107 protein-coding genes and 1 tRNA gene (2 of these 108 cut by a window edge) are annotated in these 112,679 nt (G+C 58.5%); 45 read left to right on the forward strand and 63 right to left on the reverse strand.

Annotated elements, in window-relative coordinates:
• The 4 genes from FGO67_RS05565 to FGO67_RS05580 form a co-directional block, all read right to left on the reverse strand.
• A tRNA-Phe gene (locus FGO67_RS05565) sits at positions 1–17 on the reverse strand (it extends 59 nt beyond the left edge of the window).
• Between the two features lie 120 nt (positions 18–137).
• The gene (locus tag FGO67_RS05570; RefSeq protein ID WP_138438836.1) at positions 138–410 is read right to left on the reverse strand and encodes an oxidative damage protection protein; all 273 of its coding nucleotides are present in this window, start codon (positions 408–410) and stop codon (positions 138–140) included.
• Positions 411–492: 82 nt separating this feature from the next.
• Positions 493–1,557, reverse strand: coding sequence for an A/G-specific adenine glycosylase (gene mutY, locus FGO67_RS05575; protein WP_203299685.1), 1,065 nt, complete (start codon positions 1,555–1,557; stop codon positions 493–495).
• Complete coding sequence (locus FGO67_RS05580) at positions 1,557–3,755, reverse strand: AsmA family protein (protein WP_203299686.1); 2,199 nt, start codon at positions 3,753–3,755, stop codon at positions 1,557–1,559. Before FGO67_RS05580 ends, mutY begins: the two co-directional genes overlap by 1 nt.
• A gap of 189 nt (positions 3,756–3,944) precedes the next feature.
• Here FGO67_RS05580 and FGO67_RS05585 point away from each other — a divergent pair, with 189 nt between their 5' ends.
• From FGO67_RS05585 to hisF, 5 genes are all read left to right on the forward strand, one after another.
• Positions 3,945–4,406: an SRPBCC family protein gene (locus FGO67_RS05585; RefSeq protein WP_203299687.1), complete on the forward strand. Its 462-nt coding sequence runs from the start codon at positions 3,945–3,947 to the stop codon at positions 4,404–4,406.
• Between the two features lie 117 nt (positions 4,407–4,523).
• Positions 4,524–5,117 (forward strand): imidazoleglycerol-phosphate dehydratase HisB, encoded by a 594-nt coding sequence (gene hisB, locus FGO67_RS05590; RefSeq protein ID WP_203299688.1) that lies wholly within the window; start codon positions 4,524–4,526, stop codon positions 5,115–5,117.
• Between the two features lie 31 nt (positions 5,118–5,148).
• The gene (hisH, locus tag FGO67_RS05595; RefSeq protein WP_203299689.1) at positions 5,149–5,799 is read left to right on the forward strand and encodes an imidazole glycerol phosphate synthase subunit HisH; all 651 of its coding nucleotides are present in this window, start codon (positions 5,149–5,151) and stop codon (positions 5,797–5,799) included.
• Between the two features lie 38 nt (positions 5,800–5,837).
• On the forward strand, positions 5,838–6,575 hold the full coding sequence (gene hisA, locus FGO67_RS05600) for a 1-(5-phosphoribosyl)-5-[(5-phosphoribosylamino)methylideneamino]imidazole-4-carboxamide isomerase (protein WP_138438842.1): 738 nt from the start codon (positions 5,838–5,840) through the stop codon (positions 6,573–6,575).
• A gap of 9 nt (positions 6,576–6,584) precedes the next feature.
• Positions 6,585–7,358 (forward strand): imidazole glycerol phosphate synthase subunit HisF, encoded by a 774-nt coding sequence (hisF, locus tag FGO67_RS05605; RefSeq protein ID WP_203299690.1) that lies wholly within the window; start codon positions 6,585–6,587, stop codon positions 7,356–7,358.
• Positions 7,359–7,374: 16 nt separating this feature from the next.
• Here hisF and FGO67_RS05610 read toward each other — a convergent pair whose 3' ends face one another.
• The 4 genes from FGO67_RS05610 to gpmM form a co-directional block, all read right to left on the reverse strand.
• Complete coding sequence (locus FGO67_RS05610; protein WP_203299974.1) at positions 7,375–8,199, reverse strand: divergent polysaccharide deacetylase family protein; 825 nt, start codon at positions 8,197–8,199, stop codon at positions 7,375–7,377.
• Positions 8,199–9,617, reverse strand: coding sequence for a S41 family peptidase (locus tag FGO67_RS05615; protein ID WP_203299691.1), 1,419 nt, complete (start codon positions 9,615–9,617; stop codon positions 8,199–8,201). Before FGO67_RS05615 ends, FGO67_RS05610 begins: the two co-directional genes overlap by 1 nt.
• Positions 9,618–9,714: 97 nt before the next feature.
• On the reverse strand, positions 9,715–10,863 hold the full coding sequence (locus FGO67_RS05620; protein WP_420844500.1) for a murein hydrolase activator EnvC family protein: 1,149 nt from the start codon (positions 10,861–10,863) through the stop codon (positions 9,715–9,717).
• Between the two features lie 5 nt (positions 10,864–10,868).
• Positions 10,869–12,416, reverse strand: coding sequence for a 2,3-bisphosphoglycerate-independent phosphoglycerate mutase (gene gpmM, locus FGO67_RS05625; RefSeq protein WP_203299692.1), 1,548 nt, complete (start codon positions 12,414–12,416; stop codon positions 10,869–10,871).
• A 141-nt stretch (positions 12,417–12,557) separates the two neighbouring features.
• Here gpmM and FGO67_RS05630 point away from each other — a divergent pair, with 141 nt between their 5' ends.
• Both FGO67_RS05630 and secB read left to right on the forward strand, forming a co-directional pair.
• A complete protein-coding gene (locus FGO67_RS05630; protein WP_041339235.1) occupies positions 12,558–12,974 on the forward strand; it encodes a rhodanese-like domain-containing protein in 417 nt (138 codons plus the stop codon).
• A 152-nt stretch (positions 12,975–13,126) separates the two neighbouring features.
• On the forward strand, positions 13,127–13,630 hold the full coding sequence (gene secB, locus FGO67_RS05635) for a protein-export chaperone SecB (RefSeq protein ID WP_203299693.1): 504 nt from the start codon (positions 13,127–13,129) through the stop codon (positions 13,628–13,630).
• A gap of 63 nt (positions 13,631–13,693) precedes the next feature.
• On the opposite strand, the gene trmL is transcribed toward secB, so the two are convergent.
• From trmL to traF, 5 genes are all read right to left on the reverse strand, one after another.
• Positions 13,694–14,158 (reverse strand): tRNA (uridine(34)/cytosine(34)/5-carboxymethylaminomethyluridine(34)-2'-O)-methyltransferase TrmL, encoded by a 465-nt coding sequence (gene trmL, locus FGO67_RS05640; protein ID WP_203299694.1) that lies wholly within the window; start codon positions 14,156–14,158, stop codon positions 13,694–13,696.
• A 5-nt stretch (positions 14,159–14,163) separates the two neighbouring features.
• On the reverse strand, positions 14,164–15,342 hold the full coding sequence (locus FGO67_RS05645) for an acetyl-CoA C-acetyltransferase (RefSeq protein ID WP_203299695.1): 1,179 nt from the start codon (positions 15,340–15,342) through the stop codon (positions 14,164–14,166).
• A 123-nt stretch (positions 15,343–15,465) separates the two neighbouring features.
• Positions 15,466–16,212, reverse strand: coding sequence for a pteridine reductase (locus tag FGO67_RS05650; RefSeq protein WP_203299696.1), 747 nt, complete (start codon positions 16,210–16,212; stop codon positions 15,466–15,468).
• Between the two features lie 18 nt (positions 16,213–16,230).
• A complete protein-coding gene (locus tag FGO67_RS05655) occupies positions 16,231–17,352 on the reverse strand; it encodes a tRNA nucleotidyltransferase/poly(A) polymerase-related protein (protein WP_203299697.1) in 1,122 nt (373 codons plus the stop codon).
• Positions 17,353–17,470: 118 nt separating this feature from the next.
• Positions 17,471–18,739, reverse strand: a complete 1,269-nt coding sequence (traF, locus tag FGO67_RS05660; RefSeq protein ID WP_203299698.1) for a conjugal transfer protein TraF — start codon at positions 18,737–18,739, stop codon at positions 17,471–17,473.
• 252 nt (positions 18,740–18,991) lie between these two features.
• Between traF and FGO67_RS05665 the strand changes: the two genes are divergently transcribed.
• Both FGO67_RS05665 and FGO67_RS05670 read left to right on the forward strand, forming a co-directional pair.
• Positions 18,992–19,528 (forward strand): LPP20 family lipoprotein, encoded by a 537-nt coding sequence (locus tag FGO67_RS05665; RefSeq protein WP_203299699.1) that lies wholly within the window; start codon positions 18,992–18,994, stop codon positions 19,526–19,528.
• 30 nt (positions 19,529–19,558) lie between these two features.
• A complete protein-coding gene (locus FGO67_RS05670) occupies positions 19,559–20,755 on the forward strand; it encodes a flagellar assembly protein T N-terminal domain-containing protein (protein WP_203299700.1) in 1,197 nt (398 codons plus the stop codon).
• Between the two features lie 72 nt (positions 20,756–20,827).
• Here the strand turns inward: FGO67_RS05670 and FGO67_RS05675 are convergent, their stop codons facing one another.
• From FGO67_RS05675 to FGO67_RS05710, 8 genes are all read right to left on the reverse strand, one after another.
• The gene (locus tag FGO67_RS05675) at positions 20,828–21,289 is read right to left on the reverse strand and encodes a SufE family protein (protein ID WP_203299701.1); all 462 of its coding nucleotides are present in this window, start codon (positions 21,287–21,289) and stop codon (positions 20,828–20,830) included.
• Positions 21,289–21,831 (reverse strand): putative Fe-S cluster assembly protein SufT, encoded by a 543-nt coding sequence (sufT, locus tag FGO67_RS05680; RefSeq protein ID WP_041339252.1) that lies wholly within the window; start codon positions 21,829–21,831, stop codon positions 21,289–21,291. The genes FGO67_RS05675 and sufT overlap by 1 nt, the downstream gene beginning before the upstream one ends.
• Positions 21,832–21,889: 58 nt before the next feature.
• Complete coding sequence (locus tag FGO67_RS05685) at positions 21,890–22,243, reverse strand: HesB/IscA family protein (RefSeq protein WP_203299702.1); 354 nt, start codon at positions 22,241–22,243, stop codon at positions 21,890–21,892.
• A 13-nt stretch (positions 22,244–22,256) separates the two neighbouring features.
• Positions 22,257–23,510, reverse strand: a complete 1,254-nt coding sequence (locus FGO67_RS05690) for an aminotransferase class V-fold PLP-dependent enzyme (RefSeq protein WP_203299703.1) — start codon at positions 23,508–23,510, stop codon at positions 22,257–22,259.
• Between the two features lie 6 nt (positions 23,511–23,516).
• Positions 23,517–24,803 (reverse strand): Fe-S cluster assembly protein SufD, encoded by a 1,287-nt coding sequence (gene sufD / locus FGO67_RS05695; RefSeq protein ID WP_203299704.1) that lies wholly within the window; start codon positions 24,801–24,803, stop codon positions 23,517–23,519.
• Between the two features lie 12 nt (positions 24,804–24,815).
• Entirely contained in the window at positions 24,816–25,601 is a 786-nt protein-coding gene (gene sufC, locus FGO67_RS05700) for a Fe-S cluster assembly ATPase SufC (RefSeq protein ID WP_203299705.1), read from the reverse strand.
• Positions 25,602–25,667: 66 nt separating this feature from the next.
• Positions 25,668–27,116 (reverse strand): Fe-S cluster assembly protein SufB, encoded by a 1,449-nt coding sequence (gene sufB, locus FGO67_RS05705; RefSeq protein ID WP_203299706.1) that lies wholly within the window; start codon positions 27,114–27,116, stop codon positions 25,668–25,670.
• A 371-nt stretch (positions 27,117–27,487) separates the two neighbouring features.
• Entirely contained in the window at positions 27,488–27,934 is a 447-nt protein-coding gene (locus FGO67_RS05710) for a hypothetical protein (protein ID WP_203299707.1), read from the reverse strand.
• A gap of 271 nt (positions 27,935–28,205) precedes the next feature.
• On the opposite strand from FGO67_RS05710, the gene FGO67_RS05715 reads away from it, so the two are divergent.
• Entirely contained in the window at positions 28,206–28,562 is a 357-nt protein-coding gene (locus FGO67_RS05715) for a helix-turn-helix transcriptional regulator (protein ID WP_203299708.1), read from the forward strand.
• Positions 28,563–28,565: 3 nt separating this feature from the next.
• Here FGO67_RS05715 and fabB read toward each other — a convergent pair whose 3' ends face one another.
• The 4 genes from fabB to FGO67_RS05735 all read right to left on the reverse strand — a co-directional run bounded on the left by fabB (position 28,566) and on the right by FGO67_RS05735 (position 32,487).
• A complete protein-coding gene (fabB, locus tag FGO67_RS05720; RefSeq protein WP_203299709.1) occupies positions 28,566–29,777 on the reverse strand; it encodes a beta-ketoacyl-ACP synthase I in 1,212 nt (403 codons plus the stop codon).
• An 11-nt stretch (positions 29,778–29,788) separates the two neighbouring features.
• Complete coding sequence (gene fabA, locus FGO67_RS05725) at positions 29,789–30,298, reverse strand: bifunctional 3-hydroxydecanoyl-ACP dehydratase/trans-2-decenoyl-ACP isomerase (RefSeq protein WP_041339271.1); 510 nt, start codon at positions 30,296–30,298, stop codon at positions 29,789–29,791.
• Positions 30,299–30,491: 193 nt separating this feature from the next.
• A complete protein-coding gene (locus FGO67_RS05730; protein ID WP_203299976.1) occupies positions 30,492–31,835 on the reverse strand; it encodes an ATP-binding protein in 1,344 nt (447 codons plus the stop codon).
• On the reverse strand, positions 31,822–32,487 hold the full coding sequence (locus FGO67_RS05735) for a response regulator transcription factor (RefSeq protein ID WP_203299710.1): 666 nt from the start codon (positions 32,485–32,487) through the stop codon (positions 31,822–31,824). The genes FGO67_RS05730 and FGO67_RS05735 overlap by 14 nt, the downstream gene beginning before the upstream one ends.
• Positions 32,488–32,687: 200 nt before the next feature.
• Here FGO67_RS05735 and FGO67_RS05740 point away from each other — a divergent pair, with 200 nt between their 5' ends.
• The 4 genes from FGO67_RS05740 to FGO67_RS05755 all read left to right on the forward strand — a co-directional run bounded on the left by FGO67_RS05740 (position 32,688) and on the right by FGO67_RS05755 (position 36,545).
• The gene (locus FGO67_RS05740; RefSeq protein WP_203299711.1) at positions 32,688–33,221 is read left to right on the forward strand and encodes a cupredoxin domain-containing protein; all 534 of its coding nucleotides are present in this window, start codon (positions 32,688–32,690) and stop codon (positions 33,219–33,221) included.
• Between the two features lie 86 nt (positions 33,222–33,307).
• Positions 33,308–35,053 carry a copper resistance system multicopper oxidase gene (locus FGO67_RS05745; RefSeq protein ID WP_203299712.1) on the forward strand — a complete coding sequence of 582 codons (1,746 nt, stop codon included), beginning with the start codon at positions 33,308–33,310 and terminating at the stop codon, positions 35,051–35,053.
• Complete coding sequence (locus FGO67_RS05750) at positions 35,050–35,799, forward strand: copper resistance protein B (RefSeq protein WP_203299713.1); 750 nt, start codon at positions 35,050–35,052, stop codon at positions 35,797–35,799. Before FGO67_RS05745 ends, FGO67_RS05750 begins: the two co-directional genes overlap by 4 nt.
• Positions 35,800–35,852: 53 nt before the next feature.
• Positions 35,853–36,545: a c-type cytochrome gene (locus FGO67_RS05755; RefSeq protein ID WP_203299714.1), complete on the forward strand. Its 693-nt coding sequence runs from the start codon at positions 35,853–35,855 to the stop codon at positions 36,543–36,545.
• Positions 36,546–36,585: 40 nt separating this feature from the next.
• Here FGO67_RS05755 and FGO67_RS05760 read toward each other — a convergent pair whose 3' ends face one another.
• The gene (locus tag FGO67_RS05760; RefSeq protein ID WP_203299715.1) at positions 36,586–37,401 is read right to left on the reverse strand and encodes an ion transporter; all 816 of its coding nucleotides are present in this window, start codon (positions 37,399–37,401) and stop codon (positions 36,586–36,588) included.
• Positions 37,402–37,621: 220 nt separating this feature from the next.
• Between FGO67_RS05760 and FGO67_RS05765 the strand changes: the two genes are divergently transcribed.
• Complete coding sequence (locus tag FGO67_RS05765) at positions 37,622–39,007, forward strand: hypothetical protein (protein ID WP_203299716.1); 1,386 nt, start codon at positions 37,622–37,624, stop codon at positions 39,005–39,007.
• Here the strand turns inward: FGO67_RS05765 and FGO67_RS05770 are convergent.
• Together FGO67_RS05770 and trhA are read right to left on the reverse strand one after the other, a co-directional pair.
• Positions 39,004–39,462 (reverse strand): EVE domain-containing protein, encoded by a 459-nt coding sequence (locus FGO67_RS05770; RefSeq protein ID WP_203299977.1) that lies wholly within the window; start codon positions 39,460–39,462, stop codon positions 39,004–39,006. The genes FGO67_RS05765 and FGO67_RS05770 overlap by 4 nt on opposite strands.
• A gap of 17 nt (positions 39,463–39,479) precedes the next feature.
• Entirely contained in the window at positions 39,480–40,181 is a 702-nt protein-coding gene (gene trhA / locus FGO67_RS05775) for a PAQR family membrane homeostasis protein TrhA (protein WP_238942175.1), read from the reverse strand.
• Positions 40,182–40,521: 340 nt separating this feature from the next.
• Here trhA and FGO67_RS05780 point away from each other — a divergent pair, with 340 nt between their 5' ends.
• Positions 40,522–41,439, forward strand: a complete 918-nt coding sequence (locus tag FGO67_RS05780) for an AEC family transporter (protein ID WP_203299717.1) — start codon at positions 40,522–40,524, stop codon at positions 41,437–41,439.
• On the opposite strand, the gene FGO67_RS05785 is transcribed toward FGO67_RS05780, so the two are convergent.
• The 7 genes from FGO67_RS05785 to FGO67_RS05815 form a co-directional block, all read right to left on the reverse strand.
• Entirely contained in the window at positions 41,436–42,089 is a 654-nt protein-coding gene (locus FGO67_RS05785) for a cation efflux transmembrane domain-containing protein (protein WP_203299718.1), read from the reverse strand. The two genes, FGO67_RS05780 and FGO67_RS05785, sit on opposite strands and share 4 nt — an antisense overlap.
• A gap of 79 nt (positions 42,090–42,168) precedes the next feature.
• Positions 42,169–42,630: a Cd(II)/Pb(II)-responsive transcriptional regulator gene (gene cadR, locus FGO67_RS05790; RefSeq protein ID WP_203299979.1), complete on the reverse strand. Its 462-nt coding sequence runs from the start codon at positions 42,628–42,630 to the stop codon at positions 42,169–42,171.
• A 365-nt stretch (positions 42,631–42,995) separates the two neighbouring features.
• Positions 42,996–43,544 (reverse strand): outer membrane beta-barrel protein, encoded by a 549-nt coding sequence (locus tag FGO67_RS05795; protein WP_203299719.1) that lies wholly within the window; start codon positions 43,542–43,544, stop codon positions 42,996–42,998.
• 222 nt (positions 43,545–43,766) lie between these two features.
• Positions 43,767–45,293: an FAD-binding domain-containing protein gene (locus FGO67_RS05800; RefSeq protein WP_203299720.1), complete on the reverse strand. Its 1,527-nt coding sequence runs from the start codon at positions 45,291–45,293 to the stop codon at positions 43,767–43,769.
• Positions 45,290–45,433, reverse strand: coding sequence for a DUF2256 domain-containing protein (locus FGO67_RS17345; RefSeq protein WP_203299721.1), 144 nt, complete (start codon positions 45,431–45,433; stop codon positions 45,290–45,292). Before FGO67_RS17345 ends, FGO67_RS05800 begins: the two co-directional genes overlap by 4 nt.
• A gap of 75 nt (positions 45,434–45,508) precedes the next feature.
• Entirely contained in the window at positions 45,509–46,120 is a 612-nt protein-coding gene (locus FGO67_RS05810; protein ID WP_420844491.1) for an SCO family protein, read from the reverse strand.
• Positions 46,117–46,959 (reverse strand): cytochrome c oxidase assembly protein, encoded by an 843-nt coding sequence (locus FGO67_RS05815; protein ID WP_203299722.1) that lies wholly within the window; start codon positions 46,957–46,959, stop codon positions 46,117–46,119. Before FGO67_RS05815 ends, FGO67_RS05810 begins: the two co-directional genes overlap by 4 nt.
• Positions 46,960–47,096: 137 nt before the next feature.
• On the opposite strand from FGO67_RS05815, the gene FGO67_RS05820 reads away from it, so the two are divergent.
• The 7 genes from FGO67_RS05820 (at position 47,097) to FGO67_RS05850 (ending at position 55,502) form a co-directional block, all read left to right on the forward strand.
• Positions 47,097–48,785, forward strand: coding sequence for an HAD family hydrolase (locus FGO67_RS05820; protein ID WP_203299723.1), 1,689 nt, complete (start codon positions 47,097–47,099; stop codon positions 48,783–48,785).
• Between the two features lie 138 nt (positions 48,786–48,923).
• Positions 48,924–49,640, forward strand: a complete 717-nt coding sequence (locus FGO67_RS05825; RefSeq protein ID WP_203299724.1) for a response regulator — start codon at positions 48,924–48,926, stop codon at positions 49,638–49,640.
• Positions 49,627–51,090, forward strand: a complete 1,464-nt coding sequence (locus tag FGO67_RS05830; protein WP_238942176.1) for an ATP-binding protein — start codon at positions 49,627–49,629, stop codon at positions 51,088–51,090. The genes FGO67_RS05825 and FGO67_RS05830 overlap by 14 nt, the downstream gene beginning before the upstream one ends.
• A 174-nt stretch (positions 51,091–51,264) precedes the next feature.
• Positions 51,265–52,524: an ABC transporter substrate-binding protein gene (locus FGO67_RS05835; protein ID WP_203299725.1), complete on the forward strand. Its 1,260-nt coding sequence runs from the start codon at positions 51,265–51,267 to the stop codon at positions 52,522–52,524.
• Positions 52,525–52,579: 55 nt separating this feature from the next.
• Complete coding sequence (locus FGO67_RS05840; protein ID WP_238942177.1) at positions 52,580–53,506, forward strand: carbohydrate ABC transporter permease; 927 nt, start codon at positions 52,580–52,582, stop codon at positions 53,504–53,506.
• Complete coding sequence (locus FGO67_RS05845) at positions 53,499–54,368, forward strand: carbohydrate ABC transporter permease (protein WP_203299726.1); 870 nt, start codon at positions 53,499–53,501, stop codon at positions 54,366–54,368. The genes FGO67_RS05840 and FGO67_RS05845 overlap by 8 nt, the downstream gene beginning before the upstream one ends.
• A gap of 18 nt (positions 54,369–54,386) precedes the next feature.
• Positions 54,387–55,502 carry an ABC transporter ATP-binding protein gene (locus tag FGO67_RS05850; protein ID WP_203299727.1) on the forward strand — a complete coding sequence of 372 codons (1,116 nt, stop codon included), beginning with the start codon at positions 54,387–54,389 and terminating at the stop codon, positions 55,500–55,502.
• Positions 55,503–55,507: 5 nt separating this feature from the next.
• Here the strand turns inward: FGO67_RS05850 and FGO67_RS05855 are convergent, their stop codons facing one another.
• Positions 55,508–57,040: a cryptochrome/photolyase family protein gene (locus FGO67_RS05855; protein WP_203299728.1), complete on the reverse strand. Its 1,533-nt coding sequence runs from the start codon at positions 57,038–57,040 to the stop codon at positions 55,508–55,510.
• Between the two features lie 531 nt (positions 57,041–57,571).
• Between FGO67_RS05855 and FGO67_RS05860 the strand changes: the two genes are divergently transcribed.
• Positions 57,572–59,248 carry a sodium:solute symporter family protein gene (locus FGO67_RS05860; RefSeq protein ID WP_203299729.1) on the forward strand — a complete coding sequence of 559 codons (1,677 nt, stop codon included), beginning with the start codon at positions 57,572–57,574 and terminating at the stop codon, positions 59,246–59,248.
• Positions 59,245–59,379: a putative transporter small subunit gene (locus FGO67_RS17040; protein ID WP_238942178.1), complete on the forward strand. Its 135-nt coding sequence runs from the start codon at positions 59,245–59,247 to the stop codon at positions 59,377–59,379. Before FGO67_RS05860 ends, FGO67_RS17040 begins: the two co-directional genes overlap by 4 nt.
• Before the next feature lie 32 nt (positions 59,380–59,411).
• Here FGO67_RS17040 and moaA read toward each other — a convergent pair whose 3' ends face one another.
• On the reverse strand, positions 59,412–60,404 hold the full coding sequence (gene moaA / locus FGO67_RS05865; protein ID WP_203299730.1) for a GTP 3',8-cyclase MoaA: 993 nt from the start codon (positions 60,402–60,404) through the stop codon (positions 59,412–59,414).
• Positions 60,405–60,656: 252 nt separating this feature from the next.
• On the opposite strand from moaA, the gene FGO67_RS05870 reads away from it, so the two are divergent.
• Positions 60,657–61,094 carry an RrF2 family transcriptional regulator gene (locus FGO67_RS05870; protein WP_203299731.1) on the forward strand — a complete coding sequence of 146 codons (438 nt, stop codon included), beginning with the start codon at positions 60,657–60,659 and terminating at the stop codon, positions 61,092–61,094.
• On the opposite strand, the gene FGO67_RS05875 is transcribed toward FGO67_RS05870, so the two are convergent.
• Together FGO67_RS05875 and FGO67_RS05880 are read right to left on the reverse strand one after the other, a co-directional pair.
• The gene (locus FGO67_RS05875) at positions 61,082–62,185 is read right to left on the reverse strand and encodes a fatty acid desaturase family protein (protein WP_203299732.1); all 1,104 of its coding nucleotides are present in this window, start codon (positions 62,183–62,185) and stop codon (positions 61,082–61,084) included. The two genes, FGO67_RS05870 and FGO67_RS05875, sit on opposite strands and share 13 nt — an antisense overlap.
• 53 nt (positions 62,186–62,238) lie before the next feature.
• Positions 62,239–63,342, reverse strand: a complete 1,104-nt coding sequence (locus FGO67_RS05880) for a ferredoxin reductase (RefSeq protein WP_203299733.1) — start codon at positions 63,340–63,342, stop codon at positions 62,239–62,241.
• A 193-nt stretch (positions 63,343–63,535) separates the two neighbouring features.
• Here FGO67_RS05880 and FGO67_RS05885 point away from each other — a divergent pair, with 193 nt between their 5' ends.
• On the forward strand, positions 63,536–64,165 hold the full coding sequence (locus FGO67_RS05885; protein ID WP_203299983.1) for a TetR family transcriptional regulator: 630 nt from the start codon (positions 63,536–63,538) through the stop codon (positions 64,163–64,165).
• On the opposite strand, the gene FGO67_RS05890 is transcribed toward FGO67_RS05885, so the two are convergent.
• Positions 64,155–65,597, reverse strand: a complete 1,443-nt coding sequence (locus FGO67_RS05890; protein WP_203299734.1) for a WS/DGAT/MGAT family O-acyltransferase — start codon at positions 65,595–65,597, stop codon at positions 64,155–64,157. The genes FGO67_RS05885 and FGO67_RS05890 overlap by 11 nt on opposite strands.
• Before the next feature lie 199 nt (positions 65,598–65,796).
• On the opposite strand from FGO67_RS05890, the gene FGO67_RS05895 reads away from it, so the two are divergent.
• Both FGO67_RS05895 and FGO67_RS05900 read left to right on the forward strand, forming a co-directional pair.
• Positions 65,797–66,180, forward strand: a complete 384-nt coding sequence (locus tag FGO67_RS05895; protein WP_203299735.1) for a CidA/LrgA family protein — start codon at positions 65,797–65,799, stop codon at positions 66,178–66,180.
• Complete coding sequence (locus FGO67_RS05900; RefSeq protein WP_203299736.1) at positions 66,177–66,908, forward strand: LrgB family protein; 732 nt, start codon at positions 66,177–66,179, stop codon at positions 66,906–66,908. The genes FGO67_RS05895 and FGO67_RS05900 overlap by 4 nt, the downstream gene beginning before the upstream one ends.
• 26 nt (positions 66,909–66,934) lie before the next feature.
• Here FGO67_RS05900 and FGO67_RS05905 read toward each other — a convergent pair whose 3' ends face one another.
• From FGO67_RS05905 to tmpT, 4 genes are all read right to left on the reverse strand, one after another.
• Positions 66,935–68,500 (reverse strand): SpoVR family protein, encoded by a 1,566-nt coding sequence (locus FGO67_RS05905; protein ID WP_203299737.1) that lies wholly within the window; start codon positions 68,498–68,500, stop codon positions 66,935–66,937.
• Positions 68,497–69,792, reverse strand: coding sequence for a YeaH/YhbH family protein (locus FGO67_RS05910; RefSeq protein WP_238942180.1), 1,296 nt, complete (start codon positions 69,790–69,792; stop codon positions 68,497–68,499). Before FGO67_RS05910 ends, FGO67_RS05905 begins: the two co-directional genes overlap by 4 nt.
• A 33-nt stretch (positions 69,793–69,825) precedes the next feature.
• The gene (locus FGO67_RS05915) at positions 69,826–71,748 is read right to left on the reverse strand and encodes a PrkA family serine protein kinase (RefSeq protein ID WP_203299738.1); all 1,923 of its coding nucleotides are present in this window, start codon (positions 71,746–71,748) and stop codon (positions 69,826–69,828) included.
• Positions 71,749–72,136: 388 nt separating this feature from the next.
• Positions 72,137–72,790, reverse strand: a complete 654-nt coding sequence (tmpT, locus tag FGO67_RS05920) for a thiopurine S-methyltransferase (RefSeq protein ID WP_203299739.1) — start codon at positions 72,788–72,790, stop codon at positions 72,137–72,139.
• A 77-nt stretch (positions 72,791–72,867) separates the two neighbouring features.
• On the opposite strand from tmpT, the gene FGO67_RS05925 reads away from it, so the two are divergent.
• Entirely contained in the window at positions 72,868–73,803 is a 936-nt protein-coding gene (locus FGO67_RS05925; protein WP_203299740.1) for a D-2-hydroxyacid dehydrogenase, read from the forward strand.
• 31 nt (positions 73,804–73,834) lie between these two features.
• Here the strand turns inward: FGO67_RS05925 and FGO67_RS05930 are convergent, their stop codons facing one another.
• The gene (locus FGO67_RS05930) at positions 73,835–75,082 is read right to left on the reverse strand and encodes an OmpP1/FadL family transporter (protein ID WP_203299741.1); all 1,248 of its coding nucleotides are present in this window, start codon (positions 75,080–75,082) and stop codon (positions 73,835–73,837) included.
• 200 nt (positions 75,083–75,282) lie between these two features.
• Here FGO67_RS05930 and FGO67_RS05935 point away from each other — a divergent pair, with 200 nt between their 5' ends.
• The gene (locus FGO67_RS05935) at positions 75,283–76,644 is read left to right on the forward strand and encodes a YihY/virulence factor BrkB family protein (protein WP_203299742.1); all 1,362 of its coding nucleotides are present in this window, start codon (positions 75,283–75,285) and stop codon (positions 76,642–76,644) included.
• On the opposite strand, the gene FGO67_RS05940 is transcribed toward FGO67_RS05935, so the two are convergent.
• From FGO67_RS05940 to FGO67_RS05955, 4 genes are all read right to left on the reverse strand, one after another.
• A complete protein-coding gene (locus FGO67_RS05940; protein ID WP_203299743.1) occupies positions 76,627–77,676 on the reverse strand; it encodes an HDOD domain-containing protein in 1,050 nt (349 codons plus the stop codon). The genes FGO67_RS05935 and FGO67_RS05940 overlap by 18 nt on opposite strands.
• Before the next feature lie 110 nt (positions 77,677–77,786).
• The gene (locus FGO67_RS05945) at positions 77,787–79,016 is read right to left on the reverse strand and encodes a DUF445 domain-containing protein (RefSeq protein ID WP_203299744.1); all 1,230 of its coding nucleotides are present in this window, start codon (positions 79,014–79,016) and stop codon (positions 77,787–77,789) included.
• Between the two features lie 250 nt (positions 79,017–79,266).
• Positions 79,267–80,007, reverse strand: a complete 741-nt coding sequence (locus FGO67_RS05950; RefSeq protein ID WP_203299745.1) for a 16S rRNA (uracil(1498)-N(3))-methyltransferase — start codon at positions 80,005–80,007, stop codon at positions 79,267–79,269.
• 15 nt (positions 80,008–80,022) lie between these two features.
• The gene (locus tag FGO67_RS05955) at positions 80,023–81,372 is read right to left on the reverse strand and encodes an adenosylmethionine--8-amino-7-oxononanoate transaminase (RefSeq protein WP_203299746.1); all 1,350 of its coding nucleotides are present in this window, start codon (positions 81,370–81,372) and stop codon (positions 80,023–80,025) included.
• 170 nt (positions 81,373–81,542) lie between these two features.
• On the opposite strand from FGO67_RS05955, the gene FGO67_RS05960 reads away from it, so the two are divergent.
• Complete coding sequence (locus FGO67_RS05960; RefSeq protein WP_203299747.1) at positions 81,543–82,040, forward strand: DUF2505 domain-containing protein; 498 nt, start codon at positions 81,543–81,545, stop codon at positions 82,038–82,040.
• A gap of 64 nt (positions 82,041–82,104) precedes the next feature.
• On the opposite strand, the gene FGO67_RS05965 is transcribed toward FGO67_RS05960, so the two are convergent.
• From FGO67_RS05965 to FGO67_RS05995, 7 genes are all read right to left on the reverse strand, one after another.
• Positions 82,105–82,851: an amino acid ABC transporter ATP-binding protein gene (locus FGO67_RS05965; RefSeq protein WP_203299748.1), complete on the reverse strand. Its 747-nt coding sequence runs from the start codon at positions 82,849–82,851 to the stop codon at positions 82,105–82,107.
• 13 nt (positions 82,852–82,864) lie between these two features.
• On the reverse strand, positions 82,865–83,536 hold the full coding sequence (locus FGO67_RS05970) for an ABC transporter permease subunit (RefSeq protein WP_203299749.1): 672 nt from the start codon (positions 83,534–83,536) through the stop codon (positions 82,865–82,867).
• A 68-nt stretch (positions 83,537–83,604) separates the two neighbouring features.
• Positions 83,605–84,363 carry a transporter substrate-binding domain-containing protein gene (locus FGO67_RS05975; protein ID WP_203299750.1) on the reverse strand — a complete coding sequence of 253 codons (759 nt, stop codon included), beginning with the start codon at positions 84,361–84,363 and terminating at the stop codon, positions 83,605–83,607.
• Between the two features lie 225 nt (positions 84,364–84,588).
• Positions 84,589–85,458, reverse strand: coding sequence for a methylenetetrahydrofolate reductase [NAD(P)H] (gene metF / locus FGO67_RS05980; protein ID WP_203299751.1), 870 nt, complete (start codon positions 85,456–85,458; stop codon positions 84,589–84,591).
• A 12-nt stretch (positions 85,459–85,470) separates the two neighbouring features.
• Entirely contained in the window at positions 85,471–86,865 is a 1,395-nt protein-coding gene (gene ahcY / locus FGO67_RS05985) for an adenosylhomocysteinase (RefSeq protein ID WP_203299752.1), read from the reverse strand.
• 65 nt (positions 86,866–86,930) lie between these two features.
• A complete protein-coding gene (gene metK / locus FGO67_RS05990) occupies positions 86,931–88,121 on the reverse strand; it encodes a methionine adenosyltransferase (RefSeq protein ID WP_203299753.1) in 1,191 nt (396 codons plus the stop codon).
• 155 nt (positions 88,122–88,276) lie between these two features.
• A complete protein-coding gene (locus FGO67_RS05995; RefSeq protein ID WP_203299985.1) occupies positions 88,277–89,272 on the reverse strand; it encodes an ArsR/SmtB family transcription factor in 996 nt (331 codons plus the stop codon).
• Positions 89,273–89,497: 225 nt separating this feature from the next.
• Between FGO67_RS05995 and tkt the strand changes: the two genes are divergently transcribed.
• The 4 genes from tkt to fba all read left to right on the forward strand — a co-directional run bounded on the left by tkt (position 89,498) and on the right by fba (position 94,992).
• Positions 89,498–91,498, forward strand: coding sequence for a transketolase (gene tkt, locus FGO67_RS06000; protein WP_203299754.1), 2,001 nt, complete (start codon positions 89,498–89,500; stop codon positions 91,496–91,498).
• Positions 91,498–92,529, forward strand: a complete 1,032-nt coding sequence (gene gap / locus FGO67_RS06005) for a type I glyceraldehyde-3-phosphate dehydrogenase (protein ID WP_203299755.1) — start codon at positions 91,498–91,500, stop codon at positions 92,527–92,529. The genes tkt and gap overlap by 1 nt, the downstream gene beginning before the upstream one ends.
• Before the next feature lie 29 nt (positions 92,530–92,558).
• Positions 92,559–93,722: a phosphoglycerate kinase gene (locus FGO67_RS06010; protein ID WP_203299756.1), complete on the forward strand. Its 1,164-nt coding sequence runs from the start codon at positions 92,559–92,561 to the stop codon at positions 93,720–93,722.
• Positions 93,723–93,927: 205 nt separating this feature from the next.
• Entirely contained in the window at positions 93,928–94,992 is a 1,065-nt protein-coding gene (fba, locus tag FGO67_RS06015; RefSeq protein ID WP_203299757.1) for a class II fructose-bisphosphate aldolase, read from the forward strand.
• Positions 94,993–95,004: 12 nt separating this feature from the next.
• Here fba and FGO67_RS06020 read toward each other — a convergent pair whose 3' ends face one another.
• On the reverse strand, positions 95,005–96,198 hold the full coding sequence (locus FGO67_RS06020; protein WP_238942282.1) for an MFS transporter: 1,194 nt from the start codon (positions 96,196–96,198) through the stop codon (positions 95,005–95,007).
• 244 nt (positions 96,199–96,442) lie between these two features.
• On the opposite strand from FGO67_RS06020, the gene FGO67_RS06025 reads away from it, so the two are divergent.
• Both FGO67_RS06025 and FGO67_RS06030 read left to right on the forward strand, forming a co-directional pair.
• Entirely contained in the window at positions 96,443–97,420 is a 978-nt protein-coding gene (locus FGO67_RS06025) for a DnaJ C-terminal domain-containing protein (protein WP_203299759.1), read from the forward strand.
• Positions 97,421–97,435: 15 nt separating this feature from the next.
• Positions 97,436–97,795, forward strand: a complete 360-nt coding sequence (locus FGO67_RS06030) for a chaperone modulator CbpM (RefSeq protein WP_203299760.1) — start codon at positions 97,436–97,438, stop codon at positions 97,793–97,795.
• Between the two features lie 17 nt (positions 97,796–97,812).
• Here FGO67_RS06030 and FGO67_RS06035 read toward each other — a convergent pair whose 3' ends face one another.
• Positions 97,813–97,986: a DUF6435 family protein gene (locus FGO67_RS06035; RefSeq protein WP_203299761.1), complete on the reverse strand. Its 174-nt coding sequence runs from the start codon at positions 97,984–97,986 to the stop codon at positions 97,813–97,815.
• 202 nt (positions 97,987–98,188) lie between these two features.
• Here FGO67_RS06035 and FGO67_RS06040 point away from each other — a divergent pair, with 202 nt between their 5' ends.
• From FGO67_RS06040 to FGO67_RS06055, 4 genes are all read left to right on the forward strand, one after another.
• The gene (locus tag FGO67_RS06040; protein WP_203299762.1) at positions 98,189–99,646 is read left to right on the forward strand and encodes a DUF5666 domain-containing protein; all 1,458 of its coding nucleotides are present in this window, start codon (positions 98,189–98,191) and stop codon (positions 99,644–99,646) included.
• An 81-nt stretch (positions 99,647–99,727) separates the two neighbouring features.
• Positions 99,728–100,576 carry a DUF6502 family protein gene (locus FGO67_RS06045; protein ID WP_203299763.1) on the forward strand — a complete coding sequence of 283 codons (849 nt, stop codon included), beginning with the start codon at positions 99,728–99,730 and terminating at the stop codon, positions 100,574–100,576.
• Between the two features lie 76 nt (positions 100,577–100,652).
• Positions 100,653–102,167 (forward strand): DUF5666 domain-containing protein, encoded by a 1,515-nt coding sequence (locus FGO67_RS06050; RefSeq protein ID WP_203299764.1) that lies wholly within the window; start codon positions 100,653–100,655, stop codon positions 102,165–102,167.
• A 130-nt stretch (positions 102,168–102,297) separates the two neighbouring features.
• Positions 102,298–104,238: a methyl-accepting chemotaxis protein gene (locus FGO67_RS06055; protein WP_203299765.1), complete on the forward strand. Its 1,941-nt coding sequence runs from the start codon at positions 102,298–102,300 to the stop codon at positions 104,236–104,238.
• A 63-nt stretch (positions 104,239–104,301) separates the two neighbouring features.
• On the opposite strand, the gene FGO67_RS06060 is transcribed toward FGO67_RS06055, so the two are convergent.
• Positions 104,302–105,267 carry an NAD(P)H-dependent flavin oxidoreductase gene (locus FGO67_RS06060; protein WP_203299766.1) on the reverse strand — a complete coding sequence of 322 codons (966 nt, stop codon included), beginning with the start codon at positions 105,265–105,267 and terminating at the stop codon, positions 104,302–104,304.
• Between the two features lie 142 nt (positions 105,268–105,409).
• Here FGO67_RS06060 and FGO67_RS06065 point away from each other — a divergent pair, with 142 nt between their 5' ends.
• The 3 genes from FGO67_RS06065 (at position 105,410) to FGO67_RS06075 (ending at position 108,068) form a co-directional block, all read left to right on the forward strand.
• Positions 105,410–106,138 carry a DsbA family protein gene (locus FGO67_RS06065; protein WP_203299767.1) on the forward strand — a complete coding sequence of 243 codons (729 nt, stop codon included), beginning with the start codon at positions 105,410–105,412 and terminating at the stop codon, positions 106,136–106,138.
• Between the two features lie 157 nt (positions 106,139–106,295).
• Entirely contained in the window at positions 106,296–107,306 is a 1,011-nt protein-coding gene (gene trhO, locus FGO67_RS06070; protein ID WP_203299768.1) for an oxygen-dependent tRNA uridine(34) hydroxylase TrhO, read from the forward strand.
• Between the two features lie 30 nt (positions 107,307–107,336).
• Positions 107,337–108,068, forward strand: a complete 732-nt coding sequence (locus tag FGO67_RS06075) for a DUF481 domain-containing protein (protein ID WP_203299769.1) — start codon at positions 107,337–107,339, stop codon at positions 108,066–108,068.
• Between the two features lie 10 nt (positions 108,069–108,078).
• On the opposite strand, the gene FGO67_RS17265 is transcribed toward FGO67_RS06075, so the two are convergent.
• From FGO67_RS17265 to FGO67_RS06095, 4 genes are all read right to left on the reverse strand, one after another.
• Positions 108,079–109,026 (reverse strand): YbgA family protein, encoded by a 948-nt coding sequence (locus FGO67_RS17265; protein ID WP_203299770.1) that lies wholly within the window; start codon positions 109,024–109,026, stop codon positions 108,079–108,081.
• 80 nt (positions 109,027–109,106) lie between these two features.
• Positions 109,107–111,344 (reverse strand): glycosyltransferase, encoded by a 2,238-nt coding sequence (locus FGO67_RS06085; RefSeq protein WP_203299771.1) that lies wholly within the window; start codon positions 111,342–111,344, stop codon positions 109,107–109,109.
• Positions 111,341–112,399 (reverse strand): lysylphosphatidylglycerol synthase transmembrane domain-containing protein, encoded by a 1,059-nt coding sequence (locus FGO67_RS06090; RefSeq protein WP_203299772.1) that lies wholly within the window; start codon positions 112,397–112,399, stop codon positions 111,341–111,343. Before FGO67_RS06090 ends, FGO67_RS06085 begins: the two co-directional genes overlap by 4 nt.
• Positions 112,396–112,679 carry the final stretch of a GntR family transcriptional regulator gene (locus tag FGO67_RS06095; RefSeq protein ID WP_203299773.1) on the reverse strand. The gene runs 382 nt beyond the window's last position, so 284 of the gene's 666 nt are visible here — the last part of the coding sequence; the start codon falls outside the window, past its right edge — the gene reads right to left on this strand; it ends in the stop codon at positions 112,396–112,398. The genes FGO67_RS06090 and FGO67_RS06095 overlap by 4 nt, the downstream gene beginning before the upstream one ends.

Genomic DNA, 112,679 nt, shown 5'->3' on the forward strand with positions numbered 1-112,679 from the left:
AACTGAGCTATCCGGGCAAGTTGCGCTACTGCTGTGCAACGGGGCGCTATTAAACCGGTTTCGATGTATTGAGTCAAGGCCGGTTCGGAAAAAATCCCGAATCTTTTCAGTGTTGATCAGGCTTTGATCAATCGTCGTTACTGTTCGGGCGGAACATAGCCCTCGGCTTGGTCGAATGGCTCATTGTCGAAGAAGTGTTCCATCTGGGCCTGAAGGTATTTACGGGTGTTCGGGTCCATCAGGCTCAGGTGCTTTTCATTGATCAGCATGGTCTGCTCGGCCTGCCACTCTTCCCAGGCTTGCTTGGATACGGTCTCGTAGAGTTCCTGGCCTTTTTTGCCGGGCATGGGCGGGAAGGCCAGGCCATCGAGTTCCTTCTGGTATTTGCGGCAGAATACGGTGCGGCTCATGTTGGCTCCTGTTGGCAGAGTGAATCTGGCGGCATGATAACAGATCGGAGTGGGCTGGGCTGAAGCGGAGTGCACGCCGGTGTTAGAGCAGGGCGGTCTGCTCCGGTTGGGTCAGCAAGCTACGAATCGGAGCCGGCAATCCGAGGGTCAGGGCTTCGTCCCGATGGAACCAGCTCCGGTGGTCGCCGTCTGCGACTTGTCGGGCGTCGTGGACCAAGAGGCGGGCGGGCTGGATGTGCAGGTGGTAGTGACTGAAGGTGTGGCGGAAGCCGCTGATCAGTTCCGGATCGCCACAGTTCAGTCCCAGTTGCCGCTCACAGCTTTCCTGCAATTCATCAGCGCCCAGAGCCGGGTCCAGCTCCGGCAAGCTCCAGAGTCCGCCCCAGATGCCACTGGGTGGCCGTCGTTCCAGCAGGATGCGGCCGTCGCTGTCCTCAAGTATCACCATCCAGGTGGTTTTCTCTGGCTTGGCCTTCTTGGGCTTGGAGCCGGGGTAACGTGTTTCTTCGCCTTCGGCATGGGCAGTGCAGCCTGATTGTAGCGGACAGGCGTCGCACTTGGGCCGGCTGCGGGTGCACACCATGGCGCCCAGATCCATGATCGCCTGGGTGTAGTCCCGGGCCCGGGCATCGGGGGTATGTTCTTCGGCATGGTGCCAGAGCTGTTTCAAGACAGCAGTCTGGCCAGGCCAGCCGGGCACCGCGTGGTAGCGGGCCAAAACCCGCTTTACGTTGCCATCAAGAATGGCGGCCCGTTTGCCAAAGGCCTGTGCGACGATGGCCGCTGCCGTTGAGCGGCCGATGCCAGTCAGGGTCTCCAGCTGTTCGGGATCATCGGGAAATTCGCCGCCAAAGTCTTCAACTACGGTCTTAGCCGCCTTTTGCAGGTTGCGGGCCCGGGCGTAATAGCCCAGGCCGGACCAGTGGCTGAGAACCTCGTCCACCGGAGCCTCGGCCAGCGTCTGCACATTCGGGAACCGGTCCATGAACGCGTTGAAGTAGGGGATCACCGTGGCGACCTGGGTCTGCTGCAGCATGATCTCAGAGACCCAGACCCGGTAGGCGTTCTGGTTCTCGTGCCACGGCAGGTCATGCCTGCCGTGCTTATCGAACCAGTCGAGCAGTCGTTCGGCGAAACGGTCAGGCATCAGTTAAACAGGCCCTTCAGTTTGTCGCCGAGCTTTTCCTGCAGCTTTTCTTCAACTTTTTCTTTCGCCTTGGCTTTGGCCTTGTCCACTTCTTCCTTGGCCTTCGTTTTGGCTGCGTTGGCTGCGATGGTCTTCAGGGTATCGCGGAACCGGGAGCCATCGAAGGAGCAAAGGCCAGCCGGGTCCTCGGCGAAGTTGCCGCGGCACTCGACCGGAATAACCACGTTCTCCACGTACTCGGTGACCCGGCAGGCTTCATCGCGGTGAATCTCACCGACGATGCGCAGGCCGGCTTCATAGTCCATCGTGCTCTGTTTCAGATCGATGGTGCCGTCGCCTTCCAGTTTCATGCCAGCCAGCGCTGCCACCAGATCGGTGTTTTTCAGGGTGTTGCCGTTGATGTTGAGGGTGCCGCGCATGTCGTTAAACGGCGTGGCTGTGCCCCAGTCTGTGGTGCTCAGGCTGTCCTGGTTTACCAGGGCGATGCCCTGGCACGCCATGCGGGTCAGGTTCATCTTGCGGAACTGGCCCTCGGCCAGGTTGAACGAGATCTGGCCGTTGGCGTTTTCGCGCAGTACCGAGATGCGGTTACCGGCAGTGGTGACGTTCACTTTCAGGTTGGCGCCACCGGACAGCATGTCTACTTCCGCCAGGTCGGTGAGCAGTGGCAGGGTCTGAACGTTGGAGACGTCGGAGCCGATTGTCCACTTGGGGTTGTCGCTGCGGGCATCCAGCGTCACCTGGGCACCGAAGCCGCCCTCGTAAAGTTTACCGCTGAATTCGTCGACTTTGATGAGGCCGTTTTTAGCGGTGGTGCTGGCTTTAATTTCCTTGATGGTCAGGTTGCTCACAATCAGCTCGGCCATGCCGAAATCAACGTCCAGCAGCAGGGTGCGCAGGGTCTCCAGCGGCAGCAGATCGGTCTCCGGCGCATCCTGGGTGGCGGCCGTCTGCTGGCCGGAGGCGCTGTCGCCGTTCCCTTGCGCGGCTTCTGCTTTTGCTTCGTCTTCAGCTTTTGGTGGCAGGTAGCGGTCGGCATTCAGCTTGTCGCCCTGCAACCGGAACACAACGCCGGTGTTGGCGAGGTTGTAGCTGCCCGAACCATTGAAGGTGGTGTCATCCAGTTTCAGGGTCAGGTCGGAGAGCTCAACCTTGCCGGCAGGCCCGCCAATGTTGGTTGAGAAGGCCAGAGCCTTGAGTACCTCAGGGTCGCTGGTTTCCACGGCCGGTTGGCCCAGGTTGCTGAGCAGTTTCTTCAGGGAAAACTCGCTGATGCTGAGTTTGCCGTTCAGGGCGGGTTTTTCGCCAAAGCCTTTGACCTGCAGGTCGGTGGTCATGGACAGGTTGGCAAGGCTGGCGGTGAAGCCGCTGAGCGTCGCGGTCTCGTTTTCGAGGTTGGCGCGGGCGGAGCCGCCCAGTTCAGCGGTTACCGATTGGCCGCCGAAGGGCTCGCCGTTCATGTCGAATACCGCCGACAGGCCAGAAACGGCAAATTCATTGAGTGCTTCGTTCGCCGCAAGGCGGGCGCTGATGCTGCCGTCCACCTCAAACTGGGGTTTGGCGGTCTCGATGCGGAAACTGATGTCGAGCGGGAATTCCGAACCCAGGGTGATGTCGCTGGCGGTCACGGTGAAGTTGTCCAGGGTGACGGCCTGGCCGGTGCTTTTGTCGGTGTAGTGCACCTGGGCATTGCTGATCTCAACGTTGTTGACGTTAAAATTCAGCGGTTGGCTACTTCCTTCCTTGGCTGCCGTGTCCTCGGGCTTTTCCTCTTCAGCTTCGGCAGTCTGGGGTTGCTCGCCCTCGGCTGGCTCCGGCATGATTCGGGTCCAGTTGCCCTGGCCTTGTTCGTTCACTTCAAGGTTGGCATCCAGGCCGCTCAGCACAAAGGTGTCTACCTGAGGTGCCATGGCGATCAGCGACCAAAAGTCGATCTGCGCCACCAGCTGTTCCAGCGCCACAAACCGGTCGCCTTCCAGGTTGGCCTGTACGTTGTTCAGTTCCAGGCCGAGTGGGATGAACGACCAGCCAATGTCGCCCTCCAGCACAAGATCCAGGTTGGTCTGTTTTTCCACCGCCTGCTCAATCTGCGGCTTGTAGTCATTGGGGTTGATCACAGCCATGGCGATGGCAACCGCGACCACGGCCAGCAAGATCACGGCAACAATCGCAATCAACAGATAACGAACAGCTTTCATGGTTCAAATTTCCTTATTTCGTCGAGCCTGGAAAGTTTCGGAACGATTTCGGATGCTTACACGTCAAAGAATAACGCAGGGCAAGTAAATTAAAAGCGTGCCAGTATGACAACGCCGTAGTGTTAAGCCAGAATACCCTCTTGAGCTTCTGACTGCATACAAGCTAACAAACATAACAAGGAGATAACCGTGGCAATAACTGTTTCAATTGAGCTTAACCGGGAACTGGAACTTCCGGGTAGCTATGATGAAGTCTTTGAGTTGTTGGCGGATGTGCCACGTTCCTCAAGTCACTTTCCAAAAGTGAACAAGCTGACGGACCTGGGCGACAACACTTACCGTTGGGAAATGGAGAAGGTGGGCGTGGATAAGCATGCGATCCAGTCCGTTTACGCCTGCAAGTATCATTCGGATAAAGACGCTGGCCGGATCACCTGGGAGCCGGTTAAGGGCGAGGGCAACGGTGTCGTGCGCGGCTCCTGGACGCTGAAGTCCAAGGGCGATTCGCTCACCTCCGCCAAGTTCCAGACTCACGCCGAGCTGACCGTGCCGCTGCCCGGGCTGCTGAAGCTGGCGATCAGCCCGGTTATCAAGCACGAGTTCAACAGCCTCGTAGACACCTACATGAAGAATCTCAAGGCGGCAGTCTGATCCGGTTTCGGCTATCACGCTGATAAACGCGGTTGTGGGACTCCGGCGGGCAGAAAAGGTATAATCCGCGAATTGAAAATTTGCGGCGCTGTGCCGCCTAACTGCTACGGAGTCCCCATGGCCGAACGTAAGGCTCGGGTAGAACGAAATACCCTGGAAACTCAGATTACTGTCGAGATTGATCTCGATGGCACCGGCAAGTCCACTTTCGACACCGGCGTTCCCTTCCTCGAACACATGATGGACCAGATCGCCCGCCATGGCCTGGTGGACCTGAACATCGTCTCCAAAGGCGATCTGCACATTGATGACCATCACACCGTTGAAGACATCGGCATCACCCTGGGGCAGGCATTCAAGCAGGCAGTAGGCGACAAGAAAGGCATCCGTCGCTATGGCCACGCTTACGTGCCTCTGGATGAAGCTCTGTCCCGCGTTGTCATCGATCTTTCCGGCCGTCCCGGGCTGATGATGGATGTGCCTTACACCCGTGGTTCCGTGGGTGGCTTCGACGTCGACCTGTTTGAAGAGTTTTTCCACGGTTTCGTGAATCACTCCATGGTGACCCTGCACATCGATAACCTGAAGGGCAAGAACACCCATCACCAGATCGAGACCGTCTTCAAGGCCTTCGGCCGCGCCCTGCGCATGGCGATCGAAATGGATGAGCGGATGACGGGCATCATGCCGTCCACCAAAGGCTCTCTGTAACTCGCTACAGCACAGGATATCGAATTCCATTATGAAGACCGTTGCCATTATCGACTACGGCATGGGAAACCTGCATTCGGCGCGCAAGGCAGTTGAGCACGTAGCGCCGGATGTTCGCGTGCTGGTGACCGACAACGCCGACCAGATCCGCGAGGCCGACCATGTGATCCTTCCCGGGGTTGGTGCCATTCGTGATTGTATGCACGAGATCCGCCGGCTTCAGGTAGATACCCTGGTGCGTGAAGTCTCCCGGGACCGCCCTTTCCTGGGCATCTGTGTGGGTATGCAGGCACTGATGTCCCGCAGTGAAGAGAACGGAGGTGTCGATGGCATCAATCTGTTCCCGGCCCAGGTCCGCTTCTTCGGTGACAATCTGGTGGAAAACGGCGAGCGGTCAGGGTCGCGATTGAAGGTGCCTCACATGGGTTGGAACGAGGTCTACCAGAGCGTTGATCACCCCATGTGGCACAACATTCCTGATGGTGACCGTTTCTACTTCGTGCACAGCTATTACGCCGAGGCGGAAGGCAATGCCGATATTGCCGGCCGCAGCCACTACGGTGTCGACCTGGCCGCCGCTGTTGCCCGCGATAACATCTTTGCGGTGCAGTTTCACCCGGAGAAGAGTGCCCGTGCTGGCCTGCAGCTCCTGAAAAACTTTGTTGACTGGTCCGGCAAATAACGCCGGGGCATCTGAACGATTAACACGGACTTTGCTTTATGCTGATTATTCCTGCCATTGATCTGAAAGACGGCAAGTGTGTACGCCTGCGCCAGGGCCGGATGGACGATTCCACTGTCTTTGGTGACGACCCGGTTGATATGGCCACCCGTTGGGTAGAGGCCGGCGCGCGTCGTCTGCATCTGGTGGATCTTAACGGCGCCTTTGCCGGTGAGCCGGTGAATGGCGAGATCGTTCAGGCGATTGCCCGCAAGTATCCGGATCTGCCGATTCAGATTGGCGGCGGTATCCGCTCCGCCGAGACCATCGAAGCCTATCTGAAGGCCGGTGTGCAGTGGGTGATCATTGGCACCAAAGCGGTGAAAGAGCCGGATTTTGTCACCGATATGTGCAAGCGGTTCCCGGGCCACATCATTGTGGGTCTGGATGCCAAAGATGGCCGCGTGGCCACCGATGGCTGGGCCGAGGTGTCTGAAGTCATGGCCACCGATCTGGCCAAGCGCTTTGCCAACGACGGCGTTGATTCCATCGTGTACACCGACATCAGCCGTGACGGCATGATGCAGGGCGTAAACGTTGAGGCGACCGTGGCGCTGGCGGAAGAGGGCGGCATTCCAGTGATTGCCTCCGGCGGTGTTACCAACATGGATGACTTGAAGCGCCTGGCGCCGATGGCCGACCGGGGTATCCTCGGCGCCATCACCGGCCGTGCTATTTACGAGGGCACGCTGGATGTGGCCGAAGCGCAGGCATTCTGCGACAGCCTGAAGGCGTAAGGGGAAACCATGGGTCTGGCAAAACGCATTATTCCCTGTCTCGATGTCGACAAGGGCCGGGTAGTCAAAGGCGTCAACTTTGTTGATATCCGCGACGCCGGCGATCCGGTCGAGGTAGCGCGCCGCTACAATGAACAGGGCGCCGATGAGATTACCTTCCTGGACATCACGGCCAGCCACGAGAGCCGCGACACCACTTATGAAACCGTTGAGCGTATGGCGGCGGAGGTATTCATCCCGCTGACCGTTGGTGGCGGTGTGCGTACCGTGGACGATATTCGCAAGTTGCTGAATGCCGGTGCCGACAAGGTATCGATCAACACCGCAGCGGTGTTTAACCCCGAGTTTGTCCACGAAGCGGCCGAACGCTTTGGCAGCCAGTGCATTGTGGTTGCTATTGATGCCAAGCGGGTCAGCGCCGAGGGCGAGACACCACGCTGGGAAATCTTCACCCACGGTGGTCGCAAGCCGACCGGCCTGGATGCGGTGGACTGGGCCCGGAAGATGGTCGAAATGGGCGCGGGCGAATTGCTGTTGACCAGCATGGACCGCGACGGTACCAAAATTGGTTTTGATCTGGGGCTGACCCGGGCCATCAGTGATGCGGTCAGTGTTCCGGTGATTGCTTCAGGCGGGGTTGGCGAGTTGCAGCATCTGGCGGATGGCGTTACTCAGGGCGGCGCCGACGCGGTACTGGCGGCTTCGATCTTCCACTTCGGTCAGCACACCATTCCCGAAGCGAAGGCCTTCATGAAAGGTCAGGGCATCGAAGTCCGGGACTAAGGTCCCGGCAGAAGCCTCAGGGCTTTCTGGCAAAGGCAGGTCGAATGGCCTGCTTTTCCCCTTCCACGAACATCTCACGATTGCTGTTGCGAATGGCCCACAGGCCGCTGACGGTCGCAATGGCCACGCCCTGAGCGTCCAGCTCCGGCAGGTGCTTTTCCAGATAGTCCACGGTGACCTTGTGCGGGTGGCCAATGCCAATGGCGCTGCCATTTTCTTTTGCGCGCTTTATCAGCAGCCTGAACTGGCGGTCGACAAATTCTTCGGTCTGCTCGTGATCCAGGAACACGTCCCGGGTCAGGCTTGGAATCTGGTAGGCCTCGGCCACCTCTCCGGCCACCGATGAGGCAATGGTGCGGCTGTCTACGAAGTACAGAGGGTATTGGCGCAGCTCTCTCATTACCCAGTCCATGGGTTGCAGTTTCTGGGTCAGCAGGCTGCCCATGTGGTTGTTGACGCCCTGAACGTAGGGGATGGACTGCAGCGCCCGACGCAGGGTCAGGGTAATGCTGTTCTCGTCCATGTCGGAGGTCAGGCCGCCGGGCCCAAGGGCAAAGTCGCGGGTGTTGGCCATGGGTGCGTGCAGCATGATTTCCTTTTGCTGCCGGTGCGCCAGTTTGGCCAGGCTAACGGTGTGGCGGCGGTAGGGCAGGAAAGCCAGGGTCAGCGGCTGCTCGATCCGTGCCAGCCGTTCACCTTCCTCCAGGTTGTGTCCCATGTCATCGATGATGATGGCGATGGTGGGCGGCAGCGCGCCAGCGGCTCCCGTGCTGCCTGACTCCGCCGTTGCAAGGGGCGTGGCGACCAGGGCCGCCACCAGTACAGAAAGCCGGAACAACATCACTGGGCGGAATCCTGTCCCTCGGTACCGGCGCTGCTTTTACCCTTGCGGTTCAGGATGTGCAGGCCTTTTAACAGGTTGAGCGCAGAGCGCAGCTGGTAGTCCCGATCGGCCAGCGACGCCGCGTCGCTATCGCCCTCAGCATCTTTTGTTGCTGGTTGCTGGCCTTCGTTTTGTCCTTCCAGATGACCGGTCAGGTCGGCCTCGGTAAAGAACGGCTGGCTATCGAGTTCGGTAAGCTCCGCCGGGCGCACCACAATATCCGGCTTGATGCCGGTGGCCTGAATGGAGCGGCCGTCCGGGGTGTAGTAACGGGCGGTGGTCATCTTGATGGCGTGAGTCTCATCCAGCGGAATCACGGTCTGCACGCTGCCCTTGCCGAACGATTTGGTGCCCATGATGACGGCGCGTTCGTGATCCTGCAGGGCACCTGCGAGGATTTCCGACGCCGACGCCGAGCCGCCGTTGATCAGCACCACAATGGGGGTATCCGCCATAACGTCGCCAGACTTGGCGCTGAACCGCAGTCGGGAGCTTTGGATGCGACCTTCGGTATAGACAATAAGTCCGTTATCCAGCAGGGCGTCAGCGGTTTCCACGGCGGCTTGCAGTACGCCACCCGGGTTGTTGCGCAGGTCGATCACCAGGCCGTCGAGGTCACTACCATATTCGTCTTCCAGAGAGCTCAGGGCGCCAAGGAACTGGCTGCCGGTTTCGGCCTGGAACTGGGTGATGCGCACATAGCCATAGCCGTTTTCCAGCATCCGGGATTTAACGCTGGTGACCTTGATGACGTCGCGTTCCACCGGGATTTCGATCGGGGCATTTTGCCCTTCACGCATGATCGTGAGCGTAAGGGTGGTGCCCGGCTTGCCGCGCATGAGTTTCACCGCTTCTTCCAGGCTCATGCCTTTGACCGGCTTTTCATCCAGCTTGATGATCAAGTCACCGGCCTGCACGCCTGCTTTCTGCGCCGGAGTGTCGTCGATGGGGGCGATGACCTTGACGAAGCCGTTCTCCATGCCGACCTCAATGCCGAGGCCGCCAAACTCACCGGAGGTGCTTTCCTCCAGCTGCTCGTAATCCTTGGGTGCAAGGTAGGTGGAGTGCGGGTCGAGGTCTGACAGCATGCCCTTGATGGCACTTTCCAGCAGCTGGCGGTCGCTCACTTCCTCAACGTAGGCATCTTTGATGCGGCTGAACACTTCGGTGAACTTGCGCAGGTCGTCCAGTGGCAGTTGGGTCTCAGGGTCGGGCAGCGAGATCTCGACACGTTCGCCGTTCTGAATGCCTTCAAGCAGCTTTTGTTCGTCAGTCTGGTCCTGAGCCAGGGCCAGTCCGGAGGCGGTGGAGAAACAGGTTGCGAGAGCAAGGCTGCGAAGCGGAAAGGTGTAGCGTGGATTTCTGACCCGTTTCATTCACTTATCCCGTGTTTATTCCGATAGTTGGACTGGTTTCCCCGATTCCCGACAGTATGGCGTCAGCCAGCTCGTTTGTCAGCCCTCATGCCGCCGATCAGTCGGCCAGCCAGCGCCGGGGGTTGGTCGTCTTGCCATTGTGGCGCACCTCGAAGTACAGCGCCGGATGATCGGTGCCGCCAGTGCGACCAGCCAGGGCAATGGACTCGCCCGCTGCCACCCAGTCGCCGGGACTGGTGAACAGGCTGCTGCTGTGGCCGTAGAGTGTCATGTAGCCGTCGCCGTGATCAATGATGGTGATCAGGCCGAAACCCCGTAGCCAGTTGGCGAACACCACGCGGCCATAATGAATGGCCTTGACCTCAACTTCCTCGCCGGTATTGATCAGCAACCCGCTGCGCTGCAATTTGCCGTCGGCATAGCGCTCGCCATAGCCGCTAACTACCTTGCCGCGAACCGGCCAGGGCAGTTGGTTGCGCAGGGTCTGAAACGGCTCGGATTCGCTGGGAGTGGGGATGTCGGCAATGGCTTCCTGTACTTCCTTCAGGAGCTTTTCCAGCCGCTTGCGATCAGACTCCAGTTCTTCGCGCTCGCCGCGACGGTTTTTGATGTCGGCGTTCAGGGCGGCAAGGGTCTGCTGGCGTTGCTGCCGGGACTGGGTCAGCTGCTGCTGGCGCTGGGCTACGTCCGCCTCAGTCTGGGCCAGCTCTGTGCGAGTAGCCTGAACGCTGGCTCGGGTTTCCTTGAGCGCCAGCAGGCTGTTTTGGAAGGCCTCAAGCCGCTGTACCGTGTCGCGGCTGAGGTATTCATAGTAAGTCATGGTTCGGGCAACACGGTCCGGACTGACCTCGTTGAGCAGAACCTTGAGAGCGGGAGTATCCCCTTCCATCCAGGCAGCGCGGATCTGCCGTTTCAGGCTTTCGCGCTGGCTGTCGAGGGTTCGCGTCAGCTCCCGTTGCTGTTGCTCCAGCTCCTTCAGGCGTTGCTGTTGCTCGGCAACACGCTCACGCAGCGACCGGCGCTCACGGGTCAGGCGCCCGATTTTGCGCTCGCTGGCGGCCAGTTGCTGCTCCAGCTCCGAGCGATCTTCTTCGGCGTCGGCGAGCCAATCGTCGATGTCCTCAATGCGTTCCTTGAGGTCTTCGATCTGTTCCGGAGTGACTTCGCTTTGGGCCAGAGCTGGCACTGCCAGAATGAACAGCGCCAGCAGCAGGGCCGATCGCACCAGATTCACGCCAACCTGCAGTACTCTCAACCGATTTTGACCAGGCTGTGTCCGGTCATTTCCTTCGGTTGCTCCAGCCCCATCAGGGCCAGCAGGGTGGGGGCGACATCGCTCAGGCTGCCATCATCCAGCAGCGATACCTGGCGTGAACCGGTGTAAATCAGCGGTACCGGACCGATGGTGTGGGCGGTGTGGACCTGGCCGGATTCCGGGTCGGTCATCTGTTCGCAGTTGCCATGGTCAGCGGTAATCAGGGCTTCGCCACCGACTTCGTCGAGGGCTTCAACCACACGCTTTACGCACTCGTCCAGGCATTCGGCGGCCTTGATGGCAGCATCGAGTTTGCCCGTATGTCCAACCATGTCACCGTTGGCGTAGTTGCAGACAACCAGGTCGTATTTGCCGCTCTTGATAGCCTCGACCAGCTTGTCGGTCACTTCCGGGGCGCTCATTTCCGGCTGCAGGTCGTAAGTGGCGACCTTGGGTGAGGGCACCAGAATGCGATCTTCGCCTTCGAACGGTGTTTCCAGGCCACCATTGAAGAAGAAGGTGACGTGGGCGTACTTTTCGGTTTCGGAGATGCGCAGCTGGGTTTTGCCCTGGTTTGCGGCGTATTCACCCAGGCCATTGACCAGTTGCTCAGGTGGGTAGGCGCAGCTGGTATCAATGTCGGCGGCGTATTCGGTCAGCATCACGAAGTCAGCCAGTTCCGGGTGCTTGCGACGATCGAAGCCATCAAAGTCGGTTTCGACAAAGGTGCGGGTCATTTCCCGGGCGCGGTCCGCACGGAAGTTCATGAAAATCACACTGTCGCCATCGTTAATGGTGCCTTCAGGCTGGCCAGCGGCATGGATGCGGGTTGGCTTCACGAATTCGTCGTTCTCGCCACGCTCGTACGCCTGCTCCAGGCCAATGATCGGGTCTGCGGCGTTGAATTCGGCGGTGCCCTGGGTCATCAGGTTGTAGGCGGCTTCCACTCGGTCCCAACGATTATCCCGGTCCATGGCGTAGTAACGGCCGACCAGGGAGGCAATCCGGCCAACGCCCAGGCTGTCGAGCTTGGCGGCGGTTTTTTCCAGCGATGCCTTGGCGCTGCGCGGCGGCATGTCGCGGCCGTCCAGGAAGGCGTGAATGTAGACTTCTTTAGCGCCTCGGGCGGCAGCCAGTTCCGCCGCTGCAATGATGTGATCTTCGTGACTGTGGACGCCACCGGGCGACAGCAAACCCATCAGATGAACCGCGCGACCGCCGCTAACGGCCTTATCAATGGCTGTGCACAGAACCTCGTTCTTCTGGAAATCGCCGGTTTCCAGATCTTTATCGATGCGCGTCAGGCTCTGATAAACCACCCGGCCGGCACCCAGGTTCATGTGGCCGACTTCCGAGTTGCCCATCTGGCCCTGTGGCAGGCCAACAAACATGCCGGAGGTATTGATCAGGGTTTTTGGCTGGTTTTGCCAAAGCTGGTCCCAGAACGGGGTGTTGGCGTTGCTGATGGCGTTGTCTTCCGCTGGGTCACGGTGGCCCCAGCCATCCAGGATAATCAAGGCAGTCGGCTTGCGCGTCGCGGTCATCACTTCATCCGATTAGTTGGAAATGTAAGTAAAAGGGAGTGCAGATTCTAACCGTTTTCATTCGCACAAGCCATGTCAGCCGCCTTCTGTGACTGCCCCTGTGTGTGTATAATCCGGCCAAATTATTTGCAGGGTGAATCCATGGACCGCTTGTTTGAATTCGTTATAAACCACTACATTCTGGTGTCGCTTTTTGTGGCCTTTTTACTGGCCATCCTGGTGCTTGAGTCCCGTCGGGGTGGTGCAAAAATCTCAGCCCAGGGCGCAGTCAGCCTGATCAACAAGGATGAGGCCGTGGTGGTGGACATCCGGGATCGCAAGGAATTCGGCGAAGGCCGCATTACCGGTTCGGTGAACATTCCCCTGAACAGCCTCAAGAGCCGTGCGGCGGAATTGAACAAGTTCAAGGAAAAGCAGATTATTGTCGCCGACAAGATGGGCCAGCACTCGGCCATGGCGGTAAAGCAGCTGAACGCTGAAGGTTTTGCCAATGTGGTTCGCCTCAATGGCGGCGTCGCTGACTGGAAAGCCAGCAACCTGCCGCTGGTGAAAAAGTAAGAGCAGCGACCGGCTATTGATCTGAACCGCAATCTGCCGCACTGTTTCACATAAGCCGGCAAGGGCACGCAGTAAACTGTTCCGGCAGCACACTTCATAACTTTTTATAACAACGGGCCTTGAGCCCATGATTAAGAGCGAAAGGACTGAACATGGCTGAGAATGAGCAAGCCGCAGCAGGCAGCGAAAACCAGAACCAACCCCAATTTGCCCTTCAGCGCATCTATGTGAAGGACCTGTCTTTTGAATCGCCGAATTCTCCGCTGGTGTTTCAGGAGCAGTGGAAGCCGGAGGTAAATCTGGATCTGAACACCTCCCACAGCAAGGTCAGCGACAACCAGTACGAAGTTGTGCTGTCCCTGACTGTTACCGCCAAGATGGGTGAGAAGGTCGCTTACATTGTTGAAATCCAGCAGGCCGGCGTATTTATGGTCCAGGGCATTGAGGGTGGTCAGCTGGGCCAGATGTTGGGTGCTTACTGCCCAACTATCCTTTTCCCGTACGCCCGCGAAGCGATTGACGGCGTGGTTAACAAGGGCAGCTTCCCAGCCCTGATGCTGGCGCCGGTCAACTTCGATGCGATCTACGCCCAGGCGCTCAAGCGCAAGCAGGAAGAAGGTGCATCGGAAGCCAAGGAAGAGCCGCAGACCCACTAACGGCGTCGCTTGGTGAATAAAAAACCGGCCAATGGCCGGTTTTTTTGTGCCTGAAGGTAGGCGTCAGGTTGCGCCGTCGAAACCGAGCTGGCGCCAGGCTTCGTACACCACCAGAGCGGCGGTGTTGGACAGATTCAGGCTGCGGCTTTCCGGGCGCATGGGCACCCGCAGGCGGCAGTCGGCTGCGAGCGCGTCCCGCACTTCAGCAGGCAGGCCCCGGGTTTCGGGGCCGAACATCAGGTAATCGCCCGCCTGGTAGCGGATTTCGTGATAGTGCTGGCTGCCTTTGGTGGTCAGGCCGAACAGCCGTTCAGGGCGTTCGGCCTCCAGAAAGGCGTCATAGCTTGAATGCACTTTCACCCGGGCGTACTCGCTGTAATCGAGCCCGGCCCGGCGCATCTGCTTATCCTCAAGGCTGAACCCCAGGGGTTCAATCAGATGCAGCTGGCAGCCGGTGTTGGCGCAAAGCCGGATAATATTGCCGGTGTTCGGCGGTATTTCCGGCTCGTACAGCACCACGTTCAGCATGCAACTCAGCGCTCCACGGCCAGCGCAACACCCATGCCACCGCCGATGCACAGGGTCGCCAGGCCCTTGTGGGCATCGCGGCGCACCATTTCATGCAGCAGGGACACCAGAATGCGACAGCCGGAGGCGCCAATCGGGTGGCCCAGGGCAATGGCACCGCCGTTGACGTTGACCTTGCTGGTGTCCCAGCCCAGGTCGCGGTTAACGGAGATGGCCTGGGCGGCAAAAGCCTCGTTGGCTTCGACTAGGTCCAGATCCTCGACACTCCAGCCGGCCAGCTTCAGGCAGCGCTGGCTGGCGGGGATCGGGCCGGTGCCCATGATGGTCGGATCCACGCCAGCGTTGGCGTGGGCCTTGATGGTGGCGAGCGGGGTAAGGCCCAGCTCCTTGGCTTTCTCGGCGCTGCACACCATGACCGCAGCGGCACCATCGTTCAGGGAGGAAGCGTTGCCTGCGGTGACGGTACCGTCTTTCTTGAACGCCGGCCGGAGCTTGCCCAGGCCCTCGCCGGTGACGCCATCCCGGGGACCTTCGTCCTTGTTGACCACAATCGGGTCGCCCTTACGCTGGGGAATCGATACCGGCACGATCTGGCCATCGAAATAACCCGCTTCACGTGCTGCTACCGCCTTCTGCTGGGATGCGGCGGCAAATTCGTCCTGCTCTTCCCGGCTGATGCCGTACTTTTCAACGATGTTCTCTGCAGTTACGCCCATGTGGTAGTCATTGAAGGCGTCCCACAGGCCGTCGGTGATCATGGTGTCGATCATTGACCAGTTGCCCATGCGCTGGCCATTGCGGCTGTTGGGCAGCACATGGGGCGCCTGGCTCATGCTCTCCTGGCCACCGGCAATCATCAGTTCGGCATCGCCGCAGCGAATGGCCTGGACCGCCATGTGTACGGCTTTCAGGCCGGAGCCACAGACCTTGTTGATGGTCATGGCAGGTACCGACGCGGGAATGCCGGCGTTGATGGACGACTGCCGAGCCGGGTTCTGGCCACAACCGGCGGCCAGAACCTGGCCCAGCACCACCTCATTGATCTGGTCACCGGCAACCCCGGTTTCTTCCAGGATGGCCTTGATCACGGCCGTACCGAGCTGGTCGGCGCGAAGGCTGGACAGGCCGCCTCCAAAGGTGCCAATGGCTGTTCGTTTGGCGGCAACGATGACGACATCACGCATGGGGATTCTCCGATTGATGGGCGCGGACCGACTTTGGATCGGCGCCGATGGAATGGACAACTGATGGCATTGTATCCGGAAAGCGTCAGGCGGCCAAAGCGGCGCGGCCTGACCCGAGGGCTGTTACATGTTCAGGCTGCGCCCACCGTCGACGGGCAGGATCTGACCGGTAATGAACGGCGCATCGCACAGCAGAAAGGCAATGGCACCGGCGATATCCTCGGGGGTGCCGGTCCGCGCCAGCGGGGTCTTCTCCAGAATGGCCTGCTGGTGACTGCGGTCCAGCTCGGCCTCGCCTTCCGGCCACAGGATAGCGCCGGGCGACACCCCGTTGACTCGCACCGAGGGTGCCAGATCCTTGGCCCAGGATCTGGTCAGGGCCGCCAGGCCCGCTTTGCTGGCGCAGTACAGCGGGTGATGGGGTAATGGGCGTTCGCTGTAGATGTCGATCAGGTTGACGACTCCGCCGGCGGAGTCTCGCAGTGCCGGCAGGCAGGCCTGGAGCAGGAAGAAGGGCGCGCGCAGGTTGGTGTTCAGGATGTTGTCCCAATCCTGAGCCGTGGCCTGCTCCGTTGGGTTGGGGTAGAACACGGAGGCATTGTTTACCAAGCCGTCCAGCCTGCCCCACAGGGCAACCGATTGCTCGGCCAGCTGCTTAACTTCTGCCAGATTGCTCAGGTCAGCCTGCAGGGTGACGGCAGAACCATGCCTTGTCTGATTCAGGTCACCGGCCAAAGCTTCAGCCTTTTGTTGCTGGCTGCGGTAATGAATGATCAGGTTCCAGCCGCGAGCGTGCAGGGTCTGCGCGGTTTTCGCTCCCAGACGATGGGCTGCACCGGTAACCAGGGCGACGGGGGCAGTGTCGGCCATGAAAGCTCCTTGGGTTGTTTACGAGGTGATGGCCTGCTGAATACGCCTCAAGCGTTCCTGGCGAATGGCTTCCCCCAGGACGCGGCCCGTAAAACCTTGGGCCATCAGAGCCTTGGGTTCCACTCCGGAGGCTGAGTTGGCGGCTCGTTGCAGGGTGTGGACAATCTCCTGATCGGCCGGCTCGAGGATGCAGGCCAGGACGTTCAGCAGCAACGAGAAACGCTCAGGGCGTCGCCACAGATCGGCAGTGTCCAGCACCGCGTAAAGCTCGTCGGCGCTCAGCGCAGGTGCCTTTTGCTCGCCACTGCGGGTCAGCGCAGGTAACACGGCGGCCACCAGTAGTGCCAGATTCTTGCAGTCGTTGGGCGCTTTCAGGGCCTGGATACGAGGACCGGATTGGTGATCTGGCAGCGGCGATATCAGTGCCGCAAAACGCTCCTCAATGCTGCCATCCTGTTGGTGGACGCAATGCAGTGCCGTCATGGCAGCAGTAAATGCCTGGTCGGGGACCAGTTCCGGAATCAGGATCGCGAGAGCACCGGTATCGCGCAGCACCTCGAAAAAAGCGCGGGGTTCGTGCTCCTCCAGCGCCCGCTGAATTTCCTGCCAGACCCGCTCGGCCACCAGGTGATCCACTTCGCCCTCGGCCACCATGGTTCGCATCAGGGCCATGGTCTGATTGCAGACCCGGAACCCCTGGGGCTGAAAGCGAGCGGCAAAGCGGGCGGTTCGGAGAATACGCAATGGGTCTTCGGCAAAGGCTTCGGACACGTGTCGCAACACACGGGCTTCCAGATCCTGCTGACCGTTGAACGGATCGACGATGAGCCCCTGTTCATCCCGGGCCATTGCATTGATGGTGAGGTCACGGCGTTTCAGGTCGTCTTCCAACGTGACATCGGGGGCGCTGTACACTTCGAAGCCGTGATAGCCGCGGCCTTGTTTGCGTTCGGTACGGGCCAGGGCGTATTCCTCACGGGATCCCGGATGGAGGAAGACCGGAAAATCGGCTCCGACTTGTTTGTATCCCTGTTTGAGCATGTCGTCGGGGGTTGCGCCGACCACGACCCAGTCCCGATCCTTGATCTCAAGACCAAGCAGTTCGTCGCGCACGGCGCCGCCAACCAGATAGATTTGCATGAAGGGATTCGTTCCTCTGTATAAGGGATTTCGCGAATTATCCGCGACCGGCTCTCCAGAGGCAAAAAAAGCCCGGCCGGTCGGTGCCGGGCGGGCTTTTGAGGGATCGGCTGCGAGCTTAGAACGCGGTGCCGAATTCCAGGGCTGCACCTTTGTCGGTGTCGCTGACCAGAACACCCAGGTCCATCCGTATGCCTGCCAGGTTCACACCGAGGCCTGCGGTATATTGGGTCTTCTCTTCAATGCCGTCATTGTCGTCATTGCTGGCCAGGTTGTGGCGAACACCGACTCGCAGCTGGGCGTAACGCCAGGCATCGAATTCGGCACCCAGAGCCAGCCACTGGGTGTCATCGCCATAGCCGAAGGCCTTTCGCTTGGTAAGGTCCAGTTCAGCGGTAACGACGTGGTGGTTGCTTCGGTGAGCAATACCCGCTGTTACCATTGGATCGATTTCTAGCGTGTATTCTTGTTCGTTCTTTCTCGGGTCAGAGCTGACGGCTGAGTCCAGCTCCATGGGAATGAGGTTCTTCACTGCAAGGCCGGCGTTCCACTGGTCTCTTGAGCCGAAGACGTAGGCCGCGCCAAGGTCCAGGTTGAAGCCGCTCTTGTTGGTCTCGTATTCGTCGCTGTCGTAGTCGTCGTCTTCAAAACCGGCAACGGTTTCGGTGTATTGAAAGGTGCGTAGCTGAACATACTTAGGGGATACGCCCAGTTGCAGCTTCGACTCGTCGGCCAGCTCGATAGAGGTGGCCAGCGAGAGGCCTACTTCGGCAACGGACGAGGCCAGGATGCGAGCGCGGGATTCCAGGTCCCGATCCAGGTCGGCGGCCGTCAGTTCAGCTACGTTCGCGGTCTCAAGGTCTTCCAGGAACTGATCGTCGTCTTCGTCGAATTCACCTCGGGCGGCAGCACGCAGGCGGCCATTGGTGAAGAAGCCGACTGAAACTGAGTCGGTGGGTAGGGCCAGTGCGAGGCCCAGCCCTACATCTACCCGCACGGTGTCTTTGTCGAATTCATTGAGCTGGCGCCGAAGATCGGCGGCCGTTTGGCGTGCTTCGCCAGGATTTGAAGTCTTGTCCAGCTCTTCGAATCGGTCGATGGTGTCCTGAATATCGTCAATCTGGTCACCGGTCTCCTCTTCGTCCGCGAAGCGCGCATTGACCGAGGGCAGTATCAGGCCGAAATCATCTGACCACTCATGCTGATCCGCGGCCATCATGGCCGGGTTTTTGGCGGCGGCGTCTGCGGGGTGGGCGATGGCCACGCCGGTGCCACCCATAGCAAAGGATCGGGCCGACTGAAATTGTTGCGGGCTGGCCAGTGCGGACGCGGTGGCAATGGACAGGCCAATGGCCACAGACAGTTTGGTCAGACGAATGGTGTTCATTAAGACGGTGTCCTTTAAAGCGTAAAAAACAGGAAAAGTGCGATATACAGCAGGTTAGAGCAGTTCTCTGGCCGGAACATGACAGATGCAGTAACGGTTTGTTTTTAATCTGTAAACGGAGGCAGTTTATTGCCGCTTTTGAAGCGGGTGTAGGGTGGTAGTTCGATTGGGAGTGAGGGTTATCAGCGGGTTATAAAAACTGGCGTGAATTTTTCATGGGAATGCCGAAATGATGTTTTCGGAGAGTAAATCATGAACCTTCGCTGGATAGCCGTTTCTATTCTTGTCCTGGCCCTTGCCGCGTGCGCCCCGATTGGCGGCCATCAGGACACCGGCCAGCGTGACACCCAGCTGGAGCCGATCACTGTTCGGGTCAGCGGCTTTGGCACCTATGAAGACTCCGCCAAGGATCGTCTCAACACCCGCAAGCGGCTGCTGGCACGGCGCGCCTCCCAGCTGGATGCCTACCGCAATCTGGCCGAACGGGTGTATGGCACGGTGATTTACGGCAGCTCCACGGTCAACGATTTCGTGCTCAACAACGACAACTTCCGCACCTACGTCGACAGTTACATTCGGGGTGCCAAGATGGTGGCGGTCAACGAGCACAGTGACGGGGTTGTTGAGACAGTGATGGAGTTGAAGCTGGAACCACGGTTCCGCGCCTGCGTATCGAAAGTCGCTGATGATCAGGTTCAGGATCTGTGCCCGATCCCGATGCCGCGATACAACGACAGCGTAGGCGATGTTCAGAGCCGGGGAGTGGACTCCCTGTACTACCTGGATTAATCGCCGGTGATGAGTTTGAAGGATGGGTTCATGACAGTTAGGCGCGTTCTCTTGGTGGTCTTGCTGGGCTTTGCGAGCCTCGCCCAGGCCGTTGTGCTGGAGGGTGTCGGCCATGGCACCATCCACAATGGTGATCTGGAGGCGGCCCGGGCCGAGGCCCGGCAGGCGGCATTGCGTGACCTTGCCCTGCAATACGAAGCGCGGGTCAGCACCCGGGACACCATGGAGAATGGTGTCGTTACCGAATCCCACATGCAGGTTGCGGCCAATGCCCGGGCCCACAATGCCCGCGTGGTGGATGAGTACCGCAGTGGCAACCTGCTGCGGGTCACGGTCCGCGCCGAGATGTCGGCGGGGCAGGGCAGCTGCAGTGTCGGTGAGGCAGCACGATTGAGAAAGCGCGTGGCCGTAACCGGCTTCCCGCTGCTCTACCCGGATCAGGCCCGCATCGGGCGTCTGGACGATGCCGGCGAGATCTTGCCGCAGCAGCTTCAGGCCAGATTGCGCGCAAGTGGACGCCTGCAGGTGCTGGGCGCCACCACCACTCGCCTGTTTGATGACCTGCTCAACGCCCCGACCCAGCAACAAAACGATAATAGCCTGACCAACGTGGTTCAGGTCGCCCGCGAGCTGGGAGCCCAGTTCGTGGTCACCGGTGTCATCCGCGACCTGGGTGTGGCCGATCCTTCGGCCTGGGGCACCTCCGTTCTGGATCGGATGCAGCGAGGTATTGGTGCTGTCGATCAGAATCGACGCTTTGCGGTCGACTTGATGATTTACGATGGTTTCAGTGGCTCGCCGGTGTACCAGCAGCGCTTTGCCACGTCAGCAGAGTGGAACGCCGGGCCCGGTGCCTCGGATGGTTTTGGTTCGGAAGGGTTTAAACAGACGGCCTACGGGCAGTCGGTTACCTCAACTCTGGATGAGATGGCAGACGCGGTAACCAGCGCTCTGGCGTGTCAGCCGTTCATGACTCGAATTACCCGTGTTGACGGCAATAGGGTGACCCTAGCCTCCGGTGCAACCGCCGGTCTGCGCCCGGGTGACCAACTGAATCTGTACCGCAGCGCCCAGTACCTGGATTCCCTCGGTGGTACCCCGGAGCTCATGGATACCCGGCTCTCGGTCACCCTGAATAATGTTCATCCGGATTTCAGTAATGGTCGCATGCCCCAGTTTGGCGGGCAGGTGAATATCCAGCGGGACGACATTGCGATCATCTGGTGAGGTAGTGCTGGAAAGCAAACGCCCGGCGGGTGCCGGGCGAGGGAAGATCGTGCTAAGTAGTTAATCCGGGACTCAGGCCGCCGCTTCGGCAGCGGCTATATCGCGTATTTTTCCGACCATGGCGCGCAGACCATTGCCACGCGTAGGCGAGATGTGGCGGAACAGGTCCAGGCTTTCGAACAGTTCGTCGATGTCGGTGGTTAGCAGTTCCCGGGGTGACTTGCCGTTCAGGGCCACCAGGATGATCGCCGCCAGGCCGCGCACAATCATCGCGTCGGAATCGATCAGCAGGAACAGCTTTCCGCTGGCTTCATCGTAATAATGAATCAGCCAGACCTGGCTCTGGCAGCCGTGAACATAGTTTTCTTCCACCCGGCCCTCGTCCGGGAAGGCCGGCAGCTGCTTGCCCAGATCGATGATGTAGGCGTAGCGCTCTTCCCAATCGTCCAGAAACTCAAAGGCATCGGTTACGTCGTCGACGGTGGTTTCGGTGCCCAGTGGGTTGTTCTTGAAGTCTTGTTCGGTAGCAGTCATTACAGCATTCCCAGTTCGAGCTTGGCTTCGTCTGTCAGCATGTCATTGCTCCAGGGCGGATCGAAGGTCAGCTCCACCGTGACTTTGTCGACGTTGGGTACATGCTCGACCTTGGTCTGGACGTCATCACAGATAACCGGACCCATGCCGCAGCCTGCGGCGGTGAGGGTCATCTTGATGAAGACGTGGTTGCCTGCCTCGGTGCCGTTTTCAATCTTGCACTCGTAGATCAGCCCCAGGTTGACCACATCGACCGGTATCTCCGGGTCGTAGCAGTTTTGCAGGGCTTCCCATACCTGGTTTTCATTGATGGTGCCGTCTTCTGGGGTGTCGAAGCTGCTTTCCAGCGGTTTCTTCCCCAGAGCGTCGGCGTTGTGACCTTCGATGCGGGCGAGGTTGCCGTTGACGGCGACGGTGAAGCTGCCACCCAGCGACTGCGTGATGGTCACAAAGGTGTCCGACGGAATCATGATCTCGGTTCCGGCGGGAACAAGGCGGGCTTCCACCTCGCGTTTGGTCAGGACCACTTCCCGTTCTTGCATGCCCAGACTGGCCTCGCTGTTAACTGTGTTGTGCCTGAAAACGCCCGGCTAACCCGGCTCAGGCAACGGTGAAACTTTCTCCGCAACCGCACTCGGCAGTGGCGTTCGGGTTGCGGAACTGGAACAGGGAGTTGACACCCTCGGTAACAAAATCAATCTCGATTCCGTTGACCAGGGGCAGGTGCTCCTCTTTCACAAACACATCGACGCCATCAATGTGAAAAATCTTGTCATCGGTTGCCACTTCGTCGACCCACTGGGTTTCATACTTGAAGCCGGAGCAACCGCTTTTCTTGATGGCGAGCCGAATGCCTTTGGCCTCCGGCTTTTTATCCAATTGTTTGCGCACGTGTTTAACCGCAGTCGGCGTCATGGTGACGGCGACGGTCGGGGTGAAGACTTCGGCTGTCATAATTCCACCTCCATCAGGCAAACAGGCGTTGGATCTTCTGCAGGGCGGCGAACAATTGTTCGACCTCATCCAACGTATTGTAGAACGCAAAGGAGGCCCGGGCAGTGCCGGGTACTCCATAAAAATCCATCAGCGGCATGGCGCAATGGTGTCCGGTGCGGATCGCGATGCCCTGCTGATCCAATAGCGTACCCACATCACTGGGGTGCAAACCGGCAATTTTAAAGGACATCACCGGTACTTTTTGCTTGGCGGTACCAATGATTTCCATGCCCGGAACGGTCTCGATCAGCTGGTTGGCCCGTTCGAGCAGCGCATTTTCGGCTTTTTCCATGCCCTGTCGGTCCAGGCGGCCCAGGTAGTCGATGGCCGCGCCCAGGCCAATGGCCTCGGCAATGGCTGGGGTTCCAGCCTCAAACTTGTAGGGCAGGGTGTTCCAGGTGGTACGCTCGAACGACACCCGCTCGATCATCTCGCCACCGCCCTGGTACGGAGGCATTTCCTCCAGCAGCTGGGCCTTGCCATACAGCACGCCGATCCCGGTCGGGCCGAACAGCTTGTGGGACGAGAACACGTAAAAATCGCAGTCCAGGGCCTGCACATCCGGCTGGTAGTGCGGCACCGCCTGGGCGCCATCCACCAGAGTGAGTACACCCTTGGCCTTGGCCTGCTCAATCAGCGCAGTAATCGGGTTTACCGTGCCCAGCACGTTGGAAACGTGGGTGATCGCGAAGATGCGGGTGCGCTCGTTCAACAAGCTGTTGAAGGAGTCGAGGTCGAGCTCGCCCTCCGGAGTCACCTGAATCGGAACCACCTTGGCGCCGGTGCGCTCGGCAATCATCTGCCACGGCACGATGTTGGCGTGGTGTTCCATGTGGCTGACCAGGATTTCGTCACCCGGCTGCAGTCGACCGGCCAGGCCGTTGGCGACCAGATTGATGGCCTCGGTGGTGCCACGGGTCCAGATGATTTCCCGGGTGCTCTCGGCATTCAGGAAGCCGCGAACGGTTTCGCGGGCATTCTCGAACGCCGTGGTGGCACGGTCAGCCAGGGTATGGGCGCCCCGATGCACGTTGGAGTGAAGTTCCCGGTAATACCGATCCATGGCGTCAAGAACGGCAATCGGCTTCTGGGCCGAAGCGCCGTTATCCAGATACACCAGGGGCTTGCCGTTGACCTGCTGTGACAGGATCGGAAAGTCCCGGCGTACGGCTTCCACATCGAAAGCCGATTGTTTTGCTGCATTCGCCACGGACAAGTCGGTCATAACCGGTTACGCCTCCTCGAAGGTCTGGTCGAAGAACTGGTTCAGCCGCGTTTGCGCGGTTTCGCGCACCGCTGCAACCGGAATCTGTTCGACCAGCTCGTTAATAAAGGCCATGGTCAGCAGGACATTGGCTTCACGCCGGGCGATACCGCGGGATACCAGGTAGAACAGGGACGCTTCGTCTAACTGGCCGATGGTGGCGCCGTGGGCGCATTTAACGTCATCGGCATAGATTTCCAGTTCCGGCTTGGTATCTATCTCTGCACCGTTGGACAGCAGCAGGTTCTTGTTGTTCATATCCGCATTGGACTTCTGGGCGTCCTGGTGAATATGAATCCGGCCATTAAAGATCGCGTGGGACTGATCCGCCGCAATATTGCGGTAGGTTTCCTCGCTGTTGCAGTGGGCCGCGATATGCTCAATCGTGGTGTGATTGTCGTAATGCTGCTTGCCCTGGGTGACCACCACGCCGTTCAGTTTGCACTCGGCACCTTCGCCTTCCAGGCGAACCTGCAGGTCGTGCCGACGCAGCGGGCCGCCAAAGCCGACGCAGTGGCTCTCAAAGCGGGAGCTGCGCTGCTGGCGGACACCGGTAGCACCGATGTGCTGGACGTTCTCGCCTTCCATGTTCAGGCGAATGCTGGTGACGTTGGCGCCATCGGCCAGGGTGAATTCGGACACGGTGTTGACCATCACCGGCTCAGAACCGCTGGAAATGTACTCTTCCACCAGGGTGATCTGACTGTGCCGGCCCGCATCCACATAAATACGCGGGAACGCCGACCCGCTGGCGTCTGCAGTTACTTCGTGCACGATAAATAGCGGCTGGTCGAGCACGGCGTCCGGTGACAATCGGATCAGCAGGCCATCTTCGAAACGTGCCGAGTTCAGGCGCGCCATCTGCACGGCGTTGTTGTCCAGGGTGCTGTCCAGGCGATCGGCCAGCTCAGCGGCTTCGTCGTCACTGAGGTCGTCAAAGCTCTGGATGGTGATGCCATCCAGGTCCGGGTACTCGCTGGCTTCCGGGATCATGACCCCGTTCAGGAACGCCACCTTGTAACCGGGCACCGCCAGGCTGCTGCCAGTCTTGCCATCGGCGGGCAGGGCGTTAGCCATCTCGTCGGTTAGCTTCAGGAACTTACTGGAGTACTTCCAGTTTTCCGTTTTGCGCGTGGGCAGTGGCATGTCGACCAGGGCCGTGCCCCGTTGCTTGCGCAGTGCCACCAGCGGCTCCGGCAGGGAATGCCCGACCGGATGCAAAAACGCGCTGGAAAGAGTGGGTGCTGGTTTCATTCCGCGAGCTCCTTAGTTGCCAGAACCGTTAGCTGAACTGTCGGCAGTTTCTTCATCCTTGATGCCGAGCCAGCCGTAGCCGCGTTCTTCCAGCTCCAGGGCCAACTCACGGCCACCGGATTTAACGATCTTGCCACCGGCCAGCACGTGCACGTAATCCGGCACAATGTGGTTCAGCAGGCGCTGGTAGTGAGTCACCATCAGAATGGCACGGTCTTCGGCACGCAGAGCGTTAACGCCATTGGAAACGACTTGCAGGGCGTCAATGTCGAGGCCGGAATCGGTTTCGTCCAGAATCGCCAGCTTCGGCTGCAGCAGCAGCGCCTGCATGATCTCGTTGCGCTTCTTTTCGCCGCCGGAGAAGCCTTCGTTCACGCCGCGCTTCAGGAAAGCGGGGTCAAGGTCGACCTGCTTGGAAACTTCCTTGGCCAGCTTCATGAATTCCGCTGCGTTCATTTCCGGCTCGCCGCGGTGGGTGCGCATGGCGTTCACCGCGGTGCGCAGGAACTGCAGGTTGCTGACGCCGGGGATTTCCACCGGGTACTGGAAGGCCAGGAAGATGCCTTCGCGGGCGCGCTCTTCGGTTTCCAGGTCCAACAGGTTCTCACCATTCAGGGTGATCTCGCCGCTGGTGACTTCAAATGCTTCGTTGCCTGCCAGCACCTGAGACAGAGTGCTCTTGCCGGAGCCGTTCGGCCCCATGATGGCGTGAACTTCCCCGGCTTTGATCTCCAGGTTGATGCCTTTGAGGATTTCCTTGTCCTCAACGGATGCGTGCAGGTTTTTGATGCTCAGCATTTGTGGCGTTCTCTCTTCGTTAATCTGTATGAATTCGTTTAAACGTGTCCGGGTCTCGCGCTGCCGTTAACCGACCGAGCCTTCAAGGCTGACTTCCAGCAGCTTGCCGGCTTCCACCGCGAACTCCATCGGGAGTTCCTTGAAAACCTCTTTGCAGAAGCCGTTGACGATCATGGAGACGGCCTGCTCGGGTTCGATGCCGCGCTGACGGCAGAGGAACATCTGCTCGTCGCTCACCTTAGAGGTGGTGGCCTCGTGTTCCACGATGGCGGACTTGTTCTTGCTTTCGATGTACGGGAAGGTGTGGGCGCCACAGCGGTCGCCGATCAGCAGCGAATCGCACTGGGTAAAGTTGCGCGCACCTTCAGCACCCGGGCCGAATTTAACCAGGCCACGGTAGGCGTTAGAGCTTTTGCCGGCAGAAATACCCTTGGAGATGATGGTGCTGGACGTGTTCTTGCCCATGTGGATCATCTTGGTGCCGGTGTCAGCCTGCTGGTAGTTGTTGGTCAGCGCGACGGAGTAGAACTCACCCACGCTGTTTTCGCCACGCAACACGCAGCTCGGGTACTTCCAGGTCACGGCAGAACCGGTCTCGACCTGGGTCCAGGAAATCTTGGAGTTTTTGCCGATGCAGGCGCCGCGCTTGGTGACAAAGTTGAAGATGCCGCCTTTGCCTTCTTCGTCGCCCGGATACCAGTTCTGCACCGTGGAGTACTTGATCTGGGCGTCGTCCAACGCTACCAGCTCAACCACTGCGGCGTGCAGCTGGTTCTCGTCCCGCATGGGCGCGGTGCAACCTTCAAGGTAGCTGACGTAGCTGCTGTCTTCGGCAATGATCAAAGTGCGCTCAAACTGGCCGGTATTGGCCGCGTTGATGCGGAAGTAGGTCGACAGTTCCATCGGGCAGCGAACGCCTTTGGGCACGTACACGAAGGTGCCGTCGGAAAAGACCGCGGAGTTCAGGCCAGCGAAGAAGTTGTCGCCCGCCGGAACCACTGAGCCAAGGTACTTTTTGACCAGCTCCGGGTAGTCCTGAATCGCTTCTGAAATGGAGCAGAAGATAACGCCCGCTTTCGCCAGAGGCTCTTTGAACGTGGTGGCCACGGACACTGAGTCAAACACCGCGTCTACCGCCACGCCTGCCAGCTTTTCACGCTCGTGCAGGGGAATGCCCAGCTTTTCATAGGTCTTCAGCAGCTCCGGATCCACTTCATCCAGGCTCTGGGGCATGTCTTCTTTGCGCTTGGGAGCGGAGTAGTAGGAAATTGAGTTGTAGTCGATTTTTGGGTAACCAACGTGGGCCCAATCCGGCTCTTCCATCTCGAGCCAGCGACGATACGCCTTCAGACGCCACTCCAGCATCCACTCCGGCTCTTTCTTGATCCCGGAAAGGCGGGCGATAACGTCTTCATTCAGTCCAGGCTCAAAGGTGTCGGCTTCAATATCGGTTACGAACCCGTGTTCGTATTCCCGTTTGATTAGCTCGTTCACCTCTTTGTCGGTGGTCGCCATGGTGGTCGCTCCGTATTCTCTCATCTCGGGCGTCTGCGCCCTTGGTGTGCCGACGATCCGAGGTGTCTCGGCGCCGGTCGTATGTCATCAGTTTGGGTGTTGCAGTGGTCGTTCGTTCCTTGAATACGCCCTGCAATCGATTTTTGGATGACGGGTCGTGAAGGCCGGGTGTTGAAAAATCAGTAGAAAAACCGGCAAAACCCGTTGCTTCTGGCGAGCGATTATACAATACCAGAGTAAAATAGTCAGGTATTAAAATGATCGAGTCGGAATTATACCGTAATCGGGGCGCCGGGCACCAAGGCAGTGCTAATCGCGGTAATAGAGACGGCCTTAAAGCGTATTCAGGAGGGGCATCGTTAGACCAATGGCTATTCGCTGGTTCGGTACAGATCATCGAGATTGGTGGAGTAGCGAATGTCCATCAGTTGCCAGCCATTGCCGCCGGCCTGGTAGTAGGTAAATTGCCAGGCCAGAGCGGCGCTCTCGAATTTTTGCAGCCAAGTCTCCCGGGTGAAATCATCGGCAATGATCTCGGTTTGCACTCGGGAACTGCCAACCGGTTCTCCGATGCTCTGCCGGAGTTGCTGCAAGTAGGTCGCCGCCTCTTTGGCGGCGTTGTCATGGCTGTCGCTGGGGCCTGTCAGCACCGGGCGAACGCTGTTGTAGGCGGCTATGGTGCGCCCGCTGGCGATCATGTCCATGAACGCGCCGGTCTGCTGCCGAATGTCCTCTCGGCTGGTGAGGCTCTCCGCGCTGATTATGAAGCTGGCGGCTGCCAGCCAGGGCAGGGCAAAAAGAGGTAGTTTGGCGTGCACGTGACAGGTCTCCCATGGCTAACTGTGATCAGGGGCCTGGTGCGCCGGGCAGTCATTCCGTCGACCAATGCAGGCTGCAAAGCTGCTTTTGTGAGTGTAGTCCAGTTCTGGCCGGGCAAGGAGATCGTTGGGCGGTCATGAAATGTGTCTGAAACAGGTAGCGTCTAACCTCGGGGCATGGCTAAAAGGTCTAATTGATTCCTTTCAGCGAACGCGTGTACGCTGACTGGGGTGGTCTATCGACCCCGTTGGATACTAGGAGGGAATGTCCATGGCGTCAGAATCTCTGAGCCGGGAAGGAGTGCGGGTAAATTTGAGTGCCCGTGTCAGTCTGCTGATCAGCACCCAGCTTGCCCGTGGCAAGGTAGGTGTCGAGGCGGTGGCGTCCCAGCTGCACATGAGCCGCTATACCCTGCACAAGAAACTGAAGCGGGAAGGGCTGACCTTCGCGCGCCTGCTGGAAGATGTCCGGCGTACCCAGGCGTTGAACTACATGCAGGATAAAACCAAGCCGCTGGTCGAAATCGCCGAGCAGCTTGGCTTCTCTGAGTTGAGTGCATTCAGCCGGGCCTTCAAGCGCTGGATGGGCACGTCGCCGGCTGAATACCGCTCGGTCAGATTTTCCTGAAGGTTATACCTTCTTGAAAATCAGTGTGGCGTTGGTGCCGCCAAAGCCGAAGCTGTTACTCATCACCAGATCCAGGTTCTGGTTGTCCATACGCTCCCGCACGATCGGGTAGCCCTCGGCGCCTTCATCCAGATTCTGAATGTTGGCAGACGGTGCAATGAAGCCTTCGCGCTGCATGATCAGGCTGTAGATCGCCTCATGCACGCCGGCAGCACCCAGCGCGTGACCGCACAGAGGCTTGGTTGAACTCAGCGGTGGAATCTTGTCACCGAAGGTTTCTTTCAGAGCCTTGAGTTCGGTGACATCACCGGCCGGGGTGCTGGTGCCGTGCGTGTTGATGTAGCTGATCTCGCCGTCAACATTCTTCATGGCCTGCTGCATGCAGCGGATAGCGCCTTCGCCGCTGGGGGCGACCATGTCGGCGCCGTCTGAAGTTGCGCCAAAGCCAACCAGTTCACCCAGTATGGTGGCGCCACGGGCTTCCGCGTGCTCGAGAGCTTCCAGAACCAGGGTTCCGCCGCCGCCGGAAATGACAAAGCCATCGCGATCCGCGTCATAGGTGCGGGACGCCAGTTCCGGGGTGTCGTTGTACTTGGTGGACAACGCGCCCATGGCGTCAAACAGCAGGCTCAGGCTCCAGTGAATGTCTTCACCGCCGCCGGCCAGCATGATGTCCTGGCGGCCCAGGGCGATCAGGTCTGCGGCATGGCCGATAGCGTGCGCACTGGTGGCACAGGCTGAGGTGATGCCGTAGTTAACGCCGGTGATGCCAAAGGCAGTAGAGATCGAAGCGTTGATGGAGCTGCCCATGGTGCGCGGAACCCGGTACGGACCGACCCGGCGAATGCCTTTTTCGCGATGGGTATCGATGGCATCCAGCAGTTCCACAGTCGAGGCGCCGCCAGTGCCGAAAATAGCACCGGTGGTGTTGGCCTTGATCTGCTCTTCACTCAAGCCGGCCTGTTCGATGGCTTCGCGGGTGGCCAGGTAGGTATAACCGGAGGCCGGGCACATGAATCGAAAGAGTTTTCGATCGATCAGCTCAGCCAGGTTGAGGTTGATCTGGCCGCACACGTGGCTACGCAGGCCATTGTCCCTGGCTTCCTCACTGAATCCGATGCCTGGGCGGGAATCCCGCAGAGACTCGGTGACTTCTTTCTGATTGGTGCCAAGGCTGGAAACAATTCCCATGCCGGTGATAACAACACGACGCATCTTGTTAACTCCTAAAAATCATCGGTGGAAGAGAACATGCCAACCCGAAGGTCTTTGGCGGTGTAGATCTCTCTTCCGTCCACTTCCATGCTGCCATCCGCGATGGCCATGGTGAGCTTGCGATTGATCAGTCTTTTGATATCGAGACGGTAGGTGACTTTCTTGGCCGTCGGGAGTACCTGGCCAGTGAACTTCACTTCACCCGCACCCAGGGCCCGGCCTTTGCCTTCGCCGCCATTCCACGCCAGCAAGAAGCCAACCAGCTGCCACATGGCATCCAGGCCCAGGCAACCGGGCATGACCGGGTCATCGACAAAGTGAACTTTGAAGAACCACAGGTCCGGGTTAATGTCGAGCTCAGCGACCAGGCTGCCTTTGCCATACGCACCGTCGTCGAGAGCGATGTGGGTAATGCGGTCGACCATCAGCATTTCGTCGATGGGCAGGCGCATGGAGCCCGGGAAGAGCTTGCCATGCCCGCATTTGATCAGGTCTTCTTTATCAAAATGATCCGGGTTCATAGTGCCAGTGTCTCTGTTACAGAATGATTTACTAATACTGTAGCGCGTATCTGGCAATGAGCTATTGACCTTTAGTGGATGTTTGCCGGTGCAGCCGATATTTCACATAAGGTTTCAGGATAATTCGTCGGAAATTTGTAAGCCCGGTTTTGCGGTCAAGCTAGAACGGAGTGGTGCTGGAAGTTTGGTGAGCTTAAAGAAGCTGAGCACTGAGCTCGACGATCGCAGAGAGGCCATGGCCCTTGTTTCGCTCAATGATCAGGTTTCCGCCGTACCGACCGACGATATCGTTAACGATAGCCAGTCCGAGGCCATGGCCCGATATCTGTTCGTCCAGCCTTAATCCACGTTTTCCGAGTTTGCTTAACGACTCTTCGGCGACTCCTGGTCCGTCGTCGCTGACGGCGATCACCATCCTCCCCTGGTCATCCCTTAACGATAGTTCGACACAGTGGGCGGACCATTTGCCAGCGTTATCCAAAAGATTGCCGAGAATTTCGTTGAGGTCGTGCTGTTCGATGGGCCAGTGGGTTTCTTCCGTCAATTCAGTGGATAGCTCAAACGATTTCTCAGGGTACAAACGCCCAAGCATCCACAGCAGGTCTCTGGCTTGATCAACGGGTCTTGAGCTTTTTCCGGCCTGAGGACCGGCAAACCGGCTGCGGCGCATTTCGGCTTCAAGTTGTTTGTCGAGATTGCCAAGTCGGGATCCCATCTCTTGTCTCAGATCATCATCAAGTGTTCGGGAGGTGTCTTCGAGGACCTGCCTGACCGCAGCAATGGGCGTTTTAACGCTATGGGAAAGATTAGCGAGTGCATCACGGGAACGTTCGAGTCTTTGATCCAGTGAATCGAGGACCTGGTTGAGTTGTTGCACGAGGGGGCGAAATTCCTCAGGGGCTCGCACGTTAATTCGCGTTACCTCTCCGGTTTGTAGCTGTTTCAGTGCAGCCTGGAGTGAACCGATAGGCCGCATTGAGAGTGTGATTGCGACCCAAATCACTCCCACAAGTAACATAATCAGCAAGAGAGACACGATTGCGGTCCAGGCATGCAGCTCCGCCTGACTGTCGTGCAACGCGGCCATGTCTTCCGCAACAATGACCACGAGACGTTCACCAGCTACCTGGAAAGATTTCCGGAACGCCAGTATGTCGGAGGGCGCGTTTAGGATTTTGCTGTTTCGGACTCTAACTGTTCCCGGCTGGCCTGGCTCAAGCAGCGGGCCGAGCAGCGCCGCCCAGGATTGCGGTGAGACCAGGGTTTGAGTCGGAGATTGAATGGCGAAGGCGTGGTGAAAAACTTCCTGGAAATAGTCACCCGTCTGGAGATTGCGTATCTTGCCGTCCGATTCGCGAATCTGGTGTTCCAGAAAGGCAACTTCGTCTTTCAAGCGGCTTTCGACGAAGTCCCGGGACATTCGCTCAAGCAGCAAACCGTGCACCAGCCAGGCGATGGCCATCAGGAGGATGCCTGACGGAAGCAAGAGGGCGAGAAGTGTTCCTTTGATTGATGTGGGTTTTCTAAAGAGTGTCATCAAACAGATATCCCTGGCCGCGTCGCGTTGCGATGGTGCTAGCGCCCACCAGTTTCCGCAGGCGGCGGATATAGGCCTCGATGACATTGTCACTCGGGCTCTCGTTCAGGTTATAGAGCTGTTCCATAAGCTGTTCTTTGGAAAAAACCTGGCCGGGGCGGCTCATTAAACAACGGAGTAGACGGAACTCGGTGCCGGTCAGGCTGTGCTCTGCACCGTCGTCCATTTTCAGGGTTTGGCGATTTTCGTCCAGTTCAAAGCGACCTGCTTTTACCGAGGACTGCACTCGTCCTTCACTTCGCCGCACGATGGCGTTCAGTCTGGCGATCAGTTCTTCGGTCTGAAATGGTTTGGCGAGGTAGTCGTCGGCACCTGCTTTCAAGCCGTTCACCTTATCTTGCCAGTCGCCCCGTGCAGTGAGTATCAGAACCGGGAAATTTGCGCCGTTCATTCGCCACTGCCGTAGCACGTCCAAGCCGTTTCCGTCTGGCAGCCCCAAGTCCAGAATGCCAACGCGATAGTCTTCTTGCTGGCCCAGAGCCATCGCTTCTCTGGCCGTTCGCGTGGTGTCTACGCTGAAGCCCGCCTTCTCCAGTTGGCCAGAGAGGCCGTCAGCCAGCAAACGATCATCCTCGACCAACAATAATCTCATCGATTACTTCCTTCCCAATAAAGTCCGTATCGCCGTGAGTGTCACCGATTAATCTGAATTCAGCCTGAACAGTTAATTATTCGTCATTTTCAGAAAGGATTCAGGTTGATGAGCGATGGTACCTATCGTACCCGCTGGGCGCTCGTGTACCGAGCAAGCAGCCATTTTTTCTTTTGGGTCATTTCACTGGAGACGTGCTGATGAGTGCATCAAGATTCGCCTTAGCGACACTGGCTATGTCGCTTTCGCTGTCCGCCATGGGCGCGGATTCCCACCACAGCGGCCACGGGCATGGTTGGTCCGGAGGCGAGCCGGGTAAGGCTTCTGCAGTCAGCCGCACCATAAACATCGACATGCATGATAATTATTTCGAGCCTGAGTCCATTGACGTCAAAGCAGGTGAAACCGTGCGCTTTGTGGTATCGAACAAAGGCAGCCTGGTGCATGAGTTCAATGTTGGTACGCCGGACATGCATGAGGCCCGGCAGGTGGAAATGAAGATGCTGGTGGAGCACGGCGTCATCCAGGGCGGTGCGCTGAATCACGCCATGATGGAGATGGATATGGGGGGCGGCCACTCCATGAAGCAGGACGACCCGAACAGTGTGTTGCTGGAACCAGGCGACAGCAGGGAGGTCGTGTGGACGTTCACGGGTGCGGGCGATCTTGAGTTTGCCTGCAACGTTCCGGGCCATTATCAGGCTGGCATGTACGGCGATGTGAACGTTAACTGATTTGCCGTTACCGGGTGCGGGGAGCCAGTTGCGCGCTGGCTTCTCGGGCGGTAGCACGAACTTTGAGTGGTTGGGAGTAAATGTCCATGAAGACGGCCTTTCTGGCAGGTGCCTTAAGCCTGCTGCTGCCCACGATGGGGGTGGCGGGAGAATACAATCTGACGGTTGACCGAGTCGAAATTGACACCGGGGACTTTGTGAAAACGGGTATTGGTTATAACGGCGCATCCCCCGGGCCGGTTCTCCGCTTCAAGGAAGGTGAGAACGTTTCAATCAATGTGACCAACAATCTGGATGAGATGACGTCCATCCATTGGCACGGGTTGATCCTTCCGTTCGAGCAGGACGGTGTGCCGGGTATCAGCTTTCCGGGCATCAAGCCAGGGGAAACCTTCACCTACAACTTCCCTATTACCCAATCGGGCACCTACTGGTTCCACAGTCATTCGGGTTTCCAGGAACCCGATGGCGCTTACGGTGCCATTGTCATCGAGCCTGAAGGGCGTGAACCCTTCCGGTATGACCGTGAATACGTGGTCCAGCTAACCGACAAACACCCGCACTCGGGTGATCGCATCATGCGCAATCTGAAAATGATGCCGGACTATTACAACCGTGAGCAGCAAACGGTGGGCGAATTCTTTTCAGACGTTTCCGACCAAGGCTTCATGACGACCGTTAAGGATCGCCTGGCCTGGGGTGGCATGCGCATGATGAAAGCCGATGTCGAAGATCTGCAGGGCTTTACCGGCCTGATTAATGGCAAGGGGCCAGAGCAGAATTGGACGGGACTGTTTCAGCCGGGCGAGCGGATTCGCCTGCGTTTTATCAACTCGTCAGCCATGACCTATTTCGATGTTCGGATACCTGGCCTGGATATGACCGTCGTTCAAGCAGACGGAAACAATGTTCAACCCGTCAGTGTGGATGAGTTTCGAATCGGTGTGGCGGAAACCTACGATGTCATTGTGAGGCCCAGGGACGAGAAGGCCTATACGATTTTTGCTGAGTCCATGGGGCGCTCCGGCTACGCGAGGGCAACGTTGGCGCCGAAGGAAGGCATGGAGGCGGCAGTGCCGAAACTGCGCGATCCGGCACGCTTGACCATGGCCGATATGGGCGGAATGCACGGGATGGATCACGGCGACATGGCAGGCATGGACCATTCCACTATGGGCGAAATGGATCATTCCGACATGAAGGACATGGACCATTCAGGCATGAAGGGAATGGATCATTCAGGCATGAAAGGCATGGATCACTCAGCGATGGGCCACGGCTCGGAGATGACGGCGGGTGGCGCCAGCGATCCTTTCTATGCCGAGGGCAGTGGCCTGATTCCAACGGCAGCCAATGGCGGCAAGTTCCTGTCTTATGCTGATCTGAAAGCGCAAAAGCCTCTGTACGAAGAACGCGAAGCCACTCGGGAGATTGAGCTGCGTCTGACGGGCAATATGGAGCGCTACACCTGGAGTATCAACGGCGTTAAATATGAGGATGCGGACCCGATTCGGCTGCAGTACGGTGAACGGGTTCGGTTCAAATTCGTTAATGAGACGATGATGACGCATCCCATGCACCTGCACGGCATGTGGTCGATGCTGGATGTTGGCGCGGGTCAGTTGAACCCAGTCAAGCACACCATCAGTGTTCAGCCGGGTACGACGGTTTATATGGAAACCGAGGTGGATGAGCCTGGTCAGTGGGCTTTCCATTGCCATCTTTCCTACCATGCGGCGGCCGGTATGTTTCGCAAGGTTATTGTTGAGGGCGGCCCGGAGAGCACCCAGGCTGCTGAAGGAGATGTCGGGCAAGCGGGAGGTGAAGCATGAGTCGTTGGATCTCACTGACTGCGATCGTTTTGTTGGGCTGGGGGGGCATTCCAACAGTGGCTTCCGCCCAGGAACGGATGGAGGACACCACCGCACGAAAAATGCCACTCAAGGTCTGGGGGGCTCAGTTTGAAGAGTTTGAATACCGCTACAGCGACGATGACGAAGAGCTGGGCACCTGGAGCGGGGATGTCTTCTATGGCACCGACGATCTGAAGCTTCGCTGGCTCACAACAGGTGAGTACGCCATCGACGAGCAGGCTTATGAAAAGCTGGAAAATCAGCTGGTTGGCCAAGTGCCAATATCTGACTTCTTTGATGCCAAGGCCGGAGTACGGTTTGATACGCCAGAAGGGCCCGACCGCACTTACGCCGTTGTTGGGATCTCGGGGCTTGCCCCTCAATGGGTTGAAATTGACGCCAGTCTTTACGTCAGCGAGAAAGGCGATGCCTCAGCCGAGCTGGACGCTGAGTACGAGCTCTTGCTGACCAATCGGTTGATTCTTGCAGCTGCGCTTGATGCGACGGTGGCCTTTAGTGAAGATCGAGAAATCGGGGTCGGCAAGGGCTTGGTGTCCACTGAAACCGGGCTAAGGTTAAGTTATGACCTGATCGACCGATCCTTCTCTCCTTATATCGGCGTGGTTCATGAGCGCACATACGGGGACTCAGAGGACTTTGTAAGAGCAGCGGGCGGCGATGCTGAAAGCTGGTTTGCGGTGGTTGGTGCCCGGCTTTCATTTTGATGGCTCGCACTGCGCTGTTAAATAATTTAAATAGAACCAGGGGGAGGTGAAAAATGCGCATCTTGTACAGCATTGTTATCGCGGGTGTCGTGCTGGCAGTGAGCGGTTTCGCTTTCATTCACAGTGGCATCTACAACGTCACGGCGATGGAAGAGCACAGCCCTTTGGGCAAGTGGGCGCTTCACACCACGATGAAAAACTCGGTGGAAGCGAGGGTCTCAGAGGTCGAGGTGCCGAGTAATCTGGCCAGCGAAGAGATGATTCGCCAGGGCGCCCGCGCCTATGACCAGCTTTGCGTTGCCTGCCACTTGAAACCAGGCTTGGAGGATACGCTGCTTCGGCAAGGCTTGAACCCAACGCCACCGTCATTGGCGGAAGCGGGGCACTTCGGGCCGGCCGAGCAGTTTTGGGTTATTAAGAACGGCATAAAAATGACGGGGATGCCCGCGTGGGGCGTCACTCATGACGATGAGGACCTGTGGGAAATCACGGCATTTATCCAGCGCCTGCCAAGCCTCTCAGTGGCGGAATACACTCGCCTGATTCAGCCTGAACCGGGTATGCAGGCCAAGGCGGACGACGGCCATGATCATGACCATGGCAATATGGACGGCATGATGGCTGGAGGGGCATCATCGCATGGCGAATCCCCACACGGCGAGCCAGGCCACCACAGTGACGAAGATCCGAAAACGGCGAGTGAGCCGAAAGTCGACGACCATTACTCGGATGGCCACACGCATTGAACAGCGTTAAAACCTAATTCCGCTGTCTCTCAAGGCTCGTCTACCGCTCTATTTTCGCTGTCAGTTCGTCGAGCTTCCGCTGGACGTTATGCAGCTGCTTAACGATTTCGTCCCGCTCATCGTGTGCCTTCTGGGCCTCCTGGGCATTCTGCTCTTCGCTCATCACTTCCAGAATCGCACCGATCATCATGTTCAGGAACACGAACGCCGTCAGGAAAATGAAGGTCAGGTAGTACAGCCAACTGAGCGGGTAGGACTCCATGGTGGCGTACATGACGTCGGTCCAGTCTTCGAAAGTGGCCACCCGGAACAACGTCAGCATGGCAATGGCCACGTCGCCCCACAGGTCCGGGTCAACCTTGGCGAAAAAGATCGAACCCATGGCGGCGTAGATGTAGAAGATGATGAACATCAGCAGGGCGATGTAGCCCATGCGCGGAATCGCCTTCAGCAACGAATTGATCAGGAAGCGCAACTCCGGCACCACTGACACCAGGCGCAGGACCCGGAATACCCGCAGCAAACGGCCCAGCAACACCGCGTCAGAATTGTCGAGCGGGATCAGGCTGCCGATCACCACGATGGTGTCGAACAGGTTCCAGCCGTCCATCAAAAACCGACGTTTGGCCGGGCAGGCGGCGAAGCGAAAGAGAATCTCGATCAGGAAGAATGCAGTGATGGCGTTGTCCATCCCGGTCAGGGCTTGCTCCACAAATGGTGGCAAGTCGTAGGTCTTGGCTCCGATGGTCAGCGCCGACAAGATGATGATGGCAATGACAATGCCCTGAAACAGCTTGCTGGACTCAATCCGGCGCAGGTGCTCGGACGCCGAGGAGGGGCTTAATTCGGATGACATGGCTGACATCGACTCCAGATGATTTACGAAAGGGCGGAATTCTAAAGGGCGGCGGCGGGATTGGATAGCCTGAAGGCGGGACCGGCCCGGCAACCGCTAAGGTATCAAGGGCAATAAGTCTTGCTTATTCAGTGAGATCAGGAATATTGATTCGCGGAATCTGGAAACCCTTTCCATACTCAAATCGCCAAACAACAAAACCAAGAGCGAGTGCATTCCCATGTCAGAAAGACCTGAGCTACCCGGCTGGCGCTGGGGGCCGTTCACCTTTCGTCTGCCCTTTTACCACACACGCCTATGCTGGCCGGAATTCCTGCAGGGGCTGTTTGTCTCTGCCGCCACCGGTATGGCGCTGATTCCGGTCATGACCGCGTTCTTCGGCCTGAGTTTTGAGGAAGCGGTTGCGCTGTCGATGATTCATGCCTCGTTGATTGCCTCGGCGGTGATTGTCTTTGGCGAACCCTACGCCGGCGGCTGGATCACGCCCGCATTACCGCTGATTCTGGCGTTTGTTATCGGTGGCTATGAAGACCCGGTAAGCCGGTTCCAGGCGATGACGGCTTTGAGCCTGGTCTTTGCGGGGTTGGTTCTGGTTCTGGGAGTCACCGGCTTGGGCCGGCGCTTTGTGGTCTGGCTGCCGGACACACTCAAGGCCGGAATTATCCTCGGCGCCGCCATCGCGGCGCTCAAGCGGGTGTTTGTCGACGATGCCGAGCGTTTTCTGCTGGAGCAGCCAATTGCCACCGGACTTGCCTGCGCCATTTGCTTGATCTTCACCTTCTCGGTGCCAATGCAGAAGCTGAAAGAGCGAAACCGTTTCTTTTTTATGCTGGGGGCATTGGGTTTATTGCCGGGCTTTCTGGTGGCAGCGGTGGTTGGGCCGCTGGCGGGTGAGGTCAGCTTCGATATCCAGTGGGGAATTCTGGTGCCGCCTGTGGGTGACGCCCTGGCCAAGGTATCACCGCTGATGATTGGCTGGCCGTCGCAGGAAATGCTCATCCAGAGTGTTCCCCTGGCATTGATCGCTTACATCATCCTGTTCGGTGACCTGGTCACCGGCAACGAAGTGCTGCGCGATGGCCTGCATGCACGCAGGGATGAGCACGTTGATATCAACCTGAACCGCTCCCACTTCTCACTCGCGATCCGCAACGCCATCATGGCCATTGTGGCGCCGTTTTTTCCGACTCAGGGCGCGGTCTGGACCGGCGTGCACGTGATTGTGGTGCAACGCTGGAAACAGGGGCCGAAGGCGATGGGCAGCCTGCACAGTGGGCTGGCCTCCTACTACCTGATGGGGTTGCCGTTTATTTTCTTCCTGTTGCCACTGCTCACCGGGCTTAAGCCCTTGCTGGGTGTCGCCCTGTCGCTAACCCTGGTGCTGACCGGCTTTGCCTGTGCCTACATCGCGATGGCGATACCGCGAGACAATGCCTCACGGGGGACGGTGGTTCTGATTGGTGCGGCGCTGGCGTTCTTCGAGCCCTGGATGGGTTTGTTAATCGGCGTGGTGGCAACCATCGCGCTGGTGGGCTGGGATAGAAACCCGGATCCGATCCCTCACGATGAGCGAGAGGAGGAGCCGGCGACCGTTAGCCAAAACTAGCCGGCATGGCTCTGGATAATCTGCCACTCTTCCTCGCTGACTGGCATCACTGAGAGGCGGCTGCCCTTGCGCAGCAGGGCCAGCTCCTCCAGTCCGGGCAGGGTCTTGAGTGCCTTCAGGGGAATCAGGCGCGGCAGTTTGCGCACCAAGGTCAGATCCACCGCTTGCCAGCGCGGTTTCTCGAGTGTGCTCTTGGGATCGAAATAGGGCGAATCGGGCTGGAACTGAGTGGGGTCGGGGTAGGCACCGTTCACCACGGTGACGATGCCGGCAATGCCAATCTGGGCGCAGCTGGAGTGGTACAGGAAAACGTCGTCGCCTTCATTCATCTGGGTCAGGAAGTTCCTGGCCTGATAATTACGCACCCCGTCCCACGGGATCGACTTGCCGGCAGACTGTATGAAATCTTCGATGCCGCATTCAGAGGGTTCTGACTTTACCAACCATTTCGCCATCTTGCTTCCATCACCCATCAGGTCACGTGAGGTAGAACGCCAAAGTATATCGCGCTGAAGTGGCACGCGCTGCCACCGATCACGAACAGGTGCCAGATGGCATGCATGTAGGGGATGCGGTCAGCCAGATAGAACACCACGCCGACGGTGTAGGCCAGGCCACCGGCAACGGTGAGGTTCAGCGCGGTTTCACTCAGATTGGCGACCAGGTCTGACGAGGCGAACGTGATCAGCCAGCCCATGGCGATATAGATTCCCACGCGAGCCAGTTTGAACCGATTCTTGAAAATTACCTTGAGCACCACGCCAGTCAGCGCCAGCGACCAAATGATGGCAAACAACGTCCAACCGACGGTGCCCCGCATGTTCACCAGCAAAAAGGGCGTGTAGGTGCCGGCAATCAGCAGGAAGATGGCGCAATGATCCAGGGTTTTGAAGGCGCTTTTCAGCTTCGGGTGCCGGGCGCCGTGGTACAGCGCCGAGGCACTGTAAAGGAGTATGAGAGAGGCGCCAAATATACCGAAACTGACCAGCTTCCAGATGTCGCCGAGCTGGCTTGCGCCGACGATCAGGGCCACCGTGCCGATCACGCTCAGGATCGCGCCCAGACCGTGCGTGGCACTGTTCAGCCATTCTTCCACACGCTGATGCACGGTGGCTTCCGGGGGTTCGGTGGTAAAGTCGGTAGCGCTTTGTTTCGAGTTTTCCTCGTTGGTCATTGCAGAATATCCGTTGGTCGACATGGCGCTAAAATACTTGAGCGTACAACTGTACGCAAACTTTTCAGGTGAACGTTTTGTGATCATTTTAAGGGAAATCGAATGACACAAATAAAAAATATTTGACGCCAGGCTGATCCGTTAGTCCCTAAGCTTTCGTAAGCTAACTGAGTTCGACGGCGCCGGCATTTTCTCCGCCCGCCTCGAAATCACTGAATGCGTTGAGTGATATGCATCATTGGGCAGCAGGGGCCTCCTTGCTGCCCTTTTTTATTGCTGACTCATTTCTGGGTACACTTGCCGGCTTGGTCCAAAAAAATAGTTCCTGTCTGGAGCATTCATGGCTGCCGCGCTGGCGTTGTTATTCAAGCTTACTCCCCTGTACCTAACGGTCGTACTCGGCTGGCTGGCGGGACGTTACCTGGAAGCCAGCGGCAAACACATCGCTGGCATCATGTTGTACATCGTCACGCCATCGGTGGTGTTTTCCGGGGTCATGGCGGCACCGCTGTCCGCGGAAGTCATTTTTCTGCCGTTTCTGATGTTCGGTATATCCTGTGTGCTTGGCATCGTTCAGTTGAAACTTGCCCGGCGGGTGATCACCGACGGCAGTGCAAGCCTCATACCTTTGTGCGTGGGCTCCGGTAATACCGGCTACTTCGGCGTGCCGGTGGCGTTGTTGCTGTTCGGCGAGGAAGGTCTCGGGCTCTACATCGTGTGCATGCTCGGCACCACCCTGTTTGAAAACTCGGTGGGTTTCTATCTGGCGGCCCGTGGCCGCTACGACCTTAAATCGGCCCTGTGGCGGGTGGTAAAGTTGCCCTCCGTGTATGCCTTCCTGGCGGCAGTGCTGCTGAACCTGTCCGGCATCCGCATCCCGGATCTGTTCCAGCCGTTGTTCGATAACCTGCGGGGGGCCTACAGCATTCTGGGCATGATGATCATCGGGATGAGCATCACCAGTTTCCGGGGACTGGCGGGCAATCTCCGCTTCACCGGGTTGGCCTTCTTCGGAAAATTCGTGGTTTGGCCTGCCGTGGCCATCCTGTTCTGGTGGCTGGATGCCAACGTGCTGGGCATCTACGAGCCTGCCGTCCACAAGGCCATTTTCCTGATTTCCATTACTCCGATTGCGGCCAACACAGTGGTCATTGCCACTCTGCTTGAGACCTCGCCGAGGCAGGCGGCGGGCACGGTTCTGCTCACCACCCTGTTCGCACTCGCCTTCATCCCGGTGATGATTTCGTTCGCGTTCTAATTGCTGCCAGTGCCCGCGGAGGCTGGCTGGGGGCTGGTGGCACGAGCGGTTGCGATGTCACTGCGGGCGTGGCGCACCACGCTGATGCCCGCAGTCATGGCCAGGGTGCCCATGATGCCGGCGACCGCCAGATCGGGCCAGGCGGTGCCAGTGCCAAATACACCCAGGGCTGCGGCCATCACGGCGACGTTGCCTATGGCGTCGTTGCGGCTGCAGAGCCAGACCGAGCGCATGTCCGAATCGCCGCTTCGAAAACGGAACAGCATCAGGGCAACAACGACGTTGGCAATGAGGGCCAGGAAACCCACGGCGCCCATGGTCAGGGGTTCAGGTGTCAGCCCGCTCTGGGCGACCCAGAGCGCCCGCAGCCAAACAACCAGGCCGAATGCGGCCATGGTCAGGCCCTTGATCATGGCCGCCCGCCCGCGCCAGGCCAGGCCCATGGACAGCACGCTCAGCGACAGCAGGTAGTTGGCGCTGTCGCCAAAGAAGTCGATGGCATCGGCCATCAGCGATACGGAGCCCGATTGGAAACTGGCCCATCCCTCGACAAGGAACATCGCCAGATTGATCCAGAGCGCGATCCACAAGGCTCGGCGGAAGCCGGGTGCGGGAGCTTGTGGGGTGGGGGCAGAGCAGCCACAGGCCATAAATAATCCTCCTGTTGTGTGATGCTCTCAGTAAAAACCCTGTAGTTGCTACAGAGTCAAGCCGTGACAACGGGAGTGTTTAAACACCCTGGCCTTTGCCGTGGGTACCAGGGACGTGATTGTGCCCGGCTGGAGCGGCCGGGGTTTCCAGATCGTGGCTTAAGCTGCCAAGAATTCCGCAGTCCCGCACTCTACCGCCGTCAGAACAGGCCTGCTGCAACTGCTCCAGTGTCTGCTCCAGGCTGGTCAGTTCCTGCAGCCGCTCCCGCACATGGCGCAGGTGCCGTGCCAGCAAAGCATCGACATCATGACAGTCGGCGTCGGGTTGCTCGGTCAGGCGGATGAGCTCCCGGATTTCGTCCTGGGCCATGTCGAGGGTCCGGCAACGTTTGATAAACAGCAGGCGGTCCAAATGGGCCTGCCGGTACGCGCGGTACCCACTGGCATCGCGGTCAGGTTCGGGCAGCAGGCCAATTTTCTCGTAATAGCGAACCGTTTCCACCACGATGTCGGCACGTTTCGATATTTCACCAATTCTCATCATCAACGCACTCCTACCGTCGCTAAAGGCATTTGTTCTGGCGTTCCAGTCGGTCGGTTTCGCGTTTTACTTCGGCATAGCATTCGCGGCTTATGGTTTCGAGCCGGTCAAGCGCCAGAAGCAGCCAGCGGCACAACTGCTGGTCAATGTGATGATGCCCGTTTCAACGAGGTAAACACCTCGGCCTTCAGGCATTCTGGGAGCGCCGCATGCAGGTGGTTCTGTTGCCGACCGGGCTGTTTAGTCATTCAAGATTCTGTCGAGAGACGCGAGTTGATTTCGCTACTCCGAGAAGATTAGCACAGGCGGGATGCCTCGGGTGTTAAGTGACCGGAGGGCGGGCTCCGGTCACTTCCAGGCAATGATCAGAAGTTAAATCCGACACCGACGGTGTAAGCCCAGGCGCCATCGTCGAATGTGTCGTCGGCATCGCTGGAGTTATCGAAGAACCACTGATATTCCATACGTCCGAGCAAATAGGTCTTGGGTAGGACGTAATACTTGGCGCCCGCCTCCAGTCCGGCGAACGCACTGTCTTTAACGGCATCGCCGTAAACCGCGCCCAGGCTGGCGCCCACGAGCGGCCTGAATTTATGGTGTCCGAACTGGTAATCGGCGTAACCACGGGTTGATCCGTTCCAGAAATCATCGCTGGCGGATTGGCCTTCGATGTCGGCGTAGTTAACGCTCTGACGAATACCGACCACCACGTTGGGCTGGAGATACCAGCCGAGATCACCGGTGAGGCCGATGCTGCTGTTGTCAAAATCCCGGTCACTGCCGCCGGTTCCCGCTAGCGAGAACTCCCGGTCTCCGGTGTCGGGGCCAAACCCGGATGAGGCTCCTGATTGAGCGGTTGCCACCAGGGGCAGGACGGATAGAAAGCCAACGAAAATGAATGTTGAACGCTTCATGGCACATTACCTCCTGAAGTGTCCCTGGTAATGCCCTCGGTAGCTGCCTGATGCTAGGGTAGAGAATTGCTTGGATGCGGCTCCGAACCAAGGTTACTCCCAATGCTGACAAACGCATTGAAGGCCGTCTGTTCGCTGGCGTACACAAGAACGCGTTTTACCGTTTTTTTGTCGCCTGGCGGTGGGCCCGGTGCTTCGGGTATTGGGGTATACCGCGCGGGCTCACTCGTCGAACAGTGAAAATTGCGGGTTTGGGGGAGGCGGCTCTTTGCGGGTGCTCGGGCGCTTCTGAATGGGGCCTTTGCGACTGCCATGGCGTTGCAGTACCCGGGCCGTTTCCGTCCGGGATACGTGCTGCTGGCGAAATTCGCCAATGGCTTTTCGTGCTGCTCGCGCCGCCTGCTCGTGGTCGCACACCGGCAGGGTATAGTTGTTGCCGCCGTAGCGCGCTTTCTGGGCTGGCGTCATCAGCCAGGGGGTGTGGACCAGATCCACCGGAACGCCCTGCAGTTCCGGCAGCCAACGCCGGATGAATTCACCGTCCGGGTCGAGCTTCTGGCTCTGCAGGACCGGGTTGTAGATGCGAAGGGCGTTGATGCCGGTGAGTCCGGACTGCATCTGAACCTGCGGGTAATGAATCCCCGGTTCGAAATCGGTGAACTGGCGGGCCAGGTGCAGGGCCGGATCGCGCCAGTGCAGCCAGAGTTGGTAGCTGGCAACGGCCATCAACATGGCGCGCATGCGAAAGTTGATCCAGCCGGTGTGGTGCAGCGCGCGCATGCAGGCGTCCACCAGGGGCCAGCCGGTCTGACCTTCCTGCCAACGCTGAAGACGCTCCGATTCGCCGGGGCCAGTTTTCAGGCCTTCCAGCTCGCGGTGCATGGCACGAAATTCCAGTTCCGGTTCGTCTTCCAGTTTCTGGATGAAATGGCAGTGCCAGTGAAGTCGTGAGCGGAAGCTGGTCAGGCTGCGCTGCTTTCGGGGCAGGCTGCCGGGGTGTTGGCCGGTTTGTTTCGCTCCTTGGTAAATCTCCCGCAGGCTGACCGTGCCGTAGGCGATGTGCGGGCTTAAACGGGAACAGGCGCGCACGGCACTGACCGGGCTGGAGATGTTGTATTGGTAGCCGACGCAGCGACGTTCCAGAAAGGAGGCCAGCAGTTTCTCGCCGCGCTGGCTGCCACCGGCCTGCCGGTCCGGGCAAGGACTGGAGTCCGCCAGGGACATGTCACTGGGCGTGCTGGCGAGACCGGTCAGATCATCCGGCACCTGCAGGCCAGCCGGTGCGGGTGTTGGTTGCTGCCGCATCAACTGCGACCAGGCCTTGTCCCATAGATCCCGATCCCGCAGGCGGCGAACCACGCCGAATTGCTGCCACTCCCGGAACTCAATGCTGTGCTCCTGGCACCAGCCGATGAGGTGCTGGTCGCGGTCGAATGTCCACTGACCGCCGGTTTCCTGGTGACAGAACACTCGCCGGATGCCAATGACGGAATTCAGGCGCTCCAGGGCCTGCGTGACCGGTCCGGTCATCACCAGAAGGTCGGCGCCGAGGTGCCGGAGCTGGCGGCGCAGATCGGCCAGCGACTCCTCGATAAACGCCCACTGGCGCGCGGAGGTGTCGGGCAGTTGCCAGTAATCGGGCTCAATCACGTACAGTGGGACGACCGGTTCACCGAGCGCCGCAGCGGCTGCTAATGGGGCATGATCGCGGGTGCGAAGGTCGCGCTTGAACCACACCACCGTGGTCATTGGCCCTGACTCCGGCTGCGCCGGCAGCGCTCACTGCAATAACGTACATTGGCCCAGTCCCGGGCCCACTTCTTGCGCCAGGCAAAGGGGCGTTGGCACACCGGGCAGGTTTTGGTTGGTAGGTTCGGTTTCTTGTGCACGAGGGTGGTCCAGATCTCCTGACAGTAGACAACAGATACGTGACTACTGCCGCTGGAGATTGGTCCGGCGCTTGCTCAGGACGGCGATGACTCGGCCGCCAGCGTGGTCAGGTCTTCACTGATCTGCTGGGCACTCAGCCCGGGCCGGAGCAGCAGGCGTGCTTCGCCGTCGCCATCGAACACATAAACGGCGGCACTGTGGGAAACCTGATAATTACCCTCGGCATCCGGTTGGTCGTAGCCGAAGGTAGTGCGGTAACGCTTGGCGAATGTCCGGAGTGCGGCTTCCTCGCCGGTCAGTCCGACTATCCCCTCGCCGAAGAATTGAACGTAGCTGCCGATTCGCTCCGGAGTGTCGCGATTCGGATCAACGCTGACAAACAAGGTGGTGACTTCATCTTGCAGGTTGTCGGGCATTTTTTTGATGGCGGTTCGCAGACTGCTCAGGGTGGCAGGGCAAACATCCGGGCAGGAGGTAAAGCCAAAGTACACCAGGCGAATCTGGCCCGAGGAATCGGCTTCGGTCACCGGCTTTCCGGAAGTGCCGGTCAAGGTGAACGCCAGCTCCGGCATTAGCCCGCTGATGTCTTTGCCGTGCCAGTTTTCCGCATCGCCCAGGCAACCAGTCAATGCCAGCGACAGCAGCACGATCGCAACTCGGGCCAGGGGCAAATTCATTGGCGTCATGGGGCTGATCCTTCCGCTAGTGGTTGGCTTTGGGCGCGCGCGCCGTCCGCATGCATGGCGCGCCGCAGAATAATCAGGATGCCGACGATGCTCATCATGGCCGGTGGGATCCAGGTCAGCAGTCCGCCCAGCAGTTGGTCGGTTTCCGGGGGCATGGGCCAGGCTCGGCCGCAGACCTCGTAAACGTCATACACCATGCCCCGGGAGAACACGATCCAGGCTCCGAGAATCATCTGGGGAATCGCCACCAGCGCCAACAACAGAATACGCTTGCCATAACCAAGCGCATTACTGACCGCCGGCGAGCGCGAGTCCAAGATCAGCCACCAGAACAGCAGGCCATCAAGCAACATGCTCCAGTTCATCAGCCAGTAAAGTTGCCGGCTGAGCATGGCGTCGAAATGGATGGGTGGCCAAAGCCAGAAAAAGATCAGGCCGACAAACAGAAACGCAGCAATGGCCGGTTGCTGCAGCAGACGGTACAGCCAGCCCAGTGGGGCAAGCAGGCGGCGGCTGCCGGGTCCGGCGAGGCCATACCAGTACCGGACAATGGGTAGGGGGTTGGACAGGGCGATCAGCAATGGTCCCAGGTGGTGAAGAATGAGGTGCTGGCCGCGGTGCACGAAGAACATGTACTGGGAATAGTAGTCGAACCGGGTCTGCATCACCGCGTAGCAGAGCATCACCCCGAGCACGAAGGTGACGATGCGAACCGGGCCGGGTCGATCGGCTGCCGGCATCCGGAGCAGGCCAATACTGTAAAGCCCAAGCATGGCCGCGAAGCTGAACACGGTCAGTGGTGAAAAATCGTAGGGCAGTAAATAGCCGGCGGCAGACATAGAGCGCACTCTCAGTGGGCAAGTAGTGTGCAAGTTTCCCTGGCACGGGTTATCTTTTTTGTCAGAGCCCCCCGAGTCTTACCGTCATGTGGACGGATTTCAAGGCCGGTTCAGGCAGTTTCCGACGGAGAGAGTGTATGGCCCGATACAGCGATTCCCTCGCGGCACCCTCGGTGTTGATCTTTGACTGGCACGGCACTTTAGTGGATACCCACGACGCCATGTTCAGCGCGATGGAGGAAATGCTGCCGCAGCTGGAAGATCTAAATCTGGTGGAGCGGCTGTTGCCCGAGGCGAAATGCCGGACCCCCGATGATGCCAAATTGGTTCGCTACATCCGTATTTTTCGCCGGCTGCACCCACGAATTCTGGCCGAGCGCCGGGTCTCCCGCACCGATATTTTCAATGCCATCTTCGGCGAGGATCGTGACGCCAAGCTGATCGCTCACAAGGCCTACAACGAGGCCTATCGCCGCCACTTCGGTAAGGTGAAACCGTTTCAGCCGGGAGCATACGAGTACCTGACTGCACTCAAGGCCATGGGGATCAAGCTGGCGGTTTCCACCAACCGGAACCGGGAGTTTCTGGATAAAGAACTGGTGACCGTGGACGAGGGCCGGTGGCTGCATCTGTTTGATGCCACCGTGTGCGCCGATGACGTTACCGAGTACAAGCCGGACCCTGAAGTCATTTTGAAAACCCTGGAAAAACTGGGGCTGCCGGCCGATAGCCGCGCCTGGTACGTGGGCGACAGCTACGTCGACATGCTGACTGCAAACCGCGCCGGAGTCGCCGGCGTGTTTTATAACGGCTCTGGCTGGGAGCCGCAGCGCATCGATAGCTGGTTTTCCCACCGTGATGCACCCTTGGCCATTCTCGACAGTTTCGAGGATTTGCTGGACCTGCTAGCGCTGCTGGAACGGAGTCAGCCCAAGGCCTTTCGCCAGGCCCCGGCCGAAGTGCGCCCGAAACCCTTTCCGCCACCGGAGCGGCCGGAGCCTCGGGTGGAGGCCGACTGGCATCCGGCGGTGGTCAAACTCATCCGGCCGCAGGTGGTGCTGTTCGACTGGCACGCTACCCTGGTGGATACCCTGGATGCCATGTACCACGCCGTCGATGACATGCTGCCGGATTTTCACAAGCTGGACCTGATGGCGCGCATGGTTTCCCCCGAAGACAGCAAGACTCCGGAGGATGCGCGGCTGGTGGCATACGTTCGTGAGTTTGCTCGCCTGCACCCGAAGGTAAAAGCGGACCGAAAAATCTCCCGAACGGATATTTTCGAAGTGCTGTTTGGTGACGATCAGGAAGCTAAGCAGATTGCCCATCAGGCCTTCAATTTCCACTACCGCACCCACTACGGCACGGTGAAGGCGTTCGAGCCTAAGGTGCGGGAGGTGCTCGAAGGGCTGCGTCGGCTGCACCGGCAGGTTGGTGTGATTACCAACCGGGACCGGGAGTTCTTTGAGCACGAGCTGGCGGCGGTTGAGGAAACTGGCTGGACCCATTTGTTCGATGTCGATGTCTGCGGTGACGACACCCCACTACGCAAACCCCACCCGGACCAGCTGCTGCTGGCGGTGCAAAAGCTGGATTATCCGCCGGATCCCAGTGTCTGGTATGTGGGTGACAGCACCACCGATGTGATCGCGGCGAAACGGGCCGGCATGACCTCGGTGTTTTTCAACGGGGCCCAGTGGGATCAGCCCTGGCTCAATCGCATATTTCCCGGCACCCACAAGCACCCCGACAAACCCGACGTGGTGGTGAATGACTTTTCGGAATTTTGGGCCCTGGTGCTGGCCTGCGAAATCGGACCTCCCTAAACCGGGCTCTCCAAACCCAAAAAACTAAGTCAGCAGAGCCCCTATCCGGTGGCAGTTTCGGGCTGAAAATCAGACCAACCGAAGTAGAGATCTGCTAAGGTAGCGCACACCCCAACGACAACAACAAACGACCAGACCATGACCGACACCAAAGCATCTATTCTCGTGGTCGATGATGACGCCTCCATTCGGGAACTCCTGCACGAGCATCTGTCCCGGGTTGGCTACGACATCCATACCGCGGAAGACGGCGACCAGATGCGGGCGCACCTCAAAACCTTTTCGATCGACCTGATTGTGCTGGACGTGATGATGCCCGGTGACGATGGCTTCACCTTGTGCCGGGAGGTTCGTGAACATTCCCAGGTGCCCATCATCATGCTCACCGCCAGTTCCGATGAGACCGACCGAGTGGTCGGGCTCGAGATCGGCGCCGACGACTACCTGGCCAAACCGTTCAGCGCCCGGGAACTGCAGGCCCGGATCAAGGCGTTACTGCGCCGGGCCCAGTTTGCCCGGGTCGAGAACCCGAGATACGTGGTGTTCGACCGCTGGCGCCTGGATACCCTGACCCACGACCTGATCGACGAGCAGGGCAGCAAGGTGTCCATTTCCGGTGCCGATTTCGCGCTGTTGCAGCTGTTTCTGAGGCATCCGAACGAGGTGCTGGACCGTGACACCATCTCTGGCGTTACCCGTGGTCGCGAATCCACGCCGCTGGACCGGGTGGTTGACGTTGCCGTCAGCCGGTTGCGGCAAAAGCTGGGTGACCAGGGCAAAGATCCGAAATTGATCAAGACGGTGCGCGGTGCAGGGTACCTGTTGGCGGCCACGGTGAATCATGCCTTCGAGTGAATTCTCACTCAGGCGTAAACCCCGGCGCTGGATTCCGTCGTCGTTACTTGGCCGGGTGTTGTTGTTAACCCTGCTGGCCATGGCCACGGCCCAGGTCATTTCCAGCATGGCTTGGGTTGGTGCGTTTAAAACCCAGCGGGAAGAAGGCCTGGTGGTGACCACCCGTAATCTGGCGCAATCGGCCGCGGCCACGGCTCAGTTCTTTAATTCGCTGCCGTTGGAATACCGGCACATCGTGCTGGACCAGCTGCGTAACATGGGTGGAAGCCGTTTCTTCGTGTCGCTGAATAACAAACGCATCGATATGAAGTCGTTGCCGGAGACCGAGCTGAAACAGCTGGCCACCGACGAAGTCCGTTCCGTTCTGCGGCGTCGTTTGGGCAGGGACAGCAACCTGCACGTCGAGTTCGTGAGCCCGGATGACCTGCGCATTCTCAATACCGAACTTCCGCTCGACGCCTTGCCTCCATCCTGGGCCCATTATTCGCTGACTCTTGAACCCCTGAATCCACCGGTACTGGTGATGCAGATTGAGGTGGCCGAGGATGACTGGCTGTACCTGGCGTCGCCGCTACCAGCGCCCTATGTGTCACTGGAGGATGAGGGCGTGCCGGGGCAGCAGGTGTTTTTCCTGGCCGTCATGATCGGGGTGTTGTTCCCGGTACTGGCGTGGCTGATTCGTCAGCAAACACGACCGCTGCGCAAGCTGGCGAAGGCCACACGGGATCTGCCTCTGGATGACGAACAGGGGGCGCTGAAGGAGCAGGGCAGTGCCGAGATTGTCGCCGTCACCCGCAGTTTCAATACCATGCGCCGGCGCCTGCAAAATTACCTCAGTGACCGGGAGCAGTTGTTTCGCGCCATCTCCCACGATCTGAAAACACCGATTACCCGCCTGCGCCTGCGCATCGACCTGATTGATGACGAGCCCATGCGGGAGCGACTGGAAGCCGACCTGTTGGAGCTGGAACTGTTGGTGAAAGGCGCCTTGCAGTCCCTCAAGGACACCGACATTCATGAGAACGTGGAGCCGGTGGATATCCGGCGGATGCTGGACCGGATGGCGGAGGCCTACCGCACCAATGGCACCGAATTACTGAAAGTCAGTGGCGAATGCCAGCCTTACCGGGGCAAGCCCCTGGCCCTGAGCCGCTGCCTGGGCAACCTGGTGGACAACGCCATTAAATACGGTGAACGGGCGCAGGTGCAGCTCGATGACTTAGCGGAGCAACTGGTGATTCGGGTGGATGATCACGGACCCGGTATTCCGGAGGCTGAACTCCAGCGCATTTTCGAACCCTATTACCGTTTGGATCAGGCCCATCGCCAGGGCCACGGTCTGGGGCTGGGCATCGCCCGCAACATTGCGCAGAACCATGGCGGTGACCTGAACATCAGCAATCGGCCCACGGGTGGCCTGCAAGTGGTGCTGTCACTGCCGCGCCATTAAACGGCCGCCCATCTGCCCACGCCTCACGAACCCATGTAACAACCTTGTTACATGGGTTTTTCAGTTTGATACGTTCCCTCTGATCGCCTTGCCCTAGACTTGCCCCCAGACCTTCGGCCATCCAGCCGCTGGTAAATGATTTGATGTCCTCGACAACAACAACAAGGAGTCATTATGACCGCCTTCAAGCGTACCCTTTCCGCCCTTGCCGTATCTGCCTGCCTGGTGCCTGCCGCTGCTACCCAAGCCGGCGAGGTTGAGGTTCTGCATTGGTGGACCGCCGGTGGCGAAGCCCGCGCTGCCGCTGCCTTGAAAGAGATGATGGAAGAGCAGGGTCATACCTGGAAAGACTTCGCGGTCGCCGGTGGCGGCGGTGAAGCAGCCATGACCGTTCTGAAAACCCGTGCCGTATCTGGCAATCCTCCCGCTGCCGCCCAGATCAAGGGCCTGGATATCCGTGAGTGGGCCAAGCTGGGTTTCCTGACCAGTCTGGACGACGTGGCCGCTTCTGAAGGCTGGGGCCAGCTGGTGCCGCCGATGATCTCGGACGTGATGCAGTACGAAGGTGAGTACGTGGCAGTGCCGGTGAACGTACACCGGGTCAACTGGCTCTGGGTTAACCCGGATGTGATGGAAAAAGTGGGCGTTGACGTTCCCAACACCCTGGATGAATTCTTTACCGTAGCCGACAAACTCAAGGCCGCCGGTTACATTCCGCTGGCTCACGGTGGTCAGCCCTGGCAGGACGCCACTGTGTTCGAAGCTGTCGCCCTGGCGGTGATGGACAGCGACACCTACCGCAAAGCCTTTGTTGAGCACGATATGGATGTGATCAACAGCGCGGTGATGGAAGAGGTGTTTACCAAGTTTGCCAAGGTCATGAGCTACGTTGACGACAACGCCGCCGGCCGCGACTGGAACACCGCAACTGGCATGGTTATCCGTGGCGAAGCTGCCATGCAGATTATGGGTGACTGGGCCAAGGGCGAATTCACGGCCGCCGGCCTGACGCCGGGTGAAGACTATCTGTGTGCCGCCGCACCGGGCACCGCCGGTGAATTCACCTTCAACGTCGATTCCTTTGCCATGTTCGACCTGAGTGAAGAGGAAGACGTAGCAGCCCAGAAGGACCTTGCCCGTACCATTCTCGAGCCGAAATTCCAGACCGTGTTCAACCAGAACAAGGGCTCTATTCCGGTTCGTACCGACATGGACATGTCCGAGTTTGATGCCTGTGCCCAGGCATCAATGGAGACCTTCAAGAGCAGCGCCGATACCGGCGAGCTGGTGCCAAGCCTGGCCCACGGTTTGGCAACGACCAGTTACGTCCAGGGGCAGGTCTTTGATGTGGTCACCAACTTCGTGAACTCCAACGACAAGGATCCGGTGAAAGCCACGGATCAGTTGGCCACCGCCATCCAGGCCGCGAAGTAAAGAAGCCAAGAGCCACCCGCCCGGGTGGCTCTCCGATTCATTCGGGAGAATTCTCATGGAACAAACTCAGCGGCGCCCCGCCGGGGTGGTCAGCGCACCGTCACGACTGCTGGACGGCCTGCAGCGCTGGTTGCCGAAGCTGGTGATTGCCCCAACCTTTGTGTTGATCGGCATCGGTATCTACGGCTACATGCTGTGGACCGGGATCCTGTCGTTCACCAGCTCCAGCTTCTTGCCCACCTACGACTTTGTCGGCTTCGATCAGTACGCCAAATTGATGGCTAACGACCGATGGCTGACCGCCTCCAAAAACCTCGCGATATTTGGTGGGCTGTTCATCTTCGCCTGCTTGTTCATCGGTGTGGTGCTGGCCATTTTTCTGGACCAGCGAATCCGCCAGGAAGGCGCGATCCGAACCATTTATCTGTACCCGATGGCGCTGTCGATGATCGTCACCGGTACCGTCTGGAAGTGGATTCTCAACCCGAGTCTGGGCATTGAAAAACTGATGCACGACTGGGGCTGGACCTCGTTCAGTTTTGACTGGCTGGTGAATTCCGACCTGGCCATCTACACCATCGTGATGGCGGCGGTCTGGCAGGCCTCTGGCTTCGTCATGGCGCTGTTCCTGGCGGGCCTGCGCGGTGTCGACTCCTCCATCATTCGGGCGGCCCGGGTCGACGGTGCCAGCCTGCCACTGATCTACTGGAAGATCATCCTGCCGTCACTGCGGCCGGTGTTCTTTAGCGCGGTGATGGTGCTGGCTCACATCGCCATCAAGAGCTTTGATCTGGTCATGGCCATGACGGCCGGTGGTCCCGGTTACTCCACCGACCTGCCAGCGGTGTTCATGTACGCCCACACCTTTACCCGCGGCCAGATGGGCCTGGGCTCGGCCAGTGCCATGCTGATGCTGGGTGCCATCCTGGCTTTGATCGTGCCTTACCTGTACTCGGAACTGAGGGGGAAGCGCCATGACTGATATGACTCGTCCCGGGCTTCGCCCCAGCCGTATTGCTATCTACGGCCTGCTGATTCTGGCGTGCCTGGTGTACCTGGTGCCGCTGTTCATCATGCTGGTGACCAGCTTCAAGACACCCATGGACATCCGTACCGGCAACCTGGTGGCACTACCCACCGAATGGACCACCATCGGCTGGACCAAAGCCTGGTCTGAAGCCTGCACCGGCGTGCAGTGCGAGGGCATCAGCGGCTACTTCTGGAACTCCTTCAAGATGACCGTCCCGGCGGTGATGATTTCCACGCTGCTGGGCGCCTTCAACGGTTACGTATTGGCGAAGTGGAAATTCCGCGGTTCAGACCTGCTGTTCGGCCTGTTGCTGTTTGGCTGCTTCGTGCCGTTTCAGGTGGTGCTGCTGCCGATGGCGGCAACCCTGGGCCAGCTCGGGCTGGCCAACACCACACCCGGTCTGGTGCTGGTGCACGTGATCTACGGGGTGGCATTCACCACGCTGTTCTTCCGGAACTACTACGTGGCCATCCCTGATGCACTGATCAAGGCGGCCCGCCTGGATGGCGCCGGCTTCTTCACCATCTTTTTCCGCATTCTGTTGCCCATGTCGACACCCATTTTCATGGTGTCGCTGATCTGGCAGTTCACCCAGATCTGGAATGACTTCCTGTTCGGGGTGGTGTTCGCCAGTGGCGACAGCCAGCCCATCACCGTTGCGCTTAACAACCTGGTTAACACCAGCACCGGCGTGAAGGAATACAACGTGGATATGGCAGCGGCCATGATTGCGGCACTACCAACGCTGGTGGTGTACATCGTGGCGGGTAAATACTTCATCCGGGGCCTGACCGCCGGCTCTGTCAAAGGCTGACCTGAGAGGAAAACAACAATGTCTCAACTGGAACTGCGTAAAATTCGCAAAACCTATCCCGGAGCGGCCGAGGAGACCCTCAAAGGTATCGATATCGATATTGCCTCGGGCGAATTCCTGATTCTGGTCGGTCCGTCCGGCTGCGGTAAATCCACCCTGATGAACACCATCGCCGGGCTGGAATCCATTTCCGATGGCGAAATTGTGCTCGACGGCAAGGACGTCTCCGGCGTGGAGCCCAAAGACCGGGATATCGCCATGGTGTTTCAGTCCTACGCCTTGTATCCGACCATGTCGGTGCGCGAGAACATCGCCTTTGGCCTGAAGATCCGCGGCATGCCGAAAGAACAGATCGAGCAGGAAGTGGAGCGGGTTGCCGACCTGTTGCAGATCTCGCACTTGCTGGACAAGAAGCCGTCACGGCTGTCCGGTGGCCAGCAGCAGCGGGTCGCCATGGGCCGCGCCCTGGCACGCCGCCCGCGCATCTATCTGTTCGATGAGCCGCTGTCGAACCTGGACGCCAAGCTGCGTGTGGAAATGCGCACCGAGATCAAGAAGCTGCACCAGCGCCTGCAGACCACCATCGTCTACGTCACCCACGATCAGATCGAGGCTATGACCCTGGCCGACCGCATCGCGGTGCTGAAAGACGGTGAGCTGCAGCAGCTGGGCACGCCCAAGCAGGTCTATGATTCGCCGCAGAACATGTTCGTGGCAGGTTTTATGGGATCACCGGCGATGAGCTTCGTGCACGTGAATGTCGAGCAGGGCGAGCAAGGCCTGCAGGCCGAAGTGCAGGGTGGCGACGGCCGCTCGCTGAAGCTGCCGCTGCCAGAATACCTGGCCGATCGTGTCGGCAAAAAAGTGGTGCTGGGCATTCGTCCGGAGCACATCACCCAGCCCCAGGACCAGAAAAGCGATCAGGCCCTGGTCACCACCGGCGAGTTCACGATTGAGGTGACCGAGCCGACTGGCCCGGACGTGATTGCCCTGATCCGCCTGAACGACACCAACGTGCACTGCCGGATCGATCCGGAGCACCCGGTAACGTGGGGTGAAACGGCCGAGCTGATGTTCGATATGAAGAAAGTGGTGTTTTTCGATCCGGAAACCGAAAAACGCATCACTGGCTAAAGGCTTTAAAGCTGCTCGATCTGGTCCAGCAACTTGTTGGCCCGGTTGAGCAGCGCCTCCTTCCTTTCCGGTTTCTGCTTGTCCCAGTTGCGATACATCATGCCCATGCGTGGGTTCTTGGCGAAGTCGTCCCGATGACGGTCGATGAAGTGCCAGTAAAGCGCGTTGAACGGGCAGGCATCCTCTTCCGTGCTCTTGTTGACGTTGTAGTGGCAGTTGGCGCAGTGGTCTGACTGGCGCTGAATGTATTTGCCGCTGGCGGCATAGGGTTTGGAGCCCAGGTAGCCGCCATCGGCGTGCATCACCATGCCCAGCACATTCGGTAGCTCCACCCAGTCGTAGGCGTCGGCGTAGACCCCAAGATACCAGTCACAGATTTCCTCGGGTTTGATCCCGGCCAGCAGCGCGAAGTTGCCAGTGACCATCAGGCGCTGGATGTGGTGGGCGTAGGCGTTGCGGCGGGTGTTGTCGATAGCCTTGTGCATACAGCGCATCTTGGTGTCACCGGTCCAGTAAAACCAGGGCAGGGAGCGGGTATTGCCCAGCCGGTTTTCCTCGGCGTAGCCCGGCATGTTCATCCAGTAGATACCGCGCACAAACTCCCGCCAGCCCAGAATCTGTCGAACGAAGCCTTCCACCGCATTGATCGGTGCCTGGCCGGCATACCAGGCCTGGGTGGCGGCCTCGCACACGGTGAGCGGGTCCAGCAGGCCGCTGTTGATATAGGGCGACAGGATGGCGTGGAACAGCCAGTCCTCGTGATCCGACATGGCGTCCTGGAAGTCACCAAAGCAGGGCAGGGCGTAATCGATGAAATGCGCCAATGCCTGCTGTGCGTCCTCGGCGGTGACGGCAAAATGGAAGTCGTCGGTGGTGCCGAAGTGATCCGCGAAATGCTCGTTGACCAGATCGATCACTGCCTGGGTGGTGTCATCCGGCTCCACTCGAAACGTCGCTGGGGCCGCGGGTTTGCCGGTCCATTTGCGCCGGTTGTCGGCGTCGTAATTCCACTCTCCGCCTTCGGGCTTGCCGCCCGGGTCCATCAGCAAGCCGGTCTTGCGGCGCATCTCCCGGTAGAAAAACTCCATTCGGAGCTGCTTGCGGCCTTCGGCCCAGTCCTGGAACTCCTGTTTGGTGGCGATAAACCGGGTGTCCGGCCGAATTTCCACCGGCAGGTCCAGTTCCTTGTGCCACTCGCTGATTTGCGCATGCAGGCGCCATTCGCCGCATTCAGTGGTGATGATTCGTTCCGGCTTCAGGTCTTTGGCCTGGGCGGCGACCACGGCTTCAAGGCTTTGATGCTCGTTATCTGGATGATAGCGCTGGTAATGCACCTGCCAGCCCTCTTGCTCAAGCTGCTGGGCGAAGTGGCGCATGGCGCTGAACAGCAGCACCAGTTTTTTCTTGTGGTGATTGGTGTAGCTGGCTTCGTCATGGACTTCGGCCATCACGATCCGGTCGTGCTGTTTGTCGGCGCCGTCCAGTGCACTGATGTCCGGTGTGAGCTGGTCGCCCAGGATCAAGATTAGGTTGGCCATGGTGCGATGCTCCGGGTGGCTGCGATAGTTTGGAAAAGATCTCAACGTTACGCAGCAGGTACAAGCCTGGTTCAGAGGAAAATTCCACGGCAGCCGGACAGGGGCAGCATCGCTCGATTAGATAATCGCACACTAATATTAAGTGGTCTAAAAACTGGACTGTCTCATTCTACTTGCGTAGAGTCTTGTAGCGCCGCATCCGGGTGTTCGGATGATTAACCATTAAAATGAGCCAGTTATAGACTTTCGGAAACACCGTCGGCACTGACCGTAAGCTCCGAAATGCACTTTGGCCTCGCCTGATCTCTGGTTAATGGGACCTATTAAACTAATGACATCAAAATATTTTTCGGAGCTACTGGCGCACCTGATTTTTCCTTAGCCAGTTTCGACTCCGGGGCTTGCACGCCCCTCGCCGCCCTGCGGCCTCCCAGCCCAAAGAGGCTTTCCTGACACGCCCTTTCCGGTTCACGGGTTTTTACGTCCGTGCCACCCGCCGGCGTGCTGTCGATACAAAAGAGAGGTAACGATTTGAACGAGAACGGATTCACTCAGTTTTCTACCCTGACGGTACTGTTATTGCTCGCCGCCTTCTATGGCGGCACCTACCTTCTGACTCTGCTGATCCGAAAGGACAAAGAGGATACTTCCGGTTTCATGGTAGCCGGGCACCATGTCGGTTTTGGCATGGGTGCGGCCAGCATGACCGCGACCTGGATCTGGGCTGCATCATTCTACGCAGCCGCCACTTCCGGCTATACCTATGGCGTCTCAGGGCCTATCCATTACGGTCTCTGGGGAGCCCTCATGATTCTCTTTATCTATCCGTTTGGTCGCCGGTTTCGTAAGCTGGCGCCCAATGGTCACACCCTGGGTGAATTGATTCATGCGCGCCATGGCGCCTCCAGCCAGATGATTCTGGCGATTTCCAACATCCTCGGTAGCGTTATCAGCCTGATGGTTAACTTCACCGCGGCAGGTGCTCTGGTGTCGGTATTGTCGCCGCTCTCGTTTGAGGCCGGTGTCTTGATCGCCGGGGTAGGGGTGCTGGCGTATACCCTGACCTCTGGCTTCCGGGCCTCAGTATTTACCGACTTTGCCCAACTGGTGGCGCTGATGGCTATTGCCATCATCATTATTCCGGCCGTGCTGTTTTCCGCAGGTGGGCCCGAAGTCATGGTTCAAGGTCTTGAACTAATGACTGACGAGCAAGCTGATCTGTTCTCAATGGACGCCATCCTTAACCAGGGCGCGCCTTTCTTTGTGGCGGTGTTGGCCTATGCGATCGGCAACCAGACTATTTCCCAACGACTGTTCGCCGTGCGTGAGAGTCATATCAAGTCGACTTTCGTGACCGCCACTCTAGGCTATGGTGCGATTGTGATCGGTCTGGGCATGATTGGCCTGATGGCGCTGTCGGTAGGTATGGAGCCGATAGACGGTAAAATGAACAACCTGATCCCGCAGATGGTGTCCACCTATCTGTCGCCAGTCTTCGTGGCGCTGTTCTTTGTACTGGTGATTGGTTCGCTGTCGTCCACTGCCGACTCCGACCTCTCCGCTCTGTCCACCATCATGATGGCGGACGTGTACGGCAAGAACATTGCCCGTAACAACCCGAATCCGAAAGTGATGATGCTGGTTGGTCGAATCACCATGATTGTGGCGACGGTAGCCGGGCTCATCTTCGCCAGCTTTTCGCTGGATATTCTGGTCATGCTGGTATTTGTGGGTGCGCTTTGGGGCGCCATCGTGTTCCCGGTGATTGTCAGTTGCTACTGGGATCGGGTGACCAATGCCGCCTTTACCTGGTCGGTGGTGGTTGCTATGGCGCTGTTCTGCATTGCCCGCTTCGAGTTGCTGGAGATGACCGGTGCAACCGTGCTGGTTTTTGAAGTGCTCGCCTCAGTGGGTGGGGCTGTTGTGATCGGGCTGATGGTGTTCGGATTCCTCGGCCGCGCAGCCGGCCTTGTGGCCGCTGCGTTGACGTTGGTTGCCATGCTGATCTTCGCGACCGGTTTCCTGCGCGATTACATGGTGCTGGTGGCATCGCTCACCGCGTACGGTGCAAGTGCGGCGGTTTGCACGGCAATGACGCTGATGAGCAACGAGCGTTTCGATTTTGATCTGATCAAGCGGCGTGTCGGTGACTACGACGATGCCGAATTCGAAGATAGCGGTAGCCTGGTAGCGGAGGGTGCAAAATGAGCAATGAACTGATTTACGGAGCTTACATTCTGATTTGGCCGGCACTCACTCTCGGAGTGCTGACAGTGATCTGCGGAGCGGTGGTGCGGGATGCGCGCAACGCTCGCGATTCGGATGAGGATCTTATCTGAATTGAGTAACGAAGAGCCGGGGGCGGCAGGACTCAGCCCCCGGTCATATTCATGAAACGCAGGATCTGGACATCGCCTTCGCTGGAAAAGTGGTGGCGCTCGGGTTTCAGGTCCATCGCGTTGATGATGGTTTCCCGCAATTTCTCATCGCTCTCCGGATGGCTGCGCAGCACGTGGCGCAGGTCTACCGAATGCTCGTTGCCCAGGCACAGCAGCAGCCGGCCTTCCACGGTGACCCGTACCCGGTTACAGGTGGAGCAGAAGTTGTGGGAGTGGGGTGAGATGAAGCCCACCTTGGTGTTGCTGTCCGGCATCCGGAAGTAGCGCGCCGGGCCGCCGGAATCCTCCGGTGTTGGCATCAGTTCGTGGTGCTGGCGAATAATGTCGCGCACCTCATCGCTGGTGCACAGCGCTTCGCCGCGATCGTGCTCGGAAATCTCCCCGAGAGGCATCTCTTCAATGAAGGTGATGTCGATGTTTTTCCGGCGGGCGAAGTCTACCAGTGCCGGCACTTCTTCATCGTTACCGCCTTTCATCACCACGGTGTTTAGCTTAATCCCTTCAAACCCGGCTTCCCGGGCCGCGTCGACACCTTCGAGCACCTGGTTCAGTCGGCCGGTGCGGGTTATGCGATGAAACTTGTCCGGATCGAGGGAGTCGAGACTGATGTTCAGGCGCTTCAAGCCAGCCTTGCGCAATGGCTCGGCCATGGTAGTGAGCTTGCTGCCGTTGGTGGTCATGGCGAAATCCCGCAGGCCAAGGGAGCCGATGTCCTTGACCAGTTCGAGAATGTCCTTCCGGACCAGGGGTTCACCGCCGGTCAGTCGGATCTTCTCGGTGCCCAGATCCACAAAGGTTCTCGCCACTTGCGCCAGCTCTTCCAGGGACAGTATCTGCTGGCGGGGCAAAAAGGTCATTTCTTCCGCCATGCAGTAAACACAGCGGAAGTCGCAGCGGTCGGTCACGGACAGGCGTACGTAGTCCACTGTGCGACCAAAGCGATCTGTCAGCTTGCTGCGGGCCATTGGTTTTGCTTCCTGCCGGCTGAGTGAAAATTGAGATACGTTAATTCGAGTATCGCAGATTAACTCCCGGAATCCGATCCCCCCGCGTGAGTCCGGTGGTTTGAGTACGTCGATTGTGCAAACCCTTAAACAGGATATTGCTCTGGGCGGGGATGCAAGGTGCGGTCTGTCTGTGTTGGCGGACAAAACCGGTTATTGGCTTTCTCCGTATATATCGATCCTTATCAATGCAAAGCAGACCTGGAGTACCGAATGCACATCACCCGTTACACTGACTACTCTCTGCGAGTGCTGATTTATCTTGCGGTGCAGGGTGATCGCCTGGCTACCATCCAGGAAATTGCCGACAGTTATGAAATTTCCAAGAATCATTTGATGAAGGTGGTGCACCAGCTCAACAAGAAGGGCTACATCGAGACCATTCGCGGAAAGAAAGGCGGTATGCGCCTGCTGATGGCGCCGACCGAAATCCGAGTGGGGGTTCTGGTGCGGGAAACCGAACAGGACCTCAGCATCGTCGAGTGCTTTACCTCGAAAAACGCCTGTAAGATCGCGCCGGTATGCGGTATGAAAGGCATGTTTGGTGAAGCGCTGGAGGCATTTCTGGGGGTGCTGGATAACTACACCCTGGCCGATGTGATTCAGGATCAACACCGGCCTCAGTTGTTGCGACTGCTTCAGGTCGCCTGACCCACATTCAGCGCGGGCAGCCTTGCCCGCAGCCGGTCTGGTAGTGAAAAAGCAGCGATGCGTTTAAGCACAGTGCCGTACTGCCGGGCAAAGTTGCCGGTGTTGTAGTGAATGCCGTGCTTGTCACACACCGCTTTTACCCGCTCGGAAATTTCCGGGTAGCGGTGCGCGGGCAAATCCGGGAATACATGATGCTCTACCTGGAAACTCAGGTGCCCGCTCAGCAAATGAACCCATCGGCTACCGGTGAAGTTGGATGAGCCGGAGAGCTGGCGCAGGTACCAATGGCCTTTGCTCTCACTCTTGCCATTGCCCCAGCATTCTTCTTCGGTAAAGGTCTCGGCATCCTGGGTGAAATGGCCGCAAAAAATTACGGTGGACGACCACAGGTTGCGGATCAGATTTGCGCCGATGTTGCCTGCCAGCACGATGGGCGCGACCGGTAAGGTCAGCAGCGGAAAAAACACATAATCCTTAAAGGCCTGACGCCCACCCTTCCTGAAAAATTCCTTCAAGAACGGCAGCTTCGATTTCAATGTGATTTCCCGGCGGTGCAGTCGTTCGATTTCCAGTTCGTGCAGGCCCACACCCCATTGAAAGAAGGTGCTCAGCAGAATGTAGTTAATAAACTGCAGACTGTGCCTGGGCCGCCACGCTTCGTCGTCGCTCAGGCGCAGCACGGCATAGCCGTAGTCCCGATCCTTGCCGATGATGTTGGTGTAGGTGTGGTGCTCGTAATTGTGGGTGCGGCGCCAGGATTCACTGGAGCAGGCGGTGTCCCACTCGTAGGTTTGTGAGTGCAGGCTGGGATCGTTCATCCAGTCGTACTGGCCATGCATCACATTGTGGCCGATCTCCATGTTCTCAATGATCTTGGACAGACCCAGAGCCGCAGTAGCCGCTACAAACACCGGTGGAATGAAGCCGAAGGGCATCATAACCCGGCCGCCCACCTCAAGGGTGCGGTGCAGGCGGACTATGCGGCGGATGTAGCGGGCGTCGCGTTCGCCGAGATCAGCCAGGACGTCATTCCGGATAGCGTTGAGATCCTGTTCCAGCTCTGAAAGCTGGGCTTCGGTCATCTGTTTCATGGTGTGCTCCTTGCCATGCTCTGAGGCACGGCCATTCTGTTCGAATAAAGCCGTTAAATATCCAGGGCCACTGGCCCCTGAGGGATGGAAATGCACAGTTGGATGGTGTCCTCTCCCGGGCCGGATGCTTGGCCGGTCAGGCGGTTGACGACGGTGCCGCTGGTTTTCCGGCAACTGCATTGGTGGCAGATGCCCATGCGGCAGCCATGTTGTGGCGTCAGGCCTGCCGCTTCTGCAATCTCCAGCAGCGGGGCGTCTCCGGTGGAGTCAACGTCCAGGTTGCTCCGGGCAAACCGCACCTTGCCGCCCAGATCCTGGCTGCAGAGGTCTGTTTGTGGCGCAGCAAAATAGGTGCTGTGGATTTTTTCACGCTCCACGCCCCGGGCATCAAGCAGCTCACCTGCCAACGTCATCAATCCCTGTGGGCCGCACAGGTAAACATCGCGGCTTCTGAGATCGGTGATCGCGCCGAGATCGGCATCGGTCAGATAGCGTGGTTCGCTGGAGCCCTGAGTCGTGATGACCTTCACCGAAAGCAGGTCATGGCTGGCTGCCAGGTTTTCCAAATGTTCACCGGCGATCGCATGGTCGTGGTCACGAACGAAATACAGCAGTGTCACCGGGGCGCGGAAACCCTGGACCGCCATCGTTTTGAGTTGGCTCAGGATCGGGGTAATGCCACTACCACCGGCGATGAACAGGATGGGGCGGATCGGCTCGGGCAGCAGGAAGTCGCCAAATGCCTCGCTGAGGCCTACTACGGCACCGGCTTTCAGCTGGTCGTGCAGCCAGTTGGTCACCCGGCCGCCAGGTAGTCGTTTAATGGTCAGGGTAACCAGTCCCTGCTCGTGCCAGAGTGTGGTTGAGCTGGATAGGCTAAAGGTGCGTTGGTGTCGAACACCGTCTATCTCGACACAGATGTTCACGTGTTGCCCGGCGGCAAACCCCTGCCAGCGGCGAGCCGGCTTCAAGACGAAGGTCCGGGTGTCAGCTGTGTCCCGAATAATCCTCTGGACTCGTGCCGGTGTGTACTCTTGTACCCACATTGGATTGATGCGCTCGAGTAACGGATCAAAGAACGCGACCCCATCATCTCGGTTAAATAGCTGTCTGCCGAGCCATTGAAGTGGTGCTCTGTGCTTCTGTAGTGCCAGCATGATCTGTTCTCCGCAATTCATTCTGTACTGTGTGTACAGTTGTTCACTAATGTGTACGACTGTACACCTGAGCTTGAAGGCACACAATGAGGAGTTCATTTCTGGCGCAAAATGACTTGCTTTGGGTACCTTAAATTTTTCGGGTGTGTACACTTGTCACCAACGCTTCAACTGCAATGGCTACGGGTAAATGATGGCGGAAAGACAACGCAGAAAGCCGGGTGAAACCCGTGAAAAGCTGATGAGTGCGGCGCTTACCCTGGTGGGCAAGGGCCGGCATTTTGCCAGTCTCGGCATCCGGGAAGTCACCCGACAGGCGGGTGTGGTGCCTACCTCGTTCTATCGCAACTTCCGCAATATGGACGATCTGGGCTTGCAGCTGGTGGACGAGTTAGGTTTGGTGCTGCGTCGAATGATGCGGGAAGCCCGTGAGCATGTGTCGCAGGCGGATAAGTTGATTGAGGAATCAGTGGACATCTTTATCAGCCACGCCCAGGCCAACCGCAGTTTCTTTCTGTTTATGGCGCAAGGATTGGCGGGTGAGAGCAGGGCTGTTCAGGAGGGGATCCGCAGTGAGATGCGCTTCTTTGCCAGCGAGCTGGCAAACGACTTGCGACGGTTGCGTCTGGTGGATCACCTCAGCGACAGCGATCTGGACATGACCAGTGATCTGGTGGTGCGCAGTGTTGCCTTCAGTCTGACCGACCTGTTGGGGGTGTCTGCCGGCGATGACTACCAGATCGACCAGATCCGGAAGCGGACCATCCGCTTCCTTCAACTGATCTTTGTCGGTGCCGCCAACTGGAACAGCGTTAGCCAGTAACCTTCTTCTTGGTCGCGCGCCGGGTCGTTTTCGGTTTCGGCGGAATCACCAGGCTCTCCAATTCATCCAGTGCTTCACCGGTATAAACGGCCAGCTTCTGCATGCTGGGCAAGGTATCCCGACAACCGGTATAACCGAAGTTAAGTGAGCCGTCGTAGCTCAGGCAGGTGATGTTGAGTGCACCACCGTGGGCGATCAGCGACACCGGGTACATGGCCTCAAGTTTCGCACCTTCGTAGTAAAGCGTGCGCTGAGGGCCTGGCACATTGGAAATGGTGACGTTGAACACCGGCCGCATGCGGCCGCCCAGCCCGGACATCAGCTGCAGGATGTAGGGCGACATCAGCAGCATGGTGTACTGAGTCAGCGCACTTTTCGGCAGCTTCTGCAAATGTTCCTTGGCGCGACGGGTGGAGGATTTGATCTCCTGCAGACGGTTTAGCGGATCGGCTTCGTTGGTCGCCAGGGAGGCAATCATGAAGCTGATCTGAGTGCCGGTGCCTTCGTCATCCGCCGGGCGAATGTTAACCGGAATACCGGCCGTCATGGCGGTATCTGGCAGGTCATCCTGCTCCAGCAAGAACCGGCGCAGGGCAGTGCCGCACAGGTAGAGCACGATGTCGTTCAGTGAGCCGCCGGTTTCGTGGGCCACGGCCTTGATCCGGTCCAGCTGGTAGTGCTGGGTGGCGAATCGCCGCTGGCCAGTAACCCGGTGGTTGATCTTGGAGACCGGCCCCATGAAGGGCGCCGCCAGCCCATCCTCAGGGTGGCGCACGGAGTGCAGCAGGCGATTACCCGCTTGCCACAGCCGTGGCGCCATATCGGCCTGCAGCTTGAGGGCATCTTTGGCCTGGGCAATGGCTGCGGGGATACTCGCGTCGGCGTCGGTTTTGCTGGCGCGCCGATGTTCAGGTTGCACTGACCAGGGCGGCAGCATGTCGCGCTTGTCCGGATCTGTGGTCAGTACCCGCTGCAACAGGCGCACACCACTGATGCCATCAATCATGGAATGATGCATCTTTGTATAGAGCGCAAAGCGGTTGTTTTCCAGGCCCTCAATCACGTGGCATTCCCACAGCGGCCGGGCAAAATCCAGCGGGTTGGAATGCAGGCGGGACACCAGAATACCCAGCTCACGCTCACCGCCGGGGCGGGGCAGCGCGGAATGGCGGACGTGATAATCCAGATCGATGTTCTTGTCGATCTTCCAGCCAGGCGCAACCAGTCGCCCCAGCATTCCAGACCAAGCCAGCTTGTAGCTCCAGGGCGGAGCAACCTCACCGGTTTCTTTCATCCGAGTGACGAGGTCGCGCAAGAAGGTTTCGGGAGCGCCTTCTGGCAGTGAAAAGATTTGCAGGTTCCCCACATGCATCGGGGTGTCCTCAGACTCCACGGCCAGCCAGGAGGCATCCAATGTTCCCAGGCGTTTCATTCCTTGTTGTACTCCACGAGTTAAAAAAGTTTTACTTGTTGGCTGCAAGTATACTGATAACGAATTAAGTTCACGATCCTCGCGCTACTAAAGTTCCGTTTTTTGAATTATTTCTCGTTCGACTTCCGTTGAGTGTTCAGCACAAGGTTAACTGACTATGCTCTGAGGATATCCGTATTCGCCGGCCGGAGCCCTTGCCATGCAGTTTCTCAATGGAATAACGCTGTTGCTGGTGTACCAGCTGCTTGGTGAGATCACCGTGCGCCTGGCGGGCGTGCCTATACCAGGGCCGGTCCTGGGAATGGTGATGCTGTTTATCACCCTGTGGATTCGGGGCCGGACACCGGAATCGGTTGAGCAGGCGTCGTCCGCATTGCTGGCCCATCTGTCACTGCTGTTTGTGCCAGCCGGTGTTGGCATGATGGCACACTTCGATCGCATCGCTGATGAGTGGCTGCCTATCGTTCTTGCGTTGTTGCTGAGCACCGTGATCACCATGATCGCAACGGCACTGATCATGCAGCTGACCACGCGCTGGCTGGTCAAGCCCGACAGCTCTGCACAGGGAGGGTCGGAGCAATGAACGAGCCTGGTCTGAAGGATATTTGGGTTTACCTGTCGGCGTCGCCTCTGCTGGGACTGACTATCACCCTGGTGGCCTACGGCCTGGCCTACCGCTTGTACCTTCGCACCAGCTCCAACCCGCTGGCCAACCCGGTGGTGACCTCGGTGGCCATGTTGATTGGTCTGCTGCTGCTCACCGACACCTCCTACAACGACTATTTCGAAGGCGGTCAGTTTGTGCATTTCCTGTTGGGCCCAGCCACCGTGGCCCTGGCGGTGCCGCTATACCAGCAGTTCTCCCGGCTGCGTCAGCTCTGGCTGCCGGTGACCATTTCCTTGATCTGCGGCGTGTTGATCGCCGCTGGCAGTTCCATCGGTCTGGCCTGGCTGTTGGGAGGTTCGCTGGAAATCCAGATGTCGCTGGCGCCGAAATCGGCCACGGCACCGGTGGCCATGGGTATTTCTGAAAAAATCGGCGGGCTGCCATCGCTGACGGCCGTACTGACGGTCGCGACCGGTATTACCGGCGCGGTGCTGGGCACCAAGTTGTTTGACTGGTTCCGGGTGAAAGACGATGCCGCCCGCGGTATTGCCATGGGCGTTGCCGCCCACGGCATTGGGACTGCAAGGGCGTTTCAGGTCAGCCGTCAGATGGGGGCGTTTTCAGGACTGGCGATGGCGTTGTCGGCCTTCGCCACGGCTCTTATAGTGCCGTGGCTGGTGGACTGGATGCAGATGCTGCTCTGACCCATGGTCCTTTCGCGCCTATTACCTTAATCGTCGTCTTCATCAAGGGAATGCCTGGGGCAGTGATACTCCTCCACCACAGTGCCTTCGTCGACACTCTCCAGATGCACATCAAAGCCCCAGAGCCGGTGTACATGGCGGAGTACTTCCTCGGTTTCATCCCCTAGCGGCACCCGGTCCACCGGGACATGCCTCAGGGTCAGTGAGCGGTCGCCGCGCACATCCACGTTCCAGACCTGGATGTTGGGTTCGCGGTAACTGAGGTTATACTGGCGCGCCAGTTTTTCCCGCAGGATGCGGTAGCCGGGTTCGTCGTGGATGGCGGTTACCCGGTAGACGTCTTCCTGATCGTCATTCTGGATAGAGAACAGCTTAAGGTCGCGCATCACCTTGGGTGACAGGAACTGCTGGATGAAACTCTCATCCTTGAAATTGGCCATGGCGAAATGCAGGGTTTTGACCCAGTCGGTACCGGCGATGTCCGGGAACCACTGCCGGTCTTCTTCGGTGGGATGCTCGCAGATCCGCCGCAGATCGGTGTAGATCGAAAAGCCCAGGGTGTAGGGGTTCAGGCCTGAATACCAGGGGCTATTAAAAGGCGGTTGGTAAACCACAGCGGTGTGGCTCTGGAGGAATTCCAGCATGAAGCCGTCGTTCACCAAGCCCTTCTCGTACAGGGCATGCAGCAGGGTGTAATGCCAGAACGAGGCCCAGCCTTCGTTCATCACCTGGGTCTGGCGTTGAGGATAGAAGTACTGGCCCAGCTTGCGCACGATGCGCACGATCTCCCGCTGCCAGGTTTCAAGCAGAGGCGCGTTCTTCTCAATAAAGTAGAGAATGTTTTCCTGGGGCTCCTCGGGGAAGCGAATCTTCTTGTTTACCGCATCGTCGTCATCGTTGAGCCGGGGAATGGTGCGCCACAGATCGTTGATGCGTCGCTGCTGATATTCTTCCCGCTCCTGTTGCCGGCGCTGCTCTTCGGAGGCTGAAATCGGGGCAGGGCGCTTGTAGCGGTCGACCCCGTAATTCATCAGGGCGTGGCAGGAGTCGAGAATCTGCTCCACCGCATCCACCCCGTGCCGTTCCTCGCATTCCGCCACGTAATTGCGGGCGAACACCAGGTAATCGATGATCGCGCTGGCGTCAGTCCAGGTTCGGAACAGGTAGTTACCCTTGAAGAAGGAATTATGGCCATAACTGGCGTGAGCGATGACCAGCGCCTGCATGGGCAGGGTGTTCTCTTCCATCAGGTAGGCAATGCAGGGATTGGAATTGATCACGATCTCGTAAGCAAGCCCCATCTGGCCGCGCTGATAGCCCTTGGAGGTGCTCAAGAACTGCTTGCCGAACGACCAGTGATGATACCCTACCGGCATGCCCACTGAACTGTAGGCATCCATCATCTGCTCGGCGCTGATGACTTCGATCTGGTTGGGATAGGTGTCGAGTCCGAACTCCGCCGCGCATTTGGCTATCTCTTCGTCGTACTTGCGGATCAGATCGAAGGTCCATTCCGAACTGGTGGAAATGGGCTGACGGTCTCTGTCTTGCCCATTTTCTGGAAGGTTGGGACGATCCATGGTGTCGGTCATGCGGCTTTCCTCTCAAACAGCTGTCGGAATACCGGATAGATCTCGCCCGGATCGGCGATCTGTTGCATGGCGAAGCTATTGGGAAAGCGCTCCATGATTTTTTCGTACTCGTACCACAGCATCTGATGATCCTGGGGTGTGATCTCGGTGTAAGCGTAATATTGCACCAGAGGCAGGATGCCCTCGGCCAGTATTTTGCTGCACACCGGTGAGTCATCGTTCCAGTTGTCGCCATCCGAGGCCTGGGCGGCGTAGATGTTCCACTCCGACGGCGGGTACCGGGACTCAACAATCTTTTTCATCAGCTTAAGGGCGCTGGAGACGATGGTGCCGCCGGTTTCCCGGGAGTAGAAGAACTCTTCCTCATCCACTTCTTTGGCGCTGGTGTGGTGCCGGATGAACACCACCTCGATCTTCTTGTAGTTCTTCTTCAGGAACAGGTACAGCAGGATGAAGAAGCGTTTGGCGATGTCCTTGTGCATCTGGGTCATCGAGCCTGACACGTCCATCAGGCAGAACATCACGGCACTGGTGGCCGGCTGCGGGTGTTTCTGGTGTTGGCGGTAGCGCAGGTCGATTTCGTCGATGAAGGGAATGCGCCGGATGTTGGCTTTCAGGCGGGCAATTTCCTCCTCCAGGACCTGGATCTGGTCTTCATGGCTGAAGGCCGGGTCGAGATCCTTCGGCGCCATTTTCAGCGCCTCGAGCTGCTCTTCCAGATCACGGATCTTCTTCTTGCGCGCGCCACCCAGGCCCAGCCGGCGGGCATGAGCACCCCGGAGTGAGCGCACTACATCGAGTTTGGCTGGGACACCTTCGGTGGTGAAGCCGGAGCGGACGTACTTGAAGGATTCCGTGTCTTTCAGTTTCTTGCGAGCCAGGTTGGGCAGTTCGAGGTCGTCGAACAGAAAGTCGAGAAACTCCTCCTGGGTGATCTGGAAGGCGAATTCATCCATGCCCTCGCCATCCGGGCTGGCTTTGCCGTGGCCCTGCCCACCGCCACCGCCGCCGGGCGGCTTCGGGATGGTGTCGCCGGCGACAAACTCCTGGTTGCCCGGGTGCACCATTTCGCGTTTGCCACCCTGGCCATGGTGGAATATCGGCTCTTCGATATCCTGGCTTGGAATACTGACGCTCTCGCCCCGCTCAATGTCGGTGATCGAGCGTCGTTGCACCGCATCGGCCACGGCTTTCTTGATGTGGTGACGGTACCGGCGCAGGAACCGTTCCCGGTTCACCGCGCTTTTGTTCTTGCCGTTCAGTCGCCGGTCGACGACGTGGGTCATACCCATAGCGCTACTCCAGTTCAGCGGTTGGACGCTGACTTAGTGAGACTTACGAACCCGCAGGTACCACTCTGCAAGCAGGCGAACCTGTTTCTCCGTGTAGCCTCTATCGACCATACGCTCGACGAACTGCTTGTGTTTCTTCTGATCTTCCTGACTGGCTTTCGGGTTGAAGGAAATAACTGGCAGCAGATCCTCGGTGTTCGAGAACATCTTCTTCTCGATCACGCTGCGGAGCTTCTCGTAACTGAGCCAGGACGGGTTGCGGCCCTGGTTGTTGGCCCGCGCCCGCAGGACAAAATTGACCACCTCGTTGCGGAAGTCTTTCGGGTTGCTGATGCCCGCCGGTTTCTCGATTTTCTCCAGCTCATCGTTGATGGACGAGCGGTCGAGAATCTCGCCGGTTTCGGGATCCCGGTATTCTTGGTCCTGAATCCAGAAGTCGGCATAGGTGACGTAGCGATCGAACAGGTTCTGGCCGTATTCGCTGTAGCTCTCCAGGTACGCGGTCTGGATCTCTTTGCCGATGAACTGGACGTAGTGCGGTGCCAGGAATTCCTTGATGAACCGCAGGTAGCGCTCCTGAACCTCGGGCGGGTACTGCTCCTGCTCAATCTGTTTCTCGATCACGTACAGCAGGTGCACGGGGTTGGCCGCCACTTCAGCGGTATCAAAGTTGAACACTTTTGACAGGATCTTGAACGCGAAGCGGGTGGACAGGCCGTCCATGCCCTCGTTTACGCCTGCGGCATCCCGATACTCCTGAATCGACTTGGCCTTCGGATCGGTATCCTTGATGTTCTGGCCGTCGTACACGCGCATCTTGGAGAAGATGCTGGAGTTTTCCGGTTCCTTGATCCGGGACAGCACCGAGAACTGGGCCAGCATGTCGAGGGTGTCGGGGGCGCAGGGGGCACCGGACAGCGAGCTGTTCTTCAATAGCTTCTTGTAGATCTCAATCTCTTCGGTGACCCGGACACAGTAGGGCACCTTCACGATGTAGACCCGGTCCAGAAACGCCTCGTTGTGCTTGTTGTTGCGGAAAGTCTGCCACTCCGATTCGTTGGAGTGGGCCAGAATCACGCCGTCAAAGGGCACCGAGCCCATGCCTTCGGTGGTGTTGTAGTTGCCTTCCTGAGTCGCGGTCAGCAGCGGGTGCAGCACTTTGATCGGTGCCTTGAACATCTCGACGAATTCCAGCAGGCCCTGGTTGGCTTTGCACAGGCCACCGCTGAAGCTGTAGGCGTCGGCGTCGTCTTGGGAGAAGTCCTCCAGCATTCGGATGTTGACCTTGCCCACCAGGGCAGAGATATCCTGGTTGTTGTCGTCACCGGGCTCGGTCTTGGAGACCCCAACCTGGTCCAGAACGGAGGGGTATTTCTTCACCACCTTGAACTGGCTGATATCGCCGCCGTATTCATGCAGCCGTTTGACCGCCCAGGGCGAAATGATGGATTGCAGGTACCGGGAGGGAATGCCGTATTCCTCTTCGAGGATCTGGGCGTCCTCCGAGGGGTCAAACAGCCCAAGCGGCGATTCGTTCACCGGTGAGCCTTTGATGGCGTAAAAGGGCACCTTTTGCATCAGGGCCTTGAGCTTTTCCGCCAGGGACGATTTACCGCCGCCAACCGGGCCGAGCAGGTACAGGATCTGTTTCTTTTCTTCCAGGCCTTGGGCGGCATGGCGGAAGAAGGACACGATGTTTTCCACGGCTTCTTCCATGCCGTAGAACTCGCAAAATTCAGGGTATCGCTTGATAACCTTGTTGGAGAAGATGCGTGACAGGCGATGGTCACGGGAGGTGTCGACAAGTTCTGGCTCGCCAATGGCAATTAACATTCGTTCAGCGGCCGTGGCATAGGCCGTTGGGTCCTTTTTGCAGATCTCCAGGTATTCCTCCAGGGTGAATTCTTCTTCCTGGGTACTCTCATACCTGTCTTTAAAGTGCTGCATGATGGTCATAGATGGCCCCTCGCTTGCTCTCTTATAATCGACACTCAGTTCACGCAATATCCCCGTTGCATCGGTTCCGCCTGATAGGGCGGTTTGTGTAGTTATGGGTGGAAGAAATGGATACATACAAGCTGCCCGGCAAATACGAAGCTGCGGCTGCCTGCTTAATTTGAGCTTAGTTCACGCTCGAAAAATAGGACAGTGAGTAAGCCGTTAAGGTTCATTAAATTGTGTTACGGGGTGGGGGGCTTACTGCCGGCAGGGTGGGGCTGGAGCGCAAGGGGTGTCTTTCCAGAACAGCTTGTTGAAACTCGCTTTGCTCAGACAAACAAGCTGTTCTGGAAAGACACCCCTTACACTCCGATCCGGGCTTTAGGAACTTCTTTCCGGTGGCGTTTTATTTTTTTGTTAACCTGAACACGCTTTCGGTGGCACCGGCCAGGCCTTTGCGTTTGGTGAACGGGTGGTCTTTGGCCAGGGTGTTGGTGACGATGTGTTCGACGGTGTAGTCCGCCGAGTAGAGTTCCATCACTTCCTCATCGCTGACGTTAAACGGTGGGCCTTTGATGTCGGTGTCGTAGTCGAGGGTGATCAGCAGTATCTTGGTGTCATCCGGGATGATTGCGGTCAGGTGTTCCACGTAGCTCTTGCGCATGTGGGGTGGCAGGGCAATCAGGGCGGCCCGGTCGTAAACCAGACGGATGTGTTTCAGGTCGGCCGGAACCAGCTGAAAAAAGTCGCCGCACCAGAGTTCCAGGTTATCATGCTTGAAGGTTATGAACGGCTCGCCAGGGTGCACTTTGGCTTTTTCGCCGCCTTCCTCGAAGAAGTCCTTGCAGGCTACTTCGCTCAGCTCGACGCCGATCACCGGGTGCCCGCGGTCGTGCAGCCACCACATGTCGTGGGCTTTACCGCACAGTGGGACAAAAACGGCGCTGGCGGCCTTACCGGCCAGTTCTGGCCAGTGGTCGTGGAGGTACTGGTTAACGGTGCCCTCGTGAAAGCCGATTTCCTTTTTGGCCCAGCGTTCGTGCCAGAACTCGTGATCCATGGTTTTCCACTCCCTCTGGTTTGGACGTATGCTCAAGTCTACCCTAATCTTTGCCTGTCTTGATTCAGGAGAAAAGCATGAAAGCAGTATTCCTCGATGCCAATACACTCGGCAACGATGTCGATCTCGCTCCCATTGAGCGTATCACCGGCGATCTGGTTAAACACGGTAAAACGGCGCCCGATGAGGTAGTTGGCCGCATTCAGGGCTTCGATACGGTGATCGTCAACAAGGTAGTGCTTACGCGAGAGCATTTTGAAGCCAGCCCTGAGCTGACCACCATTGCGGTAGTGGCCACCGGGATTAACAACATCGATAAAGACGCAGCTCGCGATCATGGTATTCGGGTGCTCAATGTGACTAATTACGGCCGCTCAACGGTCGCCCAGCACACCCTGGCGTTGATTCTGGCGCTGGCCACACGGTTGCTGGATTACGATCGCGATGTGCGTGCCGGTCGCTGGGGCAAGAGCGATATGTTCTGCCTGATGGACCATCCGATCATGGAGCTGGAGGGCCGTACACTGGGTATCGTGGGGTATGGTGATCTCGGCAAGGGGGTTATTGAGAGGGCCGAAGCCTTTGGGATGAAAGTCCTGTTGGGCGCACGGCCGGGCCAGTCGGCCTCGGAGGTGGATGGCTATCCGCGCATGCCCCTTGACGAACTGCTGCCACAGGTGGATGTGCTGTCACTGCACTGCCTGCTCACCGACGAAACCCGTAACCTGATCGGTGCCCGTGAGTTGAAGATGATGAAAAACGACGCCTTGCTGATCAACACCAGCCGCGGCGGACTGGTGGACGAACAGGCGCTGGCGGATGCCCTGAGGTCGGGCGAGATCGGTGGTGCCGGTTTTGATGTGTTGACCGAAGAGCCGCCCCGGAACGGTAACCCATTGCTGGCAGGCGATATCCCCAATTTGATCGTGACCCCTCATTCGGCCTGGGCAAGTCGTGAGGCGCGGCAGAGGATTGTCGATATTACGGCGCGTAATTTGTCAGCCCCGGCATAACCGGGGCTTTTTGCAATCTAAGCGGCGTGGTTTAGTACTTCCAGCCGATGCTGGCTGAGGCACCGACCTGGTACATCTCCAGGGTAATCGTCTGGTCGGCCGCCAGTGGGTTGGGGCCGGAGACTTCTTTCGTCGGCGAGAAGAACGCCATTCCGGAAAGCTCCAGGTTTTCGCTGAAGTTGTGGGTGAAACCGCCGGTGAAGTGCCATTCCTGCAGTCCCGGAGCGAGGATGTTGAACAGCACGTCCTCATCAGAAATCGGGCTTTCGCCGTAGCTTACGCCTGCTCGCCACGCATTTTTCTGGTTCTGTTGCCACTGCCAGCCCAGCTTGACGATGGTCATGTCATCCCAGCCAAAACCAGCGCCCTGGTCGGCACCCAGCGGTGCTGTCATCAGGTTCGGCAACAGTGGGTTGCCGACGCTGTTCACTTCGCTGTATTTGATATGCTGCACGTCCAGAACGATCCAGTGATCCTGAATGCCGGACCAGGCGATGCCGGCGTTGAACATCTGCGGGATGTCGAAGTCACCCTGTTCGGCAAACAGGCCCTGGTATTGGTCGAATTCTTCCATTTCCAGGATATTGCGCCAGCTTACGCCGCCTCTGAGGGTGTCGGTGATCTTGCCCTGCCAGCCAATCTGAAAGCCGTAGCCCCAGGCGTCATCGTCGCCGTTGTTCGATACGGCACTTGGATCGGAGGAGAAGTCGCCGAAGCCCTGCAGGCCTCTCGCCTCGAAGCGCTGGTAAGCAATGACAGGCGAAATGCCGAAGGCCTGGTTTTCGGAGAATTCCCAGGACCAGGTAGGTGCGATGAACAGCTGTTCCAGGTTTACGCCGGTGCGGCCACCGTAGAACGGGCCACCTTCTTCGCCGGGGTATTCGGTGTTCATGCCGCCGTTGGCGAAGACCGAGACGCCAAAGGCGGTGGTGTCGGACAGCTTGCGGTTAAAGCCGAGGTGCGGGATGACAAAACCATCGCGGCTGCTCTGGTAGTTACCCGGGGCCAGCGGAAACATGTCGTCCTGCTGTGGGTTGCCTTCTACTGAGTATTCCCGCCGGGGCGAAAACGCCTCAAGGCCACCGTCAATGCGGTTGCCGATGAAGGCCATGCCAGCAGGGTTGGTGGCTGCTGCAATGCTGTCCTGAGACAGGGCGCTTCCGGCGCCGGCCATACCTTTATTGATGGTGCCGTATCCATGGCTGAAATACCCGTTAGTCGCTAATGCTGTTGCTGGAACGAAAGCCGTAATCGCGGCCACTGCAAGGCTCAAACGCATAGATGAACACCTGGTCGTTAATTTTCGTCAATTTCGTGGCCGCGTTTGTACCGAAATCCGGATATAAGTGAAAGTGATAAAAGTTTATATGGTTATAATTCCGGGTTAAGGCCTCGCAAATGTCCGGTAATCGGCCATACTCTGTTACGGCAGGTATCTGCCTGATAACCTGTATAAAACTTTCCATCGCAGGACATTGAGTGGCTTCTTTCCAATTCAAAGAACGGCTTCAGGCGGCAGAAGACTGGATTCTCGCTAACCCCAACCCGCCGCGTACCTGGCCCTGGACCTGGCTTTACAAGGCAGGCCGCTCGGTTTATGCGCTGGCCCGGGATGTCATCAGTGGCCAGCTAACCCTGCACGCCATGAGTCTGGTATACACCACGCTGCTCAGTATCGTGCCGTTGCTGGCGCTCAGTTTCTCGGTACTGAAGGCGCTGGGAGTGCATCAGCGCATGGAGCCCTTCCTTTATCAGTTTTTTCAGCCCTTGGGGCCGCAGGGTATCGAGCTGGCAGAGAAGATCCTCGGCTTCGTCGACAATATGAAAGTGGGCGTGCTGGGGTCTGTTGGGTTGGCACTGCTGGTCTACACGGTGGTTTCGTTGCTGCAGAAGATCGAGCGCTCGTTCAACATGATCTGGCGGGTGCCCGACATGCGTTCGATGGCGCAGCGCTTCAGTAACTACCTCAGTGTGATTATGGTGGGGCCCGTGCTGATGGTGTCCGCTATCGGTGTCAGTGCCACCATATTTTCCTCCACCTTTGTCCAGACCTTGATGGAGATTGAGCCGTTTGGCTCTCTGATCCTGATTGCCAGCCGATTTATGCCTTTCTTCCTGGTGGTCGGTGCCTTCACCTTTGTCTACATCTTCATGCCGAACACCCGCGTGAAGCTCCGCTACGCCTTTATCGGTGGACTGGTTGCCGGTGTGTCCTGGCAGGCAGCGGGTATGCTGTTTGCGTCGTTCGTGGCCGGTTCTGCCAAGTACGCAGCTATCTACTCCAGCTTCGCCATTGGTATCATCCTGCTGATCTGGACTTACCTGAGCTGGATGATCCTGCTGCTGGGCGCCAGTCTGGCGTTTTACCTGCAGAACCCAAGCTCCGTTGCCAAGCGCCGGCAGGTTCAGCTGGCGCCTGAGCTGCAGGAGAAGGTGGCTTTAGCGTTGATGTGGATGGTTGCGAAACCCTTCACAGAGGGTGAACCCGCACCTCAACAGGAGGTGCTTGAGCATCGCTTGAGTGTGCCTGGCGAGGTGACTCGGGGCGTGAGTGACAAGCTGATTCGAGCCGGGTTGTTGTCGCTGGCGGGGCGCCAGGGTGACCAGCTGGTTCCTGGCCGGTCGCTGGATGGAATTTCGATTGCCGACGTGCTCAGGGTGGTTCGTCGCGACGAAGATCGGGTGGTGGACAGGTTGCCGTTTGACCTGCCTTTCGACCTGCTGCATGGCGAGGAAGATCGATTGAGCAAGTCCTTCTCCGAGCTTCTGAGAAACGGTAAGACGATTCAGCAATCCGTTAAAGAAGCAGGGCAGGATCCGGTGTCACAGTCGGGCGGGTGAGCGCCCCTCATCACGCAGCATGGCCAGCAGTGATTCCCGAACCAGTTTGATTTGCTGCGGGCTCAGCTGCACCACGTTGGGCAGGTCGTCCTCTGCCAGGTTGCGCTGGTTGGCGTGGTGAAGCACCTCGCGAGTGCCGATGATGATGCCGTCGTTTAACGGAGTCTGATCCTGTCTCGGGGCTGGCCGCTCAGCGGCCAGCAGCAGCGCGCTGAACCGTGGCGGAAGATTCCAGGCCTTGGCCAGCAGCTGGCTGGTGGACCATTGGTAACGGGTCATGGCCTGCCGGATCAACGCCGGCGGCGGGGCGCTGTTCTGTTGCGCGCGGCAGATCCGTTGCAACTCCCTGAACAGGGTGATGTAGGCCAGGGCTGGCAGAAGTCCTGCCATGAAGTGGGCACTGGTGTCTGCGTTATGGAGCTTGGCAATCTGCTCGGAGGCTCGTGCGCACGAAAGTCCCCAGCGCCAAACCCGCTTGGCAAACAGTGCTTCGCCACTGTTACGGGCGGCCATCATGGGCCGCATCACCGCCGCGGACACCACATTCCGGATACCATCGATACCCAGCAGGAAGACCGCTTGATCTACCGATTCGATGGTCTTGTCGCCATTGCGGAAGAAGGGGCTGTTGGCTACTTGCAGCAACTGATCGGTCAGGGCCGGATCCCTGAGAATGATGTCGGTCACACTCTGACGATCGGTGGATTCATCGGCCAGGGCCCTGAGCAGCATCGGGAGGCTGAGTGGTTGCCTTGGAAGCTCGTCTAGCCGGCCTTCGCTGAGGCGATTCTCCAGTTCTCCAAGAATCTCCGGGGCAGGCAGTAACTCTCCGGCCAGTGCAGAGGGCTTGGCATCCAGCAGCCAGCAAAACAGGTTCTCCTCCAGCTGGCGGGTCAGTTCTAACCCGTTCTCAAGGTCGTCGTCGCTCGTTTGCTCTTTGGCTGGGTTTATCAGCCGCGCTTCCGGTAACACTGGAGTTGGCGGTTGTGACGATGAGAATAAACTCGTAATCCAGGATAGAAAGCCTGGCATCCGTTGCCTCCGAGCCGTCAGGTCGTAAAAATTAAATATCCTTTACGCCGCAGTATAGTCTTTGGCTCAGTGGCTTGCACAGCGCAAGATGAATTGAAGTTGGCGCTCCATTACAGCACGGACTGGCCAAATACGAACACCAGCTGGCAGAAACCGGCAGCCATGCCCAGAAAGGCGCCAACGAGGATTAGCTTGATTTCGTCTTCCTGGAAGCAGGGCCTGAGTAAGTCCTGAAACTCTTCCGAGGACAGGGCGATCATCCGCTCCACCATGATCGATTCGACCGCTCGGGCCCGGTCCTGTTCGAACACCGGGTTGTCGAATGAGGTCTGGGAGATCTCGATGGCTTTTTCCCCAACCTGCTTTTTCAGGGTGGCGAAGCCAGTAGGCCCAAAGGCGACCTGGGTCAGCGCTTTGCCCATGCCGGCGGTTTCGTCCACCAGTGGCTTGATGTGTTTTTTCACCATGTTGCGGGCGCGGTCGCCCTTGGGGCCGTTCAGAATGGCATTGATGATGTTTCCGACGGTCAGGATTTCGTGTGTGACGATGTGGCAGAAGGATTCGGCCACCGCCGGTTGGCGCTTGAGGAAGAGTCCCTGTATCCGGAACGGGCCCACTTTCTTTGGCTGCAGCGGTCGGAAGATGACGTTCAGGGCGATCCAGTTGGTGGCCCAGCCCACCAGCAGGCCGAAGAACGGCAGCACCCACCAGCTCTGATAGAAGTACCAGACGGTCATCTGGATCAGGCCGAACAGGAAGCCAAAGTAGAAGCCGGAGTTGACGATAAAGCGGAATTCGACCTCCCCGCATTCCAGGAAGATCCGATTCAGCAGCCGCTTGTCGCTGGCCAGTCGCTCGATGACCATGCCTTTGATGTCGAGCAGGTCTTCGATGTTCGCCGAGATATCCTCCACGAGGTTGTCGACCAGCTGGGGTGTCGATTTTCGAACCCGGTCATACACCATGTTGCGGGCCGAGGCAGGCAGGTTTTCCCAGAAGGTGGGGTATTCCCGCAGCATCATTTCGTCCACGTATTCTTCGATGCGGCTGTCTACCGTATGAACGATGTGGGTGGCGAGGACTTTCGGGTCAATCTGCTGGAAAATTTCGTTAACGGTGCCGATCTTGGAAATGGTGGCATCGACGCTGATGGCGGCCATTTTGCGGGCTTTTGAGGGGATGATGCCCTGCCAGCCCAACAGCGGAGGCTTGCCGATAAATTCCAGCGGGAAGAACGTCATCTTGATGGCGAGCCAGTTGGTGGTCCAGCCAATCAGCGCCGCGATGACGGGAATGCTGAGGTATTGCCAGAATTCAGGGGTGGTGAACAAGCTTGTCATCCGCTACTCGCTGTTGTCCTTGGTGGCTGCTTGTGAGCAAGCAACCCTGCGAAAAGCCTTCTCCAAAACCCGCTCAAGCACATCCATGTGGCGCTTGAGCTTCGCCATCCATGGCTCCGCACAGTTTTGGAGAAGGCTTTCCACAGGGTCGCCCAGGCTAGGGGGTAAGGCCCTCCAGTCAGCGATAATGTTGTTCGCAGCGAGTACTGTCAATGACTTGGCTGCCGAAAGGCGGCGGGCATTGGAGTCGTCAGGCTTCGTTTCCAATATCGCCCCATAACCACTGGCACAGGGCCATGGCGGCAACCGGGGCCGTTTCGGTGCGCAAAACCCTGGGGCCGAGAGCTACCGGCAGGAAGCCGTCTTGTTCGGCGAGGGCAATTTCATCCGCGGACAAACCGCCTTCCGGGCCGATCATCAGGGCAACGCGGCCGGGCTTGGTCATGGCGCTCAGAGATTGTTCGGTGCGGTGATGCAGAACCAGCCGGGCGTCGCAGTCGCGGCTGTGGTCCAGCCACTGCTGAATCGTCATTACCGGCAGGATCTCAGGCACCCGGGCCCGGCCGCATTGCTCGGCCGCGCTGACGGCCACGGATTGCCAGTGGCGCAGGCGCTTGTCCTCCCGGTCGCCTTTGAGTTTTACATCACAGCGTTCGGTGGTCAGGGGCACAATGCGGGTAACCCCCATTTCCACGGCTTTCTGCACCGCATAATCCATGCGGTCGCCCTTGGAGAGGGTTTGGCCCAGTACGATTTCCAGGGGCGATTCGGTGGCGTTGGGTTCCGGGGTGCCCACCACTACTTCCACCTGTTTTTTGCCAGCGGTTGTAATGGTGGCCGGGTAGTCCTGGCCGTCGCCATTGAACAGGCGCAATTCCTGGCCTGGCTGCATGCGCAGCACCCTTCCGACATGCTGGGCAGCGTTGTCGTCCAGGTCGGTTGTCACGCCTTCACTGAGTGGCGAGTCGGTATAGATTCTGGGGATGCGCATGCCTGTCTTTCCTGGTCAGTCCCTAACGGCGATATCGATGCCCTCGGTCGCGACCTGGGCCAGATGGCGAATCTGGTCTTCGGTGATGACGTAAGGCGGCATGAAGTAAACCACATTACCCAGGGGGCGAAGCAAGGCTTCACGGGTCAGTGAATGCTGATATACCCGCAGGCCGCGCCGTTCCTGCCAGGCGAAAGGGGTTTTCGAGGCTTTATCCTTGACCATTTCCACAGCCAGGGTCATGCCGTGTTGGCGGATGTCGCCCACGTTAGGGTGGTCGGCCAGGTGCGCTACCGATTCGGCCATGCAGGCGGAAAGTCGGCGATTGTGCTCAATCACGTTGTCGTCCCGGAAGATGTCCAGTGTGGCCAGTGCCACGGCGCAGCCGATCGGGTTGCCGGTGTAGCTGTGTGAATGCAGGAAGGCTTTCAGGGTTTCGTAGTCGTCGTAAAAGGCGTTGTAGACGTTGTCCGTGGTCAGCACTACCGACAGTGGCAGGTAACCTGCCGTCAGGCCTTTCGACAGGCACATGAAGTCCGGTGTGATGCCGGACTGCTCGCAGGCGAACAGGGTTCCGGTACGGCCGAAGCCAACGGCGATTTCGTCCGCGATCAGGTGCACACCGTAGCGGTCACAGGCTTCGCGCAGTTTGGTGTGGTAGATCGGGTGGTGCATGCGCATGCCGCCGGCGCACTGGATCAGCGGTTCCACCACCACCGCGCAGATTTCGTCGTGTTTCTCGGCCAGCAGCTTTTCCATGGCCTCGAACTGGCGCAGGGCATAGGCTTCGTCGGTTTCACCAGCTTCCTTATTGAAGGCATCCGGGGAGGGCGCGGTCAGCACTTCCATCAGCAACGGCTGGTAGGTGTCCTTGTACAGCGCCACGTCGCCCAGCGCCAGCGCGCCCAGGGTTTCACCGTGGTAGCTGTTGCTCAGGTTGACGAAGTTCTTCTTGCCCGGTTTGCCGTGATTCTTCCAGTAGTGAAAGCTCATCTTCAGCGCCGCCTCAATGGCAGAAGAACCGTTATCGGCGTAGAAGCATTTGTTCAGGCCTTCAGGGGTTACTTCAATCAGTCGCTCGGACAGGTTCACCACCGGCTCGTGGGTGAAGCCCGCCAGGATCACGTGCTCCAGCTGGCTGATCTGGTCCTGGATGGCGGCGTTGATGCGCGGATTGGCGTGGCCGAACAGGTTTACCCACCAGGAGCTGACCGCGTCGATGTAGCGGTTGTTCTCGAAATCTTCCAGCCAGACGCCTTCGCCCCGCTTGATGGGGACCAACGGCAGGGTCTCATGGTCTTTCATCTGGGTGCAGGGGTGCCACACGGATTTGAGGCCGCGGGCGACGAGATCGGCGTTGCGCATGGAGTATCTCCGGTCAGACTGTCAGGTTTGGATTAATCGGCTGTTAACCCCGGCGAATATTACAGTTAACGGCGCCGGCTGACCACCTTGCCAGGCTCCTTCGACCTGCCGGCCAATGCGGCTGTTCCGATGGCACAGGACAATCCGGTAAATCTTAATAGGAGGTTGTTATGGAGCTTGAGTTAACACACCCATACGACGCGGGTTTGAGCGACGTGCTGGGCACGTTTTTCAGTCGGGACCGGATTCTGGAAAAGAACACGCGGGACGGGTCTCGCAACGTGAAGGTCCGGGAGCTGATTCTCGATGAAGCCTCGGCGCGGATAGTCATCGAACGGGAGGTCACCAGTTCCACTGACGTTCCGTCGATTCTGGCCAGCTTTCATCGGGAGTGGAACGAGGTCAGCCAGGATGAGCACTGGTTCCGAAAGAGTGAAGACGAGTGGCATTGCGAGTTCCGGGTTCGCATCGACGGAGTGCCGGCCAAAATCCGGGGCATTATGAAGCTCAAGGGTGATGGCCAGTCCTGCACCAATCAGGTCAATCTGAAGGTGCGCAGTGATCTGCCATTGATAGGTAAGAAGCTTGCCAAATTTCTGGCCGAGGATTCCCTTATCAAGATTGAGGAGGAGTACCAGGCCACGCGCCGGCTGCTGCAGCAGGATTGAACGGCGCCCATAAAAAAGCCCCACCAATGAGGCAGGGCTTTTAAGCGAGCGTTGAACGCTGGCGTCAGTGCGCCAGCACCCGCGACAGGAACGCCTGAGTGCGTTCGTTCTGGGGGTTGTCGAACACATCGTCCGGCTTGCCCTGTTCCACAATCTGGCCTTCGTGGATGTAGATCACGCGGTCGGCCACTTCCCGGGCGAAGCCCATTTCGTGGGTGACGACCATCATGGTCATGCCTTCTTTGGCCAGTTCACGCATCACGTCCAGCACTTCACCGATCATTTCCGGGTCCAGTGCCGAGGTAGGTTCATCGAACAGCATCAGTCGCGGTTCCATGGCCAGGGCACGGGCAATGGCCACCCGCTGTTGCTGGCCGCCGGAGAGCTGGCTCGGGTATTTGTCGGCCTGGTTGCCAATGCCTACCCGGTTCAGTAGCCGCTCGGCGGTGGCATTAGCCACGGTTTCCGAAGTGTCCTTGACCTTTTTGGGGGCCAGCATGATGTTCTTCTTCACCGTCAGGTGCGGGAACAGATTGAATTGCTGGAACACCATGCCGACTTCCTTGCGGATCTCGGCCAGGGATTTCGGGTTGCCGCTCTTCGGAGCGAGCGGATGTCCGTCCACGGTCAGATGGCCGGATTCGAACTCTTCCAGACCATTCACGCAGCGAATCAGGGTCGACTTGCCGGAGCCACTGGCCCCGATGATGACCACCACTTCGCCCTTGGCAACGGTCAGGTCGATGTCTTTCAGGACATGCAGCTTGCCGAAGTACTTGTTCATGCCCTTCATTTGTACGATATCAGTCATGATCAGCGTTCCTTCAGACAGAGGCCAGTCCACGCCGCTCAATCAGGCGCAGGATCAGGGATAGCGACAGGGTAATGCCGAGATACATGATCGCGACCACGAAATACACCTCAAACGCCGTGAAGGTGTTGGCAATGTAGATCTGACCCTGGCGTACCAGCTCGCCGACACCAATTACCGAGAACAGCGAGGTGTCCTTGATGCTGACGATGGCCTGGTTGCCCAGTGGCGGGATCATCCGGCGCAGAGCCTGGGGCCACACAATAGACCAGAAGGTCTGGCTACGGGACAGGCCAAGTGACAGGCCGGCTTCGGTCTGGCCTTTGGCGATGGATTGCACGCCGCCACGAACCACTTCCGAAATGTAGGCGCCGGAGTTCAGGGCGATAGCCGCAATACCCGCAACCAGCGGGTCGATGGGGCCACCGATCAGGTCGGGCAAACCGTAGAAAATAAACAGAACCTGCACCAGGATCGGGGTGCCCCGAAAAATCTCGATGTAGGCGGTGGCCGGCCAGCGCAGGAACCATCTCTTGTTGATGCTGAGCAAGCCAAAGAGAATGCCCAGTAAAAAACCAATCAGCAGACCGCCGAAAGAAATCAGCAGGGTATAGGGGATCCCTTTAATCAAAAACGGAATGGAGTCGATGGCGGCTTGCCAGTCGAACTCAAACTGGAACTCCACAGTGGTATTCTCCAATCAATGAGAAGGGAATCACCGGCCTGCGTATCAGGCCGGTGGTGGTCGCAGGTTTACTTGCCTTCGGGCAGGGTGCCGAACCACTTCTCATAGATGGATTTGTAGGTGCCGTCTTCCATCATCGACGCCAGTGCGGCGTTGACTTCGTCCAGCCACTCGCTGCCGGCTTTCAGAGCAATGCCGTATTGCTGGCCTTCGTACATCGGGCCAACGGTTTCAACTTTGCCACTGCCCTTGGTACGGGCGAAGTAGCCAACGTTCGGGGCATCGTAGAATACGGCGTCAACGGCGCCAGACATCAGGGCCAGGTACATGTCGGCACTGCCCGGATATGGGGTGACGCCAGAGTTGTCGTCCAGGTTCTTCATCAGGAAGTCATAGCTCGTGCTGCCAATCTTGGAGCCGATTTTCTTGCCTTCCAGGTCTTCCAGCACCTTGATGTCGTCGTTGCCCTTGGGGACCAGCAGGCGCAGGCCCGAATCGTAGTAAGGGTTGGAGAAATCAACGATCTCTTCGCGGGCTTCGGTGATGGTCATGCCGGCGATGGCGATATCGACGTTACCCGTTTGCAGGGCCGGGATAATGCCGTTGAAGTCCATGGTGTTCAGGTCGTATTCGAAACCGGATCGCTTTGCGACTTCGGCAATGATGTCCATGTCAAAACCGATCATTTCGCCGGTTTCCTGGTCCATCATCTCGAAGGGTACGAAGCTCGGGTCGGTGACGACGCGCAGGGTTTCTGCACTTGCGGTTCCAGCGGCCAGGGTAAGTGCCAGGCTAGCGCCAATTGTTTTCAGCCATTTCGTGTTCATGCTTTCTCCTGTTTCTTTTATTGGTGCTCCGTCCGCCGGGTAAGGCAGTCCGAACAGCACGGCTGGTGACCGTGAATTCCGGGGAGCGTTTTGGGAACTGCGTCCCGTACACCTTAGCGTAATGCCAAAGGAATTTCAGGAAATCAAATGCTTGGAGGATTTGGAGACAGCGTCGGGTAGAAATGGAAAGCAATCGGGGCAGACGCCCCGACCGCTAACCGGAATTCAGAAGGAGATTTTTTCCTGCTCGCTGATCCCGAGGTTCTTCCAGATGCTGAGGCTGGGCTCGGCCTGATTCAGGGTGTAAAAATGCAGCCCTGGCGCGCCGGCCTTGAGCAGCTTTTCACACATGTCAGTTACCACTTCTTCGCCAAACTTGCGGATGCTGTCGCTGTCATCGCCGTAAGCTTCCAGCTGCTTGCGAATCCAGCGTGGGATCTCGGCACCGCACATGTCTGAGAACCGCACCAGGTTGGAGAAGTTGATGATGGGCATGATGCCCGGCACCACCGGAATGGTGACGTCCATCTTCTCCAGACGGTCGATAAAGTAGAAGTAACTGTCCGCATTGAAGAAATACTGCGTGATGGCGCTGTTGGCGCCAGCCTTCACCTTGCGGGCAAAGTTCTGCAGATCATCTTCGGCACTGCGGGCCTGAGGATGAAACTCCGGGTAGGCGGCCACCTCCAGGTTGAAGGTGTCGCCACTGTGCTCGCGGATAAACTCCACCAGTTCATTGGCGTAGCGCATCTCGCCGGCCGCACCCATGCCCGAGGGCATGTCGCCCCGCAGGGCGACGATGCGGTTGATGCCGTTTTCCTTATACACATCCAGCAGTTCGCCGATCTCCTGGCGGGTTCCGCCCACGCAGGAAAGGTGAGGCGCTGTGGAGATGCCCTGCTTGTGCAGGTTGACCACGGTCTCAATGGTGCGGTCTCGGGTGGAACCGCCGGCACCAAAGGTGACCGAGAAGAAATCCGGGTTCACCTCGGCCAGCTTGTTACGCACAGTTTGCAGCTTTTCCTTGCCCTGGTCAGTCTTGGGCGGGAAGAACTCGAAACTGAAGCGACGCTTGAACTGTTTCTGACTTTCCATGCTGCCGTCCGATCAGTACTTGTAGCTTTCTGGCTTGTACGGGCCTTCGACCGGTACACCGATGTATTTGGCCTGCTCCGGGGTCATCTTGGTGATCACGCCACCAAAGCCTTCGACCATTGCACGGGCCACTTCTTCGTCAAGATGCTTGGGCAGAACCTGTACATACACGCCCTTTTCACGGGCATCTTCCGGCAGGTCGGCGAACTTGCGCTCGAACAGGTAGATCTGCGCCAGAACCTGGTTGGCGAAAGAGCCATCCATGATCCGCGACGGGTGGCCAGTGGCGTTGCCCAGGTTCACCAGGCGACCCTCAGACAGCAGGATCAGGTGATCGTTGGCGGCCTTGTCGCGATACACCACGTGTACCTGCGGCTTCACTTCGTCCCACTCCCAGTTCTTGCGCATGTAGGCAGTATCGATCTCGTTGTCGAAGTGACCGATGTTGCACACGACAGCACCAGACTTCAGGGCCTTGAGCATGTGCGAGTCGCACACGTTCATGTTGCCGGTAGTGGTGACCAACAGGTCGGTGTTCTGCAGCAGGTCGCGGTTAACGCCGGCTTCGGTCCCGGTGTTCACGCCATTGATGTACGGCGAGACCAGCTCGAAGCCGTCCATGCACGCCTGCATGGCGCAGATCGGATCCGCTTCGGTGACTTTCACGATCATGCCTTCCTGGCGCAGGGAAGCGGCGGAGCCTTTGCCCACGTCACCGTAGCCAATCACCAGCGCTTTCTTGCCGGCCATCAGGTGGTCGGTGCCGCGCTTGATGGCGTCGTTCAGGCTGTGACGGCAACCGTATTTGTTGTCGTTCTTGGCCTTGGTGACGGCATCGTTGACGTTGATGGCCGGCACTTTCAGGGTGCCGTCGCGCAGCATTTCCTGAAGGCGGTGCACACCGGTGGTGGTTTCTTCGGTAACGCCGTGGCAGTTAGCCAGGATTTCCGGGTATTTCTCGTGGAGCAGGGCAGTCAGGTCGCCGCCGTCATCCAAGATCATGTTCGGCTGCCAGCCATCCACGTCAGCACCGACAGTGCGCTCGAGGCACCAGTCGTATTCTTCATCGGTTTCGCCTTTCCAGGCAAAGACCGGAATGCCCCGGGCAGCGATGGCTGCGGCAGCCTGGTCCTGGGTGGAAAAGATGTTGCAGGATGACCAGCGAACATCCGCGCCCAACTCAACCAGCGTCTCAATCAGCACGGCGGTCTGGATGGTCATGTGGATGCAGCCCATGATGTTGGCGCCTTTCAGTGGCTGCTCGGCCTTATATTTCTCTCGCAGGGCGATCAGGGCGGGCATTTCGCCTTCGGCGATCTTGATTTCCTTACGGCCCCAGTCGGCCAGGGAAATATCACGGACTTTGTAGTCGTCGAAATTCTTCAGTTGTTCTGCGGGAGTGCTCATGGTGTTCTCCTGTCAGTCGTGTCTTAACTTGGGCGTATGCCGTCTGACATACGCCTGAAATTGGTTTAGATACCAGCGGCATCTTTCAGTGCGGCTGCGCGGTCGGTCTTCTCCCACGGGAACGCGGTAAAGGTCTTGCCGCCCACGGTCATCTCGTATGGCTCGCGACCAAAGTGGCCATAGGCCGCAGTGGCGCGGTACATCGGGTGCAGCAGATCCAGCATGTTGGTGATCGCATAGGGGCGCAGGTCAAAGTGCTCGCGCACCAACTGAATGATCTTGTCGTCGCTGATCTTGCCGGTACCAAAGGTGTTGAGGGAGATAGAGGTAGGCTGTGCCACACCGATGGCGTAGGACACCTGAATCTCACACTTGTCGGCCAGCCCGGCGGCCACGATGTTCTTGGCAACGTAACGGCCAGCGTAGGCGGCGGAGCGGTCAACCTTGGACGGGTCCTTGCCCGAGAATGCGCCGCCACCGTGACGGGCCATGCCGCCGTAAGTGTCGACAATGATCTTGCGTCCGGTCAGGCCGCAGTCGCCCACCGGGCCGCCAATCACAAACTTGCCGGTCGGGTTAATGTGGAACTGGGTGTCCTCGTGCAGCAGTTCGGCCGGCAGGGTGTGCTTGACCACCAGCTCCATGATCGCTTCTTTCAGGTCCGCCTGGCTGACGTCTTCGTCGTGCTGGGTGGACAGAACCACGGCATCGATACCCGTTACCCGGCCGTTCTCATAGCGGCAGGTAACCTGGCTCTTGGCGTCGGGGCGCAGCCACGGCAGCAGACCGCTCTTGCGGGCTTCGGCCTGGCGCTCAACCAAACGGTGAGCAAAGGTGATCGGTGCCGGCATCAGCACGCTGGTTTCGTTGCTGGCGTAGCCGAACATCAGGCCCTGGTCGCCGGCGCCCTGATCTTCAGGCTTTTTACGGTCAACGCCCTGGGCGATGTCGACGGACTGCTTGCCGATGATGTTGATAACGCCACAGGTGTCGCCGTCGTAGCCTACGTCGGAGGAGGTGTAGCCAATGTCCTTGATTACGCCACGCACCAGATCTTCCAGGTCGACCCAGGCGCTGGTGGTGATTTCACCACCGACGATGGCCACGCCGGTTTTGACCATGGTTTCGCAGGCAACGCGGGCATGGGGGTCTTCGGTCAGGATGGCGTCCAGTACCGCATCGGAAATCTGGTCGGCCAGTTTGTCCGGATGGCCTTCGGAGACCGACTCGGAAGTAAAGATGCTGTAATCAGACATAAAGTTGCTCCTCTGTGAGCGATTCATATTCGTGCCGGTGCGTGTCGCGCGACCAATACCGGCGGTCGTGTTGTTGATCTTGCTTGGTGTACGTAATACTACGTACGACCATATCAAAGTTTTTTGATATTCACTGATGTGGACGCGGGTTTCTGTCAGTCCGTGGTCTTCCAGAACTCCCGAACCTGTATCTGAAATCCGTTCCGAAGGCCGATGAACAGTTGTTCGCCTGCCTTTAATCCTGCCTCCGACGCCCAGGCGGTCAGCTCTTCCGGCTCAAAGCCGAGCCAGAGGTCACCGCAGTTTTCCTTGGCCCAGTCCTGGTCGTGGCTGCACAGTTCGCTAATCACCAAGCAGCCGCTGTTATTCATCAGTGCCGCCGCGTCCAGAAAAATATCCGCCGGGCTGGGCACGTGGTGCAGCACCATGTTGGCGACCACCAGATCAAAGGCATCGCCCCGGGCCAGCAGGGTATCGGTGACGCCCTCAATCAGGTCGACGTTATTAAGTCGCTGATCGATGCAGGTACGGGTGGCCTTGGCCAGCATGTCCCGGCTGTTATCCAGTGCAACGACATGACCGGACAGCTCCGACAGCACCTTCAGGAAGGCGCCTTCACCCGGGCCTATTTCCAGGGTGGTTTGCCACGGCTGCCGGGTGGCGCGCTTGCGCAGCAGTTCCGCTACCGGCTCGGCGTACAGGTCGAAGGCCGCAATCAGTTCCTGTTGCTCGCGGAATTGATCCGAATGCCGGGCAAAAAACACCTGCGACTGATCCGCCCGCTGGGTGCGGATGGCATCGATCTTCGCCTGCAGGTGCACCGGCAGAGGCACCTTGTCGACGGTTTCAAAGATCTGGCGGATGGTGTGATCCGTCAGCTTGTCGCTGTCCAGGTGTAGGGGGCGACGGTAAAAAATGGCGTTGCCTTCCCGCTGGGGCTCCAGCAGGCCAGCCTTGTGCATCACCTTTAAGTGGTGGCTCATGCCGGACTGGCGCATATCGAATAGCTGGCTCAGCTCCAGCACGCCAAAGGTGTCCCGGCGCAGCACGCGCAGAATCTCCAGGCGCAATGGATCCCCGCTTGCTTTGAAGATCGGGGCCAGGGCGTCCACAGAGGACTTTTCGTTCGCGTGCGTGTTCATGGATGTCATGGCTGCGAAGTGTAGGTGGCTTCGGGTGGTCATTCAATAGCCATATCAAAAAATTTTGATATAGATTTATCATTCTTTGAAATCAGTCCGTTTCGGGAATCCACAGCCGTAGTTTTCAACAATAGGGGTATGCCGATTTGCCCCGGCACACAGTAATCGGCGAAAATACGCGCCTCTTTTTTGAGCAGTTCGAATTCTTTCCTGAAAAATACTGGAGAAACGTCAATGCCGTCTCGTAAAGATCTCGCCAACGCCATTCGCGCGCTGAGCATGGATGCGGTTCAGAAAGCCAAGTCCGGCCACCCGGGTGCGCCCATGGGTATGGCGGATATCGCCGAGGTGCTGTGGAACGATTACCTGAGCCACAACCCGGCCAACCCTCAGTGGGCCAACCGTGACCGCTTCGTGCTGTCCAACGGGCATGGCTCCATGCTGCAGTATTCGCTGCTGCACCTGAGCGGTTATGACGTTTCCATCGAGGATCTGAAGAACTTCCGTCAACTGCACTCCAAGACCCCGGGGCACCCGGAGTACGGCTACACGCCGGGTGTTGAGACGACCACCGGGCCGCTGGGCCAGGGCATTGCCAACGCAGTTGGTTTTGCGATTGCTGAAAAGGCCATGGCCGCGCAATTTAACCGTCCGGGCCATGACATCGTGGACCACTACACCTATGCGTTCCTGGGCGATGGCTGCCTGATGGAAGGTATCTCCCACGAAGTCTCCTCGCTGGCAGGCACCCTGGGGCTTGGCAAGTTGATCATGTTCTACGATGACAACGGCATCTCCATCGACGGTGAAGTGGACGGCTGGTTCACCGACAATACCCCGCAGCGTTTCGAATCCTACGGCTGGCAAGTCATTCCGGCCGTTGATGGCCACGATGCCGACGCCATCCGCGCCGCCATCGAAGCTGGCCGTGCCAACACCGAGCAGCCAACACTGATCTGCTGCAAGACCGTGATTGGTTTCGGCTCTCCGAACAAACAGGGTAAAGAAAGCTGCCACGGCGCTCCGCTGGGCGAAGACGAAATCGCCCTGACCCGCGAGCAACTGGGCTGGGAACACGGCGCCTTCGAAATTCCGTCTGACATTGCTGCCGCCTGGAACGCCCGCGAGAAAGGTCAGGCTGTCCAGTCCGAGTGGGAACAGAAGTTTGCCGCTTACGAGCAGGCTGAGCCAGAGCTGGCGGCTGAGTTCAAGCGCCGGATGGCCGGCGAGCTGCCTGCCGATTTCTCAGAAAAAGCCCAGGCGTACATCCAGGAGTGCCAAGACAAGGGCGAGACCATCGCCAGCCGTAAGGCCTCCCAGAACACCCTGAACGCCTACGGGCCGCTGCTGCCGGAACTGCTGGGCGGTTCCGCCGACCTGGCCGGTTCCAACCTGACTATCTGGAGTGGCGTCGAAGGTCTGACCAAAGAAGACGCCAGCGGCAACTACATCTATTACGGTGTGCGTGAGTTTGGCATGGCCGCCATCATGAACGGCATCGCCCTGCACGGTGGCTTTGTGCCCTATGGCGCCACCTTCCTGATCTTCATGGAATACTGCCGCAACGCCGTGCGTATGGCGGCCCTGATGAAGCAGCGTTCGATCTTTGTCTTCACCCACGACTCCATCGGCCTGGGCGAAGATGGCCCCACGCACCAGCCGGTTGAGCAGCTCGCCAGCCTGCGTACCACGCCGAACATGAGCACCTGGCGCCCGGCCGACACCGTTGAATCTGCGGTCGCCTGGAAAGCAGCACTGGAGCGCAACGATGGCCCGACCGCCATGGTGTTCTCACGCCAGGGTTTGCCGGCCCAGGCACGTGATGCCCAGCAGCTGGCCGATGTGGCCAAGGGCGGTTACATCCTGTCCGACAGCGAAGGCAGCCCCGAGCTGATCCTGATCGCCACCGGTTCTGAAGTAGGCCTGGCACAGGATGCTGCCGCCAAGCTGCGGGAGCAGGGCAAGAGCATTCGTGTGGTTTCCATGCCCTCCACCGACGTATTCGATGCCCAGAGCGCCGAGTACAAGCAAAAGGTTCTGCCGCTGGATGTCACCAATCGCGTTGCCATCGAAGCCTCCATTGCTGACTACTGGTACAAGTACGTGGGTCTGGACGGACGCATTGTGGGCATGACCACCTTCGGCGAATCTGCGCCGGCCGGTGAGCTGTTCAAAGAGTTCGGCTTCACCGTCGACAACGTGCTGGAAGTGGCCTCAGAACTGCTGGAAGCCTGATGACCAAGTCCGCGCCGTTTCGAATTGCCATCAACGGGTACGGCCGCATTGGTCAGTGCGTGTTGCGTGCGCTTTATGAAAACGGTTTTCGCGATCACCTGCGGGTGGTCGCGATCAACGAACTCTCGGACATCGACACCATCGCCCACCTGACCCGTTATGATTCCACTCATGGCCGGTTTCGGGGCGAGATCGAGGTGCAAGGCCAGGACCTGATCGTCAATGGCGATCCCATTCGGGTGCTCAGCCACACGGAACCGGCCGAGCTGCCGTGGGATCAGCTCGATGTCGATCTGGTCCTCGAATGCTCCGGTGCATACTCCGACCGGGCCACAGCCGAGCGTCACCTGGATGCCGGCGCCAAGCGCCTGCTGTTTTCACAGCCCGCGGAATCAGACGTCGATCGCACCGTGGTCTTCGGCATCAACCAAGACCAGATCGCCGCGACCGACCGGATAGTGGCTGCTGGTTCCTGCACCACTAACTGCCTGGTGCCGGTCATTCAGGTGTTGGATGAGGCCTTTGGTGTCGAGCATGGCACCACGACAACCATCCATGCGGCGATGAACGACCAGCCGGTTATCGATGCCTACCATCACCAGGATTTGCGACGAACCCGTAGCGCCCTGCATAACATCGTGCCGGTCGATACCGGGCTTGCCCGGGGCATAGAGCGATTGCTGCCGCACATGCACGGCCGGTTCAGTTCTGTAGCCATGCGGGTCCCTACCCTGAATGTCTCCGCCATTGATATGGTAGTGAGCGTTGCTCAGGCCACCGACGTGACAGCCGTCAATGAGCTGCTGAAGAAGACAGCGGCCGGCTCACTGAAGGGTATTCTGGGATACACCGACGAACTGCTGGCCAGCTCCGATTTCAACCACGATGCCCATTCCGGCGTGGTGGATGGCGGCCAGACCCGCGTCACGGGCGGAACCATGGTGAAAGTATTGTGCTGGTTCGACAATGAGTGGGGCTTTGCGAACCGTATGCTCGACGTCAGCAAGAGCTGGTTAACCCATCATTCTTAATCTGAAATTTTGTTGAAGGGACGAACACTATGGCCATTAAGAAAATGACCGACCTGAACCTTGCCGGCAAGCGGGTTCTGATTCGCGAAGACCTGAACGTGCCAGTCAAAGACGGCAAGGTGTCCAGCGACGCCCGTATCCGCGCGTCACTGCCCACCATCAAGGCGGCCATGGAGGCAGGTGCCAAGGTCATGCTGATGTCCCATCTGGGTCGTCCGGAAGAAGGCGTGTACGACGAAGCCTCTTCCATGAAGCCGGTTGCGGATCATCTTTCCGGTGTTCTTGGTCAGGACGTTCGCCTGATCAAAGATTACCTGAACGGTGTTGAAGTCGCTGACGGCGAAGTGGTGCTGTTTGAGAACGTCCGCTTCAACAAAGGCGAAAAGAAAGACGACGAAGCACTGGCCAAGCAATACGCCGCCCTGTGCGATGTCTATGTAATGGACGCCTTCGGCACCGCCCACCGTGCCCAGGCGTCTACCCACGGTGTTGCCCGGTTCGCGCCGGAAGCTTGTGCCGGTCCGCTACTGGCCGCCGAGCTCGAAGCCCTGGAAAAGGCCCTGGACAAACCGGCCAAGCCAGTAGTCGCCATTGTTGGCGGTTCCAAGGTGTCTACCAAGCTGGACGTACTGAATGCCCTTGAGAAAGTGTGCGACCAGATCATCGTCGGTGGCGGCATCGCCAACACCTTCCTGGCCGCGGCTGGTCATCCGGTTGGCAAGTCCCTGTGCGAGCACGACCTGATCGACACCGCCAAGGACATCGCCGCCCGGGTCGAAATCCCGTTGCCGGTTGATGTCGTGGTTGCCAGCGAGTTCGCCGAAACAGCGACCGCAACCACCAAGAACATCGAAGACGTGACCGAAGACGACATGATCCTCGACGTTGGCCCGGTCACTGCCGGTCGCTTCGCCAAGGTTCTGAAAGATGCCAAGACCATCCTCTGGAATGGTCCGGTTGGCGTCTTTGAATTCGATCAGTTCGGTAACGGCACCAAGGCCCTGGCCAACGCCATTGCCCACAGCGACGCCTTCTCACTGGCCGGCGGTGGCGACACGGTGGCGGCCGTTGACAAATACGGCGTAGCTGACAAGATTTCGTACATTTCCACCGGTGGCGGTGCCTTCCTGGAGTTCGTAGAGGGCAAAACCCTGCCGGCAGTCGCTGTACTGGAAGAACGCGGCGCCGAGTAATAATCGGTTAAACCGAAAAGCAAGAATCGCAAGGAGGGTGGGGCTACAAGCTCGTGGAATCTCGGAGGCCAAGGATGGCCGGAGAGAAGCGCACATGGACGTGCTCGTAGCGGTTCCGCGAGCTTGTAGCCCCACCGTCCGCAGCAGACTCCCAAGTCTGCAAAACCAGTTTCTAAACCTGTAAATCCAAGCAAGGAGACAACCCATGGCCCTGATTTCGTTGCGGCAAATGCTGGACCACGCCGCCGAGCGTGGTTACGGTGTGCCAGCCTTTAACGTCAATAACCTCGAGCAGATGCGCGCCATCATGGAAGCGGCTGACAAGACCGACTCCCCGGTGATTGTTCAGGCGTCTGCCGGTGCCCGCAAGTATGCCGGAGCGCCATTCCTGCGCCACCTGATCCTCGCGGCTATTGAAGAGTTCCCGCACATCCCGGTTGCCATGCACCAGGATCACGGCACCAGCCCAGCCGTTTGCCAGCGCTCCATCCAGCTGGGCTTCAGCTCCGTGATGATGGACGGCTCCCTGGGTGAAGACGGCAAGACCCCGACCGACTACGAGTACAACGTCGACGTTACTCGCCGCACCGTAGAAATGGCCCACGCTTGTGGCGTTTCTGTTGAAGGCGAGCTGGGCTGCCTGGGCTCACTGGAAACCGGTCAGGCCGGTGAAGAAGACGGTATCGGTGCAGAAGGCACCCTGGATCACAGCCAGATGCTGACGGATCCGGAAGAAGCCGCCGACTTCGTCAAGAAGACCCACGTTGATGCCCTGGCCATCGCCATTGGCACCAGCCACGGCGCCTACAAGTTCACCCGTCCGCCGACTGGTGACATCCTGGCCATCGACCAGATCAAGGCCATCCACGCCCGCATCCCGGACACCCACCTGGTTATGCACGGCTCAAGCTCCGTACCCCAGGAGTGGCTGAAGATCATCAACGAATACGGTGGTCAGATCCCGGAAACCTACGGCGTTCCGGTTGAGGAAATCGTGGAGGGTATCAAGCACGGCGTGCGTAAGGTCAACATCGACACCGACCTGCGTCTGGCCAGCACTGGCGCGACCCGTCGCTTCCTGGCCGAAAACCCGGCCGAGTTCGATCCGCGCAAATTCCTGAAGGCCACCATGAAGGCCATGACGGACGTGTGCATCGACCGGTACGAAGCCTTTGGCACTGCCGGTAACGCCAGCCGGATCAAGCCGATCAACCTTGAACGGATGTTCGAGCGTTACGCCTCCGGCGAGCTGGATCCGAAGGTCAAATAAGCTCGGCAGAGCTTAAGAGACCGACGTCTGATAGGCCTCCGCATTGCGGAGGCCTTTTTCGTTGTGGCGCCAGGCCGCCAGGAAAATAGCCAGGCCGATGGCCGCCGTGGTTGCTCCTACATAGCCGGTGGATGACCAGCCATAGCCGGCGGTGATCGCCATGCCGGCCAGCCAGGGCCCAAGGGCGTTGGCGAGATTGAAGGCGCCGTGGTGTGAGGCCGCCGCCAGGGTTTGCGCGCCATGGGCGACGTCCATCAGGTGAGTCTGCAACGCCGGCCCCAGCGCGCCCATCATGGCTACCAGGAAACAGGCAGCCAGCAAGGCCGGCAGGGAACCTGTGGTGGACGGGAACGCCAGCAGGATGCAGGCGCTCAACAGCAGAATCACGCCCACCGCACGGAACCCCAGCCGGTCAAACAGCCAGCCCCCCAGCAGGTTGCCAATGAAGCCGCCGAGGCCAAACACTGCCAGACCGATAGGGATCCAGTATGGCGCCACCTCGGTAACCTCCAGCAGCGTGGGTGCCAGATAACTCAACACCGCGAACATGCCGGAAAAGCCGATGGCGCCGATGGCCAGTGCGAACCAGATGCCGGGCTTGTTGAACGCGCGGATCTCACTCAGGGAGCCCTGGCGCTGCTCGTTTGGATCCGGCGGCAGTACCGAGATCACCATGGTGAGGGTAACCACCGCAATCAGTCCAACAAACCCGTACACGTAACGCCAGTCCAGGGACTGACCGAGCCATGCGGCCAGCGGATTACCCAACAGCAGTGCCAGGGTCAGGCCCATCATCACCCTGGCCACCGCTTTGGCTCGCTGATGGGCAGGAACCAGAGATGCCGCCACCAGGGACGCGATGCCAAAATAGGCGCCGTGGGGCAAACCGGCGACGAACCGGGCAATCATCACCCCGGTGTAATCGTCTGCCAGGGCGCTGGCTAGATTTCCTACCGCGTAGAACGCCATCAGCCAGATCAGCAACTGACGCCGGAAAAAGCGGGCGCCGATGATCGCCAGAACCGGGGCGCCGACCACCACACCCAGCGCGTAAGCACTGATGAGGTGACCCACTTGTGGCTCTGTCACGCCGAGATCCTGGGACACGTTGGGCATCAGGCCCATGATGGCAAACTCCCCGGTGCCAATCGCAAAACCGCCTAGTGCCAAAGCGAATTCGATCAGAAAAATCTGGAGACGGGTCATCGATGCGCTGGTCAAAAAAACTCCCCTGTTACGGTCTGTCTGGCGAAACCCGACAGTTTGGCCCTTCAGGCCAGGAACGGCCATAAGGGCAACCACAGTGATACGCCGATTGATCCACCGCAAGTAACGCAAACCTGTTGCTTGTATTTCTGGAATCAACGACAACTATAAGTATCAGGGACAGACCGCTCTCAAACGTTAATGGGTAAGAGAATTCAATCGTTGGTCGTGTTTGGGGAACAATATGGACTTCAAGGACTATTACGCCGCGCTCGGTGTGAGTGAGTCTGCCTCCCCCGAGGAGATCAAAAAGGCCTATCGAAAACTGGCCCGCAAATACCATCCAGACGTCAGCAAAGAAGACAAAGCCGCCGACAAGTTCAAGGATGTGGGCGAGGCCTACGAGGTTCTTAAAGACCCGGAAAAACGGGCGGAATACGACCAGCTTCGTCAATACGGCACCCGGGCCGATGGCTCCTTCCAGCCGCCGCCGGGCTGGCAAAGTGCCTCTGGCTTTGGCGGTGGTGGCTACACCGATGCGGATACCCGCGAGTTCAGCGACTTCTTCGAGCAGATCTTTGGCGGCGGTCGCCGTGGTGGTGGTTTCTCGGGCGCCGGTTTCGGTGGCGGCGGCTTTCAACGAGACATGCGCATGCGGGGTGAGGATGTGCACGCCCGGCTGGCCTTGTTCCTGGAGGAGGTTTTTCAGGGCTGTGAAAAGAAAGTGACGTTTACCGTGCACGAGGCGGATAAACAGGGGCGGGTAAGGCCGCGGCAAAAGACCCTGAACGTCAAGATTCCTGCTGGCATGCGCGAAGGCCAGCATTTGCGCCTGAAGGGGCAGGGCTCACCGGGCTTTGGCGGCGGCGAAGCCGGCGACTTGTTGCTGGAAATCGAGTTGGCGCCACATCCCACCTTCACCGTGGAGGGCCGGGATGTTTTGGTGACGGTTCCGGTGGCGCCCTGGGAAGCGGCTTTGGGGGCGAGCATTACCGTACCGACCGTAGGGTCCAGGGTCACGGTGAAAGTTCCGAAAAACTCGTCCAGCGGTCGCAAGTTGAGACTCAAGGGTAAGGGGTTGCCCGGAAAACACCCTGGCGACCAGATCGTCACGCTTCAGATCGTGATGCCGGAGCAACACAGCAAGGAGGCGGAGCAGCTTTACCAGAAGCTGGCGGACGCCGAACAACCGTTCAATCCACGCAGCAAGCTGCACCTGTAATCCAGGAGTGACAGCATGGCCAGAAATGAGTCGGTGTTCACCATAGATGTGACTGCATCCAGGGCAACATTTTCTCTCCGGGAGATGTGCGAGCGCGGAGAGTGTCACGCGGAGCTGGTCGTCAAAATGGTTAGCTACGGCATTATTGAACCCATCGAATCCACGTCCGAGACACCGGAGCAGAGCTGGGAGTTTGATCTGGTGGCCCTGATGCGATTGCACAAGGCTATCCGCCTGCAGCGGGATCTGAAGCTGAACCTGCCAGGCCTGGCAATGTCGCTGGAGCTACTAGACGAGGTGGAATCCATGCGGCGCGACATCAGTCGCCTGCGTCAGCAACTGGCTGACCTGTCCACGGATCAGGGCGGCGGTTAACGGGCGAACGCCCTGAGTCACTTCTTGTTGGACAGCTGTTCAATTTCCGCGTAGATCTTCTCGGCCTCTTCCATCAGCGTCCCGTGAGTGCGGAGGTCTCCATTGCGTTGGGCATGCAGAGCCTTTTCCAGTTTCGCTTCATAGGCTTTCTGCAGCTTTTTCTTTGGATCACCTTTCAAAAATCCCAGCATGATTTTCCGCCTGTATTGTGTGATTACTCATACATCTACGGCCGCACGGCCGTAAAGATCACAAAAATTTCATGATCAAAAACTGGACACCGACGAATAATGGGATTAAATTCCCAAAAGATGGTTTGGGAAAATAATCCCATTTTAGTGGTTGGTTTATCCCTGACTGCCTACCGTCGCCCGATAACACTGGAGAAGAACGATGAAGCGCAAACCCTTAGCAATCGCAGTGAAACTGATCATGACCGGCTCCCTGGTTGGGGCCATTGCCGCGTGCGGCGGCGGTGGCGGCTCGGGGAGTTCCTCCGGTGGTGGCAGCTCTTCAGGCTCCAGTGTTGGCGCTGTCTCGGGTTTTGGCAGTGTTTATGTCAACGGCACCCGGTTTGAAACCGACGGCAGTGTGGTGAGCAACGATGGCCTGAGCCGAGAAGACCAGCTTGAAAAAGGCATGATCCTCAAGATCGATGGAGACTGGGACGATCGGGGCGAGGGCCGCGCGGACCAGATCACCTACGACGACACCCTCCGCGGCCCGGTTTCAGCGATGACTTGGGACGAATTGGCCAGTACCGGCACCCTGACGCTGCTCGGCCAGACTGTCACTCTGGATAGCAAAACGGTGTTCCGTGGCGCCACGCCAACGGTCATTGCCGGCAACCCAACAGGCTACCGGGTCCGAATCAGTGGCTGGCGTATGGACGATGGCAGCTTCCGTGCGAGCTATGTTGGTGCTCGGGCGTTAGGAGACGACTTTGATGACGTCAATGAGGTCGAAATCGAGGGTGTCGTCGCCAATCTGGACGCCAGCGCCGAAACCTTCACCATCAATGGCTTCCTGATTAATTACACCAGCGCGGTCGGCGATGACGACTTCTCCCTGGACGATCTGGCCAACGACATTGTCGTGGAAGTTGAAGGTTTCTTGGACGGCACCACCATCATAGCCGAGGAAATCGACGATGAGGACGATCTGTTTGATAACGATGACGACGTCGAGATCTCCGGAACCATCTACGACTTCGACGCCGCCAGCGGCCGGTTCTCCCTGAATGGGGTCCGGGTACAAATCAACGGCGATACCGAATTCGACGATCTCGGGGCAGACAGCCTTGCCGATGGACTGTTCGTGAAAGTGGAAGGGGAAGCGGTCAACGGCGTTCTGGTTGCCGAAGAGATCGAGGGCCGGGAGTCTGACGCCGAGCTGGATGGCCGTATTGAATCCATCGATCTGGACAACGAATCCATGATCGTGAGTGGGGTGCGCGTTCAGTTAACCGGCAATACCCTGATCGATGACGACGACAGCGGCGAGGATAGCCGCCGTAGCCGTGCCCAGGACATCGAGAGTCTGCAGGTGGGTGACTATCTGGAGGTTGAAGGCCGCCAGCAAGGCACTGAGGGTGGGTTCCTCGAAGCCATCAGCATCGAGCGCGAAGACAGCGATGAGGATGGCGATTTCGAACTCGAAGCCCGGGTAACCGTAATTGGCACCGATTCCATTACCATCATGAACCTTGAGGTGCTGCGCAGTAACTTCAGCCTGTCCGGGGCCCAGGTGGGTGATGAAGTGGAAATCGGCTATCGCCTGACCACTGGCGGGCAGTACGAACTGACCGGCAATGTCGAAGTCGATAGCAGTGGCGACAGCTCTGAGGGTTAAGCAGCGAGTGCCAATCCTGGCCGGTATACGCCGGCCAGGATTTCTGGCTTTTCCAATCGCTATGGGAATACAATCCCAAATATGAAAAAGACCACCCCCCTAAATCAAGCGCTCTACCGCATTCTGCGTCCTCTGGCGAGGTTGCTGCTCAGGAACGGCATTCCCTTCGGGGAATTCTCAGAGCTGGTGAAGCGCGCCTACGTGGAGGCCGCCCTCGAGGATTTTGACGACGGCCGTCGCAAACCCACGGATTCCCGCGCGGCCGTGATGACCGGGCTGACCCGCAAGGAAGTAAAGCGTCAGCGGGAGATTCTGGTAGGGCAGAGCCCGGGAGCGGGCGATGGGCTGCATGCCAACCGGGCATCGCGGGTGGTGTCGGGCTGGGTCCACGATGCGGCCTTTCAGACCAAAGACGGAGAGCCAGCCATGCTGGCCTTCGACGGACAGCTGAGCTTCAGCGAACTGGTCAAACGGTTTAGCGGTGATATGCCACCCCGGGCCGTGCTCGATGAGCTGCTGCGGGTCGGCGTGGTTTCGGTGGATGCGGAATCGGGCAAGCTGGCGCTGCAACAGAGGGCGTATGTACCGGCCGGAGACAGCGAGGAAATGCTCCAGATTTTCGGCGAGGACGTCTCCGATCTCATCGCAACCATTGATCACAACCTGGTTCGCGACGAATCCGGGCAGCCGCCACGGTTTCAGAGAACCCTGACCTACAACAACATCCCGCCGGAAGTAATGGACCGCTGGCGCAAGCACGCCGCTGCCCAGTCCCAAGCATTGCTGGAACAGCTGGATAGATGGCTGGGGCCGCACGATCGGGATATTTCCGGGCACAAGCCTGACAGCGAGTGCGTGGATTCCGTCCGCACCGGTGTCGGCATATTCATGTTCGAAGAACGCGCCGGCAAAGGCTCAAAACAGAAATAACGGCATTCACTACAGGGCTTGAGTGATGCCACTTAACAGTGACCGGCCAGTAACGCCGGGACGGGAGAGAACAGGTATGAAACGGCAACTCCGCAACCGTATTTTCGGGCTGGCCGCCGGCACAGTCGCTTTCGGCGTGATCTCCGCCTGCGGAGGCGGTGGTGGCGGCCTGAGCGTTGCCGATGGTGGCATCCGGGGCACCGGCTCAAGCGTTGGGCCGGTTTCAGGATTCGGGAGCGTGTTCGTCAACGGGGTTAAGTTCAGCACCGACGGCATTCCGAACCAGACGGTGGAAAGCGACGATGGCATTGAGTTTGAGACCGATCTCAGCAAGGGCATGATTCTCCGGATCGAAGGCCAGTGGCGCGATGATGGCACCGGCACTGCTGATCGGCTGATCTACGACGATACCCTGCGTGGCCCGGTGGATCAGGTGGATGCCGATCCAAGCGGTGCCGGTGAATTCGTAACCCTGACGGTCATGGGCCAGACGGTGCTGGTTGACCGTCAGACCGTGGTGCGCGGCACCACCTATGCCACCCTGCTCAGCGGTGCGGCCATCAGCGATCATGTGCGCGTAAGCGCTTGGCGCCAGCCTGATGGCTCCTACCGAGCCGGCTACATCGAAACGATCGCGGTGAATGCCACCGACGTGGAACTGGAGGGCAGGGTATCCGCAGTGGATACCTCACAGAACCGGTTCACCATCGGCACCATCACCGTCGAGTACGATGAGTTGAGTGTTAACTTCGGTTCCGGGCTGACCGAATCGGATCTGACCACCACCACCGTGCTCGAAGTCGAGGGCAGTCTGGCTGGCACCGTGTTGACCGCCAGTAGCATCGACCGGGACGACGCCCGCCGGTTCAGCCGCAATGCCGGCGACGACATTCAATTGACCGCGACCATCGATACCTCCTATAGCCCGTCCGGGACCGCCGCACGGCCCGGAGAGTTCCGCATTGGGGAACTGACCGTCAGAGTGACGGACGCCACCGAACTGGACGACGACCTGGAGGTCTCGGATCTGAACGAAGGGCTCTTGGTCCAGGTTGAGGGGCAGTTCCTGTCGGATACCGTGGTCGAGGCTGAGGAAATCGAGCTTCGGGACGGCAATGCCAAAGTTGAGGGCGTGATTACCTCGGCCGCAGACAACGCTTTCGTCATTGGCGGTGTCGAAGTGCGGGTGTTACCGACCACGGCGCTGACTGTTGAAGATGGCTCCGACATATCGTTCGAGACCTTGCCCATCGGCACCACGACCGTAGAAGTCGAGGGCGTCGAGAAGCAGCAGGGCACCGAGGTCTTTATCGAAGCGCTGAAAGTCGAGGTGGACGATGAACTCACCAGTCCCGCTGATCGAAACCAGTATGAGCTGGAGGGCAAGCTTGCCGCTATCTCCCCCAGCGCCATTACGATCCTCGGTGTGACCATCGACGCCACTTCCGCAAGCTATGCCGACAATTCTCAGGCCGACATCATTAGCCGTTTTGGCAATGGTGAGGTGCTGGTTCTGGAGGTCGAATATTCGCGGGACGGGAACAATTTCACGGCCGTCGAAATTGAGCTTGAGGAAAACGATGACGACTGACTACAAAACCCGTACATAAATACGGCCCAATCCGGCCCGGGTTTTGCTATACATACGGAAAACAAGCACAGCAGGGATGCTTGTATCGGTTGCAGAGGAAGCACCAAGCACACACGCTAGCGGAGTCCGTATGTCATTTCATTCCCTGCAGCGGCTGATCTCGAGCCGTCTGCTTCGGCCGGTGTTCATCGTTCTGGTGGTTGCCGGCCTGGTTCAGGTGGTCGTCAGCCAATGGCTGATTTCCAGTCAGGTCGAGCGTTTGGTCGACACCGCAGGGGCCGCCCTTGAGGCCAGCAGCCGGCAGGTCAGTGCCTCCTTCGGTAACACCCGCGAAGATGTCCGCTCCCGCCTGCAGACCATGCGGCAGACAACCACGGAGGAGCTGTCTGCCGAGCTCACCCGTCAGCAGACCGCTCAGCAGGAACGCGTTGCAGGGAATGTCCGTTCTGCCGTAATGGCGGAAGCTCAGGGGTTGGCCGACGTACTTGCGGCGGTTGCTGCCCCGCTGATCTGGGATCGCGATGTGCCCCGCCTGACCGATCTGGTAGAGCTGGCGGACGCCCGCGAATCGGTGTTGTTCGCGGTTTATTACGACCAGTACGGCGATCGCCTGACCCGCTATGTGGACCGGACGGATGACCGAGTGCGCACCTTAATGGGGCAGGGTGAGGGCCGTGGTGCGGCAAATCGTGTCCTGGATGCGGCAAGTCGTGACCCCAATGTCGTGATCGTCACGGCCGACATTGCGCCTCAGGGGTCAGCAATTGGCCAGTTAAAACTGGGCTTATCGCTGGAGGGGATCAATCGAGACCTGACCGCTCTGGAGCAAGAATTCAGCGCCACCATCACCGGTAGTATCGATGCGTTGCGCGACACGCTGGAATCGGAGACCGAGCAGGTTAATCAGCGTCTTCAGCAGCAATTGTCCGGAATGGACGCGGACACCCAGTCCAGAATTCAAAGCACGGTAGAAGCCCTGAATGTCGAGGCTTCCAGTCTTGCGGCAAATCTTTCCCTGCTGGCTATCGGGTCGGTCGTGGTTCTGATCCTGCTGATGGCGCTGGTGTTGGGCGGCGGACTCTTGCCCCGGGTGTTTCGACTGAATACTGCGATCTGGGATATCGCCGACGGCGAGGCCGATCTGACCCGCCGGGTATCCCTCAAAGGCAAGGACGAGCTGACCGAAATGGCGCGCGGCATGAACCAGTTCATTGCCCGGATTCAGGAGTTGGTGTCCGATGTGAAGGCGTCTGCCGAATCTGCCGCCGGTCAGGCCCGGGAGCAGGGCGAGATCAGCCAGGACGCAGTTGCTGCGGTGAATCATCAGCAGCGGGAAGTGGCTGAGGTGTCCGAAACCATGGCCGCCATGTCACAGAGTATCTCGGAAGTGGCGGACAGCATTCAGGAAGTAGCTGGCTCGGTGCAGACCATCGGCGCCGAGAGCGAGGCCACGGCCGAGATCTCCCGGGATGTGCGTGAGCGTCTGGATGCGGTGGTGCGACAGGTTGAGAAAGCGGTTGAGGCGGTGAACGCGCTCAACACTCAGAGCACCGAGATAACGTCGGTGCTGTCGGTGATTGGCGCGATTGCCGAACAGACCAACCTGCTGGCACTAAACGCCGCAATAGAAGCGGCGCGGGCCGGGGAGTCCGGTCGCGGCTTTGCCGTGGTGGCGGATGAGGTGCGCACGCTGGCCAGCCGTACCCAGGAGTCCACCACGGAAATCGAAGGCATCATTGCGCGCCTGCAGCGTGGCAGCCATGAGGCAGTGTCGGTGATCGATCAGGTGTCGGGACAGGTTGCCGATTCCTCAACCGAGTTCCGCAAGGCCGACGAGCACTTCGAGGAGATCAATCAGTTGCTGGGCAACCTACAGGAGCGGGCGCTGACTATCTCCTCAGTCGCCGAACAGGAAGGGCGTCATGCCGGCAAGGTCAGCGTCAGTGTCGAGGACATCGCCCGTTCGTCCGAAACCACCGTTGAAGCCATCCACCGGTCTGACAATGCCAGTCAGAAGATTGGTGAGTTGCTGGCAGCGCTTCAGGCTAAAGCTTCCCAGTTCCGGGTTTAACCAGTTCCGGGTTTAACTCGGGCAGGGTGAACAAGATCGGGCACTTTCGGGTGCCCGTTTCTGTTATTGGCTCAGGCGCGAATGGGCTTGGGCGTATTCCGCCTTCAGGCGATTAACCAGGGCCTGCACACTGACCACATCGTGAATCTGGCTCACGCCCTGGCCGGCGGACCAAACTGTTTTCCAGGCCTTGGCCTCATCGCTTACCGGTTTCAGCTTCTCACCATAATTGATCTCACCGGCCTGGTTCAGTTTATCCATCGGGTAACCGGCGGCTTCCAGACTCTGGCGCATGAAGCTGGCGGGTATGCCCGAGACCACCGGGGTGTGGATGATGTCCGCCGACACCGCCTCAATAATCATGTTGCGGTAAGCGTCCTCAGCCTGGGACTCCTCGGTGTTGATGAACCGGGTGCCCAGGTAAGCCAGATCGGCACCCATGGCCTGCGCCGCCAACAGGTCTTCACCGTGGGACAGGCCGCCGGCCAGCAGGATGATGCCGTCGAACACCTCGCGGATCTCATGCACCAGCACAAACGGGTTAATGGTGCCGGCATGGCCACCGGCCCCGGCTGCCACCGCAATAATGCCATCAACGCCGGCTTCCGCCGCCTTGCGGGCATGGTGCTGGTTGGTAACATCGTGGAACACTAACCCGCCATAGCTGTGCACCGCATCCACCACCTGGCTAGCCGCCCCGAGGGATGTGATCACGATGGGCACCTGGTGCTTCACGCATAACTCCAGGTCTGCCTGCCAGCGCGGGTTGGTGCGATGCACGATCAGGTTGACGGCATAAGGAGCTACTTGTGCCGATGGATTTTGCTGGCGGAAACGTTCGAGCTCACCGTTCATCTGCTCAAGCCAGCTTTCGAAGCCTTCACTGGTGCGCTGGTTCAGGGCAGGAAAACTGCCAACCACGCCTTCCTTGCAACAGGCCAGGGCCAGCTCGGGGCCGGAGATCAGAAACATGGGTGCCGCCACCAGGGGCAGGGAGAGCTGATTGGCAAGAGATGCAGGTAAGGCCATGAGTTTTCCTTAATTTTTGTTGGAACTTTTTTAAGTTATAAAGGATCTTAGCTTGCCTCGGTGGCCCTGAAAACGGCAGCCAACGATCGAATTTCCGGAAATTTCTTTCACACAATACCTAACGAACAAGAAGGAGCCCGCAATGGGTGAAGCCAAACGTCGCAAGGAAACCGGCGCGCCAGCGCCCCGTAAAGCAAGCAATAAGCCCCTGTATATCGGGGTAACCTTGCTGGTCCTGGTGGCTGTTGTATTGGGACTGTTCTTTCTCACTGCACAGCCGGAGCCCACGTCTGACGAGCTACCGGTGGCGGGCGCTAACGCCGATCCGTTCCCGGCTGAACTGGACCAGTACGGTGTCTCTGTAGGGCCGGAGGACGCACCGGTGGTGGTGCGCGAGTTTGCCGATTATCAGTGTCCTGCCTGTGGCCGGTTCTCGGATGCCAGCCAGAAGCTGAAAGAACAGTACGTCGACTCCGGTAAGGTGCGTTTTGTCTTTTTTGACCTGCCCCTCCAGCAGCACCAGAACGCCATGCCAGCGGCCATGGCCGCCCGTTGCGCCGGCGATCAGAACGGATACTGGGACATGCACGATCAGCTGTTTGATGCCCAGACTGAGTGGAGCAGCTCAGGCGATCCGGTGGAAACCTTCAGCCGATATGCGGGGGATCTGGGTCTGGACGAGCGGCGCTTTCGTCGGTGTATGACCACCGAACTGCACCGCGAAGACGTCGAACAGAGCCGCCGCGTGGCCATGCAGCTGCGGGTTAGCAGTACCCCAACGGTACTGGTGGACAACATTCGCCTGACTCGTCCCGGTTGGGGCCAGCTGTCGGCTGTGGTTGAGCGCGAGCTGAATAGCGCGGCACAATAAGCAGTCGATAGAGGCCGCTAAATGTGGGCGCTGCGGTCAGCCCGCACTTGATTGCAGGTCAGAGTTGGTTAAAATTTGCGCCCTCTCTGGCTTGCGCCGTTGAGCCAATGACCAAACCTATGCTCCGGATTTACGGTCCGGCCCGCAGGAGATATTGATGAGCAATGACGTTGTTGTCTGTGCGCTGTATAAGTTCGCAGTCCTGAATGATTACAAGACCCTTCGCCAGCCGTTGCTGGACCTTATGCTTGAGAAAGACGTGCACGGCACCCTTTTGCTGGCCCGGGAGGGCATTAATGGCACCATCGCCGGAAGCCGCGAAGGCGTTGATACCATCAAGGCCTGGCTCGGAAACGATGAGCGTTTCGATGGCATCGATTACAAAGAATCCTTCGTCGATATCCAGCCGTTCAAACGCACCAAGGTGAAGCTGAAGAAAGAGATTGTCACTATGGGTGTGGAGGGCATCGACCCGAAACGTACCGTTGGCACCTACGTCGATCCCAAAGAGTGGAACAGCCTCATCTCTGACCCCGACGTGGTACTGGTGGATACCCGCAACCAGTACGAAGTCGAGATAGGCACTTTCCAGAATGCCGTTAACCCGGCCACCGATACCTTTCGTGAGTTCCCGGAGTACGTGAAGCAGAACCTCGATCCTTCGAAGCACAAGAAGGTCGCCATGTTCTGTACTGGCGGTATTCGTTGTGAAAAATCCACCGCGTACCTGAAAGAGCAGGGCTTTGATGAGGTGTACCATCTGAAAGGCGGCATCCTGAAGTATCTGGAAGAGGTGCCGGAAGAGCAGAGCCTGTGGCAGGGCGAGTGTTTTGTTTTCGACGACCGGGTGACGGTGAACCATGCGCTTGAGCGTGGTGACTACGATCAGTGTCACGCCTGCCGCCGGCCGATCACAGAAGACGACAAGCAGCGTCCGGAGTTCGAACAGGGTGTTAGCTGTCACCAGTGTATCGACACGTTGACGGAAGAACAGAAAGCGCGCTTCGCTGAGCGTGAGCGTCAGATGCGCCTGGCTGAACAGCGGGGCGAAACCCATGTGGGCGGTGAGGCGGCGCGCATCATTGCCGAGCGCAAGGCTCGGAAAAAAGCCGAGCGTCAGCAACACGCCCAGAAAAGTCTGGCCGGAGAATCTGCCCGGAATACCTAGGGTACCTGAGCCGGCGGAGAGGGAGAGGTTATGGAACTCAGAAAAGCAGTCGCGGTTGCCTTAATCGGGGCTGCGTCGCTGGCCCAGGCAAGTGACGACGATAAAGTGGGCGCGGAGTTCGAGCTGGGCGTTTTGATGACGTCTGGCAATACCGAGGAAACCAACTTTAACAGCCGGTTCGCGATTACTCAGGAGTCCAGGCGCTGGCGGAACAGCGCGGAGCTGAGTGCCCGGCACACTGAGGCTGAGGACGAAACCACGGCGGAGCAGTACCGAGCGGAGGGCGAAACCAACTACAAGTTTGACGAGCGCCAGTACTGGTTTCTGCGTGGCTCCTGGGAAGACGATCGTTTTTCCGGTTACGCCTTCGAGTCGTCAATCACCGGCGGTTACGGTAATCGGCTCTGGGAATCCGGTAAGCGCTCATTCTGGAGCGTGTCCACCGGTCTGGGTTACCGGTACAACCGGCTGGATGAACCGGATGACGAGGGTAACGAGAAGGAAGACTCGGTTATCGCCCGTTTCGCCACGCAACTGGACTATGCTCTGTCAGATCGTGCCCTGTTTCGTCAGAAGCTCAGCACCGAAGTTGGTCTGGAGGAAAACAACACCATCAGCGAGTCTGAAACCGCCTTGCAGGCGAACGTGGTTGGGAACCTGTCCATGAAAACTGCGTTTCGGGTGAAGCACGTTTCCGATCCACCCGAGGGTAAGGAACGGACTGACACGGAAACGGCGATCACCCTGCTATACACCTTCTAAGCGTGTTGGCTCAGACGTTGTTGCGCAGCCCGAGCTCATCCGGGTAAGGGGTCAGGTACTGTTGCGCGCTCAGGTAATCCACCGGCTCCCGGCGCTGGGCCATGCGTAGCAACGTCATGGGTACCACCAGGGGAACCTCGCCACGGTGGTAGGCGTCCATCTGCTCCAGCATGACCTTCCGGTCTTCCTCGCCCATGGCGTCTTTTAGATAGCCCAGCAGATGCTGCATGGCATTGATGTGCGAACCACGGCTGACTTTCTTGCTCATGGCTTCCATGAACAGGTGGATATAGCGCTCGGCAATGCTTTCCAGCGGTTCTGATTTCAGGTCGCCGAGCATGGGGCCAAGCTGTCGGTAAATCTTTTCGGAGTGTGCCAGTAACTGGAACTTGTGGCGGGTGTGGAAGTTGATCAGAGCCTTGGCGGTCAGCTGCTCGCCGGCGACATTCTGCATCCAGTCATCGTAGGCGAACACGCGCTCAATGAAGTTCTCGCGGATCATGTTGTCGTTCAGGCGGCCTTCTTCTTCCACCGGCATCAGCGGGTAGGCCTGCATCAGCGCCTGGGCAAACATGCCCCGGCCGTCCCGGCGGATTACCTGGCCGTTCTCGTTATGGATCTTGATTCTCTCCATGCCGCAGCTGGGTGATTTCGCCATCAGAATGTAACCGCGCAGGTTTGCGAGGGTGGGGATGACGTCATCGATAAAGCCTTCCATGGCGGCCGTGTGGTCCGCCTGCCCCTTGGTCTCAATGATACGCATGCCCTCGGGGTATTCCCGCAGGTGGATGGCGGGGCGAGGAACCCCCAGGCCGGCTTCCAGCTCCGGGCAGATGGCGCGGAACTCAAAGTGCTTGGACAGCACCTGAGTGCAGTAGCGGGAATGCTTGTGGCCACCATCGTGGCGGACTTCCTTGCCCAACAGGCAGGTGCTGATACCAACGGGAATCTGAGTCACGTAACCTCTCCGATCAATAAAACGACGTCTGTAATACGTGATTTCAGTCTAGACCGATCAGCCGGAGTGGGTGAACCGGATCAGCTATCCCAGTGCCGGTTTTTTTTCTTGTCGGCCAGTGCCAGGGTGCTGGCATATATGGTGCGAACGTCGGTGGCAAACTGTTCCACCGAAAACTCTGCGGCGAATTCCAGAGCCTGCTTCGCCAGTTCCTCGCGTAACTCGTCCTCTTCCAGCAACCGTTTGACGGCCTGAACCCATTTCTCTTGCTTCTCTGGCGTCTTGAAACCGTTGTAACCGTGCCGAACCACATCCTCAATGCCGCTGGACCGAACCGCCACCACCGGAAGGCCGGCCGCCATGGCCTCCAGAATCACCATGCCCTGGGTTTCTGACTTTGAAGCAAACAGGAAGGCATCACCCAGGCGGTACCAGGTTGCCATCTCATCCGGCGGTACCGCGCCCACCAGGGTGAAGTGCTGTTGCAGGCCCAGGTCGTCGATCTTCTGTTGCAGCCGGTCGCGCTGGTGGCCGTCGCCAATCATCAGGAAGCGGAATGGCACATCGGTCACCGAGCGTAGGCTATCGACGGCCTCAATCATGAAATCGATGTTCTTCTCGTTCGAGAGCCGGGACACGCTGACGAACACCTTCTCGTTGCTCAGCCCCTGCTGTTCCCGCAAGCGCTGAATGTCGTCCTCATTCACCTCCTGAAAGCGCTGGTACTCAATACCCGTGGGCTGAACATAAGTTGGAGTCTTCACGCCGATCATGCGCAGATACTCTTCCGTGGAGTAGGTCGGCACAATCACGCCGTCGCACTTGTTGGCGAAGCGCTTGATCAGGGCATGGGAGATCAGGTTACGGAACAGCATGCCGGGCAGGGGCACAAAGTGGGCGTAATGCTCCAGCCGGGTGTGATAGGTGTAGATGGCGGGCACTTTCAGCGTACGCGCCATGAACAGCCCCAGTGAGCCGAGCCAGAACGGATGATGCAGGTGAATAATGTCCGGCCGAAAGGCTTTTACCGCCTTGCGGATACGAGCCAGGAAAATATTGGCCAGGCGAAATTCCCGCTTTTCACCCATGGCCAGCAGCGAGGGTACGCGCACTACCTGGTCCTCGTTTTCCGGCTGGTCTTTGTACCTCGGGGCGACGATCAGGAGCTTGTCGCCCAGCTCAACCAGGCCCCGGCGCAGACGCTCAATGGAGATGGGCACACCACCAATGAACGGCAGGTAGTTGTTGGTGAACATCGTCACCCGCAATGACTTCTGAAGCCAGGGCGAAGGGTCCAGATCGTAATCGGGATAGTAGTCCTTGCCGATAAAGATGGCGGTGTAGAGCTTGATGGTGATGGCGACAAACACGGCCAGCAGCAGGATGAAATTCAGGTAGCCGGAGTAGATCAGCGAGTAGACGAAAAACCAGAAGCTCTCCAGCTGCTTCAGGATGGGGTGCTGCCCCACCTGAAGACGTTCCAGCGAATGGCTGGCGTTGCCGTCGGCATCCACGTTTACCTTCACGAAGTGATAAAAGCTGGTGTCATTGTTCAGTACCAGACCGCCGGCACCGCCGGTGGTGATGAACGTGGTGTCCTCGTTGGCGGATTCGGAATAGAGCGACAGGTTGGCTGAGAACACCAGATCAATACCGTGACGCTTGATCTCCCGCATCAGGGCGCTGCGGAATTCAGGAGGCTGCAGGTAGTCACTGCGCTGATCAAAAGGCGCGTTCGCCTCCGGCTCCATGGGCGGGTGACCAATAAACAGAATCCGGGCCTTGGAACTGTCCTGGGCCAGCAGGTCATTGAGCCAGCGAATCTGCCATTGCCACGGAGTCTTGCCGGTGCTGTCCAGGAAGATCAGCCGGCTGTTGCCCGCCAGAATGCTGAAGAAATGGGGGCCGAAATGGTCGTAAAACCGGAAGCTGCCGAAGTCTTCGTACTCGTGCGCTCCGAAAGTCAGCAGGTAGGGAATGTCCAGGTGACTCAGGCTGCCATAGAGCGCCCGGTATTTGTCTTCGCCACCGCCACTGACCGCGTTGCCCGCTGACACCATGAAATCAAGGCCTGAAGCATTCAGTTCAGGAACGATCCGCTCCTCGAAGATGCCGATGGAGTTGTTGATGTTGCCCACCACCGCGAAACTGATCGGCGTGTCGGCATCAAGAGTGCGTTGAATGCGCTCCACCTGTTCCGTATGCAGGCCTTTGAAGTCCTTCATGAACAGGTTGAGATAGGTCTTGTAGCCGACCAGGAGAACCACGATCAGTAGGGACAGGTAAAACAACAGTTTCAGTGGGTGTCGGAACGTCATTCCGGTTTCCTGCGATCTTTCATGAGTTCCCTCTGCAACACAATCAATCCGATGATCATGCCCAGGTAAATGGTGAGCAGGCGCCAGCTCACGGTCACCAGCACTAGGTGATTGCCGGACAGGATATCCCGAAAGAAGCTTCCGAATACACCTTCAGAAATACCCGAAGCCCCGGGTGTCGGCGAAAAATACATGACGAATGTGGTTACGACCAGCAGCCCGATAGAGACCAGATAATCAACGGTGTAGCCCAGGCTGTACATCAGCAGAGCGGGGAAGCTGAACAGACTGAGCAGGAACAGGGCGGTGAACAGGATCGACAAACACACATACAGCTTCTGGCCTTTCAGGTAGTCACCAAAGCTGTCGGAGAACCGGAGCATCTCCCGGCGCGCCTTGAACTGCCAGCGCCGGTGTCGGGCGTCGCTAATCAGGTGGAAACGGTGCAGGGCTACCAGGATCTGGGTCAGGGGCGCGATCAGCCAGTGGGTGCGGAACAGCAGTACTGCAAAAAAGGCCAGATAAATGACGATGAAGATCGCCAGAGCAACACCAATGGAGCCAGTAATGGTGTGGTCTTTCAGCGCCCGCAGTGTCAGCAGGAAAATGGGAGTCAGGGTGAAGATGAACACCACGGCCAGGACGGTGCGAATGGTGGTGGCCGCCGTGGCCCGACCCATGGGCACGCCGTGACGGTGCAGGTACCAGATCTGGGCAAAGCCGCCGCCGGTAGCCATGGGGGTCACGTTGGAAAAGAACAGGTTAATGAATACCAGCTTGAACATCACCGTGAGCGGCAGCCGGTGCCCCAGTGCCCGCAAGGTGAAATACAGACGCAGGCCATCGGAAACGAAATACACCAGCAACAGGAGCCCAGCCATCAGCAGGGTGGTGGGGGCGATGAGTCGGGGGTCGAAGGTGAGGCTGCGTTCGGCAAACTGGTCATAAACCGCATACAGACCAGCTGCGGTCATGGCGATAAAAATCAGGCTGAAGACCGCGAGTCGTCGCCAGGAGGTCTGTTTCGAGTAATCGTACTCGGAAGAGTCGCTCATGGCTTGCCCGTCAACGCCTGCTGGATCAGCGCCTGCTGAGTTTCGGCAAACTCACGAATCAGGGCCTGGGCGGCGGCGCTGTCCCGGGCCATTACGGCGGCCGGCAACTGGTTAAAGAACGCACTGGTTTGCTTCAGGCCCTGACGGTAGCGGTCGGCACTTAAATAGTAGGCCCGGCTCACCGCCGGTTTGAAGTTGGACAGTGCCTCGGTGAGGTAGGGATTGCCCACTACCTCACAGCAGGTTTCCATCACACCAAAACTCGCCTCTACGACAGCGG

Origin of the sequence: Marinobacter sediminum, assembly GCF_016820575.1 — a bacterium.
Classification (GTDB): Bacteria; Pseudomonadota; Gammaproteobacteria; order Pseudomonadales; family Oleiphilaceae; genus Marinobacter; species Marinobacter sediminum.

What these genes read in the sequence shown, in the direction of transcription:
- FGO67_RS05570 (WP_138438836.1), bottom strand. Translation starts at nt 410, where the DNA reads ATGAGCCGCACCGTATTCTGCCGCAAATACCAGAAGGAACTCGATGGC.
- mutY (WP_203299685.1), bottom strand. Translation starts at nt 1,557, where the DNA reads ATGCCTGACCGTTTCGCCGAACGACTGCTCGACTGGTTCGATAAGCAC.
- FGO67_RS05580 (WP_203299686.1), bottom strand. Translation starts at nt 3,755, where the DNA reads ATGAAAGCTGTTCGTTATCTGTTGATTGCGATTGTTGCCGTGATCTTG.
- hisB (WP_203299688.1), top strand. Translation starts at nt 4,524, where the DNA reads ATGGCCGAACGTAAGGCTCGGGTAGAACGAAATACCCTGGAAACTCAG.
- hisH (WP_203299689.1), top strand. Translation starts at nt 5,149, where the DNA reads ATGAAGACCGTTGCCATTATCGACTACGGCATGGGAAACCTGCATTCG.
- hisA (WP_138438842.1), top strand. Translation starts at nt 5,838, where the DNA reads ATGCTGATTATTCCTGCCATTGATCTGAAAGACGGCAAGTGTGTACGC.
- hisF (WP_203299690.1), top strand. Translation starts at nt 6,585, where the DNA reads ATGGGTCTGGCAAAACGCATTATTCCCTGTCTCGATGTCGACAAGGGC.
- FGO67_RS05610 (WP_203299974.1), bottom strand. Translation starts at nt 8,199, where the DNA reads ATGTTGTTCCGGCTTTCTGTACTGGTGGCGGCCCTGGTCGCCACGCCC.
- FGO67_RS05615 (WP_203299691.1), bottom strand. Translation starts at nt 9,617, where the DNA reads ATGAAACGGGTCAGAAATCCACGCTACACCTTTCCGCTTCGCAGCCTT.
- gpmM (WP_203299692.1), bottom strand. Translation starts at nt 12,416, where the DNA reads ATGACCGCGACGCGCAAGCCGACTGCCTTGATTATCCTGGATGGCTGG.
- FGO67_RS05630 (WP_041339235.1), top strand. Translation starts at nt 12,558, where the DNA reads ATGGACCGCTTGTTTGAATTCGTTATAAACCACTACATTCTGGTGTCG.
- secB (WP_203299693.1), top strand. Translation starts at nt 13,127, where the DNA reads ATGGCTGAGAATGAGCAAGCCGCAGCAGGCAGCGAAAACCAGAACCAA.
- trmL (WP_203299694.1), bottom strand. Translation starts at nt 14,158, where the DNA reads ATGCTGAACGTGGTGCTGTACGAGCCGGAAATACCGCCGAACACCGGC.
- FGO67_RS05645 (WP_203299695.1), bottom strand. Translation starts at nt 15,342, where the DNA reads ATGCGTGATGTCGTCATCGTTGCCGCCAAACGAACAGCCATTGGCACC.
- FGO67_RS05650 (WP_203299696.1), bottom strand. Translation starts at nt 16,212, where the DNA reads ATGGCCGACACTGCCCCCGTCGCCCTGGTTACCGGTGCAGCCCATCGT.
- FGO67_RS05655 (WP_203299697.1), bottom strand. Translation starts at nt 17,352, where the DNA reads ATGCAAATCTATCTGGTTGGCGGCGCCGTGCGCGACGAACTGCTTGGT.
- traF (WP_203299698.1), bottom strand. Translation starts at nt 18,739, where the DNA reads ATGAACACCATTCGTCTGACCAAACTGTCTGTGGCCATTGGCCTGTCC.
- FGO67_RS05665 (WP_203299699.1), top strand. Translation starts at nt 18,992, where the DNA reads ATGAACCTTCGCTGGATAGCCGTTTCTATTCTTGTCCTGGCCCTTGCC.
- FGO67_RS05670 (WP_203299700.1), top strand. Translation starts at nt 19,559, where the DNA reads ATGACAGTTAGGCGCGTTCTCTTGGTGGTCTTGCTGGGCTTTGCGAGC.
- FGO67_RS05675 (WP_203299701.1), bottom strand. Translation starts at nt 21,289, where the DNA reads ATGACTGCTACCGAACAAGACTTCAAGAACAACCCACTGGGCACCGAA.
- sufT (WP_041339252.1), bottom strand. Translation starts at nt 21,831, where the DNA reads ATGCAAGAACGGGAAGTGGTCCTGACCAAACGCGAGGTGGAAGCCCGC.
- FGO67_RS05685 (WP_203299702.1), bottom strand. Translation starts at nt 22,243, where the DNA reads ATGACAGCCGAAGTCTTCACCCCGACCGTCGCCGTCACCATGACGCCG.
- FGO67_RS05690 (WP_203299703.1), bottom strand. Translation starts at nt 23,510, where the DNA reads ATGACCGACTTGTCCGTGGCGAATGCAGCAAAACAATCGGCTTTCGAT.
- sufD (WP_203299704.1), bottom strand. Translation starts at nt 24,803, where the DNA reads ATGAAACCAGCACCCACTCTTTCCAGCGCGTTTTTGCATCCGGTCGGG.
- sufC (WP_203299705.1), bottom strand. Translation starts at nt 25,601, where the DNA reads ATGCTGAGCATCAAAAACCTGCACGCATCCGTTGAGGACAAGGAAATC.
- sufB (WP_203299706.1), bottom strand. Translation starts at nt 27,116, where the DNA reads ATGGCGACCACCGACAAAGAGGTGAACGAGCTAATCAAACGGGAATAC.
- FGO67_RS05715 (WP_203299708.1), top strand. Translation starts at nt 28,206, where the DNA reads ATGGCGTCAGAATCTCTGAGCCGGGAAGGAGTGCGGGTAAATTTGAGT.
- fabB (WP_203299709.1), bottom strand. Translation starts at nt 29,777, where the DNA reads ATGCGTCGTGTTGTTATCACCGGCATGGGAATTGTTTCCAGCCTTGGC.
- fabA (WP_041339271.1), bottom strand. Translation starts at nt 30,298, where the DNA reads ATGAACCCGGATCATTTTGATAAAGAAGACCTGATCAAATGCGGGCAT.
- FGO67_RS05730 (WP_203299976.1), bottom strand. Translation starts at nt 31,835, where the DNA reads ATGACACTCTTTAGAAAACCCACATCAATCAAAGGAACACTTCTCGCC.
- FGO67_RS05735 (WP_203299710.1), bottom strand. Translation starts at nt 32,487, where the DNA reads ATGAGATTATTGTTGGTCGAGGATGATCGTTTGCTGGCTGACGGCCTC.
- FGO67_RS05740 (WP_203299711.1), top strand. Translation starts at nt 32,688, where the DNA reads ATGAGTGCATCAAGATTCGCCTTAGCGACACTGGCTATGTCGCTTTCG.
- FGO67_RS05745 (WP_203299712.1), top strand. Translation starts at nt 33,308, where the DNA reads ATGAAGACGGCCTTTCTGGCAGGTGCCTTAAGCCTGCTGCTGCCCACG.
- FGO67_RS05750 (WP_203299713.1), top strand. Translation starts at nt 35,050, where the DNA reads ATGAGTCGTTGGATCTCACTGACTGCGATCGTTTTGTTGGGCTGGGGG.
- FGO67_RS05755 (WP_203299714.1), top strand. Translation starts at nt 35,853, where the DNA reads ATGCGCATCTTGTACAGCATTGTTATCGCGGGTGTCGTGCTGGCAGTG.
- FGO67_RS05760 (WP_203299715.1), bottom strand. Translation starts at nt 37,401, where the DNA reads ATGTCATCCGAATTAAGCCCCTCCTCGGCGTCCGAGCACCTGCGCCGG.
- FGO67_RS05765 (WP_203299716.1), top strand. Translation starts at nt 37,622, where the DNA reads ATGTCAGAAAGACCTGAGCTACCCGGCTGGCGCTGGGGGCCGTTCACC.
- FGO67_RS05770 (WP_203299977.1), bottom strand. Translation starts at nt 39,462, where the DNA reads ATGGCGAAATGGTTGGTAAAGTCAGAACCCTCTGAATGCGGCATCGAA.
- trhA (WP_238942175.1), bottom strand. Translation starts at nt 40,181, where the DNA reads ATGACCAACGAGGAAAACTCGAAACAAAGCGCTACCGACTTTACCACC.
- FGO67_RS05780 (WP_203299717.1), top strand. Translation starts at nt 40,522, where the DNA reads ATGGCTGCCGCGCTGGCGTTGTTATTCAAGCTTACTCCCCTGTACCTA.
- FGO67_RS05785 (WP_203299718.1), bottom strand. Translation starts at nt 42,089, where the DNA reads ATGGCCTGTGGCTGCTCTGCCCCCACCCCACAAGCTCCCGCACCCGGC.
- cadR (WP_203299979.1), bottom strand. Translation starts at nt 42,630, where the DNA reads ATGAGAATTGGTGAAATATCGAAACGTGCCGACATCGTGGTGGAAACG.
- FGO67_RS05795 (WP_203299719.1), bottom strand. Translation starts at nt 43,544, where the DNA reads ATGAAGCGTTCAACATTCATTTTCGTTGGCTTTCTATCCGTCCTGCCC.
- FGO67_RS05800 (WP_203299720.1), bottom strand. Translation starts at nt 45,293, where the DNA reads ATGACCACGGTGGTGTGGTTCAAGCGCGACCTTCGCACCCGCGATCAT.
- FGO67_RS05810 (WP_420844491.1), bottom strand. Translation starts at nt 46,120, where the DNA reads ATGACGCCAATGAATTTGCCCCTGGCCCGAGTTGCGATCGTGCTGCTG.
- FGO67_RS05815 (WP_203299722.1), bottom strand. Translation starts at nt 46,959, where the DNA reads ATGTCTGCCGCCGGCTATTTACTGCCCTACGATTTTTCACCACTGACC.
- FGO67_RS05820 (WP_203299723.1), top strand. Translation starts at nt 47,097, where the DNA reads ATGGCCCGATACAGCGATTCCCTCGCGGCACCCTCGGTGTTGATCTTT.
- FGO67_RS05825 (WP_203299724.1), top strand. Translation starts at nt 48,924, where the DNA reads ATGACCGACACCAAAGCATCTATTCTCGTGGTCGATGATGACGCCTCC.
- FGO67_RS05830 (WP_238942176.1), top strand. Translation starts at nt 49,627, where the DNA reads ATGCCTTCGAGTGAATTCTCACTCAGGCGTAAACCCCGGCGCTGGATT.
- FGO67_RS05835 (WP_203299725.1), top strand. Translation starts at nt 51,265, where the DNA reads ATGACCGCCTTCAAGCGTACCCTTTCCGCCCTTGCCGTATCTGCCTGC.
- FGO67_RS05840 (WP_238942177.1), top strand. Translation starts at nt 52,580, where the DNA reads ATGGAACAAACTCAGCGGCGCCCCGCCGGGGTGGTCAGCGCACCGTCA.
- FGO67_RS05845 (WP_203299726.1), top strand. Translation starts at nt 53,499, where the DNA reads ATGACTGATATGACTCGTCCCGGGCTTCGCCCCAGCCGTATTGCTATC.
- FGO67_RS05850 (WP_203299727.1), top strand. Translation starts at nt 54,387, where the DNA reads ATGTCTCAACTGGAACTGCGTAAAATTCGCAAAACCTATCCCGGAGCG.
- FGO67_RS05855 (WP_203299728.1), bottom strand. Translation starts at nt 57,040, where the DNA reads ATGGCCAACCTAATCTTGATCCTGGGCGACCAGCTCACACCGGACATC.
- FGO67_RS17040 (WP_238942178.1), top strand. Translation starts at nt 59,245, where the DNA reads ATGAGCAATGAACTGATTTACGGAGCTTACATTCTGATTTGGCCGGCA.
- moaA (WP_203299730.1), bottom strand. Translation starts at nt 60,404, where the DNA reads ATGGCCCGCAGCAAGCTGACAGATCGCTTTGGTCGCACAGTGGACTAC.
- FGO67_RS05870 (WP_203299731.1), top strand. Translation starts at nt 60,657, where the DNA reads ATGCACATCACCCGTTACACTGACTACTCTCTGCGAGTGCTGATTTAT.
- FGO67_RS05875 (WP_203299732.1), bottom strand. Translation starts at nt 62,185, where the DNA reads ATGAAACAGATGACCGAAGCCCAGCTTTCAGAGCTGGAACAGGATCTC.
- FGO67_RS05880 (WP_203299733.1), bottom strand. Translation starts at nt 63,342, where the DNA reads ATGCTGGCACTACAGAAGCACAGAGCACCACTTCAATGGCTCGGCAGA.
- FGO67_RS05885 (WP_203299983.1), top strand. Translation starts at nt 63,536, where the DNA reads ATGGCGGAAAGACAACGCAGAAAGCCGGGTGAAACCCGTGAAAAGCTG.
- FGO67_RS05890 (WP_203299734.1), bottom strand. Translation starts at nt 65,597, where the DNA reads ATGAAACGCCTGGGAACATTGGATGCCTCCTGGCTGGCCGTGGAGTCT.
- FGO67_RS05895 (WP_203299735.1), top strand. Translation starts at nt 65,797, where the DNA reads ATGCAGTTTCTCAATGGAATAACGCTGTTGCTGGTGTACCAGCTGCTT.
- FGO67_RS05900 (WP_203299736.1), top strand. Translation starts at nt 66,177, where the DNA reads ATGAACGAGCCTGGTCTGAAGGATATTTGGGTTTACCTGTCGGCGTCG.
- FGO67_RS05905 (WP_203299737.1), bottom strand. Translation starts at nt 68,500, where the DNA reads ATGACCGACACCATGGATCGTCCCAACCTTCCAGAAAATGGGCAAGAC.
- FGO67_RS05910 (WP_238942180.1), bottom strand. Translation starts at nt 69,792, where the DNA reads ATGGGTATGACCCACGTCGTCGACCGGCGACTGAACGGCAAGAACAAA.
- FGO67_RS05915 (WP_203299738.1), bottom strand. Translation starts at nt 71,748, where the DNA reads ATGACCATCATGCAGCACTTTAAAGACAGGTATGAGAGTACCCAGGAA.
- tmpT (WP_203299739.1), bottom strand. Translation starts at nt 72,790, where the DNA reads ATGGATCACGAGTTCTGGCACGAACGCTGGGCCAAAAAGGAAATCGGC.
- FGO67_RS05925 (WP_203299740.1), top strand. Translation starts at nt 72,868, where the DNA reads ATGAAAGCAGTATTCCTCGATGCCAATACACTCGGCAACGATGTCGAT.
- FGO67_RS05930 (WP_203299741.1), bottom strand. Translation starts at nt 75,082, where the DNA reads ATGCGTTTGAGCCTTGCAGTGGCCGCGATTACGGCTTTCGTTCCAGCA.
- FGO67_RS05940 (WP_203299743.1), bottom strand. Translation starts at nt 77,676, where the DNA reads ATGCCAGGCTTTCTATCCTGGATTACGAGTTTATTCTCATCGTCACAA.
- FGO67_RS05945 (WP_203299744.1), bottom strand. Translation starts at nt 79,016, where the DNA reads ATGACAAGCTTGTTCACCACCCCTGAATTCTGGCAATACCTCAGCATT.
- FGO67_RS05950 (WP_203299745.1), bottom strand. Translation starts at nt 80,007, where the DNA reads ATGCGCATCCCCAGAATCTATACCGACTCGCCACTCAGTGAAGGCGTG.
- FGO67_RS05955 (WP_203299746.1), bottom strand. Translation starts at nt 81,372, where the DNA reads ATGCGCAACGCCGATCTCGTCGCCCGCGGCCTCAAATCCGTGTGGCAC.
- FGO67_RS05960 (WP_203299747.1), top strand. Translation starts at nt 81,543, where the DNA reads ATGGAGCTTGAGTTAACACACCCATACGACGCGGGTTTGAGCGACGTG.
- FGO67_RS05965 (WP_203299748.1), bottom strand. Translation starts at nt 82,851, where the DNA reads ATGACTGATATCGTACAAATGAAGGGCATGAACAAGTACTTCGGCAAG.
- FGO67_RS05975 (WP_203299750.1), bottom strand. Translation starts at nt 84,363, where the DNA reads ATGAACACGAAATGGCTGAAAACAATTGGCGCTAGCCTGGCACTTACC.
- metF (WP_203299751.1), bottom strand. Translation starts at nt 85,458, where the DNA reads ATGGAAAGTCAGAAACAGTTCAAGCGTCGCTTCAGTTTCGAGTTCTTC.
- ahcY (WP_203299752.1), bottom strand. Translation starts at nt 86,865, where the DNA reads ATGAGCACTCCCGCAGAACAACTGAAGAATTTCGACGACTACAAAGTC.
- metK (WP_203299753.1), bottom strand. Translation starts at nt 88,121, where the DNA reads ATGTCTGATTACAGCATCTTTACTTCCGAGTCGGTCTCCGAAGGCCAT.
- FGO67_RS05995 (WP_203299985.1), bottom strand. Translation starts at nt 89,272, where the DNA reads ATGACATCCATGAACACGCACGCGAACGAAAAGTCCTCTGTGGACGCC.
- tkt (WP_203299754.1), top strand. Translation starts at nt 89,498, where the DNA reads ATGCCGTCTCGTAAAGATCTCGCCAACGCCATTCGCGCGCTGAGCATG.
- gap (WP_203299755.1), top strand. Translation starts at nt 91,498, where the DNA reads ATGACCAAGTCCGCGCCGTTTCGAATTGCCATCAACGGGTACGGCCGC.
- FGO67_RS06010 (WP_203299756.1), top strand. Translation starts at nt 92,559, where the DNA reads ATGGCCATTAAGAAAATGACCGACCTGAACCTTGCCGGCAAGCGGGTT.
- fba (WP_203299757.1), top strand. Translation starts at nt 93,928, where the DNA reads ATGGCCCTGATTTCGTTGCGGCAAATGCTGGACCACGCCGCCGAGCGT.
- FGO67_RS06020 (WP_238942282.1), bottom strand. Translation starts at nt 96,198, where the DNA reads ATGACCCGTCTCCAGATTTTTCTGATCGAATTCGCTTTGGCACTAGGC.
- FGO67_RS06025 (WP_203299759.1), top strand. Translation starts at nt 96,443, where the DNA reads ATGGACTTCAAGGACTATTACGCCGCGCTCGGTGTGAGTGAGTCTGCC.
- FGO67_RS06030 (WP_203299760.1), top strand. Translation starts at nt 97,436, where the DNA reads ATGGCCAGAAATGAGTCGGTGTTCACCATAGATGTGACTGCATCCAGG.
- FGO67_RS06035 (WP_203299761.1), bottom strand. Translation starts at nt 97,986, where the DNA reads ATGCTGGGATTTTTGAAAGGTGATCCAAAGAAAAAGCTGCAGAAAGCC.
- FGO67_RS06040 (WP_203299762.1), top strand. Translation starts at nt 98,189, where the DNA reads ATGAAGCGCAAACCCTTAGCAATCGCAGTGAAACTGATCATGACCGGC.
- FGO67_RS06045 (WP_203299763.1), top strand. Translation starts at nt 99,728, where the DNA reads ATGAAAAAGACCACCCCCCTAAATCAAGCGCTCTACCGCATTCTGCGT.
- FGO67_RS06050 (WP_203299764.1), top strand. Translation starts at nt 100,653, where the DNA reads ATGAAACGGCAACTCCGCAACCGTATTTTCGGGCTGGCCGCCGGCACA.
- FGO67_RS06055 (WP_203299765.1), top strand. Translation starts at nt 102,298, where the DNA reads ATGTCATTTCATTCCCTGCAGCGGCTGATCTCGAGCCGTCTGCTTCGG.
- FGO67_RS06060 (WP_203299766.1), bottom strand. Translation starts at nt 105,267, where the DNA reads ATGGCCTTACCTGCATCTCTTGCCAATCAGCTCTCCCTGCCCCTGGTG.
- FGO67_RS06065 (WP_203299767.1), top strand. Translation starts at nt 105,410, where the DNA reads ATGGGTGAAGCCAAACGTCGCAAGGAAACCGGCGCGCCAGCGCCCCGT.
- trhO (WP_203299768.1), top strand. Translation starts at nt 106,296, where the DNA reads ATGAGCAATGACGTTGTTGTCTGTGCGCTGTATAAGTTCGCAGTCCTG.
- FGO67_RS06075 (WP_203299769.1), top strand. Translation starts at nt 107,337, where the DNA reads ATGGAACTCAGAAAAGCAGTCGCGGTTGCCTTAATCGGGGCTGCGTCG.
- FGO67_RS06085 (WP_203299771.1), bottom strand. Translation starts at nt 111,344, where the DNA reads ATGACGTTCCGACACCCACTGAAACTGTTGTTTTACCTGTCCCTACTG.
- FGO67_RS06090 (WP_203299772.1), bottom strand. Translation starts at nt 112,399, where the DNA reads ATGAGCGACTCTTCCGAGTACGATTACTCGAAACAGACCTCCTGGCGA.